The 115343-nt window shown below is 47.8% G+C and carries 110 protein-coding genes and 4 pseudogenes (1 of these 114 running past the window's edge); 22 read left to right on the top strand and 92 right to left on the bottom strand.

Annotated elements, in window-relative coordinates; all coding sequences use genetic code 11:
* Window positions 1-105: 105 nt before the first annotated feature.
* Window positions 106-720, bottom strand: a complete 615-nt coding sequence (locus C557_RS0105690) for a cyclase family protein (RefSeq protein WP_018750876.1) — start codon at window positions 718-720, stop codon at window positions 106-108.
* A gap of 62 nt (window positions 721-782) precedes the next feature.
* On the bottom strand, window positions 783-1526 hold the full coding sequence (locus C557_RS0105685; RefSeq protein ID WP_018750875.1) for an SDR family NAD(P)-dependent oxidoreductase: 744 nt from the start codon (window positions 1524-1526) through the stop codon (window positions 783-785).
* 113 nt (window positions 1527-1639) lie between these two features.
* On the opposite strand from C557_RS0105685, the gene C557_RS0105680 reads away from it, so the two are divergent.
* Complete coding sequence (locus C557_RS0105680; RefSeq protein WP_018750874.1) at window positions 1640-2479, top strand: LysR family transcriptional regulator; 840 nt, start codon at window positions 1640-1642, stop codon at window positions 2477-2479.
* A 194-nt stretch (window positions 2480-2673) separates the two neighbouring features.
* Here C557_RS0105680 and C557_RS0105675 read toward each other — a convergent pair whose 3' ends face one another.
* The 12 genes and pseudogenes from C557_RS0105675 to C557_RS0105620 form a co-directional block, all read right to left on the bottom strand.
* Window positions 2674-3234, bottom strand: coding sequence for a histidine phosphatase family protein (locus C557_RS0105675; RefSeq protein WP_018750873.1), 561 nt, complete (start codon window positions 3232-3234; stop codon window positions 2674-2676).
* 65 nt (window positions 3235-3299) lie between these two features.
* Entirely contained in the window at window positions 3300-3776 is a 477-nt protein-coding gene (locus tag C557_RS0105670; protein WP_018750872.1) for a hypothetical protein, read from the bottom strand.
* Window positions 3777-4201: 425 nt separating this feature from the next.
* Window positions 4202-5020 carry a DUF2785 domain-containing protein gene (locus C557_RS0105665; protein ID WP_018750871.1) on the bottom strand — a complete coding sequence of 273 codons (819 nt, stop codon included), beginning with the start codon at window positions 5018-5020 and terminating at the stop codon, window positions 4202-4204.
* 70 nt (window positions 5021-5090) lie between these two features.
* A complete protein-coding gene (locus C557_RS0105660) occupies window positions 5091-5744 on the bottom strand; it encodes an MBL fold metallo-hydrolase (protein WP_018750870.1) in 654 nt (217 codons plus the stop codon).
* Window positions 5745-5850: 106 nt separating this feature from the next.
* Window positions 5851-6540: a DinB family protein gene (locus tag C557_RS0105655; RefSeq protein ID WP_338048774.1), complete on the bottom strand. Its 690-nt coding sequence runs from the start codon at window positions 6538-6540 to the stop codon at window positions 5851-5853.
* 224 nt (window positions 6541-6764) lie between these two features.
* Window positions 6765-7063: pseudogene (locus C557_RS24390) on the bottom strand (VOC family protein).
* A gap of 627 nt (window positions 7064-7690) precedes the next feature.
* Window positions 7691-8083, bottom strand: a complete 393-nt coding sequence (locus C557_RS23035; RefSeq protein ID WP_018750866.1) for a GNAT family N-acetyltransferase — start codon at window positions 8081-8083, stop codon at window positions 7691-7693.
* 60 nt (window positions 8084-8143) lie between these two features.
* The gene (locus tag C557_RS0105640; protein ID WP_018750865.1) at window positions 8144-8539 is read right to left on the bottom strand and encodes a nuclear transport factor 2 family protein; all 396 of its coding nucleotides are present in this window, start codon (window positions 8537-8539) and stop codon (window positions 8144-8146) included.
* 326 nt (window positions 8540-8865) lie between these two features.
* Window positions 8866-9201: a hypothetical protein gene (locus C557_RS0105635; protein ID WP_018750864.1), complete on the bottom strand. Its 336-nt coding sequence runs from the start codon at window positions 9199-9201 to the stop codon at window positions 8866-8868.
* Window positions 9202-9392: 191 nt separating this feature from the next.
* The gene (locus tag C557_RS0105630) at window positions 9393-10064 is read right to left on the bottom strand and encodes a cysteine hydrolase family protein (protein WP_018750863.1); all 672 of its coding nucleotides are present in this window, start codon (window positions 10062-10064) and stop codon (window positions 9393-9395) included.
* A 475-nt stretch (window positions 10065-10539) separates the two neighbouring features.
* Window positions 10540-11356, bottom strand: a pseudogene (locus tag C557_RS24065) (transposase).
* Window positions 11357-11809: 453 nt separating this feature from the next.
* Window positions 11810-12475, bottom strand: a complete 666-nt coding sequence (locus tag C557_RS0105620) for a hypothetical protein (protein WP_018750860.1) — start codon at window positions 12473-12475, stop codon at window positions 11810-11812.
* A 198-nt stretch (window positions 12476-12673) separates the two neighbouring features.
* On the opposite strand from C557_RS0105620, the pseudogene C557_RS23025 reads away from it, so the two are divergent.
* A pseudogene (locus C557_RS23025) lies at window positions 12674-13840 on the top strand (IS3 family transposase).
* Window positions 13841-13852: 12 nt separating this feature from the next.
* On the opposite strand, the gene C557_RS0105605 reads toward C557_RS23025, so the two are convergent.
* The gene (locus C557_RS0105605) at window positions 13853-14074 is read right to left on the bottom strand and encodes a helix-turn-helix domain-containing protein (RefSeq protein ID WP_018750858.1); all 222 of its coding nucleotides are present in this window, start codon (window positions 14072-14074) and stop codon (window positions 13853-13855) included.
* 153 nt (window positions 14075-14227) lie between these two features.
* Between C557_RS0105605 and C557_RS0105600 the strand changes: the two genes are divergently transcribed.
* Entirely contained in the window at window positions 14228-14515 is a 288-nt protein-coding gene (locus C557_RS0105600) for a DUF6809 family protein (protein WP_018750857.1), read from the top strand.
* A gap of 249 nt (window positions 14516-14764) precedes the next feature.
* Here the strand turns inward: C557_RS0105600 and C557_RS0105595 are convergent, their stop codons facing one another.
* From C557_RS0105595 to smc, 18 genes are all read right to left on the bottom strand, one after another.
* Window positions 14765-15304 carry a hypothetical protein gene (locus C557_RS0105595; RefSeq protein ID WP_018750856.1) on the bottom strand — a complete coding sequence of 180 codons (540 nt, stop codon included), beginning with the start codon at window positions 15302-15304 and terminating at the stop codon, window positions 14765-14767.
* A gap of 44 nt (window positions 15305-15348) precedes the next feature.
* A complete protein-coding gene (locus tag C557_RS0105590; protein WP_018750855.1) occupies window positions 15349-15606 on the bottom strand; it encodes a hypothetical protein in 258 nt (85 codons plus the stop codon).
* A 400-nt stretch (window positions 15607-16006) separates the two neighbouring features.
* On the bottom strand, window positions 16007-17302 hold the full coding sequence (locus C557_RS0105585) for an IS110 family RNA-guided transposase (RefSeq protein ID WP_018750854.1): 1296 nt from the start codon (window positions 17300-17302) through the stop codon (window positions 16007-16009).
* A gap of 380 nt (window positions 17303-17682) precedes the next feature.
* Window positions 17683-18591, bottom strand: a complete 909-nt coding sequence (locus C557_RS0105580; protein ID WP_018750853.1) for a hypothetical protein — start codon at window positions 18589-18591, stop codon at window positions 17683-17685.
* A 12-nt stretch (window positions 18592-18603) separates the two neighbouring features.
* Window positions 18604-19332: a DUF4145 domain-containing protein gene (locus C557_RS24060; protein WP_018750852.1), complete on the bottom strand. Its 729-nt coding sequence runs from the start codon at window positions 19330-19332 to the stop codon at window positions 18604-18606.
* A gap of 316 nt (window positions 19333-19648) precedes the next feature.
* Window positions 19649-19918, bottom strand: a complete 270-nt coding sequence (locus tag C557_RS0105570; protein ID WP_018750851.1) for a hypothetical protein — start codon at window positions 19916-19918, stop codon at window positions 19649-19651.
* Window positions 19919-20159: 241 nt separating this feature from the next.
* Window positions 20160-20618, bottom strand: coding sequence for a DUF2262 domain-containing protein (locus C557_RS0105565; protein WP_018750850.1), 459 nt, complete (start codon window positions 20616-20618; stop codon window positions 20160-20162).
* Between the two features lie 174 nt (window positions 20619-20792).
* Complete coding sequence (locus C557_RS0105560; RefSeq protein WP_240472923.1) at window positions 20793-21743, bottom strand: tyrosine-type recombinase/integrase; 951 nt, start codon at window positions 21741-21743, stop codon at window positions 20793-20795.
* Between the two features lie 478 nt (window positions 21744-22221).
* Window positions 22222-22374: a hypothetical protein gene (locus C557_RS24850; RefSeq protein ID WP_154656144.1), complete on the bottom strand. Its 153-nt coding sequence runs from the start codon at window positions 22372-22374 to the stop codon at window positions 22222-22224.
* Between the two features lie 137 nt (window positions 22375-22511).
* Window positions 22512-23396 carry a tRNA (guanosine(37)-N1)-methyltransferase TrmD gene (gene trmD / locus C557_RS0105550; RefSeq protein ID WP_018750847.1) on the bottom strand — a complete coding sequence of 295 codons (885 nt, stop codon included), beginning with the start codon at window positions 23394-23396 and terminating at the stop codon, window positions 22512-22514.
* A gap of 1 nt (window position 23397) precedes the next feature.
* Complete coding sequence (rimM, locus tag C557_RS0105545; protein WP_018750846.1) at window positions 23398-23916, bottom strand: ribosome maturation factor RimM; 519 nt, start codon at window positions 23914-23916, stop codon at window positions 23398-23400.
* Between the two features lie 114 nt (window positions 23917-24030).
* Complete coding sequence (locus C557_RS0105540) at window positions 24031-24261, bottom strand: KH domain-containing protein (RefSeq protein ID WP_018750845.1); 231 nt, start codon at window positions 24259-24261, stop codon at window positions 24031-24033.
* A 22-nt stretch (window positions 24262-24283) separates the two neighbouring features.
* Complete coding sequence (rpsP, locus tag C557_RS0105535) at window positions 24284-24556, bottom strand: 30S ribosomal protein S16 (RefSeq protein WP_018750844.1); 273 nt, start codon at window positions 24554-24556, stop codon at window positions 24284-24286.
* Window positions 24557-24617: 61 nt separating this feature from the next.
* Window positions 24618-25997, bottom strand: coding sequence for a signal recognition particle protein (gene ffh / locus C557_RS0105530; RefSeq protein ID WP_018750843.1), 1380 nt, complete (start codon window positions 25995-25997; stop codon window positions 24618-24620).
* Between the two features lie 44 nt (window positions 25998-26041).
* Window positions 26042-26395, bottom strand: a complete 354-nt coding sequence (locus tag C557_RS0105525) for a putative DNA-binding protein (protein ID WP_018750842.1) — start codon at window positions 26393-26395, stop codon at window positions 26042-26044.
* 221 nt (window positions 26396-26616) lie between these two features.
* The gene (gene trhA / locus C557_RS0105520) at window positions 26617-27261 is read right to left on the bottom strand and encodes a PAQR family membrane homeostasis protein TrhA (RefSeq protein ID WP_018750841.1); all 645 of its coding nucleotides are present in this window, start codon (window positions 27259-27261) and stop codon (window positions 26617-26619) included.
* A 102-nt stretch (window positions 27262-27363) separates the two neighbouring features.
* Window positions 27364-28359 (bottom strand): signal recognition particle-docking protein FtsY, encoded by a 996-nt coding sequence (gene ftsY, locus C557_RS0105515; RefSeq protein ID WP_018750840.1) that lies wholly within the window; start codon window positions 28357-28359, stop codon window positions 27364-27366.
* A 43-nt stretch (window positions 28360-28402) separates the two neighbouring features.
* Window positions 28403-31975 carry a chromosome segregation protein SMC gene (smc, locus tag C557_RS0105510; RefSeq protein WP_018750839.1) on the bottom strand — a complete coding sequence of 1191 codons (3573 nt, stop codon included), beginning with the start codon at window positions 31973-31975 and terminating at the stop codon, window positions 28403-28405.
* Between the two features lie 291 nt (window positions 31976-32266).
* Between smc and C557_RS0105505 the strand changes: the two genes are divergently transcribed.
* The gene (locus C557_RS0105505) at window positions 32267-32791 is read left to right on the top strand and encodes a hypothetical protein (RefSeq protein ID WP_018750838.1); all 525 of its coding nucleotides are present in this window, start codon (window positions 32267-32269) and stop codon (window positions 32789-32791) included.
* A 727-nt stretch (window positions 32792-33518) separates the two neighbouring features.
* Here the strand turns inward: C557_RS0105505 and rnc are convergent.
* The 10 genes from rnc to C557_RS0105450 form a co-directional block, all read right to left on the bottom strand.
* Window positions 33519-34217, bottom strand: coding sequence for a ribonuclease III (rnc, locus tag C557_RS0105495; RefSeq protein ID WP_018750836.1), 699 nt, complete (start codon window positions 34215-34217; stop codon window positions 33519-33521).
* A 13-nt stretch (window positions 34218-34230) separates the two neighbouring features.
* Window positions 34231-35469, bottom strand: a complete 1239-nt coding sequence (gene fabF / locus C557_RS0105490; RefSeq protein ID WP_026263315.1) for a beta-ketoacyl-ACP synthase II — start codon at window positions 35467-35469, stop codon at window positions 34231-34233.
* Window positions 35470-35597: 128 nt separating this feature from the next.
* A complete protein-coding gene (acpP, locus tag C557_RS0105485) occupies window positions 35598-35831 on the bottom strand; it encodes an acyl carrier protein (RefSeq protein WP_018750834.1) in 234 nt (77 codons plus the stop codon).
* A gap of 69 nt (window positions 35832-35900) precedes the next feature.
* Window positions 35901-36650 (bottom strand): 3-oxoacyl-[acyl-carrier-protein] reductase, encoded by a 750-nt coding sequence (gene fabG, locus C557_RS0105480; RefSeq protein WP_018750833.1) that lies wholly within the window; start codon window positions 36648-36650, stop codon window positions 35901-35903.
* Between the two features lie 111 nt (window positions 36651-36761).
* Entirely contained in the window at window positions 36762-37697 is a 936-nt protein-coding gene (gene fabD / locus C557_RS0105475; RefSeq protein ID WP_018750832.1) for an ACP S-malonyltransferase, read from the bottom strand.
* 48 nt (window positions 37698-37745) lie between these two features.
* A complete protein-coding gene (locus C557_RS0105470; RefSeq protein WP_169338205.1) occupies window positions 37746-38732 on the bottom strand; it encodes a beta-ketoacyl-ACP synthase III in 987 nt (328 codons plus the stop codon).
* Window positions 38733-38744: 12 nt separating this feature from the next.
* Window positions 38745-39731: a phosphate acyltransferase PlsX gene (plsX, locus tag C557_RS0105465; protein ID WP_018750830.1), complete on the bottom strand. Its 987-nt coding sequence runs from the start codon at window positions 39729-39731 to the stop codon at window positions 38745-38747.
* Complete coding sequence (gene fapR, locus C557_RS0105460; protein WP_018750829.1) at window positions 39715-40311, bottom strand: transcription factor FapR; 597 nt, start codon at window positions 40309-40311, stop codon at window positions 39715-39717. Before fapR ends, plsX begins: the two co-directional genes overlap by 17 nt.
* Window positions 40312-40618: 307 nt before the next feature.
* Window positions 40619-40792, bottom strand: a complete 174-nt coding sequence (gene rpmF / locus C557_RS0105455) for a 50S ribosomal protein L32 (protein ID WP_018750828.1) — start codon at window positions 40790-40792, stop codon at window positions 40619-40621.
* 56 nt (window positions 40793-40848) lie between these two features.
* On the bottom strand, window positions 40849-41370 hold the full coding sequence (locus C557_RS0105450) for a YceD family protein (RefSeq protein ID WP_018750827.1): 522 nt from the start codon (window positions 41368-41370) through the stop codon (window positions 40849-40851).
* A 176-nt stretch (window positions 41371-41546) separates the two neighbouring features.
* On the opposite strand from C557_RS0105450, the gene C557_RS0105445 reads away from it, so the two are divergent.
* Window positions 41547-42800 (top strand): nucleotidyltransferase, encoded by a 1254-nt coding sequence (locus tag C557_RS0105445; RefSeq protein ID WP_018750826.1) that lies wholly within the window; start codon window positions 41547-41549, stop codon window positions 42798-42800.
* Here the strand turns inward: C557_RS0105445 and C557_RS0105440 are convergent.
* Window positions 42795-43823, bottom strand: a complete 1029-nt coding sequence (locus tag C557_RS0105440) for a SepM family pheromone-processing serine protease (RefSeq protein WP_018750825.1) — start codon at window positions 43821-43823, stop codon at window positions 42795-42797. The genes C557_RS0105445 and C557_RS0105440 overlap by 6 nt on opposite strands.
* Window positions 43824-43951: 128 nt before the next feature.
* Here C557_RS0105440 and C557_RS0105435 point away from each other — a divergent pair, with 128 nt between their 5' ends.
* Window positions 43952-45205 carry a nucleoside recognition domain-containing protein gene (locus C557_RS0105435; protein ID WP_018750824.1) on the top strand — a complete coding sequence of 418 codons (1254 nt, stop codon included), beginning with the start codon at window positions 43952-43954 and terminating at the stop codon, window positions 45203-45205.
* Between the two features lie 5 nt (window positions 45206-45210).
* Here C557_RS0105435 and coaD read toward each other — a convergent pair whose 3' ends face one another.
* Window positions 45211-45729, bottom strand: a complete 519-nt coding sequence (gene coaD, locus C557_RS0105430) for a pantetheine-phosphate adenylyltransferase (RefSeq protein ID WP_018750823.1) — start codon at window positions 45727-45729, stop codon at window positions 45211-45213.
* Entirely contained in the window at window positions 45726-46325 is a 600-nt protein-coding gene (rsmD, locus tag C557_RS0105425) for a 16S rRNA (guanine(966)-N(2))-methyltransferase RsmD (RefSeq protein ID WP_018750822.1), read from the bottom strand. Before rsmD ends, coaD begins: the two co-directional genes overlap by 4 nt.
* A 488-nt stretch (window positions 46326-46813) precedes the next feature.
* On the opposite strand from rsmD, the pseudogene C557_RS25760 reads away from it, so the two are divergent.
* Window positions 46814-47026: pseudogene (locus C557_RS25760) on the top strand (hypothetical protein); the annotation flags it as partial.
* Between the two features lie 188 nt (window positions 47027-47214).
* A complete protein-coding gene (locus C557_RS25550) occupies window positions 47215-47340 on the top strand; it encodes a hypothetical protein (RefSeq protein ID WP_018750820.1) in 126 nt (41 codons plus the stop codon).
* 316 nt (window positions 47341-47656) lie between these two features.
* On the opposite strand, the gene C557_RS0105405 is transcribed toward C557_RS25550, so the two are convergent.
* Entirely contained in the window at window positions 47657-47953 is a 297-nt protein-coding gene (locus tag C557_RS0105405) for a hypothetical protein (RefSeq protein ID WP_018750818.1), read from the bottom strand.
* Between the two features lie 90 nt (window positions 47954-48043).
* Between C557_RS0105405 and C557_RS0105400 the strand changes: the two genes are divergently transcribed.
* Window positions 48044-48292: a hypothetical protein gene (locus C557_RS0105400; protein WP_018750817.1), complete on the top strand. Its 249-nt coding sequence runs from the start codon at window positions 48044-48046 to the stop codon at window positions 48290-48292.
* 464 nt (window positions 48293-48756) lie between these two features.
* Here C557_RS0105400 and C557_RS24840 read toward each other — a convergent pair whose 3' ends face one another.
* The 6 genes from C557_RS24840 to C557_RS0105370 form a co-directional block, all read right to left on the bottom strand.
* Window positions 48757-49584 carry an alpha-helical endospore appendage domain-containing protein gene (locus tag C557_RS24840; RefSeq protein ID WP_018750816.1) on the bottom strand — a complete coding sequence of 276 codons (828 nt, stop codon included), beginning with the start codon at window positions 49582-49584 and terminating at the stop codon, window positions 48757-48759.
* Window positions 49585-49959: 375 nt separating this feature from the next.
* Complete coding sequence (locus tag C557_RS24675) at window positions 49960-50550, bottom strand: hypothetical protein (protein ID WP_018750815.1); 591 nt, start codon at window positions 50548-50550, stop codon at window positions 49960-49962.
* A gap of 202 nt (window positions 50551-50752) precedes the next feature.
* On the bottom strand, window positions 50753-52111 hold the full coding sequence (locus C557_RS0105385) for a glycoside-pentoside-hexuronide (GPH):cation symporter (protein ID WP_018750814.1): 1359 nt from the start codon (window positions 52109-52111) through the stop codon (window positions 50753-50755).
* A gap of 36 nt (window positions 52112-52147) precedes the next feature.
* Window positions 52148-54187 (bottom strand): beta-glucosidase, encoded by a 2040-nt coding sequence (locus C557_RS0105380; RefSeq protein WP_018750813.1) that lies wholly within the window; start codon window positions 54185-54187, stop codon window positions 52148-52150.
* Between the two features lie 251 nt (window positions 54188-54438).
* Window positions 54439-56904, bottom strand: coding sequence for a GH39 family glycosyl hydrolase (locus tag C557_RS0105375; RefSeq protein WP_018750812.1), 2466 nt, complete (start codon window positions 56902-56904; stop codon window positions 54439-54441).
* 57 nt (window positions 56905-56961) lie between these two features.
* The gene (locus C557_RS0105370) at window positions 56962-57663 is read right to left on the bottom strand and encodes a glycoside hydrolase family 73 protein (RefSeq protein ID WP_018750811.1); all 702 of its coding nucleotides are present in this window, start codon (window positions 57661-57663) and stop codon (window positions 56962-56964) included.
* Between the two features lie 148 nt (window positions 57664-57811).
* Between C557_RS0105370 and C557_RS0105365 the strand changes: the two genes are divergently transcribed.
* Entirely contained in the window at window positions 57812-58489 is a 678-nt protein-coding gene (locus C557_RS0105365; RefSeq protein ID WP_018750810.1) for a tetratricopeptide repeat protein, read from the top strand.
* An 84-nt stretch (window positions 58490-58573) separates the two neighbouring features.
* On the opposite strand, the gene C557_RS0105360 is transcribed toward C557_RS0105365, so the two are convergent.
* From C557_RS0105360 to helD, 4 genes are all read right to left on the bottom strand, one after another.
* A complete protein-coding gene (locus C557_RS0105360; RefSeq protein ID WP_018750809.1) occupies window positions 58574-59008 on the bottom strand; it encodes a GNAT family N-acetyltransferase in 435 nt (144 codons plus the stop codon).
* A complete protein-coding gene (gene rpiA / locus C557_RS0105355) occupies window positions 59001-59681 on the bottom strand; it encodes a ribose-5-phosphate isomerase RpiA (RefSeq protein WP_018750808.1) in 681 nt (226 codons plus the stop codon). The genes C557_RS0105360 and rpiA overlap by 8 nt, the downstream gene beginning before the upstream one ends.
* A gap of 157 nt (window positions 59682-59838) precedes the next feature.
* Window positions 59839-61113 carry a bacillibactin exporter BcbE gene (locus tag C557_RS0105350; RefSeq protein WP_018750807.1) on the bottom strand — a complete coding sequence of 425 codons (1275 nt, stop codon included), beginning with the start codon at window positions 61111-61113 and terminating at the stop codon, window positions 59839-59841.
* 77 nt (window positions 61114-61190) lie between these two features.
* On the bottom strand, window positions 61191-63560 hold the full coding sequence (gene helD / locus C557_RS0105345) for an RNA polymerase recycling motor HelD (protein ID WP_018750806.1): 2370 nt from the start codon (window positions 63558-63560) through the stop codon (window positions 61191-61193).
* Window positions 63561-63717: 157 nt separating this feature from the next.
* On the opposite strand from helD, the gene C557_RS0105340 reads away from it, so the two are divergent.
* Entirely contained in the window at window positions 63718-64236 is a 519-nt protein-coding gene (locus C557_RS0105340; protein WP_018750805.1) for a hypothetical protein, read from the top strand.
* Window positions 64237-64300: 64 nt separating this feature from the next.
* On the opposite strand, the gene C557_RS0105335 is transcribed toward C557_RS0105340, so the two are convergent.
* Both C557_RS0105335 and C557_RS0105330 read right to left on the bottom strand, forming a co-directional pair.
* Window positions 64301-65371, bottom strand: coding sequence for an AI-2E family transporter (locus C557_RS0105335; RefSeq protein ID WP_018750804.1), 1071 nt, complete (start codon window positions 65369-65371; stop codon window positions 64301-64303).
* Between the two features lie 169 nt (window positions 65372-65540).
* Entirely contained in the window at window positions 65541-66623 is a 1083-nt protein-coding gene (locus tag C557_RS0105330) for a lactonase family protein (protein ID WP_018750803.1), read from the bottom strand.
* Between the two features lie 174 nt (window positions 66624-66797).
* Here C557_RS0105330 and C557_RS0105325 point away from each other — a divergent pair, with 174 nt between their 5' ends.
* Window positions 66798-67154, top strand: coding sequence for a LytTR family transcriptional regulator DNA-binding domain-containing protein (locus tag C557_RS0105325; protein WP_018750802.1), 357 nt, complete (start codon window positions 66798-66800; stop codon window positions 67152-67154).
* Window positions 67155-67258: 104 nt separating this feature from the next.
* Here the strand turns inward: C557_RS0105325 and C557_RS0105320 are convergent, their stop codons facing one another.
* Together C557_RS0105320 and C557_RS0105315 are read right to left on the bottom strand one after the other, a co-directional pair.
* Entirely contained in the window at window positions 67259-68251 is a 993-nt protein-coding gene (locus C557_RS0105320; RefSeq protein ID WP_018750801.1) for an aldose 1-epimerase, read from the bottom strand.
* Between the two features lie 91 nt (window positions 68252-68342).
* Window positions 68343-69605, bottom strand: coding sequence for an MFS transporter (locus C557_RS0105315; RefSeq protein WP_018750800.1), 1263 nt, complete (start codon window positions 69603-69605; stop codon window positions 68343-68345).
* Window positions 69606-69704: 99 nt separating this feature from the next.
* Here C557_RS0105315 and C557_RS0105310 point away from each other — a divergent pair, with 99 nt between their 5' ends.
* The 5 genes from C557_RS0105310 to C557_RS0105290 all read left to right on the top strand — a co-directional run bounded on the left by C557_RS0105310 (window position 69705) and on the right by C557_RS0105290 (window position 77022).
* Window positions 69705-70595, top strand: coding sequence for a C40 family peptidase (locus C557_RS0105310; RefSeq protein WP_018750799.1), 891 nt, complete (start codon window positions 69705-69707; stop codon window positions 70593-70595).
* 256 nt (window positions 70596-70851) lie between these two features.
* A complete protein-coding gene (locus tag C557_RS0105305) occupies window positions 70852-71766 on the top strand; it encodes a hypothetical protein (RefSeq protein ID WP_018750798.1) in 915 nt (304 codons plus the stop codon).
* A 281-nt stretch (window positions 71767-72047) separates the two neighbouring features.
* Window positions 72048-73100, top strand: coding sequence for a LacI family DNA-binding transcriptional regulator (locus C557_RS0105300; protein WP_018750797.1), 1053 nt, complete (start codon window positions 72048-72050; stop codon window positions 73098-73100).
* 94 nt (window positions 73101-73194) lie between these two features.
* A complete protein-coding gene (locus C557_RS0105295; protein WP_018750796.1) occupies window positions 73195-75636 on the top strand; it encodes a glycoside hydrolase family 94 protein in 2442 nt (813 codons plus the stop codon).
* Between the two features lie 135 nt (window positions 75637-75771).
* Window positions 75772-77022 carry a methyl-accepting chemotaxis protein gene (locus C557_RS0105290; RefSeq protein ID WP_018750795.1) on the top strand — a complete coding sequence of 417 codons (1251 nt, stop codon included), beginning with the start codon at window positions 75772-75774 and terminating at the stop codon, window positions 77020-77022.
* A gap of 105 nt (window positions 77023-77127) precedes the next feature.
* On the opposite strand, the gene C557_RS0105285 is transcribed toward C557_RS0105290, so the two are convergent.
* The 9 genes from C557_RS0105285 to C557_RS0105240 form a co-directional block, all read right to left on the bottom strand.
* On the bottom strand, window positions 77128-79323 hold the full coding sequence (locus tag C557_RS0105285; protein WP_018750794.1) for an alpha-galactosidase: 2196 nt from the start codon (window positions 79321-79323) through the stop codon (window positions 77128-77130).
* 124 nt (window positions 79324-79447) lie between these two features.
* Entirely contained in the window at window positions 79448-80590 is a 1143-nt protein-coding gene (locus tag C557_RS24055) for a DUF4349 domain-containing protein (RefSeq protein WP_018750793.1), read from the bottom strand.
* Window positions 80591-80725: 135 nt separating this feature from the next.
* On the bottom strand, window positions 80726-83527 hold the full coding sequence (locus C557_RS0105275; RefSeq protein ID WP_018750792.1) for a glycoside hydrolase family 3 C-terminal domain-containing protein: 2802 nt from the start codon (window positions 83525-83527) through the stop codon (window positions 80726-80728).
* A gap of 159 nt (window positions 83528-83686) precedes the next feature.
* Window positions 83687-84190 carry a GNAT family N-acetyltransferase gene (locus tag C557_RS0105265; RefSeq protein WP_018750790.1) on the bottom strand — a complete coding sequence of 168 codons (504 nt, stop codon included), beginning with the start codon at window positions 84188-84190 and terminating at the stop codon, window positions 83687-83689.
* A 203-nt stretch (window positions 84191-84393) separates the two neighbouring features.
* Window positions 84394-86391 carry an alpha/beta hydrolase family protein gene (locus C557_RS0105260; RefSeq protein WP_018750789.1) on the bottom strand — a complete coding sequence of 666 codons (1998 nt, stop codon included), beginning with the start codon at window positions 86389-86391 and terminating at the stop codon, window positions 84394-84396.
* Between the two features lie 84 nt (window positions 86392-86475).
* Entirely contained in the window at window positions 86476-86874 is a 399-nt protein-coding gene (locus C557_RS25595; RefSeq protein ID WP_018750788.1) for a zinc ribbon domain-containing protein, read from the bottom strand.
* 38 nt (window positions 86875-86912) lie between these two features.
* Window positions 86913-87611, bottom strand: a complete 699-nt coding sequence (locus tag C557_RS0105250) for a YjjG family noncanonical pyrimidine nucleotidase (protein WP_026263311.1) — start codon at window positions 87609-87611, stop codon at window positions 86913-86915.
* A gap of 213 nt (window positions 87612-87824) precedes the next feature.
* Window positions 87825-88256 (bottom strand): VanZ family protein, encoded by a 432-nt coding sequence (locus C557_RS23000; RefSeq protein ID WP_018750786.1) that lies wholly within the window; start codon window positions 88254-88256, stop codon window positions 87825-87827.
* Window positions 88257-88267: 11 nt separating this feature from the next.
* Entirely contained in the window at window positions 88268-88837 is a 570-nt protein-coding gene (locus tag C557_RS0105240; protein WP_018750785.1) for a GNAT family N-acetyltransferase, read from the bottom strand.
* A 245-nt stretch (window positions 88838-89082) separates the two neighbouring features.
* Between C557_RS0105240 and C557_RS0105235 the strand changes: the two genes are divergently transcribed.
* Window positions 89083-90327, top strand: coding sequence for an RICIN domain-containing protein (locus C557_RS0105235; RefSeq protein WP_018750784.1), 1245 nt, complete (start codon window positions 89083-89085; stop codon window positions 90325-90327).
* A gap of 85 nt (window positions 90328-90412) precedes the next feature.
* Here the strand turns inward: C557_RS0105235 and C557_RS0105230 are convergent, their stop codons facing one another.
* Genes C557_RS0105230 through C557_RS0105215 form a run of 4 tightly spaced genes read right to left on the bottom strand, consistent with a single transcriptional unit; the run spans window position 90413 to window position 96412 of the window.
* On the bottom strand, window positions 90413-91060 hold the full coding sequence (locus C557_RS0105230) for a pentapeptide repeat-containing protein (RefSeq protein WP_018750783.1): 648 nt from the start codon (window positions 91058-91060) through the stop codon (window positions 90413-90415).
* A 37-nt stretch (window positions 91061-91097) separates the two neighbouring features.
* Window positions 91098-93287 carry a DEAD/DEAH box helicase gene (locus C557_RS0105225; RefSeq protein WP_018750782.1) on the bottom strand — a complete coding sequence of 730 codons (2190 nt, stop codon included), beginning with the start codon at window positions 93285-93287 and terminating at the stop codon, window positions 91098-91100.
* Window positions 93284-94633, bottom strand: a complete 1350-nt coding sequence (locus tag C557_RS0105220) for an ATP-binding protein (RefSeq protein WP_018750781.1) — start codon at window positions 94631-94633, stop codon at window positions 93284-93286. The genes C557_RS0105225 and C557_RS0105220 overlap by 4 nt, the downstream gene beginning before the upstream one ends.
* Before the next feature lie 42 nt (window positions 94634-94675).
* The gene (locus C557_RS0105215) at window positions 94676-96412 is read right to left on the bottom strand and encodes a TerB N-terminal domain-containing protein (RefSeq protein ID WP_018750780.1); all 1737 of its coding nucleotides are present in this window, start codon (window positions 96410-96412) and stop codon (window positions 94676-94678) included.
* A gap of 137 nt (window positions 96413-96549) precedes the next feature.
* Here C557_RS0105215 and C557_RS0105210 point away from each other — a divergent pair, with 137 nt between their 5' ends.
* Entirely contained in the window at window positions 96550-97275 is a 726-nt protein-coding gene (locus C557_RS0105210) for a M50 family metallopeptidase (RefSeq protein WP_018750779.1), read from the top strand.
* A gap of 122 nt (window positions 97276-97397) precedes the next feature.
* Here C557_RS0105210 and C557_RS0105205 read toward each other — a convergent pair whose 3' ends face one another.
* Window positions 97398-98078 (bottom strand): hypothetical protein, encoded by a 681-nt coding sequence (locus C557_RS0105205; protein WP_018750778.1) that lies wholly within the window; start codon window positions 98076-98078, stop codon window positions 97398-97400.
* 182 nt (window positions 98079-98260) lie between these two features.
* Between C557_RS0105205 and murI the strand changes: the two genes are divergently transcribed.
* A complete protein-coding gene (murI, locus tag C557_RS0105200; RefSeq protein ID WP_018750777.1) occupies window positions 98261-99070 on the top strand; it encodes a glutamate racemase in 810 nt (269 codons plus the stop codon).
* A gap of 57 nt (window positions 99071-99127) precedes the next feature.
* Here the strand turns inward: murI and C557_RS0105195 are convergent, their stop codons facing one another.
* From C557_RS0105195 to C557_RS0105150, 10 genes are all read right to left on the bottom strand, one after another.
* A complete protein-coding gene (locus tag C557_RS0105195; RefSeq protein WP_018750776.1) occupies window positions 99128-99877 on the bottom strand; it encodes a class I SAM-dependent methyltransferase in 750 nt (249 codons plus the stop codon).
* Window positions 99877-101310 (bottom strand): nickel ABC transporter substrate-binding protein, encoded by a 1434-nt coding sequence (locus C557_RS0105190; protein WP_018750775.1) that lies wholly within the window; start codon window positions 101308-101310, stop codon window positions 99877-99879. Before C557_RS0105190 ends, C557_RS0105195 begins: the two co-directional genes overlap by 1 nt.
* Before the next feature lie 65 nt (window positions 101311-101375).
* On the bottom strand, window positions 101376-101549 hold the full coding sequence (locus C557_RS24835; RefSeq protein ID WP_018750774.1) for a hypothetical protein: 174 nt from the start codon (window positions 101547-101549) through the stop codon (window positions 101376-101378).
* A gap of 32 nt (window positions 101550-101581) precedes the next feature.
* Window positions 101582-102391, bottom strand: coding sequence for an ATP-binding cassette domain-containing protein (locus C557_RS0105180; protein WP_018750773.1), 810 nt, complete (start codon window positions 102389-102391; stop codon window positions 101582-101584).
* A gap of 72 nt (window positions 102392-102463) precedes the next feature.
* Window positions 102464-103252, bottom strand: coding sequence for an ABC transporter ATP-binding protein (locus C557_RS22995; protein WP_018750772.1), 789 nt, complete (start codon window positions 103250-103252; stop codon window positions 102464-102466).
* Window positions 103249-104094 (bottom strand): nickel transporter permease, encoded by an 846-nt coding sequence (gene nikC / locus C557_RS0105170; RefSeq protein ID WP_018750771.1) that lies wholly within the window; start codon window positions 104092-104094, stop codon window positions 103249-103251. The genes C557_RS22995 and nikC overlap by 4 nt, the downstream gene beginning before the upstream one ends.
* Before the next feature lie 27 nt (window positions 104095-104121).
* Window positions 104122-105039 carry a nickel ABC transporter permease gene (gene nikB, locus C557_RS0105165; RefSeq protein ID WP_276202651.1) on the bottom strand — a complete coding sequence of 306 codons (918 nt, stop codon included), beginning with the start codon at window positions 105037-105039 and terminating at the stop codon, window positions 104122-104124.
* Window positions 105040-105241: 202 nt separating this feature from the next.
* Window positions 105242-105697: an 8-oxo-dGTP diphosphatase gene (locus C557_RS0105160; RefSeq protein ID WP_018750769.1), complete on the bottom strand. Its 456-nt coding sequence runs from the start codon at window positions 105695-105697 to the stop codon at window positions 105242-105244.
* 53 nt (window positions 105698-105750) lie between these two features.
* The gene (locus C557_RS0105155) at window positions 105751-106008 is read right to left on the bottom strand and encodes a hypothetical protein (RefSeq protein WP_205621590.1); all 258 of its coding nucleotides are present in this window, start codon (window positions 106006-106008) and stop codon (window positions 105751-105753) included.
* 89 nt (window positions 106009-106097) lie between these two features.
* Window positions 106098-107027, bottom strand: coding sequence for an NAD(P)/FAD-dependent oxidoreductase (locus C557_RS0105150; protein ID WP_018750767.1), 930 nt, complete (start codon window positions 107025-107027; stop codon window positions 106098-106100).
* Between the two features lie 311 nt (window positions 107028-107338).
* On the opposite strand from C557_RS0105150, the gene C557_RS0105145 reads away from it, so the two are divergent.
* Complete coding sequence (locus C557_RS0105145; RefSeq protein WP_018750766.1) at window positions 107339-108709, top strand: PepSY-associated TM helix domain-containing protein; 1371 nt, start codon at window positions 107339-107341, stop codon at window positions 108707-108709.
* Between the two features lie 81 nt (window positions 108710-108790).
* On the opposite strand, the gene C557_RS0105140 is transcribed toward C557_RS0105145, so the two are convergent.
* Entirely contained in the window at window positions 108791-109462 is a 672-nt protein-coding gene (locus C557_RS0105140) for an NAD(P)H-dependent oxidoreductase (RefSeq protein WP_018750765.1), read from the bottom strand.
* A 141-nt stretch (window positions 109463-109603) separates the two neighbouring features.
* Here C557_RS0105140 and C557_RS0105135 point away from each other — a divergent pair, with 141 nt between their 5' ends.
* On the top strand, window positions 109604-109972 hold the full coding sequence (locus tag C557_RS0105135; RefSeq protein WP_018750764.1) for a winged helix-turn-helix transcriptional regulator: 369 nt from the start codon (window positions 109604-109606) through the stop codon (window positions 109970-109972).
* A 66-nt stretch (window positions 109973-110038) separates the two neighbouring features.
* Here C557_RS0105135 and C557_RS0105130 read toward each other — a convergent pair whose 3' ends face one another.
* The 6 genes from C557_RS0105130 to C557_RS24050 form a co-directional block, all read right to left on the bottom strand.
* Window positions 110039-110827: an ABC transporter ATP-binding protein gene (locus C557_RS0105130; protein WP_018750763.1), complete on the bottom strand. Its 789-nt coding sequence runs from the start codon at window positions 110825-110827 to the stop codon at window positions 110039-110041.
* Window positions 110828-110831: 4 nt separating this feature from the next.
* Window positions 110832-111644, bottom strand: coding sequence for an ABC transporter ATP-binding protein (locus C557_RS0105125; RefSeq protein ID WP_026263309.1), 813 nt, complete (start codon window positions 111642-111644; stop codon window positions 110832-110834).
* Window positions 111616-112527, bottom strand: coding sequence for a nickel/cobalt ABC transporter permease (gene opp1C, locus C557_RS0105120; RefSeq protein ID WP_018750761.1), 912 nt, complete (start codon window positions 112525-112527; stop codon window positions 111616-111618). The genes C557_RS0105125 and opp1C overlap by 29 nt, the downstream gene beginning before the upstream one ends.
* Window positions 112524-113459 (bottom strand): nickel/cobalt ABC transporter permease, encoded by a 936-nt coding sequence (gene opp1B / locus C557_RS0105115; RefSeq protein WP_018750760.1) that lies wholly within the window; start codon window positions 113457-113459, stop codon window positions 112524-112526. Before opp1B ends, opp1C begins: the two co-directional genes overlap by 4 nt.
* 15 nt (window positions 113460-113474) lie before the next feature.
* Window positions 113475-115061 carry a nickel ABC transporter substrate-binding protein gene (nikA, locus tag C557_RS0105110; RefSeq protein ID WP_018750759.1) on the bottom strand — a complete coding sequence of 529 codons (1587 nt, stop codon included), beginning with the start codon at window positions 115059-115061 and terminating at the stop codon, window positions 113475-113477.
* A gap of 145 nt (window positions 115062-115206) precedes the next feature.
* Window positions 115207-115343, bottom strand: the 3' portion of a protein-coding gene (locus tag C557_RS24050) for a hypothetical protein (protein ID WP_018750758.1). 46 nt of this gene lie beyond the right edge of the window; only the last 137 of its 183 coding nucleotides appear in the window; its start codon lies beyond the right edge, outside the window — the gene reads right to left on this strand; the stop codon is at window positions 115207-115209.

The raw sequence follows: 115343 nt of genomic DNA, 5'->3' as shown, positions 1-115343 counted from the left end.
TTGAATATTATAATATTGAACAAGTGAATACGTCAAGGATTAGGATTAGAAGGATTAGGATTAGAAGAAGTCACCCTTTTCATAAAATTCACGTTTTAAGCAAGACTACTTAGTCAAAGCAATTACTCGGGCAATTGAAGAGTCTGCTTGAATATTAAGGGGTAATGCTATTACTTCAAATTCATCGGCTTCCAAAAGCTTTTCTAGATTTGTTAAATTTTCTGCGATTAAAATTTTAGCTTTGAACAAACACTTATGTACTTCAAAAGGATATTGGTCTGGCGAGGGCATATCGAATCCAAGCATTTTTATTTGTTTCCTCACTAGCAATTCAGCAAATTCCAACGTTATCACTGGATGATCTGAGAAATATTTGGGTTGCCCAAAGAAACTACTGAAACCGGTGTACAAAAGGACAATTTGATTTTTCTTAATAATTGTTTCGTATATCTCCTTATAGATTATTTCCTTCTCATCCGTTACATCAATTATGATCCCTTCTCCGATAAACGTTTCTAATGGAACCTCATTTATATATTCCTCAACATCTAATAAGTGCATCGGCCCATCGATATGTGTGCCAGCATGCATATTAATAGTCAACTGATGATTATTAAAATGATCTGTTTCTAAAACCTTGGATTGAATCAATTGAGTTTCTGAATCCCCTGGATAAATTGGCATTCTATCTTTAATCAAATGAGTAAGGTCAATAATCATAATGATCCTCCTTAAGAGTAGTTGTATCCGATATACTTTAAATTTTATGAATTATGCTGTATCTACACAATGACCATGCCATTATTCGGGCTAACAATTTGACCAGTCATAGAATCTTGTGTGAGTATAGCACAGATTAAATCAGCAATATCTTCGGGGGTGGATATTCGTTGCAACGGAAGATGTCCGCTTAATCTTTTCATTTTTTCTTCTTCCCCTGCCCACCAGCGGGTAGATACTGCGGCGGGAGCCACGCAATTAACACGTATTTCTGGAGCAAGCGCATGTGCCAACGATTTCGTCAATCCATGAACAGCCGCCTTTGATACGGCATATGGAAGAGAAGAACCAGAACCGGTAATTCCGGCAATACTTCCCATATTCAAAATAGAACCTACTTTGTTTTCTTTCATGATAGGAGCAACTGCACGTGCACAATAAAACATCCCTTTTAAATTTACGTCAAGTAAATTGCTCCATATATCATCTGTTACTGCTTCTAAGTCTGACAATTCAATTTGTTTTGTTATACTTGCATTGTTAATTAGAAAGTGAATATTTCCAAAATGGGACAACACCTTTTGCACCATTTCACGAACCTCATTGTCTTGGGATACGTTTGCTTGAAGAAGCAGAACTTCAGCATCAATACTTTTAAGCTCATTTGCTGTATCAATCGCTTCTTGCTCTGAATGGTTAAAATTCAATACAATTTTAGCACCTTTTTCAGCAAGCTTCTTGCAGGTGGCTTTCCCGATACCAGTGCCGCCACCCGTTACTATGATAACTTTGTCTTGAATATCCACAAATTCAAACTTCCTTTCTATATGTTTATAGCTTTATTATAGCTTTTGAACAAATTATGTATAATAGTTAGTAATGATACAACCTATCTGGATGAATGATGAGAGGAATCAAAATGGAGAGCTTAGAGTTACGCATTTTTAGAGAAGTAGCTTATGAAAAATCTATTTCAAGAGCCGCAGAAAAAATAGGATATGTTCAATCGAATGTAACAGCCCATATTCATAATCTAGAAGAAGAATTAGGAACAGAATTGTTTATTCGTCATAGTAAAGGGGTTTCTCTGACTGACGATGGAAAACAGTTATTATCCTACGCAGATCAAGTTATCAGCTTATTGGATAATGCTAAAAATAGCTTTGCGAAAAATTTGCCGACGCTACGAATTGGGGCAACACAAACACTCGCCGCACACAGATTACCCCTATGGCTCTCTGGATTAAAAAAGCAATATCTGCAAGTAAACTTATCTGTTTCCACAGATACACAAATCAATCTAATACAGTCCGTGGCAGACGATAATTTAGATTGTGCTTTTGTAAATACAGAATTTAATCACCCAAAGTTGAAATCTGTATTTTCGTTTCAGGAGGAACTTGTTTTTATTACTTCACAAAATATGAAAGTAAGTGACATTCCGTATCAACCTATTGTAATTACAAATATTTGCGGTTGTCCATATCGTAATTTGCTTGAAACTTGGGTAATAAAACACACTACCCGTCAACCAGATATCATTCAATACGATACGGTTGAGGGAATTATTAAAGCTGTATCGTTAGGATTGGGTATTTCTCTCTTACCCCAAAGCGTATTAGCAGAAGCAAGCGGCATTCAAACATATCCAGCAAAGGATATTGGCAGACTGAATGTCCAGCTTGTAACATCTAAAAATGTGAATAATCCCACCGTGAACTCCTTTATAGATATTATTCAAAACCACTCTGATTTTTAAATAGTCTGTAAGCTGTCTATCGCGTAACATAGGGTTTTTACTTTCTCTTGTTGTTATTATTGATGTATGTTAAAAAATAAAAGGATAAACGACCCAAATAAAAACATAATTGTTAACCGAGGGCCAAATGGCCCTATGCAATGAATACAGTGTTATTGGATGTCACAGTCTTTTTTCAATAAACCTGCACAAAACTATTCATCCCACATTCTTGTTACTTCTACTAGTTTTAAGTCCTCAAATTGCATTTTATAGATATCCGGTTTCTTTAATTGATTTAGGAAATCCAAACCATAATCTGAATCAAAATAGTTCATCATCAAAGTCATTACAAGGCCGTGTGTTCCAATAGCTACTTTCTTCCCTTTGTGTTCTTTAAGTATAGTTTTCAATACTGCAATGGACCTTTTCTGGCAATCTATGTTAGATTCCCCACCTGGCAAGGTATATTCAGGGTTGTAGAAGTTATTTCTAATATTATCCATTAAATCAATATTATTATCTGGAGAAAAATGGCGTTCTCTCAGATCTTCAATTGTTTTTATCTCCAAGTTTAGTTGCTGAGCCAATCCCTCAATACTTAATATCGCTCTTGAATATGGACTTGAAATTATTATGTCTATTCCTTCACCAATAAGTAACTTCGATATCCTTTCTGCATCTACCTTCCCCTTTGCGGTAAGACCTCTTGTTCTGTCATTTCCTTCATCATATGGTGATTCAGCATGCCTAACCATATAAATAATTGTTTTCATACAGACCTCCTCGTGTCGCTTTTATGGACAGTTTACTGTGATTTCATAACGTTCTATTCACGGTACTAATATCCTTCAATGATACTTCTTGCAATATCATTTGCTTCTTCTATATTTTTGGCAGGCCCTGACACATACCCCTCAACAAGGTTATATTTCTCATTTATATCGTCCAATTGAAGCCATACTCGGTCAAAATCAGTTGATGTTATAATTGAGCCAATCGTATTTATTACATGAAACTCATTATTTTTCTTGGTCAGTATCTCAAAATACCTATTGTCTTCTCTCTTAAGTTTTATTTCATATGTTAAATCCTTATCTACGATCATCTTACCTATCAAGATGTCATTGCCAAAGAGTTTTTTGTGATGTTCTCCAATTATTGAAATAGCCGTTTGCCTTTCTAACTTAGAATCTATCGAGTAAATGGTGCTATTAAGGTTTACTTCAATGTGCTTGGGGCGATAAAAATCATAGATTAGATATATAGTCGCAACAATGATAATGCAGCTTAATGCTACTTTTCCTTTTTTCTTCACTGAGTCCCTCCACGTAATATGTTAGGTTGATTTCCGATAACGTCTTTGTACTCACGAAACGTCCCAGCCATAGATCGCCCTTATCTTAGGCTGAGGCGTTTGTTGTCTATGTGTTCTTCCATGATTATACATCTGATCAACCAAGGGGCGATAGCCTTGATGTGCGAATACCGTGTTATACTAGGCCATCGTTTCACAAATACTTGGACATGCCGCTACGAAAATAAAAAAGCCTGCTGCTTTTAAAGCAACAGACATTCGGTCTTCACGAAATAAATTCTCTTAATTTGTTATCTTAAAAAACGTATCATTTTCTCTCAGATATTTTAGTTTTTGAGAATAATCTTGCTCCGCTTGCGTTCTTGTCAATACATTGCTTTTAACTAGCAAGTCATAAAAAGATTCCTGGGGAGACTATATCTATCTTACAGGTGTTTCATCACCCTGATAATTGTAGTTGTAACATCCTTATATAAATTTGCATCATGGATGATTAGTTTAAAGTAGATGCTTCTTAATAAATTTTTTGCGTTAGTTCGTAATATTTCATCTTCAGGATAGCTGCCGATATATTCAACAACACTGAGTTGTTCAATCCAGTCGGACATAAATCCCTTCCTTAGAATATCACGTCTTATAATCCGAACTATTACTTCTGCAATTCTGTCATCCTCACTGTTAATAAAAGCATATGAATAATTACAGAACTTCTTTTTAATCAAGTCCAAAACCTCAATACAATGATCCACGGAACAATAAGAAGAGGCAACTAGGGATTCTAATGCATCGGCCGTATGTGCAACTGCATGCGCCCATCCCTTACCTTCTATGTATCCTCTTAGATCCTGCTCAAGGGTAAAATAGCCATAAACCCTGGAGTATATGTACTCAAAATCTTGCTTTGATAAAAAAAGAACGGACTCATTATATTCTAATGCTAAGGGCACCAGTAGAATGGAAAAAGTTCGTGTGAAGACTTTATCGTTATGACCTTCGTCCAAACCATAAAACAAATGTTCATCGTCTAGAGCCGTATAAAGTATTCGTTTGACTAACCCAGCACTCATTTTCTTATTAACAATCCAATGATTAAATGTATTATAAATAAGGTTATCCCTCAGTTCGCTATCTATTGCCCCAATATGGTTCATCATTTCTATGATTAATTCCTCAATGCTAATTTCATTTGGAATTATGTAATTATTATCTCTTATTTGTTGAAGGGTCTCTTTAATGTTATTCATCTTTGTTCTCCTTATTTGCAATTACTCAAATTTTCGATAATGTTCTTGTATTTGTAACTGACTTCTCCAATCACTCTACTAATAATTCTAATTGTTTTTCTATTCTTTCAATTACATCCTTTTTTAATACAGTATTATGGCCTGATATCCATGTTTCCATATCTAATTTTTTATATAGATTTATAGTTTTTCTAAAGTGTTTTTTGTCACAGAACAGAACCGGAATAATCTCCTCCATCTTATCTCCAATATTATCTCCAACATTAATTACTTTTTCTTCTTCATCCAGGACACTTATAGAGTCAATTGTATGTCCTGGTGTATAAATTAATCTTATTTTATCTTCTGGAAAAAATAGCTCATTTTCAAATACCAAATTAGGGAGGCATTTTTTTACCTCTCCCATACTGGATTTTGAATGTTTATTAACCATCATGTCCCATTCTTTATCAATAATATCTCTACAAAGTTGATGAGAAATGATTAAGCAATCTTTAAATCTATTGTTTCCAAAAACATGATCCCAATGATAGTGAGTATTAATAATAATTAAGGGTTTAGCGACTTGCTTTATGTAATCGACAACAGGCTGCACAAAATCAGAACCTAAACCAGTATCAATTAAATAAGTATTCTTAGCCCCCAAGATTAAATGGATATTCAAATCAAAAAATTGATTACTGCAAAATAAAACGTGTTTATTACTAATCTGTTTAATGTTCATAGTTTTTCATCCTTTTAGTTATTTTAGTTAACGTTCATGTGTTCATGAAACGCCCCAGCCTTAGACAACTCTTATCTTAAGCTGGGCCGTTTGTTGTCTGAGCTTCTTAACCCTTATTTTTTTGAATTCTTTGTTTGATTCGGATCGATTTATTCAAATGCAGAAATATATGCCTTGTCGCAGGCATTAGTATTAATCCAGCTATCGTCTTGTTTCCCCAATATTCAAGCAACCAAGAGGCTTCCTTCTTTACCGCATTTTGCTCCTTAAGAATATTAATTCTTCTTGCATCTACTTTGTTCCTAAATTCACCTGGCAACAAATGAGATACAATTTCTCGAGTTTTTCGTCCTACTTGGATGCGATATTCCAATAACGCATGTACATCAATATTCTCACTTAGATCAGCAATTTCAATTTCTGTCATTTCGTTTCCCGAATGCTGATAATCTACTTTAAGTTTCTCAGCCCAATGATCGGTGTGTAATACTTGATTACCTTCAGCTACGAGAATATTCATCGTCATATCTTCAATACGGGTAACATGCCACATATGCCATACAATAGAGTTCCGTGTATCAGGTACTGTGACAGGATACTTACGGCAGGATTCCTCCAATAAATCCTTTAATAAATCATCTTCAAGAGTAGCAACGGGTGAATTGCTCATTTCTGATGAATGTAACAGACTATGTTGACTCAAGAAAAGTTCTATTGAATTCTGATGTTCACTTGATTTTAGAATAATATTGGTTAGTTTCTTATGATTTTCATTCCAATGCTTTCTTTGGTTCACGTCCAAAATCATCCGTCCTTTATTAAAATTTATTTATTGGACTTTTCTGTTTTACTGCTTTACGCTGATTTCCTATAACGTTCCTGTATTCACGACGTCATACGAAGTCAATTTATCATTAAATTCACCTACGGCCTCTGAATTTTTTGATAAAGCAGAAGGGTCTGTTGAAGTAAATGCATATAAGTTTACGGCTCCAAAAAATAAGTGGTTGAACGTACTTACTAATAGAATTTCATATGTGTTTTAGTCTTTCTATAGTATTCCAATCGATCTTCGAGTTGTCCTGTATGCAATTCAAATTCTGCAATAGAGAAAGCGATATGAGTATATGATTCTTTAATTTCATTTCTAGGTATATTCTCTTCTTCGTTTAGGGCTATCCATAAGCCATTCAAATCAAAATAAGCAAGCTTTCGACCTACCACTAGCAATTTGGCCTCGAAGACTTGCCATAAAATATAATCGATTGGTTAAGATTGGAAACTGAAAAACATAGATGATTTATCCGATCAAGTTTCATAGTATCTCCTTCTATGGATTTAAAATAATATCTTCAGTAGTTTCGTATAATGTTCGTGTATTTACGAACCCTCACTGGCTTAACGAGCGTTAGCCCCGGGTCCGACGGACTTAGCCAGTGCAGGGTGGTCTGCGGGATGATAAATGAGAAACACAATTAGCGGTGGCGACAATTTGATCTTTGACATGGAACCACCTATTTCCATACATTCAATCAAAAAATCCCACTACTTCATCGAAGTAACAGATCAAAAACTATATGTTTTTAATCCTCAGGTACCATCAATGCAAAACTTCTAAACAGGACAATGTGCAAGGTAAATCGCATCTATCTAAATTAATTCCTATCAATTAGCCTCATAATCCCTTCTTTGAACTGTCCGAATAACACTAACAAAATCCCAATAACTTCAAAAATATATGCATATTCATTCAAGTCATTCTCCGTATCAATGAGAAAGAACACACCGAGAATTATCAAAGCAATACCAGTCAACATAATTCTGATTGGGGATCCCATGGCTACACTCCTAAAATGATTTAGAACAAATACGAAGATTTACTACCTACATTAATATAATGATTTTGACCCTCCGCTGCATTGGAGGCTAGGCGTCAACCACTAATTTTAAGATAGAGCCTTACTTTCTATTACTTTTCTTGATCTAACATTGGTTTCATCACATGTAATTAACAATTCATCTAGCCCAATATTTCTTGCTACATTCATTAGCTCAGATAAGAAAGCCTTTCCGTATCCTTTTCCTCTTTCAGTTGGTCTCACTATGTACCCAATATGACCTCCATATTCTTTCAATCTTTCATTTAATTGATGTTTCAGCTTTCCATAAGCCACCGGCCTATCATCAACAAACATCCAATATATCGTTTGAAATACATACCCTTCTGGTAAATTGGTAGTAAATCCATTCTCACCAAGACCAATTTCTCTTATCATTTCATAGATCTCAATGTCATCATTTTCAGACAATGCTCTTAATTCAATCTTAATAGTGTCCACCTTATTTCCTTTGATTGGATGTGCTTCTTTATTGCGTATTACGTTCCCATATATCTTGCTTCAACTTTCCATACATCTATAAGGATAGAATTTCTCATATTTCATTTCGTATTCATTTATTTCTATAATTAATGAATCTTTGAAATTCACTATGCTAGAGCCACACCATTCATATTCTATCCCCGCATAAATACACTTGAATTCCCACTCCACAAATGCAGAAATCAGTTCATTGTCATACCCAATAAAGTTGATTTTCCAATAGATGACCCTGTTACTACCTTGATTCCATTCTTTAAACCACCGATGCAATTCGTCTCTCCCCTCTATTACTCCACCATTGCATTCTCTGACAATTGCATTTTCATGAACCAATTTTTCAAATTTTTTGAAGTTCTTCTCAACCCATGCTTCAAAGTAGAGGTTAATCTTTTCAACAGCTTCATCTCGATTCAAAAAATTCTCCTCCTTAAATTACTAGTTTATCTATATACCTGATTGCGTATTACGTTCCCATATTCACGAAACGCCCCAGCCTTAGATAGCTCTTATCTTAGGCTGGGGCGTTTGTTGTCTGAGCTTCTTCTATGATTATACATCTGGTAACCAAAGGGCGATAGCCTTGCAGCGTAAATACTGTGTTAGGTGATATGCAAGCCTTCTCTGAATTTACTTCTAGTCTTATAGATTTGTCTATTAATCGATCATGTAAATCTTTAGAGATTACTGGCTCAATCACAATTATTGAAATTGGTTTTCGCAATTTGTTCAGTAAATTGATTCTAAAAGAAGAAATACCGCATTTCTTGTTCCTGATTTTCTTTACTCATTTCCTTAAACCAGTCTTCTTTCATAGTTTCTTCGGTAAACACTGAAGGACGCCATAAGCTCAGCCCGATATTTGCAAAAATATATTGAGTTTCTCCGTCTGTTTCATGTTGAGAACTACGATTTAAGCTTTGAATAAATTTCACTTTTCCGCTATCGTCATATTCGACGTTAAAAGCATTCTCAAAAATATTGAAGTAGTTCGTCCCTTCTTCATACTCCTTCTTGTAGTATTGAATGACTTCATCTACCTCAGTTTTAGTCATTCCTAATTTTATTGCCAGGTTCAATTACAAGTTTATCTTTTTCATTATTATTAGAGTTAATAGGTGTCCATGCTCCCATAGTATGTTCCCTCTTTTTATTAGTCATGGATTTCAGGTAATTTCCTATAACGTTCTTGTATTCACGACGCCCCACCGAATCACTTCAAACTTCTGCCGGATCGAGGGCCGAATGGCCCGATGCGTGAATAACGTTGTTATATGCTGTTGGGGCCTTCTTCGTATGCGCTTGCAAATTGTCTAATAAGTTCCTCTGTTTTTGTTACTTTAACTCCTATATTAATCATTTCATGAATACCCTTATCATAAACACCTGATATAGCATCCTCGACCATGACCACCTTAAAGTCCCTTTCACTTGCTTGATATATACTCGTTCTTGGACAATTCGGAAAATTGCACCCGAGAAAGATTAGCGTATCTATATTCTTCTCTTTTAAAAATACTTCTAAATCGGTTTGATAAAATGCCCCCCATCTTGGCTTATACATTACCCATTCATTATTTGCGATTAATTGAATTCTTCCTTGGAGCAGCCCTTCGTCGTCTATCTGAACTGAATTTTGTGGGCTAATCATTTCAACTAAATCTGCTCCCATAGATCCTGGTGTTACAATTGGCACACCTTTCTCAATTAATTCTCGACGGCAAATGTCAACATTCGAGCCATCTTTCTTATATAATCGAATTACATGCATAATAGGAATATTTCTACTCCTACATACATCCAATACTCGCTTCATGTGTGGCAGTACATTAACTGTGCCTGCAATTTCTGCAACAGCTCCTGGTAAACAAAAATCGTTCTGAGTATCGATAGTAATGATCGCGCATTTTTTAAAGTTCGGGTCTGTGTAATTACTCATCATCTAATCAACCTTTCTGTATCAAATTTGCCCCAATTGCATATAACGTTCCCCTATTCACGACCCGACATATGGTCCGCAGCGTGAATATATTGTTATGTGGAGTCAGTGGCTTCTTTGAGTTGCATAATAAACTTCAACTATATTTTTTGATGTTCTTCCAACCATTGTTCGAGTGTCTCTTTTATTAAAAAACGATCTTTAGAAGAAATACTTTTAATTTCATTCCAGTTCCCATCAACAACTTGCAGACAATAATGTCCATTGAAATCTGAATCGGGATACCATCCTAGATCGAAAAGCACAGTATCTTCTCTTTCAGGAATGTGCCACTTTCCCTTTTTTACAAAAAATAATTTATCGATTTTGATATTCTTCTTTATTAAAATATTTATTTTCTCATTACGCTTTTCTTCAACTATAAGGTAGCGTCAAGAAGTTTGTGTAAAAGAGTAGAGAGTAACTTCTCGGGTATTCGTTATGGGGTGTGGATGTTCTTTGGGGCGGGGGAACCCCTCTCATTCAGTTTCTTCTTTACCTCTACATCACCGAAACCGCGAATGACTCGTTCAGCAAAACGTTCATTGTAGTCTATCACGTCGAGGTAGACAATTTTCTCTGCTGCGTCCATATTGGTGAGGCTGTTCATGGGTTTTAGGCGCTTTCGGATTTCCTTATTCATTCGCTCAATCGGATTGGAGGTGTAGATCACCTCCTTGATCAGCGCCGGGTACATATAGAACGTCAGTAACGTGGATAGCTGTTCCTCCCAGGACTGCATTTCTTTCGGGTACAGCTCCAACAGTCCCACGCTTGAGTTTGACGTACAGGCCATCCAGGTAGATGACAGAATAGCGTTTTTGCAGCGGACGCTTTTGCCACTGGTGAATGTCTCCCAGCACCGTTGCGGTATTGTTACTGACGGTGGTAGGGGAGTAATGGCTGCCGAACATACTTTCTATGAATCGGGCGACATCTCGGGTACCCATGCCTGATTTGTACATCTGAATGACCGCCTCTTCCAGCCATCCGTCGCGTCGTTGGTAGGGCTCAAATAACTGTGTTTGAAAAGCTCCTTGACGGTCTCTAGGAACGGCTAGATCTTCTATATTTCCATATTTCGTGTGCAAATTACGGGTGTAGTAGCCATTACGGCTGTTGTGATTCCCAGCCTCTTCACTGGTCATGAATTGCTGGATTTCTGCCTTCAAAATAGATTCCAGGTTATCTTTGACAAATTGGGTGACAAGATTTTCAAATAGATTATTCATTAGATTTTCGGGTACAATAGTCATCAAGTAGGGTCCCTTCTTGGTGGTGTCGTAATCCCGAGAATACCCTACTTTTTTGTTGCCTGACTAGGCTCCAAATCTTGGTACACAGCTTATTTTACGCCATCTCATCTCTAGTAAAGCAAACAACTTTACAGTGTTGTTGCAGCTTAACTTTAAATAAATCAGCTATTGGCGGAAAATCTGCATCTCGATTATTTGAATCAATCCTGTAATTGAACTCCCAATCTTTTGATTCTTTCGGATCATTCGTATTATTCAAAGGGCTAAACCGCAATTCGGCGTTTGCAAGAATGTGGGGTATAGATTTTAATCACTCCTTCTTAGTCTTTTCACCCAACCTTTTTCACAAAATTGAACCTACTTAGGAAATTTTAGACGCTTTTAATACTTCTCAAGGGTTGCCGCAAAGAGGTGTGAATGTGATATTAAAGTAGATTTCTCATTTCCAATCAATTATTCAAATGATTCTAAATGCTTGTTAAGAAAATTAATGCAACCTCTTATAATTATGTCCCTCATTTGACTATAAGTAACGTTTACATCGTATATTCTTTCTTCAAATACATCGTCTTTAAATTCCTTCAAAACAATTGAATTCATTATAGTTGTGCTAGAATCCTCGCTTTTAAAGTGGAAATTGGAATAGGATCCCTCATGAACAAAATCATTTCGGACAAAATAAAAGATATTCGCAATAATATTCATATGTAAATGCTTTGTATAATTCCATCGGTAATCAACAATTGAACGAGTGATATGATCCAAAATAAATAACTGATCTTCTCTTAAAATAGATTCATTAAAGAACTTTCTTATAGTAGTGATCTTATCCTTTTTTGGGTTTAATGGCTTAGATATGTTGTAAATAGCTTCTACGCATACCATCCAAAAGAATATCTGAATGCCATATCTCCCGCCTCTGATTTTCATTTGATCATCTGCAAGTGTTATTAGCCTTGCTATATTGTTAACTATTCTTCTTGGTCTAACATCAACCTCAGTGATTTTATAGCACCTTTTTATCAGACATAGAGCCTGTTCTTCATCACCCAAAAAGCACGAATAAAATTCCACATAATCATCATTAATATCAAATTCACATTCTTGAATGATTTCCAAGCCCCCCTCAAGAACAATTTCTTATAATATTTCTTTAGGTACTATAGATTTTTATGCTAAATTACTTTCCGAAATACGTGCAACGGCCCCGGCTCCTTTAAGAGCCGGAGCATGAATATAGATCGTCTACACTTAGTTGGACAGAAAAAATAAGGGCTTGTAGAATAAACCTATCAAGCTAAGGAGCGGATCTCTACAATGTCCAAACAACAACGAAGAACGTTTACAAGCGAGTTCAAAAAGCAAATGGTGCAGCTCTATGAGAACGGAAAACCCAGAGCAGCGATTGTGGAGGAATATGACCTCACGGCTTCTGCTTTAGACCGCTGGATCAAGCAATCCAAGAAAACAGGCTCCTTCAAGGAAAAGGACAACCGCTCTCCCGAAGAAAATGAACTCCTCGCTTTACGAAAAGAAAACCAACGTCTCCAAATGGAGGTTGACATCCTAAAGCAAGCCGCGCTGATCATGGGACGAAAGTAGCTATCATCCAGAATAACCGTGATAAATACTCGGTATCAGCAATGTGCGGCGTCCTGCAAATCGCAAAAAGCACGTTCTACTATGAGACGAAGGAAGAAAAGAATGAAGATGAGCTGAGCGCAGCCATTGTGGAAATCTTCCATAAGAACCGCAAAGCCTACGGCACCCGAAAGATCAAAGCCAAGCTACACGAACGCGGACTCGTCGTGTCCAGACGCCGCATTGGCCGGATTATGAAAGAGCAAGGTCTGATTTCCACATATACTGTAGCCCAGTATAAGCCCCACAAAACGGCTTGTAATGAAGCGACAACAACAAATGTGCTGGATCGTGAATTTGAGGAGACCGAAGTCAAACGTTTTGTCGTCAGCGATCTTACGTATGTCAAAGTCCAAAACAAGTGGCATTACATTTGTGTGCTCATCGACCTGTTCAATCGAGAGCTCATCGGTCATAGTGCAGGTCCACATAAGGACGCTGCTCTGATTTCCCGCGCCTTTGCTACGGTACAGGGGGATTTGCGTCACATTCAGTGGTTTCATACTGACCGAGGCAGCGAGTTTAACAATGAAAAGATGGATGAGCTTCTGGAAACCTTTGAAATCGGTCGTTCTCTTAGCATGAAAGGCTGTGCTTATGACAACGCCGTAGCGGAAGCCACCTTCAAGGTGATGAAAACCGAGTTCGTGAACCAGGGAATATCAGAGCCTTCGTCATTTGGAGATCGAGCTATATGATTACGTCAACTGGTTTAATAAGCATCGTATTCACGGAACACTGGGATACATGACACCTGTTCAGTATGCCAAGAGGCCCTTAAAAAAGCTGTCTGATTTACTGTTGACAATCCAATATTTATTATTCAGGAAATTTAATTCTTGAATTCAAAAATTATTAGCTATCTCCAGGTTCATATTCAATTAAATCAGATAATTTGCAGTTGAATGTATCACATAACTTAAATAAGGTTTCAAGCTTTGTTGTTTCTATATTTGTCTCTCTATAAAGTTTATTAATTGAATTCCTACTCAATCCCGATTTCGCCATCAATTCTGTTATATCATCTATACGATGTTCTGCCATGAGTTCTCGTATATTGCACTTGATTACATTCATCTTTTCCCCTCCATAATTCTATCTTATCTTCTCTATTACTAACCATCAATGAAAAGAGGACATTTAACTCTATAAAGTCAAATATTCACCTTGTAATTAACTTTGTGAGGTTATATAATAACTCTATAGAGTTAACCAAAGGAGGAATCGCATATGTACAATTCGTTAGAATCATTAACAGAACCGCTCGTAAGAATACGTTTAGAACTACTCTATGCCGAGCTTATGGAGGGTCATAAGGAGTACTCTCAGCTTTCTTCGGAGACAAATCAACATTTTAAATCACTTCGTGATGCTTTGCCTGATCAGCTTCAGCATACGGTTTTTCTTTACGAAGACGCACAACTCTCTCTCCAAACCATCTTAGAAAGAAGTATCTACATACAAGGTTTCAAAGATGCTCTACAACTATTTAGTGAATTGCAAAATTCTAGTATTTAGAGGGTTATATGACCCTCTTTTTCTATTGTTTTTAATTCTGTCGTATAACGTTCCTGTATTCACGACCTGGCACATGCCAGGTGCCCGGCGAATGCCGGGCCAAGGACGGATGTCCGCAGCGTGAATATTATGTTATCGGATGTTCATTTCTTCTATGAATTAGCATCATGATTTTAATAATATAGTAAACTTCATAATGCTTTTAAATGATAATATGTTAGATTCATTATCTAAATATACTACGATTACTTATTCTAATGCTTCTACGTCCACTGTTATCTCTACAGACATTCCTCCATGAAGATAGGTATTACTTACTGTCGCGATATCTTTCAATGAACCAATCTCAATAGGCCTTTCTAAAATCTTTTTCACATTTTCATTATCTGTATTTATAATTATTCTAGCTTCACTTTGATTCTGGAATCTTGTATGTTTTATAGTCAATTCATTAGGCATTCTTTGCCCAAAATCCCACCACCCGTATTCACCATATTTATCAAAATCAAAATAAGATATGCGTGATACGATTATTTCTTCTCGTTGTAGGCCCAATCGCATTAAAGAAGAAATAATTCTTTTTTCAAACTCTTTATAGTCATGTATAAAAATAACTGAAGGTTTGTCCTTTTCATCCAATTTTTCTACTTCTTCAGGATCAAGGTTGTCCATAAAGTCTTTGAAATAGGAGTCTGGTATCATTGTTGTTAATCTATGTTTTCCTTCTTCTTCAGGAGAATCAAACATACTTTGCTTTAAAATATAAAAGCAAAAGCATGGCAATTCCATATCACGAGAACTCTTTAAGTAAACACGTGGTCCAACCGGAACTCTTAATAAGTCAGTATATTTTCGTATTTTTGATTCAATTCAATTCCTCGTTCAACATCAAGTACATGAAAAGTCGCCATTGTACCCTCTAACTTATCTCCCCGTCCTTCTCCTTTTTCAAAAGCGTACTTCACCCATGAACTTGGCGTACTAAATTTGATTTGTCCATTATTGAGGAAATTTTCAGCATATTTCTGGGTTGTACAGCGGAATACCATCATGAAGTTTTCAGGTTCTGCCCATACAGCTTTTTCTTTCATTTTTTTCCTCCCACTATAAATTAATATTTTCTCTTGTTTACTCACTCGTTCTTAGATTTTCAACCATAGACATTTCGAGAGATGGAGAAGTCATGCAAGAGTGACATTATTTTCTGGCAGAGCCGGTGGCGGGAATAGAGATTGGAGGAAGTTGTCTCCAACACATAGATCGTTCCTGTGATCGCACTTGGATATCCACACCTGACTCTTGACGGCTTACCCTCCCATGTCACGCGGGGTCGCTGCCCTTACATTCCTTCGTTCGGCCTCTCAAGAGGTGGACGCCGCTTTTTGCTCCTTTACAGGGTCGTTGCCCTTATGGAATAGATTCCTACGGCTGCTCCGTGCTTCCTTTGTCTTGGTTCTTTCCTTCCGGTGAGAAACGTGAATCCGGTTGTTCTTAGGCTACCATCTGTAACTGGGTCCGACGTACCGGCCCTAATACGTCGTTTGCATCGTAAGGAATTTGCTTGGTGCCTAGCGTATGCAGGACACGTATGAGTTTCCCGCACAAGGCCACGAGGGATTGCTTTTTCTTCAGTGGATTCTGACTTCGCCTCGTGAAGTACTGGTGCAATGCCTTGAATTCCGCGTTTTTTGCTACCATGGGCATGACCGCCCGGAATAGCAGAGCCCTTAAACGTGCGCGTCCACGTTTAGTAATGCTGGACTTGCCTTTTTTCTTCCCAGAACTATTCTCTTTGAGGTTCAGTCCGGCCAGCCGAATAATCTGCTGTCCATGCTCATAACCGTTTAGATTCCCTACTTCTGAAAGGAATCCCCCCAAGGTGACTACAGACACGCCAGGCACCGTAAGCATCTCTTTCGTGCCCGGAATTTGCATTAGGAGCCGTTCGACCTCGCTCAGAATTTCTTCAAGCTGCCTGGCGAACATTTCATACTGCTCCAGAAGCGTTTTAATCTCGATTTTTGCTGCAGGAAGCCCTTCAGTTAGACCCATAGACCGACTAGCCATTTCCATGAGATGCTGGGCTCGTTTAATGCCTACAGCTCGTTTCACATCTTTCTTCCACCGCTGAACGATGGCTTCTGAGCCTAGCTCTACAATTTCACCAGGCGTCGGAAACTCACCCAGCGTAATTAGCGAGGCTTTGCCTTCCCAATCCTTAAATACCTGCCGATACTCTGGGAAAAAGCGATCCAGCCAGTTCTGTACCCGCCTTTGCACCTGTCCGAAATTGACCATGATCTTCTCTCGAAGATTCATGAGAATTCGCAGATCTGCGTAAATACTCGTCGGTAGTTTCGGCTCGCTGTACTTCCCATTTCGTACTAAATCGGCAATGACTTTTGCATCTTTATAGTCGTTTTTCGTCGGTGAGTTATCTTCCAGTTCCTTGCTCTTGTGCACATGATGTGGATTGACAATGACTAAAGGAATGCCCTGTTGTCCCAAATACTCTGCCAGGTTGAACCAGTAGTGTCCGGTGGGCTCAATACCGAAGAGGACGTCACTCTTGGTATGTTCCTGCTGAAGCTCCTTCATCCACTGAACCAGTTGCTCGAATCCGGTACGAGTATTGGTGAACACACAATCCTTTCCGAGTTCAATCCCTCGAAAATCTATGGCGCGGGCCACATGGGTTTCTTTGGCGATGTCTGCGCCTACGACAAGGGTCTTGTCGGAAATTCGTGTAATCCGTTGATTCTGTTTCTTCGATTGCTTATACTTCATATAGAGTGCCTCCTGTGCTGGAATTGTTCTTTGGACGGAACGTTTCCCAGTATACAGTTGGCGCTTTTTTCATTCAAACCTCAAATTAATTCATTACAGGAATGGCTCCTTTCTTTTATATACTTGTATCAATTTATTAGTTTTTGAAGTTTCACATAACGTTGTCGTATCTACGACGCGACCCGACCTTAGATAGCTCTTATCTTAGGCCGGGTCGTGTGTTGTCTGAATACTCTTCTATGACTTAGCTTCTGACAACCAAGGGGCGAAAGCCCCGCTGCGTAGATGCATTGTTAAGTGATGTTACTGCCATCTTTGAATACACTGAATAAAATAACTTTTTATAGTATTATCACACTTAATTTGTGGGAGTAGAGTTATCAGATATTATGTTGAGCAACTATTCTTTCAGCCTCTTTTATTCCGCTTGACAATAGTTTGTGAAACGCCCTTTTCTTTTCTATTTTTTTGTCAAACATAGTGCCCCCTTTATCAAATGAATACTGAACCTGTCTTTCAGTTGCAGGAAGCCTAAACTTATTTTTAAAGACTGCTACTATATCTTCATATGAGAAGTATTCAATCCCCTTCTCTCTTGAGTATATCAACATTACAACCAATAGCTGATCGATAAACTTTTCTAAAGAGGAAACATCACCATACTTCTCCAAGTTAAGTTCGTCCAAAGATATATTTAGTAAACTAGATTCCGAAGCAACCTTCCGGCTCTTTGGTGATTTCTTTACAGGTGTTGTGGTTTCTGAAGGAGTATAATCTTGACACCATTCAATTCCAGAGGTTAATACATAGAATGATTTAAGGCCATCCTTCTTTTCTTTTGTTTCACCAAGATATCCTTTAGTTATATTTTTGTTGATAGCATCGCTTATATTTTTGGGTTTTGAAATTCTTGCATCAGTATATTTAGCCTCGATATCTTTAACTGTGAAAGGACTGATGCCTTCTATTTGATCTAAAAAATAGGCAACACCCAAAACTCTTTCCACTTCTTTGCTAAATGATTTAATTTTTAAAAAGGCAGCTATTGAATCGTAGGAAATAATATTATTGTTGGACGAGGTATTAGTCAAAGCAGGAGTATCAGATGCTCCCGTAATATCTTGTACCATTTCTAATATCTGAGGACTAGGGGAAACGATAGGAGAAACAGCACTTATAGCAGTTGGCAATAAGCTAAAAAATTGCTCTCTTTCTCTTTCAATTAGTTCACTATCTCCCTCTGCTTCAAATTCAATAAGTCCTAATTTAATACGAATTTTATTTGTCAAGCTTATCTCCTCCTAGTGTATTAATCCTGAAATATAAAATAATTCTTCAAGACAGACACGATAAGTTTGTTTTATGTCATCAATATCACTTTTTCGTGTATTAAAGTGTATTTTATGTGCAGCAAAATTCCCTAAATCTCTAATTGAATCGTATTCTTTACGTGACCTTGATATATTTAAAGTTTTATTCTGATTAGCGTTTGTTACAATTCTTTCAAGCATTACATAATCACCGTGTCCATCCTTAATTTGATCTTGAATTCCTTTACTTTCATACGCAAGAATTAAAGAAATTTCAAAAAGCCTCCGCATAAGTACTGCGCAAGCATCATAACAATTATTCTTATAGCTACTATTAATTTGTTTAACGAGTTTATCTATAAATCCTCTTTTCCCCAAAAACAAGGCTTCGTCAAGTATTTCACTCGAAGATATAACTTCTTCGATGTTATTAAATATAGGTCCAATTTCATCTTGTAGTTTTTGCTTAATTGTAGGTGTTATCATGTACTCAGTTCCTTTTCCAATCTTTTTAAAATCTTTTGATTTAGAAAGGTAACTTTTGATTCGTGATACATTTGAGATAGGATGACCTATTTCTTTTAGTATTTTTATAATATTGTCAAGGGAGAATGAAGTAGCATTTTCAGTAAAATTAAGAAAAAAGGCAAGTAAACGTACTTTCTCCAATTCTGTTTTTTCTGCTAGATTTACAGTTATTATGTATTGATTAAGATTCATAACACTCTCCCTAACTACTAATATTGGGTACAATGTAGTTTATTAACTCTCACAGGCCATTATACTATATAATATTTAGCATATATAGATGCAATATTATTGAGGTAACTTATTGTAATGTTACTTGCAGCAATTTCACTTAACGTTCTTGTATTCGCGAAACACCCCAACCTTAGATAGCTCTTATCTTAGGCTGGGGCGTTTGTTGTCTGAGCTTCTTCCATGATTATACATCCGACAACCAAGGGACGATAGCCCCGTAGCGTGAATACTGTGTTATGTGAAGGACTGGTCTTCTCTGCGTGCACACTCAATATTATTTACATACTTTCTCTAATATTTTTTTACTTATCTCTAAACATCTTTCTTCCGTCTCTTGAAATTGATTCCCTAAGTATTCTGTTAAGATCTTATATATGTATTTTCCAAACTCCTTTTCATTTAGACTTTCATTCGATTGTATATATAGGGTTAACTTTTTAATTTCTGAATCATACTCGTCTTGTGGACAATGTATAGCAAGGAGTTCTGCCGAATCCCACTGATCTATGATTGTCTTTATCGAAGTAAATGTTTTTGGTTTCATCTCTTTTTTCCTTCTGTTTTATATATTATTGATCTTTTCCAGTCTTTCACATAACGTTCAGGCATTCACGAACCCTCACCGGCTTAAGCGCGTAGCGCGGGTCGTCAGACTTAGCCGGTGCAGGGTTGTCCGCTGATTCTACTTCCCTGAAAATACTTCTCGCGGACCAAGGGGCGAATGCCCCGACGCGTGAATGCGGTGTTATGTGATGGACCAGCCCTCTTCGAACTACATGTCACGTCTATAATTCTGATTTAATAAGCTCATAATCATAGCTAAAGTAAGCATGGATTCTGTGTCCCCCAAACATTCCCCCATCCAAATATTCACAATAAATTTCATTGGATCGAATCTCTAATTCTATCAAACTAATCAATTTAACAAAATCTTCAATTGTTATGTCAAAGTCTCCCGCATCTACAGCATCCCAGTCTAGCTCAACATCATTCTCATCATATTCTGGCCAAAAATCATTTTTAAAATCTATCATCTCTTCAGCTATTTTTATTTTTGCCGCCTTCTCGAATCTCTCAAATTCGATAAACAACAATTCAGCTTTCCTTATTAATTTGTCAATGTCAGTACTTTCATCTTTAACTTCCAGTGTCCAATGCACTTTCCCCTCAATATTTATGTATGATTTTAGTTCAGTGCTATACTTAAAATGTCCAATTCCGTTCACCCTAATTATCTTTTCCATCCAGGTTTCCTTTCAAATGAGAACTTCCCAAGCTTAGCTTTATCATTTCCTTGCTGATCTTTCACATAACGTCTTTTATCTGAACTTCGTATATATGCCACATATCGGTAATTATCCGATCTGCTTCAAGTATAATCCATTTAGAGGAATTGACGAAGTATATTTTATCCAGTGCTAGTCTCTATCCTTCAGTTCCAGCCGATCAAGCGGGCTCTGAATACGCTGTATGTTTTTTGTGCTGACATGTGTATATCGTTGAGTGGTACGAGCACTCTGATGACCTAGCAGTTCCTGAATATAGCGGAGGTCGGTTCCGCCCTCAAGCAAATGAGTTGCAAATGAATGACGCAACGAGTGAACACTTACCTTTTTAACTATTCCTGCCCGTCTTCTTGCATTTTCAAAAACCTTTTGGACAGTACGCTCCGTCACATGGCGCTCGGAACGTTGACCTGGAAATAACCATTCTTCAGGTTGAAACTGAATCATATAAGCTTGCACCACGCTCATAGCCGTTGGAGATAAGAGAGTCATTCGATCCTTCATCCCCTTACCTTGCCGGACACGCAAGGTCTGTCGTTCCGTATCCAAATCCGCGAGACGTAGCCGAACCACCTCGCTGACTCTTAGCCCCGAAGAATAAGTCAGGTATAAAACAGCTTGATGCTTGAGATTCGTTAGGCACGTTAGTAGCCGGATGACCTCATTTTCTGATAAAACATTGGGCAGGATATGCTGCTTCTTAGGGCGAATATACTGAATTTCATCCATTGGCTTGTTTAATACGTATTTAGCATAGAAGCGAATTGCACTAATCGTCTGATTTACACTGGAATGAGAGATGTGCTTGGCTAATAGAGCCAAACAATATTTTTGAACAGCATCACTGCTGATCTCGGACGCATCAGGCGGGAGTGAGTCGATAAATCGCTTTATCTGACTGCAATAGGCTTTGACCGTCTTACTGCTATAGCCACGCTTTTTCAACTCTTCAATCAGAGCATTACGATAACCCCTCTTTTGATTCCTTAAGTTTTTTTCAAATGCATTAAACCATTCACACTCCTTTACCAGCCCAGGTTCCAGCCAAATCAGATTTCTCGGAAACATTTCCAGCAATTGCAAAATGGCTGACTCCTTATACGGAATAATCCACAGCTTCCGATTCGGATCCCACCGTCTACCCTGAATTTTCCGAATGAACACAACATGCTCTGGGTGGTAAGGCAGCTTAATGCCTAGTGAATCCGCATTCAACTTTCTAAGTTCTATCATGATCTTGACCTCGCTTCCTGCATAATAGAATTATTTTTCTGCCTGGCTTCCTGCAATATAATCATGACCACCCATCCAACGGGTTCTCTCTTGGGATATAACCCTGCTGCTAAACTACGCCTAAAGACACTAGCCTAAACAAAAAAGCGATCCCCTTTCCCTTATGGAAAAGAAAATCGCTTCCGATGCTTTCGGATCTGCTAAATACCCAACTAGCTCTTTTTATTGCTCACTTCATAAAAATCCATACCTATCCATCTAGCTTCAAATAGTCTATATTGTATTTTTCTGGTCTGCTCAGTCTGCTTGATGCTTGATCTATTTCAGGCTAGTGCCCTTGGCTATAGAAGCTAATAATGTCATCTACGGTCAGCAGTTGTTGGTCGGACTCCCGGGCTTCCTTTTGCAGGCCCGCCGCCGTGTCGCTTCCGTGCAGCCCTTCGTCGTCCGGCGTCATCTGCTTCTCGTCTGGTTCGTACATGTGTTCCAAATCCATATTTCGTATCCTCCTTGCTGCCTTGAGATCATACATTGTTTTATTACCCAACTTTGCATGATATGCAACAACAAGCAGAATGATGACACTTATTTTCCCCGTCTCCGCGCTATACGATACGATTAATCTAATTCCTGCTGAAGCTCCTCCAGCCACTTCTGCTCCTTCGCAGAGAGCTCCACTTCTTTAAGCAGATCGGGGCGGCGCTGCCAGGTGCGGCGGAGTGCTTCCTTCCGTCGCCAGTCGGCAACATTGGCATGATGCCCGCTGAGCAGGATGTCAGGCACCTGCCAGCCGCGAAAATCAACGGGCCGGGTATAATGCGGATATTCCAGCAGCCCGGTGCTGAATGAATCCGTGACGGCGCTCATTTCATTGCCCAGCACTCCCGGCAGCAGCCGGGCCACGCTATCAATAACCACCATGGCCGGTAGTTCCCCACCCGTCAGTACATAATCGCCAATCGAGATTTCGTCAGTCACCAAATGCTCGCGAATTCGTTCATCATATCCCTCATAATGTCCACAGATGAACACCAGATGCTCTTCTTGCGCCAACTCCTCGGCTTTTCGCTGCGTAAAGGTCTCTCCCTGGGGACACATCAAAATAATGCGGGGCCGCTTTATTGACGCGGACGAGGAACCTGCTTCGGACAGGTTCTTCCGTCCTTCCAAGACTTTCTCAGACCAACCTTCCCCGGTCTCGGCCCCTGCTTCAATTCCAGCTTTGTCTTTAGAGGTCTTGGGATTTTCCTCTGCTGGTGTACTTTGGTTCCCCTCACCCAACACAGCCTCCACAGCGCGGAAGATCGGCTCAGGCTTAAGCACCATCCCCCCGCCGCCGCCATAAGGCGTATCATCCACTGTGCCGTGCTTGTTCCCCGCGTATTCGCGAAAATTAACAGCATTCAAAGAGACAATCCCCTTCTCCTGCGCTTTGCCAAGAATGCTGCTGCCAAATACACCAGCAAACATCTCGGGGAATAAAGTCAATACATCCACCCGCATGCTACAGCAGTCCTTCCATCAGATGAACCCGGACCAACTTGTCCTTAATGTTCACATCCAGAACCACATCATCAATGACCGGCAACAGCAATTGCTTGCCTGACGGCAGCTTCACCACCCAGACATCATTGGCTCCCGGCCGCAAGATCTCTATAATTTCACCCAAATCCTCATTTTCGTCGCTAACAACCCGGCAGCCAATAATTTCATGGAAATAATATTCATTCTCCGGCAGCTCTACGGTCTCGGATTTAGGCACCTTCAGTTCACACCCCTTGAACTTCTCCACTTCGTTAATATTGGAAAATTCAGCAAATTGTACGATATACATTTGCTTATACGGCCGCGCTGAACGCACCACTACAGTAGACTGCTCCCCTGTATCCGGGTGAACCATAATCAGACGCCGTTTCGGCGCGAACCGCACCTCCGGGAAATCCGTTTGCAGCAGCACCTTCAACTCGCCACGAATTCCATGTGTATTTACAATTTTTCCTACAGACAATAAAGAATCAGACATAATACCCTCCCTAATCATGTAACCGTCATTTCATGTTTCAGCATGTACGAAAAAGGGCTAGGACAAACATCCTAACCCGCTTTCGTATATCTTTTTGAGTGATCAAAAAGTCCCTTAAGATAGAATATCGACGGTGACCCGCTTATCCATCTTGACGGCTGCCGATGCCACAACCGTGCGGAGCGCCTTGGCGATTCTTCCCTGCTTGCCAATGACCTTCCCTACATCATCAGGATGCACAGACAATTCATAGACAACCAGATGCTCCTTCTCCACAACCTCCACACGGACATCGTCCGGATGATCAACAAGAGCCTTCGCAATAACGCCGACTAATTGTTCCATTTACGACCCTCCGAATCAGCAATTATTTCTGCTGTCTAAGCTCATGGAATTTCTTCATCACGCCTGCTTTACTGAGCAAGTTGCGAACGGTATCAGATGCTTGCGCACCATCTTGGAGCCACTTCAATGCTTTGTCTTCATCGATGTTGACTACTGCTGGCTCAGCAACCGGATTATAGTAACCAATCTCCTCGATAAAACGGCCGTCACGCGGGGAACGGGAATCCGACACCACGATGCGGTAGAAAGGAGCTTTATGAGCACCAATACGTTTCAAACGAATACGAACTGCCACGAAATTCACCTCCTTTAAAGAATTCACTTTCATGTATAGTTACATTTCCCTTCACAGGCCTTTACCGGAAAGGAAATCTCAACCCCTTGCCACCAGCTTTGCCAAGCTGCTTCATCATTTTGTTCCCCTTGCCCTTTGGCCCCATCATACTGGAGAACTGCTTCATCATCCGCCGCATTTCGTCAAACTGCTTGATCAGTCGGTTGACGTCCGCCAATACCGTTCCACTGCCTGCAGCAATGCGTTTGCGACGGCTATGATTAATCATATCAGGATTTTGCTTCTCTTCCTTGGTCATGGAATGCACAATGGCCTCTACCCGGCCCATCTGCTTTTCATCAACTTTAACATCCTTCATCTGCTTCATGTTGCCCATGCCCGGGATCATATCCATGATCTGATCAAGCGGGCCAAGCTTCTTGACCTGCTCCATCTGTTCCAGGAAATCGTCGAACGTAAATTCCGCATTCCGCATCTTCCGTTCCATTTCCTTGGCTTTATCCGCATCAATACCGGCCTGAGCCTTCTCAATCAGTGACAGCATGTCACCCATGCCAAGAATCCGCGAAGCCATACGTTCCGGATGGAACGGCTCCAGGGCATCCATCTTCTCGCCCAAAGCCACGAACTTGATCGGACAGCCGGTCACCGCCTTAACCGACAAGGCCGCACCACCACGCGTATCGCCATCCAGCTTGGTCAAAACAACGCCGCTAAGACTAAGCTGTTGATTGAAGCTTTCCGCCACGTTTACCGCATCTTGCCCTGTCATGGCATCAACTACGAGCAATACCTCGTCCGGCTGAGTAATCTCATGGATTTGCCGCAGCTCCTCCATCAATTCCTCATCAATATGCAGACGGCCAGCGGTATCAATCAGCAAGTAATCATTTCCATTGTCCTTGGCATGCTGCAACGCCTGACGCGCGATCTCTACCGGACTGTTGCCCTCTGGCAAGGCGAAGACCGGAACCTTGATCTGCTCACCCAGTACCTGCAACTGCTTGATGGCAGCCGGACGGTAAATATCTCCCGCCACCAAAAGCGGACGATGGTTATCCTTAAGCAATAGCTTGGCCAGCTTGGCAGAGGTCGTCGTCTTCCCCGCACCCTGCAAGCCCGCCATCATAATTACCGTCGGTGGACGATTGCTGCGAGCCAGCTTGGCTTGGCTTCCTCCCATCAATTCCGTCAACTCTTTGTTGACGATATCGATGATCACCATGCCCGGTGTGAAGCTATCCATCACTTCCTTGCCAATCGCCTTCTCCTTGACCTTGGCGATGAACTCCTTCACGACTTTAAAGTTGACGTCCGCCTCCAGCAAAGCTAGGCGCACTTCACGCATCGCTTCATTTACATCGTCTTCCGATACCTTTCCTTTGCCCCGCAGCTTGCTGAACACGTTTTGCAATCGGCTTGTCAAACCTTCAAATGCCATATATCGTCACCTCCATTCGTCACAATTCCGCTTATAGCTCCATCTTACAATTGCTCCGCCTCGCGAAGCAAATTTCCCGCCTGTTCTTTATGGACAGAAGACATCGTGCTGTCTTCAATGACTTGCTGCAACCGGGCTAACATACCGCTCCGAAGCTCATGCTTCTTCAACAGCCCCAGCTTCTCCTCATACGTCTCAAGCATGCCCTCGGCACGTTTGATATGCTCGTAGACCGCCTGGCGGCTAATCTCAAATTCCGCCGCAATTTCCCCCAGCGAAAAATCATCCAGAAAATAATATTTCAAGAACGTTTGCTGCTTCTCAGTCAGCAACGCTTCATAGAAGTCGAACAAAAGGTTGATCCGATTCGTTTTCTCAAGCCTATTCTCCTGACTCATATGGGCACTCCCTCCGTCAAGGAAAAACACTTTACAGCGCATCAACTCCACCTATAATACAGAAACCCGAAAAAGATGTCAAGTATTTTCCCTTAACATCTTGGCATGGATATTTTTCACGGTTGAAGGGTACCTCAAATAAACAAAAAAACCGCTCTCCAAAGGCAAACTGCTCGCTAAATCACGAACAATTCCAGCCCTAGATAAGCGGTTCTTCTCGCTTAGTGCGGCAGCAAATACAGCAAAATCGCAAAGAAGTGGGTAATGCTTCCGGCGAGGACGAACAAATGCCAAATGGCATGATGGTAAGGGAAACCACGCCACACATAAAAAATCGTTCCCAGACTATACGCAATGCCACCCGCTACCAGCAAGGCTATGCCCTGAAAAGGTATAGCAGCGGTGAGCGGTCCCCAGGCAATGACAATTAACCAGCCCATAATCAGGTAGAACACCGTCGACAGCACCAGGAATCGCTTGACAAAGAAAGCTTTGAATATGACACCGCCCAGCGCAATCCCCCATACAATCCCGAACAAGCTCCAACCCAAGGAACCCCGAATTGCGACTAACAGAAATGGGGTATACGTACCGGCAATGTAAATGTAGATAGAGGAATGGTCAAAAATCTCAAACAGATCCTTGAGCCGTCCTTCCTTAAAGCTATGCACCAGCGTGGAGCACATGTAGAGCAGCAACATGCTAGCCCCGTAAATGGTAAAGCTGACAATGTGCCATGCTGTTCCCTTGAGGCTGGAGAATACGATCAGCAGCACCAGCCCCGCCACACTGAGCAATGCTCCGATACCATGAGTAATGGCGTTGGCAACTTCTTCCCTGCGGTTAAATGAATGCGTATTGGCCATTTCGCTCTACCTCCTTTCTTCCTGTTCCTGCCATGTCGTTCATTAGGCTCATACCTATAGTATACGTTAGCTGTATATTTTTAGTAACCGGTCAATACCCATTCAGGCTTTTTCCGACTCTTCCTCTTCCGCAATAAGTCCGGCGAACAAGCCATGGACAAATTGCTCTGAATCAAACGGCTGCAAATCCTCAACCTTCTCGCCAAGGCCCACGAACTTGACAGGCAGACTCAACTCCTGACGGATTGCGATAACAATACCGCCTTTTGCCGTTCCGTCCAGCTTGGTCAACACAAGTCCGGTCACACCGCTTTTCTCGCCAAATAGCTTGGCCTGACTCAAGGCGTTTTGCCCTGTCGTCGCATCCAACACCATCAATACCTCATGGGGAGCACCGGGAATTTCCCGCTGAATAACACGATAAATTTTGTTCAGCTCTTCCATCAGATTCGATTTGTTCTGCAAGCGGCCTGCCGTATCGCAGAGTAAAATATCCGCCCCACGCTGCTTGGCGGCCTGAACCGCGTCGAACATCACGGCCGCCGGATCGGACCCGGATTGCTGACGAATAACATCCACACCTACCCGGTCACCCCAGACCTCCAACTGCTCGATGGCGCCCGCCCGAAACGTATCGCCGGCTGCCAGGATCACCTTCTTGCCTTGCTGCTTATAGTAATGAGCCAGCTTCCCGATGGTTGTTGTCTTGCCGACGCCATTGACGCCTACAAATAAAATCACGCTGATGCCATCAGAGCTAAGATGCATTTTGTTATCTTCATCCCCGCGCAGCAAATCCACCAGCTTCTCGGACAGGAGCGGCTGCAATTCCGCAGGTTCCTCAATACGGCGCTGCTTGACCTCTTGGCGCAGCTCATCAACCAGCTTCAGCACGGTATTGACACCTACGTCCGCACCAATCAAGATTTCCTCCAGCTCTTCAAAAAATTCATCATCGATTTTCTTGCGCCGAGTTACCAAATCCGTGACTTTCTCTACAAAGCCCTTCCGGCTCTTCTCCAGTCCGTCCCGGAACTGCTTGGTTACCGTTTCCGTCTTGGAAGCGATGCTCTCCTTCAATCTCTTAAAAAAACTCATGCAGGGTTAGCCCTCCTTATGTGATCCCGCCAATAAATATCAGCTAAGCAATTTCAACCGTTTCTTCATCCTCCAGCTTGACGGAGACAAGCTTGGATACGCCGCCTTCCTCCATCGTCACCCCATACAGCACGTCCGCTTCCTCCATCGTACCCTTGCGGTGGGTTACCACGATGAACTGAGTCTGCTCGGAGAACTCGCGCAAATATTGGGCAAACCGCGAGACATTGGCTTCATCCAGCGCCGCCTCGACTTCATCAAGCACACAGAACGGCACCGGCTTTACTTGTAAAATGGCAAATAATAACGCCATTGCCGTCAGCGCCCGTTCCCCACCGGATAGCAATTGCAAATTTTGCAGCTTCTTGCCAGGAGGCTGCGCTACTACATCGATACCGGTATCCAGCAAATTGTCGGGATCGACCAGAATCAGATCGGCCCGGCCACCGCCAAACAGCTTGGAGAATACGATGACAAATTCCCGGCGAATCGCATCAAACGTAGTTTTGAACCGCTTGGACATCTCCTCATCCATCTCGCGGATCACCTGGTAGAGCGTGGCCTTGGCCTCGACAAGGTCATCCTTCTGCTCGCTGAGGAACTGATAGCGCTCGGAGACACGGTTATACTCCTCAATGGCTCCAAGGTTCACTTCTCCAAGGATCGTAATCTGCCGTTTGAGCTCCCGGACTTCTCCTTGAGTCTGTGCCACATCCTCAGGCACAGCATAACGCTGCTTGGCCAATTCATAGCTCAGCTCGTAATCCTCAGACAGCTTGCGCAAAATGTTATCCAGCTCCACATCGAGGCGATTGGCCTGAATTTCCGTTTGCCGCAACTGATCCTCTACGGCTTTCAGCGCAACTCGCTGTTCCTTCGTCTCGCTTTCTCCGTCCTCCAGCTTCTTGACGAGGGCAGCACGAGAAGCCCGTTCCAATTCAAGCTGCTCCCCGGTACGTTCCTTCTTCAGCTTATAATCGTTTAATTCTTCACGCTGCTGTACACCTTGCTGTATATTTTGCTCCAAATCCGCTTCGATAGACTGCAAAATTGTACGGTTCTGAGCCAGTTCCCGTTCCTGCACCTTGAATTCGGATTCGGAACGACGCAATTGCTCGCGCAGCGAATGACATTCCTGATCCAGCTTGCCCTCACGCACCTTAAGTCCGGTCAAGGCATCCTGCAGCTCTTCCTTGGCCGATTCACTCGCTTTGCGGGCGAACTCGGCAGCCCGGATGGACTGCTGAACGGATAGCTCCTCTTTCTCCAAGTCTACCAGCCGTTCCTCCGCTGCCTTCTTGGTTGCTTCAAGGTCCTCCAGCTCCTTCAGGTAATGCCCCTTTTCTTGCCCGTACAGCTCAAATTGCTCCGACACATGCCGCCATTCATGCTCCACCTGCTTCAAATCTCCGGCACATGCCTGCTCTTCTACTCGCTTGGCGTCTCCTGCTTCACGCAGCCGGACCAGTTCGTTCTCCGATTTGCCAAGCTGGCTGCGTACATCCGTCAAGCCCTTGCGCAGCTTGTCCAGCATTTGTTCGCTTTCGCGGATGTCAGCGGCAAGCTGGTCAAGCTGACGCTTGCGTCCCAGCAAATTATTGTTCTTACGATGCTGGCTCCCCCCGGTCATCGAGCCGCCGGCGTTGACGACATCGCCCTCCAGGGTCACAATGCGAAAACGGTATTGCAGTCTGGCTGCCATCTTGTTGGCATGCTCCAGGTCACTTGCAAATACGACATTGCCCAGCAAGCTGCCTACGATACTCTCATATCTGGGTTCATAACCCACCAGTTCAGCACCGATGCCAACAAAGCCTGACGCTTCCTCCAAAATCCGCTTGTCTGCTGCAGAGATTTGGCGAGGACGGATGACATCTAAAGGCAGAAAGGTTGCCCGCCCCAGTTGCCGCTGCTTCAGAAAAGCGATGGCCTGACGCGAGACAGCCTCGTTCTCCATGACAATGTGCTGCATAGCGGCGCCTAGTGCCGTTTCCACCGCTGTCTCCAGCTTCTCCGGAACCCGGATCAACTCCGCAACAGCCCCATGCACACCGGACAATGCCGACTTTTTGGACGCCTTGAGCACTTCCTTTACCCCGAGTATGAACCCGTCGTAGTCGTCCTCCATCTCCTTCATCGTATCGCGGCGAGACACTAGCGCCTCACGCTTTTGCTCCCATTTGCGGATGCCGCTCTGGCTCTCCTCAACCAGCTTCTGGAGTTGCTGATTATGCTCGCTTTCACGAATGTAGCGGCCGCGAAGCTCGGCAATTTCCTCCCCCAGCTGGGCCAGCGCCGCTTCCAGCTCGGTCTTGCGGCCCTTCAGACGATCAAGCTCTTCCGTCCACTTCACGCCCTCTTCCTCAGCACGCTCCATCCGGCGTTTCACGCCTTCTTTCTGCTGCTCGGCATAATGGATTTCATTGCGAGATTGCGCCATCTGGTTCATAACATCCAGCAGCTGGCCCTTCAAGCCTTCCTCCTGAGCTTGACTGATTCCGCCGGTTACTCCGATAAGCTTCGCTTCTTCCGCAGCCAGCTCGGTGCGCAGCTTGTCCAGTTGTTCCTCAGCCGCTGCGAACTGGGCTGTGAGCTGCTCCAGTTCCAGCGAGCGCTGGGCATAACGCTCTTCGCTCACCCCCAAAGATTGGCTAAGCTGCTCGCGGTTTTGCGCCAGATTTCTAGCCCGCTCCTTTAAAACCTCACCATATCCCTCGCTCTTCTCATAGCTCTCGCTGTACTCCAGAAGCTGACTTTGCAGGGCTTCAATCTGGTCCTCCACCTGACGCAAGGCCAGTCGGTCACTTTCCAGTTTGGCATCATGAGCGGACACGACCGTCGACAATGCAAGCTGCTCTTCTTGAAGCTTGGTCAGCTTGGCATTGGCCTCACTCCACGTCTCGTGAATTTGCTCAATTTGATGAACATAGAGGGAGATTTCTTTATTTTTCAACTGTTCACGCAGTTCCTTATATCTCTGGGCCTTCTCGGACTGCTCCTTCAGCGGTCCAATCTGGTCTTCCAATTCCACGACAAGATCGTTGATCCGCAGCAGATTCTGTTCGGTATCATCCAGCTTGCGGCGCGCATCGCGCTTGCGGCTCTTGTACTTTACAATCCCGGAAGCCTCTTCAAAGATACCACGGCGGTCCTCCGAGCGCGTACTCAGAATTTCCTCAATTCGCCCCTGCCCGATGATAGAGTAGGCTTCCTTCCCGATGCCGGTATCCATGAACAGCTCGGTAATGTCCTTCAAACGGCAAGACTGCTTATTGATAAAATACTCGCTGTCCCCGCTGCGGTGAACCCGGCGGGTTACCGTGACCTCGCTGAAATCAAGCGGCAACGCCTGATCCGTATTATCCAGCGTCAAGGACACCTCACTGAAATTGACCGCTTTACGCGCATCACTCCCTGCGAATATGATGTCCTCCATTTTGCCGCCGCGCAGAGACTTGGCGCTTTGTTCTCCAAGCACCCAGCGGATGCCGTCGGAGATATTGCTTTTCCCGCTGCCGTTCGGGCCAACCACGGCGGTAATGCCGCGTACGAATTCCATCTCCGTCTTGTCGGCAAAGGATTTAAAGCCCGCTAGCTCTATCCGTTTCAGAAACATACGTCCACTATCACCTCTAACCTTTATTGTATCACACCGGAAGCGTTGGTGGACAGGCATCCGTCTTACAAGGAAGTATGATATTACGCTTGCTAGAAATTCATCAGTGTTTAACAGAACAACTAGACATAATGTTCATTTTTACTTTCGTTTGCAACACGATGTTACGTATATCAATATATTAATCTTGCAGATGAATTCTCTTAAATCAGGAAAACTGCGGGATACAGTTATCTTGGATTTATATCCTAGGGAAAGCTCACCTGCAATAATCAATAGGTGGGATTAAGCATGGAGAACAATAAGCTAATTAAACTGCAAGTTGAAGAATCAAGAATCAAAAGCGCAACTACCTTGTTACAAGACAAAAAGGATTCGCTCGAACTAAGTGATCCTCGACTTTACAAATTTAAAGATACTAAGTATTTAATCTTATCTGCTAAAAGTAAACCTGAGCTTTTTGTCCTGTCTTATAGCGAAAATGATGAACTGGTGGAAGTTACAACGAAAAGTACACTTCTGACTCAATCGGGGAATGTAATAGAAAATTACTTTACAGACGAAGAAAAAGAACTAGAGCTAGATGAGAGTATGCAAAACAACTTCACTCCTGCTGCAAATACAGCTTCATCTTGTCCTCCTGGCCAAGAATGGAGGGAATATAACTGTAAATATGTACCTGAGTTAAATGAATTTTGTCTTATTGCATGCGCTGCAGCTAAAATAAAACCTAGCTTGTGTATTAATATGTGCACCAATAGTATTAAAACGTGTGAAACAGATTGCTTTCCTGTTGACGGCGGCATACCCACATAATACTAATTAATATTTTTAGCTTCTGCTATCCTTTGCTTCAGTTGACTCTTTTTTTCTTCTAAAGGCAAAATCCTTCGAATTGTAATAAATGACAAAAAACAAATCAGAGTATATTTAGCATTTATAAAGTCCAAATCGTCATCATAAACAAACTTATTCATTTTCTTTCACCTCTTAAGAACAGATCTTAGGCAATGCCCTTTCTAAGAAGGCTGCGGTTCAGGTTCCTCTTGTAATGAATGAGCTTCAAAATAGTAATAAGATATCTAATCCATTTTAATTTCATTAAGTAACATTATATTCTATTTCAAAATCACCTTAAAGGGGAGCATTTTATGTCAAGTTTATGTAGACATAAATTATTAAAAAGCATTCAGATGGTTCACAATGCCGTAATTTCTTATGCCAACTGTGTGTGCGAAGATTTTCCTAAAAAGGAAAAAGAAATTTTTTTAAGTTTGGATTGGAACTGGCTGTGCAGTTACAAGAATTACGGAAACTTTATATTTCGCTATATCAATTTGACCCATTAAGTGGGATTTCAACAGTAGATGCTCCATGTTGCACCTCAAAAACGAATCCCCCAGAACAAAATAAAACCGACAAGGATTAAATATCTCCAGTGGTTTAAACGTACTAAAATCTTCATCAATTTGATATATAAAGAAGAAAGACATCCCAACCGGGAGGCCTTTCTTCTTTTATATACTCACAAATCATACCATGTTCAAAATTCTGAGCCCTTAAGCAACTCCAGCGCCACGGCAGCCGCTTGCTGTTCGGCTTCTTTCTTGGATCTGCCGTGACCTCGGCCCAGCGCGCGGCCTTCCATGCAAACCTCGGAGACGAATTCCCGTTCATGGGCAGGGCCCCGCTCTTCCACGATACGGTACTCCAAAGTTCCCATGCCGTGATGCTGCGTCAGTTCCTGAAGCTCCGTCTTAAAGTCGCTGGTTTGCAGCTTGCCTTCCAGAGACAATTGAGGAAAAACATAACGATGAAGGAACGCAGTAGCCGCTTCCAGGCCTTGATCCAGGTATAATGCACCGATAAAGGATTCGAACACGTCCGCAAGCAGTGCGGGGCGCGTTCTTCCCCCCGTTAATTCCTCGCCCTTGCCAAGCAATACATACCGGCCGAATTCCAGGCTTTCGGCGAATTTAACAAGTGACGGCTCGCAAACGATCGCGGCCCGCAGCTTGGTCAATTCACCCTCAGGACGGTCGGGAAATAACCGATATAAGTGCTCCGAAACGGTCAATTCGAGGACAGCGTCCCCTAGAAACTCCAGGCGTTCGTTGTCCTCGTATTGATTAAAACGGTGCTCGTTCACATATGATGCATGGGTGAAGGCCTGTTTTAGAAGCTGCCGATTTTGGAATACCAGTTCAAGTTTTTGCTGTAACTGCTTCAGATCTCCATTCACCGGACCTAACCCCTTATGCTTCGTATTTCTTTAGAATAATTGTGGCATTATGTCCGCCAAATCCAAAGGAATTGGACATCGCCACTTGTACATCTGCCCGTCTGGATTCGTTTGGAACATAGTCCAAATCGCATTCTGGATCAGGATGCTCCAAATTGATGGTAGGTGCGATAATGCCATGCTTGAGTGTAAGCCCACAAATAATGCCCTCTACTCCGCCAGCAGCACCCAATAAATGACCCGTCATCGACTTGGTCGAGCTGATGGCTACCTTGTAAGCATGATCGCCCAGCGCCCTCTTGATCGCGGTCGTCTCCGAACGGTCCCCTACGGGCGTCGAAGTACCATGTGCGTTGATGTAATCAATTTGGTCTGGCTGAATGCCCGCATCTTGGATGGCCATAGTCATGCAACGCTCCGGTCCGTTTGGATCGGGTTCAGTCATATGATGCGCGTCCGCGCTTAGCCCATAGCCGATAACCTCTCCATAAATTTGAGCTCCGCGTTTTTGCGCATGCTCCAGCGATTCCAGAATCAGCACTCCAGCGCCCTCGCCCATGACAAAGCCATCCCGTTCCGTATCAAACGGACGGCTGGCCTTCTCCGGCTCGTCATTGCGCGTCGACATAGCTCGCATCGAGCAGAAGCCAGCCATGCCCGTGGGACGGATCGTTGCTTCCGCGCCGCCGCAAATCATCACATCAGCATCACCACGCTGAATCAGCCGGTAAGACTCTCCAATGGAATGAGTTCCGGTCGCGCACGCAGTCACCGTAGTCGTGTTTGGACCCTTTGCTCCATACAGAATGGACACGTGCCCGGAGGCCATGTTCGCAATCATCATAGGAATAAAGAATGGGCTAATCCGCTTGGGTCCCTTCCCTAACAAGACACTATGCTGATCTTCAAACGTTCCAAGACCGCCGATACCTGAACCGATCATTACCCCAACCCGCTCCGGATTGGTCTGTTCAGCTATATTCAGAGCACTGTCTTCAATAGCACTCTTTGTCGCTGCCGCAGCAAATTGCACAAATCGGTCCATTTTTCGGGCTTCCTTGCGATCGATGTAATCCTCAGGATTAAAATCCTTCACCGAGGCCGCTATTTTCGTAGGATAATCACTAACATCAAACGCATCAACCAGCGATACGCCGGATTTTCCTTCAAGCAAATGGTTCCAAAATGTATTCAAATCTTGACCGAGAGACGTAACGACTCCCATACCTGTAACTACTACTCTATGCTTCAAACACACTCACCTCGTATGGACTTATGTGTACTATACAAATTCATGGATCCAATAATGAAATCCGCAGATCCTCAAGATGAGGAGAAGTCCCGCCTGCTATGAAGGAGGTACGGGACTTTGGAATGACATTAGGTATGAGATTGTATGTAATTTACAACTTCACCTACGGTCGTAATCTTCTCTGCATCTTCGTCTGAAATTTCCAGATCGAATTCATCTTCGAGCTCCATGACCAATTCAACCACGTCAAGCGAATCCGCACCCAAGTCGTCTTTGAAAGACGCTTCCAGTGTCACTTCGGCTTCATCTGCGCCAAGGCGATCCACAACAATGCGTTTTACGCGATCCAATACATCGGACATCCGGTTCACCTCCTCTTTGGTATTATAAGAGATTTGAAGTTAAAATGCCATAGAAGCCAAATACACGATTTACATAACCATTCCGCCGTCTACATGCAGCGTTTGCCCTGTCATATAGGACGCGCTGTCTCCGGCGAGGAATAACACGGCATTCGCGATTTCTTCCGGCTGTCCCAGACGGGCCAGCGGGATGTCGGCAAGCAGCTTCTGACGGTATTCCTCCGGAAGCTCGTCCGTCATATCCGTCTCGATAAATCCCGGAGCGATGCAGTTCACGGTAATGCCGCGTGAAGCCAGCTCCCGCGCCGAGGACTTCGTCAGGCCGATGACTCCGGCTTTGGCCGCTACGTAATTGGCTTGACCCGCATTACCCAGCACACCAACCACCGAAGAGATGTTGATAATCCGGCCCGAGCGTTGCTTCATCATCGGACGGGTGACGGCCTTAATGCCATTGAACACGCCCTTCAGGTTCGTCTCAATAACCTGATCGAACTCTTCTTCCTTCATCCGCATAATTAAATTATCTCTTGTAATTCCTGCGTTATTCACCAGAATGTCGATACGGCCCCAGGCTTCCAGCATGGACTTAACCATACCCTCGAACTGCTCGTTGCTTCCAACATGCGCTTTCGCAGCGTAAGCTCTTACGCCAAACACCTCGATTTCGGCAACAACGCGGGCTGCGGCCTCCTCGTTCCCGGCATAGTTGACGACTACATCTGCCCCGGCTTCCGCCAATGCCAATGCAATGCTACGACCGATTCCACGAGAGCCGCCCGTGACCAAAGCCGTCTTCCCTTGAAGCGGTTTGCTCATTAATCCATCTCCTTTCGCCTCGTTAATCCGAAGTCTACAAATCCGGCACGCCATTCATGAAGCCTCAGGCTCCTTTGCGGCGATGCCCGCCTTGGAAATGGCTGCCGCTTTTTATCGCAGTGCTGCCGCTGTTTCTTCCAGGCTATCCAAATTATTCACATTAAATAACCGTACCGATTTGTCGGTCTTCTTGATCAATCCTGTTAACACACTGCCAGGACCGATCTCGACAAACGTATCCACTCCTTGGGCAATCAGCCACTTCACAGTATCCTCCCATAATACAGGTGAATACACCTGCTGCACCAGCAGCTCTGCAATCTGGGCCCCCTCCTGTACAGGACGAGCCGTGACGTTAGCAACCACCGGAATGGAGGCATCGTGAAAAGCAGCGGCTGCAAGCCGCTCTTGAAGCCGCTCCGCGGCTGACTTCATAAGCGAGGAATGGAACGGTCCGCTGACCTCAAGCGGAATAGCTCGTTTAGCCCCGATTTCTTTCACACGGGAGACTACCTGCTGGATGCCTTCCTTGCTGCCCGAAACCACGATTTGCCCCGGGCAGTTCACATTCGCCAGCTCAACCAATGCCCCGCCTGCGGTAATGTCGGCACATAAAGCACTCAGCGCTTCACGTTCACCGCCAAGCACCGCAGCCATGGCTCCCTGTCCTCCCGGCACGGCTTGCTCCATATATTCACCACGTGCCCGAACAATGGACACCGCATCCTCGAAGGATAAGACACCCGCTACAGTCAATGCGCTATATTCGCCCAAGCTGTGCCCTGCCACATAGTCGGGGGCCAGTCCTTTGGCAGCAAAGGCTTCGGCCAAAGCAACGCTTGTGGTCAACAACGCAGGCTGCGTGTTGGCGGTTTGCTTCAGTTCAGCTTCCGGACCATCAAATATCAGCTGGCTGAGTGGAAAGCCAAGTTGCGTATCCGCCAGTTCAAAGCGCTCGCGCGCCTTGGGCCGAGCCTCATATAAGTCTTTACCCATACCAACGCTTTGAGACCCTTGTCCGGGAAAAACAAAGGCTATTTTGCTCATCTTCCCCACTCTCCCATATATAATTATCTCCCCATTTGCTTGCCTTGCTTACCACACGAGGACGGAAGCTCCCCATGTCAAGCCGCCGCCGAAGCCAACGAGCAGTATGGTGTCGCCCTCTTTCATACGACCTTCCTCTGCGGCTTCCACCAAAGCTAGCGGAATCGAAGCAGCCGAAGTATTTGCGTATTTATCTACATTGATGACGCATTTCTCTTCCGGCAGATTCAGACGCTGCATCGCTGATTGAATGATACGAATGTTAGCCTGATGAGGCACAAACAGATCGATGTCTTCTTTGCTCTTTCCAGCCTTGCGAAGCACTTCTTCGGTAGCTGTTCCCATCACTCGTACCGCAAACTTGAACACCTCGCGGCCATTCATATAAATGTAATGCTTGCCTTCCGCCACGGTAGCCTCCGAGGCTGGCAGCCGTGAACCGCCCGCTTCCATCTTGAGCAATTCACCGCCTGCACCCTCTGCGCCAAGATCAAAAGACAGGAAGCCCCGGCCCTCCGGCACTTCACCAATCACGACAGCGCCAGCGCCGTCGCCAAACAAGACGCAGGTGTTGCGGTCCGTATAATCGGTAATTCGTGATAACGTATCCGCGCCAATCACCAGCGCATTACGGTACATTCCCGTTTGAATAAAACCATTGGCCGCAGCCATGCTGTAGACAAAACCCGAGCAGGCAGCAGATAAGTCAAATGCCGCGGCCTTTTTCGCGCCCAGCTTATCCTGAAGGATACATGCTGTCGATGGAAACGCCGAGTCCGGCGTAATGGTTGCCACAATAATCAGATCAAGTTCACTTGCTTCAAGGCCTGCCGATTTCAAGGCGCGAATAGCCGCTTCATAAGCCAAATCCGATGTAGCCTGATCAGGAGCAGCAATATGCCGTTCCTTAATTCCCGTCCGGGAGACAATCCACTCGTCGTTCGTTTCTACTATTTTCTCTAAATCCGCATTCGTCAATACTTTCTCTGGAACATATTTACCGGTTCCGATAATGCCTACCGAACGTAATTTCATTGCCTCAGTCACTCACTTCCTGCTAATTTCCTTTGCTATATTCTCCGTCAATTGACTTTGCAGCGCCAGTCTGGCCTGGCGAACCGCATTCCTGATCGCCCCTCCGTCCGAGGAGCCATGTCCTTTTACAACCAACCCATTAAGGCCCAGAAGCGGGGCACCCCCATGCTCCTTATAGTCCATCATCTTTTTGATTCCACGGAGCGACGGCATCAGCACGGCTGCAGCCAATTTATTTTTCAGGGATTTAGAGAACTCCTGCTTCAAGATGGAGAACATCGTTCCCGCCGTTCCCTCCAGCGACTTCAGCATAATGTTCCCGGCGAAGCCATCGCAGACAATGACATCACAAGCCCCGCTCAAAATGTCCCGTGACTCCACATTGCCTACAAAATGGATCGGCAAGTCCTCCAACAGCGGGTACGCTGCCTTGGTCAACTCATTGCCCTTCATAGCCTCCGTGCCCACATTAAGCAGACCTACCCGCGGCGCAGCTATCCCGTGCACCTTCTGCCGATAAATGCTACCCATGAGGGCATACTGAGCCAAATGTTCTGGCTTGGCGTCCATGTTGGCACCCAAGTCGAGGGCCAGCACGCCGCGCTGATCCACAGTCGGAATCATTGGAGCCAATGCAGGGCGCTCGATACCTTCCAGACGGCCCACAACCAGCAGACCGGTTGTCATTAGTGCACCGGTGTTGCCAGCAGAGATCATCGCCTCCGCTTGTCCTTCCCGGACCAAGCGGCCTGCCACAACCATGGAAGCATCCTTCTTGCGCCGCACTGCCTTGACTGGCTCGTCATCAGCAGCGATCATCTCGGAGGCATGATGAACTCGCAAATTGTTAGGAGCTTCTCCCAACAAAGGCTTCAATACCTGCTGATCGCCAACGAGAATAATCTCCGTGTCAGTCCATTCCTTAGCTGCGGCCAACGCGCCTTCTGCCGTACTGTTCGGCGCGTGGTCGCCCCCCATTGCATCAATCGCGATTCTCATGCCGACTTCCCCCTTCTTGCCCTTCCTCTCCGGCAGACCGGTAGATTACAAAGTTCCCCTGAAACACCATCTCTTCGCCCACGTAAGTAAACACCTCGACCTTGGCTTTGCCCTTCTGACCCGAAGATGGTCTGACATAGGCTTTGGCGATGCATTTCTCCCCCAAGTGGACGGAGCGCACGAACCGGATATCTGCCGAAAACGTCAGGGCGACCTCGTCATTAATCACGGCTACCGCCAGCGAGTTGGCTTGGGCGAACACATGGTGGCCCCGGGCTATGCCTGTGCGAGAGAATACATGTTCCTCGCGAATTTCAAAGATGGAGATTCCGCTCTTGTCCAATTGGAGATCAACAATCTCCCCGATGACCTCGTGCAACGGCAAGGACCGGACCTGATCGTACGAGCGTTCAGCCATCAGCTTCATCCGCTCGCGCAGCTCAGGAATCCCCAATTCCATCCGATCAAGGCGAATGGTTTGTATGCTTACCTTGAGCTGCCGCGTTAATTCCTGATCCGTAATGAACGGATTGGCTTCTATCATCTGGACGAGCTGCTGCTGTCTCGCCCGCTTCGGCAATCGTTCGATGGGTATCCCTCCCCCTCCCGCTAGATGTATAAAATCAACGTAATATGGACTTGATGTCTTGCGTCTATGTAATTGGAGTCCACGTAGCCTGTTTGGCTAGTTCGACCGCCTCTATCTATTTTAACAGCTATTTCACGCAGAATCACTTTAGAACCTGGTACTAAAAAATAGTATAAATCATCCGGGAGCAAAAGAAAAGCAAAATCACCAGCCCGTGTGCAGATCCCGCGTGGAAGCTCGCAAAAAAAATAGCATCTCACCGAAGTGAGATACTACTTTGCAATACGAGATATCAAGCTTATTGGTTGATAATTTCTCTCGATTTGTATGTTCCGCATACTTTGCATACGTGGTGAGCAAGCTTCAATTCTCCGCATTGTTCACATTTTACCATGCCCGGCACAGCCAATTTGAAATGCGTGCGGCGTTTGTCGCGACGCGTCTTGGACGTTCTCCGTTGAGGTACTGCCATGGTTCCCACCTCCTTATCAAGTCAACCTAAACCTGTAATATTCACTGTTTACTTGCTTACTTTTTGAAAAAATCACCGAGTGCTGCCAGCCGCGGATCAATCACGTCCCTGTTGCAGCCGCATTCCTGTTCGTTCAGATCAGCCCCGCAGTTAGGACAAAGTCCCTTGCAGGATTCCTGGCATACAGCGGCAAACGGCAGATTCAGCAGCAACGTCTCTTCCACATACGGAACCAGGTCGACTGTCTCACCCAGAACGTAATGTAAGTCCTCGTCTTCCTCCTGTGCCTGCGTGTCCACCTCGGGATGTTCACCTTGCTTGAAGCTCTCTGCAAACTCCGCTTGAATGTCCCGTTTCAAAGGCTTGAGACAACGAGAACAGGTCATATCCAGCTCCGCCCTAAGCGTGCCCTGGACCTCGACAACGCCTCCGCCGGGAGCTTCTCCCCGCAGATCAGCCTGTAATGGACTGATTGCGATAATGTCCTTGCGACCTTCAACGACACGGCTTACATCCAAAGCCTGATGAATCTCCACCGGAGCTTCAGATGCGATTGCCTGACGTAAATTAATAAACATCAGCATCACCCCAAACAAACAAAAATTATTATACCGATTTTAAGTAAGTTTTGTCAACAACAAAGCGTGTAATTCCTTAACCGGCCGGGCCCTGCTAATTCGGCTTTGCTTTATTTTCATGATATATTATAGAGGTTGTTCATCACATGGAACGGAAGCGAAGGAGTCGAATCTCATTGAACGTTGTTGGTCTGGTCGTCGAATACAATCCGCTGCATAACGGGCATGTCCATCATCTTGCCGAAGCCAGACGGTTAACAGGTGCAGATGCCACCGTGGCCATCATGAGCGGTAATTTCCTGCAGCGGGGCGAGCCTGCGCTGGTAGATAAGTGGGCACGCACAGAAATGGCCCTGCGTCTGGGCGTAGACGTAGTCTTTGAGCTGCCGGTTGCGTATGCCGTGCAGCCCGCGGAGTGGTTCGCCTACGGCGCAGTTTCACTGCTGGCGGCTACAGGCATCGCGACGCATCTGTGCTTCGGCAGCGAGGCCGGCAGCCTTGAGGCGCTGCTCCCGCTGGCCGAACGGCTGGCCGCCGAGAGCGCTGCGCTGAAGGCGGCGGTCGCCGAGGAGCTCGCCACCGGGGCGAGCTATCCCGCGGCCTACGCCGCGGCAGCAGCCCGTACGCTTGCCGGCAAAGGCACGGCAAGCGGCGAAGCCGCCACAGCGCGGGCGCTGCTGGAGCAGCCCAACAACAGCTTGGGGCTGCACTACCTCATCGCGCTGCGGCGGCTTCGGAGCGGCATCGCGCCGGTGACCATCCGGCGGCGGGCCGCAGGCTACAGCGATATCGCGCCACAGGACGCGCGTATCGCCAGCGCTACCGCCGTACGGCGGCTGCTGGCGGATGGCGGCCTTGACTCCGCCGTCCCCTATCTACCGCCCGCTGCGGCAGACGTTCTCGCCCGGGAATTTGCCGCCGGGCGTGGGCCGGTCACCTGGGAGAGCTTCGCCGCGCCGCTCTTTCACCAGTTGCTGCTGTCTACTCCCGAGCAGCTTGGCGCCGTGCATGAGGTGACCGAAGGGCTGGAGCATCGCCTCAAAAAAGCACTGCTCCAGCTTACAGAACCCACCGTTGCCGGATTACTGCAACAGCTCAAGACCAAACGCTATACCCATACCAAGCTCCAACGCATGCTGCTGCACATTTTACTGCAGCACCCACGCGAGCAATTGGTTCCGGAACAACTGGCCCAAGGGCCTGGTTATTTGCGGGTGCTCGGCTTTACCGAGAAAGGACGGCTGCTGCTGAAGCAAATCAAACGCTCCGGCACGCTTCCGCTGCTCACCAGAGCTGCCGGGCTGGCCCATCCTCAGCTTGATCTGGATATCCGCGCCGCAGCCGTCTACGCCAATGCCATGCCACGGCGTCAGGCGGATGAACTGCTGCGCGAATACCGACAGCCGCCCATTCAGACCCTTGGCCTATGAAGCTTTCTCCGGCAACGACGCCAAATAATCCAAAGCGTCGTCCAGATGCTTCACCGGTATCAGCTTCATCGCTGAGCCAATTTCATCAGCCTTGGCCTTCGCTGTTTTATAGTTTGCCTCGGGGACGAAAAATATTTCTGCCTTCTCCCGCTCCGAGGCCACAATTTTAAATTGAACGCCCCCGATTTCGCCTACTGTACCATCTTCAGCAATCGTGCCGGTTCCCGCGATTCGGTAGCCCTTGGTCAAATCGCCTTCCGTGAGTTGATTGTAAATTTCCAGGGTAAACATCAAGCCTGCCGACGGACCTCCGATACGCGTATCCACGAAAGCAACCTCCTTGGCAGGGTCTTTCGGCTGCACCTTGCGCAATTCTCCAACCGTCACACCTAACCCCGCTCTCTGACTTCCATCCGTGGTTTTAATCGCGACCAGTTCTACTTGCTGCTTGACCTGCTTTCCCTCTCTCTCCAATACCACAGACACCTGATCTCCCGCTTTCCTGGCTTGCAGCAAGCTGCCCAGCTGGTCAAGGCGAGTGACCTCGTGCCCATCAACCTGGCGAATAATATCCCCCGATTGAAAGTCCCCCTTGGGCTTGTTCTCTTTGGACAAGCCAATAACGAACACGTATTGTGACACGATATTATAGTCCACGTTCGCTTTATTGTAAGCAGCCAGGATGGCACTTGATTGCGAGCTGTTCATAAAATAACGCTGTTGGGTCTCATACTCCCGTTCATTGCGGTCAGGCTCCTTACGAACCACCTCGGCATGCCGATGAAGCTTTGCTGTAGCCAGCATCCACAGGTTGGCATAGCTAACCGACACCGTCGTCAGCATAAACGTCCCTTCCTCCTGCGGATCCCCTGACTTGACGCTCACCATCGGCTTGATAGATTCTGCTGTACCGGGCTGATTAATCATGTATGGAGTAGACATGTAGACGACAACGTAAATCACCATCGACATGATCAAAATATATATTCCCGCTTTAATAGCTCCGGATCTTGTTTGACGCATGCTGTCGCCCCCTTCTGACTGCGGCTGGCTGAAACCGTTAGTCTTTCCTGCGTCATCCGCGCATAGCATGTACTACACGCTGCTTAACACCAGCTTTGGAACTTATGATTTAAGAAGGTGAAATGTGAATGTTAAATCTACGGTACTTTACAAAAAGCCCGCTCTCCACAATGGTAACTGGGCTCTTGGCTATACTAGTCGTCATCTGCGTGGTGTATTCTCCGGGTGAAGCCTTTCAGGCCTCCGGAGTTGGATTAACCATCTGGTGGCGAATCGTTTTCCCTGCGTTACTGCCGTTTGTTGTACTCTCCCAAATCCTGCTGGCGCGCGGCTTCGCCCATGGACTGGGAACCTTGCTTGATCCCTTTACCCGGCGGCTGCTAGGCTTGCCCGGCTATACGGGCTGGGTGCTTGCCCTCGGAATGACTGCCGGCTTCCCGGCAGCCGCCGATGCTGCGGCGGCCCTGTACAAGCAAGGGCGAGTGTCCTCACAGGAAGCAGAACGCATCGCGGCGGTCAGTCACTTTTGCAGTCCGATGCTGCTCGTCATCGTTATTGGAGCAGGCTTTGTCGGCCGCCCCGAATTCGGTCTGCTGCTGCTGGCGGTACATTGGGCTGCCGGACTGCTTGCCGGCATTACGCTGCATCAGCTGTGGCCTGAACGCCCGGAATTGGCGACATCTGGATCAGAAGCAAAACGCTTGGAGAGCAGCAAACCTTCTCCAAGTCAGCAGCGCAGCTCACTCTTCCGTCTTGCCCTGCGGCGCATGGAACAGGCCCGCCAAGAAGATGGACGCACCTTCGGCAAGCTGCTGGGAGACTCGGTCGCTTCTGGAGTACAGACTCTGATGGTCATTGGAGGCTATATGCTGATATTTGCGGTAATTCTCCATGTCCTTCTTCTGGCTTTGCCAAGCCAGCCTGTTTTCATTTCACTTCTGAAAAGCACCCTGGAAGTTCATCTGGGTACCTTCGCTCTCTCCGAGCTGTCTCCTGCACCTATAGCTCCTGCTTTATCTGCCGCCTTGCTTGGCGTAGTGCTCGGCTGGAGTGGATTATGCGCCTATCTGCAGGTCCGAGCCATTTTAAGTCCAGCCGGCATTAACGAACGCACCTTTTTGTTTAGCCGTTTGCTGCACGGAATTTATGCCTATGTACTTACTCTACTGCTATGGAAGCCATTTATCCACTGGATGCCCGGAATTGTGCCCGCATTTAGCGGCAACCGTTCTTTAACCCTGGATAGGAATGCCCTGGCCTCCTGGCGGCCTGACTGGCAACTGGCGTTCGGGGTGATGAAATGGCAGCTTTTCATGCTTGTCCTGCTCATTCTCGGCTTTGCCGTAATCGCCAACCTATGGCGGCGGCCTAACCAACGTTAGTACAATTAGTTTGTATCGTCATCCGGCTGGCTTGCAAATTTCTCCTGCAACGCGAGCTCAACCTCTGCGGGTACTAAATCGCTCACATCTCCGTGGAAGCTGGCAATTTCCTTAACTACACTGGAGCTTAGATAGGAATATTTCGGATTTGTCATCATGAAGATCGTCTCTACATTGCTATTCAATTTATGATTAAGCGATGCCAATTGAAGTTCGTATTCAAAATCCGTCACAGAGCGAATGCCTCGCACGATGACATCTCCCTGCTTGTATTCCATATAGTTGACCAGCAAATCACGGAAGCTATCTACCTCAACATTCGGTAAATTGGCAGTCGCCTGGCTTAGCAGCTCTTTACGTTCCTCTACAGTAAACAAGGGCTTTTTGCTCAAATTATTCAGCACAGCTACCACCAAGATATCGAATTGCCGCGAAGCTCGCTGAATGATGTCCATATGTCCCTTTGTCACCGGATCAAAGCTCCCAGGATATACCGCGACTCGCAGCTTTGTTTGTTCGCTCATGTTGCTTGTCCTCCTTGCTCGTCATCTTGAACTGGGTGGTCTTCCGAGGCGTATGCATAGATGGATACTGTCGTCTCACCGTACTCCGCCTTGCGCGTCTGTACAAAGGGCCCAAAGCTAGCCGGGTACACATAATCAGACTCATACTCCAGCACCACCGTTGCCTGCGGAGACAACAGCTTCAGCTCGTCCATCAGCATCATTAAGGCATCCCCATGCTTCAGGCGATAAGGAGGATCCAGAAAGACAAGATCAAATAAAACCCCACGTTTGGCAAGAGCCTTTAGCGCCCGTTCGGCATCGTTCTTATACACCTCCGCCTGCCCACCCAGACCGGTCACTTGCAAGTTATGACGAACCGTCTCCAAGCTTTTGGCATCTTTATCAATAAACACTGCTTTGTCCATGCCTCGGCTCAGCGCTTCAATACCCAGTCCACCCGTTCCGGCAAACAAGTCCAGCGCTGCTCCTCCATCAAAGTAAGGGCCAATCATACTAAAAATCGCTTCTTTGACCTTGTCGGTCGTGGGCCTTGTCCCCATACCTGGGACCGCCTTCAGCGTTCTGCCTCGGGCACTGCCCGAAATCACTCTCATTGCTCTACTCACACACCTTTATTTACCTCAAATTCCTGTCGATATCGTACCACAATCCGCCACGGAATGAAAAACGAAAAACATCATACCCGAATTTTTGGGGACATGAGGTATAAAATGCAAACACCGGGACAAACTTGGAGTATCGACATCACCAAATGTCGTAGACAACCGCGGAGAAGACTTACGTTTCCCCATAAGCTCTTCGTCCGGTTTCTCCTCTCCCATGATGGGCGTCCCGTAAGGGATGCCCGGACAAAAGCCCATGTATCAAGGTTTCATACATGGGCTTTTGTCCTTTTTTTATCTTCTGATGACCAAATCCACTAATCTTTCGCAACAGGCTACTCATCATTCTTCACTTTTCCATAAAAAAACCGCTCATGAGAGCGACTAGCAATTACTCATATTTCATCTACATTGAAGGTAGAACCTTTGAAAGATATTCATCCCAATACGCCTCATCCCCCACTAAGCTGTGAAGCCAATTGAACATCATCAATATTTCTAATTTTTGCATTACCGATTCAACGCTGGTCGTCGGGGCGGACATCGCAAAGAAGATTCACGTAGCACGTGCGATGGATTTTCATGGTATTGAACTGGGCAAGGATTGCGTGTTCCACAACGACCAGGGAGGGCTGACGAAACTAGCGACATGGATGAAGGAGCTGGGGCAAGCCAACAGTAAGACAGACATCCACTGTGCGATCAAAACCATCTATCCACAGTTTTGGATGCAAATCGATCCTAGGCTCTGTTCCCGCCTACGTTCTAACAGAAAATCAGTCTATGGGCTACATTCTCCATCAGTACTCCTCAAGTTGTCAATGTTGAAAATTAAGCGAGAAAACAGGTGAACAATAAACTTTATAGTGGGAGATTCACAATGGCCAAGCTTAATTTAGAAAATCGAAAGAAGTGGACTGCAGAACAACAGTACATTGTAGATGTGATAGAGGCTTACTCCCCAGTAACTTTAGAACAAACGATTATTCATATGTATGGCAGTTGAAGGGAGTGTGACAATCGTAGCGAAGCGGATTAATGAAGAAGGTCACAGGATTGGAGAGCAAAAGTATATCAGCAATGATATTACAGAGGTTCTAATGCAGAAGCCTTCTGATGAGCTTCAGGAAATCGCAAAAAAGCAATTTTTGAGAAATAAGAAGGATGCCAGTTATCTTACCTAGCCCTATCTTTTATTACTATGATCGCTTTTAAGCTGAATTTCATGTAAAAGTAATCAATTTAATTACTTACATTTAGAACCCAAATAACAAGATCATAAGAGTAAAAAGAAAATCCGATGCTACCGGCACCGGATCGATTTACTTAATTCTTTTCAGTTCAGCTTCTTGCTGAATAGAGCGTGTGGAGAGCAGTTCAATAATTCTGTGCTGGTTATCCAGGACTTCTTCCATCCTAACTACTCGCTCATTCGTATCTAAAACGGCTTTTTTAATTAAATGCTGGTCTTCTTCAATACGACTGAAACGCTGATCCATTGATTTAAGATGCTGATTTACTTCCTGGAACTGTTCGTCATTCCGATCCAAGCGTTCATTAACTGTCTTTAATTCTTCACGTACAACTGATTGCAATAAATGCTTTAAGTCGTTATCCATAATAACGCTCCTTCAGACTTTATATGGATATTGTATCAAAAGCGTTTCTTAATTTCTACTCAGTTTCCAATAGCAAAGGAGGTATTATTCATGGCCAGCATGCAAAAGCGTGGAGAAATCTTTTGGTTCTTTGTAATTAATGTCGGGTACCGCCCTGATGGTACGAGAGATCGGCGAACCCATATTACGGACTATATGGACAAACTCGCTGAAACGGTTGGAGAATCATCACAGGTGTACAATTTCCGAATTCTCAGAAGTATATTCTCCAAGGCTCTGGCCTGGAAGGTATTAAACACTGGGCGATCGTTGGCGAGCATTCCATCAAAAAAATCCTAAACTTAATCCGCAAAAACATACAAAAATGGCCTATCATCCACATTACCAAAACCCTTATAAATCAAGGGTTTTCTGATTACTCAGCACTCTCCAAACATCCAATTTTGACATCTCCCTGATGGGCGTCCCGTAAGGGATGCCCGCTTTTTTTATTGTTACAGCATCACAAACCCCTATGAATTAGAGGAATTAACACTGATACAGCGAAATGATAAACAGTATAGCACAAGCTGTTTCTATAAGTTGGGTACCCATTTATAACCAAATTTTCAATATTGAGTAAATATAATCCTCAATATATCGGTGGCTAAGAAAAACAAACTCCATGTGAATTTTTTTGTTCACAGCCAATAGAAGACCCACCGTGTCTTTCATGCCATTAGCGGCTTGAAAGTCAACTATTGGTGGGCAATCTTGCACTCTCGTTATACACTTTTACAAACATCGGTGCATTCGGTCGAACATCACACTTCCAAATACACGATGGTTAAATTTGCGGTTGACGGAAGATCGGCCAGAAAAATTGCACTCCCAGTACTATTGTTAATGGTAATGGTGGCTGGTACTGTAGTGATCGGTATAAAATCAGAACCGAACAATTGCGTCGTAACGAACGGCGAAGAAACAGTAGAGTGAGGGACTCCATTAACATTCATAGTCAAAGCCGCAAAGGGGGATATGCTGGCGCCCTCTAAAGCTGCCCACCAACTGACATAATAGTTTCCTGCCTCTGTGAGGGTAATCTCCCCTGTCACACTGTTAAATACAACTGCACTGCCCTGGGAGCTGATTAAGGTATTAAACGGAATCGCATCGCCATCCTGCAGTGTTTCTACGGTTGATGCAATGAATTGAACTTGTGTGCCAGATAAGACCGATGGAGCACCCGCAGGGCCGGTAGGACCAGTGGCACCTGTTGCGCCGGTTGCACCCGTTGCACCTGGGGCTCCTCCTGTTGGTCCTGTAGGTCCTGTCGGACCCGTTGGCCCAATGGAGATTGGCGTGGACAAGACGCTATCTAATTTGTTTTGCAATACCCACTCATTATTAGTTACTGCCCGAAGCGTATCACGAACACTTTCATTTATTGTAAGCAAGTCGGAAATTGTCGGCGCCAGCCCAGTAACTCCAGGCAACGTGCCCAACACATACTGCAGCTTCTCACCCTCTGCATTAATGATATGACTGAGCCCCATCTCTTCCAATGCAATAGAAGACAAGAGTAGCGTATTAGCATCATCTCTGGCTATAGAAATAGTTGGGGTAATATTGGGAATGTTAGATTGTGACATCTGCAAGCTCCTTTCTTCAGACATAAGTATATTGTCCTATTATATATATATGTCAGATAGCAAGAGGATTCCTGTGTTATTACACCAGATCACAGGATAGCGCTGCGGATTGCAAGATTAATAAAACTAAAACGAATTTTGTGCTAAACCCTTTATATTTCTGTTTATCGGAGACAGCAGATAATGCTCGGGATCATCCCCCTATATATTGCCCAATTATTCCAAAGGCAACGGAAAAATCGCCACAGGTTTTGAACATCAAGTGGATCTTTTATACCCATGGATGCCTGCCTGTATAAAGCCATAAAAAAGGAGCCTGTATATTCGGCTCCGTATTATTCTATACAGTATTTAATTTACGAAAAGACAGGATGCTTACTTAATTCTCTTCAGTTCAGCTTCTTGCTGGATGGAGCGTGTAGAAAGCAGTTCAATAATTCTATGCTGATTCTCTAGGACAGATTCCATTCGCATTACACGTTCATTGGTATCTAGAACAGCGCGTTTGATTAGGTGTTGATCTTCCTTAATATCTTTGATGTCTTCTTTTACCTCTTGTATGTCCTGCTTCATTACCTGCTGTTCTGACTTAATCTCTTGCATGTCCTGCTTCATTACTTGCTGCTCTGCCTTAATCTCTTGCATGTCCTGCTTCATTACTTGCTGCTCTGCCTTAATCTCTTGCATGTCCTGCTTCATTACTTGCTGTTCTGACTTAATCTCTTGCATGTCCTGCTTCATTACCTGCTGCTCTGACTTAATCTCTTGCATGTCCTGCTTCATTACCTGCTGCTCTGACTTAATCTCTTGCATGTCCTGCTTCATTACCTGCTGCTCTGACTTAATCTCTTGCATGTCCTGCTTCATTACTTGCTGTTCTGCTCTAAGCTCATGTAATTGCTCGTTGACGGGTTTAAGTTCCTCACGAATAACGGAATGCAACAGTTCCTTTAACTCATTATTCATAATACCGCTCCCTAATTCACTTATATGAGGCCATTTTAGCACACATCTTTATATCATTCTACTTGATTCTCTTTAGTTTTCAGAGGGATTGTCAATGCTCTATTGCCTGCCAAAAAAGGGACCCGCGCAATCAGCAAAATTGTACCTGCTGACTGCGCGGCCCCCGTTAGTTTGTTTGTAATTCAGCATGAATTGCCTCTGCCTAACCAGCTCTTCTCAATTCCAGTTCAGCCAAAATCTCATGATGCGGTTTCTCCCACTTGTACATGAATACGAGAATAAGTATGGAAAGAACGCATAACAAGATCGGAAGCCAAATGAAGCTGATTTCAATCATACGAAGTGCAGAGGCGCTTTGAGTCTGGTTAGCAACATACCCCCCGGCGGCGAGTAGCCAAGCCGGAATGGCACCCCCCAGGCCGGAGCCTAGCTTGATGGCGATACCCGAAGCCGTAGAAGCCAGCAATCCTTGAGCGCGTACCCCGGATTTCCACTCCCCATAATCTACAGTATCTGCAATGAGAGCGAACAGCAAACCGACAGGCAAGCCTAGGCCAATGGCCCCAATCACCGTTCCCGCCAGTACGATCGCGGTACTTTGCCCACTTAGGTAGATGATAACCTGACCAACAATACAAACAGCCATGCCCAAAATCATCAGAGTTTTCTTACTATACCTTTTGGATAAAATAGGGACAAAGACAATGCCTATCAAGGTTAGCGAGCCTAGCGTATTTACCGTAGTGACAATATCGGGTTTATTCAGATTATACGTAATATAATAGATACCCGAGGACAACTTAATCACATACAGGATAAAGAAGACAACACCCACCAACACTCCCGCGATCCAAGGGGTATTGCCCTTGATCGCCTTGATGCTCTCTCTAACAGGTAGAGATTTCCCACCCAATTTATCCTGAACACGTTCCCTGGTATTCCGGAAGGTAATCAGAAACATAATCAGCCCAACGATACCAAACAAAATCATCGTATGGAAGAAGCCCTTCTGCTGATCGCCTTGACCGAAGAAGGCCACCAGCGGCAGCAGTGTCAGGTTCACCAGCAAGCCGCCAAATTGTCCGCCAAACATCCGGAAGCTGTTAGCCACCGTTCGCTCTTGAATATCACTTGACAAACTCGGCAGCAAAGTCGTTAGCGGATTGTTCACTGCCGTATACAATATATTAGAGGCAATATAGAAGATGTAAGCATACGCCAGCTTTCCCGAAGCGCTTAGCTCGGGTCCCATAAACAGCAGCGTCGTTACGATGGCAAAGGGAAAGCAGGACCATAATATCCATGGTCGCGATTTGCCCCACTTTGTATGTGTCTTATCAATCAGAATGCCAAAAATGGGGCTATCGATCATGTCCACAAGGCGTGCTACCAGCAGAAGCGTACCTACAGCCGCAGCGCCAATGCCGTATACATCGGTAAAATAGTAGGTCAGATATGTCGTAACCACTGCATAAATCAGATTTGAGGCCGTATCTCCCAGACCGTAGCTCACTTTTTCCAGCAAGGATAATTTTTGACTTGATTCTTCTCTTCTTGTCATAATGCATCCTCCTGATGGGAACAATTTGTCTAAATCTTATAAACGGATGCTGCCCTGCATCAAATCCTTCTGGTCACTGCTGTTGCCTACGAACACCTCATATTCCATATGCTCCAGCTCCCATCCGCCAGCAGCAGGGTTGTACCATTTAATTTTTTCGATTGGGCAGGTGATTTCTACGGTTTCTAGTTGGCCAGGAGCCAGCGTAATCCGTTTAAAGCCGCGCAGGACTTTTACCGGGCGATCCACTCTGGAGTTGCTAAAGCCAATATAAAGCTGCACCGTCTCGTCTCCTGTAACCTCACCCGTGTTTTTAACCTGACAAGTGGCGATAATCTGATCCTTTTCCACTTTGAACTGAGCATCCGATATGGCAAACCGGGTGTACGACAAGCCAAAGCCGTACGGCAGCGAAGGTTTGATTCCTTCCTTCTCCAGCTTGGTATATCCGTGATAATAGTCGTATTTGATCTGACTTGCATCCCAATCCACTTGTGGCAGATGCCCTTCGCTTGTTGGTACAACAAATGGCAGCTTGCCGCCCGGGTTAACTTCACCGAACAAGGTTTTGGCAATAGCGGTGCCACCCTCCATCCCGGGATAATAGGCCATCAGAATGGCGGACACCGAATGCTTCCAGTCTTCGATCATGATCATATTCCCGCCGATCAGCACAACAACCGATTGCCGATTGACCGGTCCGACGGCGTTAATCAGGTCAATATCCTTGGCATGCAGGCCCAGACTCTGACGGTCTCCGCCCGCGTTCAGGTCGGCATCCTCATTTGTTACGGATTCACCTTCATCATCATGGTCGTACCCGGCTACGAACACAACAGCATCCACCGAGCTTGCCAACTGCTTGGCGCGTTCTACATCCTCACCGTTATCGAAGACAACCTCCGCATCCGGAAGCAAGCGTTGGATGCCCTCCAGCGGTGTAACAATATAAGGGGGAAATACCCGACTGGAGCCATGATCGCCGATATTGCCCTTCTCTCCAAGCGCTCCAATCACAGCGATTCGCTTCATTCCTGTCTTTGAGAATGGCAACACATTGCCTTCGTTCTGCATTAAGGTCATAGACTTCTCTGCCGCCTCCAGGGCCAAAGCAATATGCTCCTGATTCGCGATCAGGTCCTTGTTGTACGTATCGTTATCCGCCTCAGCGAAGGCCAGCAGGGTCCGTACAATGCGCAGCGCCGCCTGATTGATTTTCTCTTCGCTGACTTGACCGTTCTTAACCGCATCCACCAGCTTATCTCCGAAAAATTTGGTATGACACATCTCCACATCCATTCCACCGTTGGCTGCTTCCACCGTGTCCTTGATCCCCCAGGCAAAGTCGCTGACTACAAAGCCATCAAAATCCCATTCTTCTTTGAGTACCTGATTTAGCAAGTAGTCGCTATGACCGCAATGAACCCCATGATACAGGTTGTATGCACTCATCACACTGGCTGCTCCAGCATCCAGACAGTCCTTGAAATGTGGAAGAAATACCTCGCGTTCCGTTCGCTTATCCGCCAGCACACTGACCTTGAAGCGCGCCCATTCCATACTGTTAAAGGCAAAATGCTTTACGCAAGCGATTACATTTTCTTGCTGAACGCCTTTAACCAGGGCAGCCCCCATCGCACCAAGATGAAATGATTCCTCACCATATACCTCCTGGCTTCTGCCCCAACCCGGATTATACGGCAGGTTGACGCATACCCCGCCAAAGAAGTTGCCGCCCTGGGCGCGAACCTCTTGACCAATAGCTCGCCCTATGCGCTCCTCCAGTTCCGGGTCGAAGGCTGCTCCCCTAGCCATCGAGACCGGAAAGCAAGTGCTGTTGCCCGATACCACTCCGCGAGGTCCGTCAACAAACTTCAATTCCGGTACGGCAAGCCGCTCATTGCCGCCCGCAGGATACGGTCTCCAGTTATAATGTCTAACCTTGAAATCCTCCAGCATTTCCTCCATGGATACCCTTCCGCTCATCAGATACACTTTCTCTTCCAGGGTCATCTGGTCTACAATTTCCTGTGCCTTGGTTGTGTACGACAAGCGAGTTTGCTTATTGACCTTCATCTATTTCGTCCTCCTACACCATAGTTTCAGGATATTCATAAAACCGGTTACATTTTGGGCTTGGATGGCTTTATCAATATCGTTAAGCTAAGTTTAGTCCACATTCCCCCCCGTTTCCTTCCTCTTTCTTGGGCACTCCACCAGTAAAGTAAGCGCATTCTTATTTTATGAATGCGCTTCAATATAAAAAAGCCAAGAACTCTCCCCCATGTATACCGGGAAAATCTTGGCTCCACTATAAAACTTTCTCGCTAATTGTATAGCTTGTTCAGGATCAGGCACTCTACCCCATGCACCGGCACAAGCAGATCATGCTCAAAGTTCCCTTTCACCGTAACCTGTCTTAATTGCAGCGAGGGTCTGGAGATGCTCTTGAGATGTTCCGTTTCTTCATGATTCAAATCCACATATTCTCCCATCCGAATCCACTCATCGTAAGCCGATCCGTGCTGCCGGTTCAGACTGTATTGCTTGCATTTATAGGTACCATATATATCTTGCAGATGAATATGGAACAAGAGGTCCTCCGATTCCTCGAAGATATCATACGGTGGCAGCCCCGTTTCCTCCCCTTTGACAAACAACTGGTTCAAATAGGTATGGTTATAGACAATAATCTGAATATTCTCGCCTTGTCTCGTCATCATATAATTTTTGCCCTTGGCAAATACAGTGCCTCCCAGCTTGGACAAGAACACAAAGGCATAGTAGGCCGATTTCTTAATGCCTTCCGTAGTCATCAGCCCAGTTCCTCCGTAAAAGGGGGTATTCTTAATGTCCCATTCATAGAGGATGTCAGAAGCAGACAGAAAGCCGATGGCCTTGGCATGAGCTGCCGATTCATCCAGCATATTATCTATAATAAACGTCGCCATAAAAGCCGTGTCATGCAGAATATGGGTCACATCCCAGCTCAAATTCCACCTGGTTACAATAAACTCAATCTTATTGGGACAACGCGATTCAAGCATATCCCACATCCGTTTTAATACCCGCTTGGTGTGATGCTTCGTCTCGTATTGGAACGGAATAGACTGGATATCCACCGGCCCCGTGACGGGTTGCTGCTGCCAGTGGTCAAAATGAATGCGATTATGATAAACATTGCAGCTATAGAAATCAACGGGGACACTCTGATTCAGGCAGAACTCCAGCAGCTTTTCCGAGGGCTGTTCCTTTGTATGAAAATTTTCTGCCGCTGGTCCTACCTTAAGAGAAGGCGATATCCCCTTAATTAGCAAGGCTGTTTGCTTATACAGCTCGAAATATTGCTCCAGTGTGCCACTCCAATGAATATCTTGCACAGGGAACTCGGTCCATATCTGAAAGTACCAGGTCGATACGGCTTCCAGACCGTAACGGTTAATGCAATTGGTGATAAAGGACTGAACGAGAGCCAGCCATTCATGCATCTCCTTCGGCGGGGAGGTATTGCCTTGATAGTTGAAGAAGCTTGTCCCTTTACTAGCCAGTAATGGGGGCATGTAGCTCAGGCAAATAAACGGCTTTAACTCAATATCCCGCAAATAATCCAGGATATTATTAATAAACTTCCAGTTGAATTTAAAGCCGTCCCTGTCCTTTTGCAGCACATCCATCTCTTGATTGAAGATTCCTTCAAAGCGCATATACTCAATGGGAATATCCTCTTGTATTTCTTGGATTTGATCTCGAATATTCTGATTCAACAAGGTATTTGCGGAACCGATGTTCATCATTTTGTTCCACACCTGCTCCAGTTCGTATCCGTCAGCTCGAACACTCTCGATTAGATGGATCTTCCGTGTATGATCCTCCAGCATGTCCAGTTCAATTGGCATGGAGGCGTAACGACGGATGCGCTCTTCAGGCAAAGCAGCTATCAAGGAGAACGCAGACTGCGGCATTTCTTGATAGCTTCTTCGCAGCTGCAGGGGTGTACAGGCATATTTTGATTTAATGGCCTTGTAGTAGCTCTTCTCATCACTGAACCCTGAGGCTAACGCTATATTCAGAATGGACGCCTCCTGATGCAGCAGCAAATACAGAGAATATCGTATACGAACCTCATCCAAATATGTCTTAAAAGTGATACCTGCATGCCTTCTGAAAATATCAGAGAGATAGGATGAATTGTAATGCTCTTGTTCGGCAATTTGATTCAGAGTCATCTTACTCTTGAAGTTCAGCTCTACAAGACTGAGAATATGCTGAACGATGGGATGATCCCGCCGAGCTTCCCGATTAGTAGATTCCTCTGGCGGGCGGGGCTTGCCGAAGCGAAGCAGCAAATAGCGGGACAGCCGAAGGACATCGCCAAGCGGCTCGTCAGTTTCAGCTGTATTGTCTATAAGCAGCCATCTGCTCATAAAAGTACGGACAATATCGTAGGCATTTTGATGATCAGGACTATTTTTAAATGATTTTAGATCATAAATCAGGTCATAAAAGTTGGGGTGATGCTCATACAGGAACAGGCTATCGATATGCAATTGGATAAACCGGACATCCTGCGATTGCGAGATAAGGCGATGGGATTCCAGGTGGTTGATTAACAACAAATCATTTGGCTGGAGATCATAGTCTTGCGAGCCTAGCGTTACTTTCAATCTCCCTGACATCAGCCAGAGAAGCTCCAGGCCGGCATGTTGATGAAATGCCTCGGAACAGAAATCATTGGTCGTAAAATAATAGGGACATCCCGGTTGATAGGGAATATGAGCAACTGTGTGCTTCAAATCACCACCTCCACAGTTATTCATTATAACCAACCGGGTAACTTTAAAATAGTACACTTAGCGGTTGAACAACCCGCGTCGGTGCATAATTGTGATCAAACGATAGAAATCGACGCTGCCTTGCTCGGGATTGTTAAGCAGCGGTTCGTTTCGGCTATAGCTTACTGCCGCAGCCACAGCCTCCTTGGCCCATTCGGGAATACCGGGCTGCGTGAATTTCTCCAACTCGGCAATCCGCTTGGCCTGCGAAGTAACCGTCTGACGGAGCGCTTCAAATTGCTTTTTCTCCTCCGGGGTCATCGGATCATCTCCTTTCGGCGGGTCATAACGGGTAAGCTGATAATCACTCATTAAACGTATCAGCTTGCCTGCGTATAGCGGGTCTGTAGCGTATCCAGCGGCAGCCACGGCACGAGCCGCTTCAGGGCCGGATTTGTTAACTACTGCGGCATAACGCTTGGCCGACAATAGCGTGGTATGATCAGCCAAAGATTCTGTCCAATTGCGGTATTTGCGAAAGGCGGCATTCACCCGAACCGGCTGTCCATTCCGGTATTCGGTGGTGGGCAAGACGACGCTCCCCAAAGGTCCGCTCCCTTTCATACCAAATAAATTTTTGGCTTCCACTGCCAGCTTGCTGGTCCCCCAATTGGATTCCAGTATAGCCTGGGCCAGGATTAAGGACGCCGGAATCCCGCTTCGGGCCGCATTAGCTGTGGCCGCCGGAACAAGAGCCGCGACGAACTCATTTCTGTTCATAAGCGTCACCTCTTGTACAGCTTATGTACCTCAGTGGACAAAGGAATGGACCAATTTCCTGGCCGCTTGCCCCAATAGCGCATTCTCCCCACCACTCGCCTCCCTGTGGTATAATTAGTAAATCATGATGATCTGTTGGAGGAGTTTTATGAGCAAGTTCATGCTGTTTATTTTACTTTCCTGGCTTTTCGGAAATCCCTTGATTGCCATCCTGGTGCTGCTGCTAATCATCTATTTTATTGATCGGCGTTATGTGGGCCTTCTACCCAGTATCAGCAAGCCGTTCAAGCGCAGCCGCCGGATTTCTCAGCTTCGCCAGCTGTTGGCCGCAAGCCCTTTTGATGTTTCTTCCAAGCGTGAGCTTGCCCGCTTGCTAATCGAACGCAAGAAATTTGAAGAAGCTCATGCACTGCTTCTGGAAGCTCGTGATGCTTCCGAGAGCTCCGCAGAATTCTGGGACGACCTTGGAACGGCAGCGCTGGGACTTGGCCGCATCGAAGAAGGGGAGCAGCATATTTTGCAGGCCCTTACCCTGAATGAGCGGGTCAAATACGGTCAGCCTTATCTTCGTCTCGCTTCTGCTTTGCGTGAGAAGGACCCTCAGAAGGCGCTGCATTACGCTGCCAAATTTGGTGAAATTCAATCCTCCTCCAGCGAAGCATATTATTTGCTTGGGAGCCTGTATCAGTCTCTTGGAAGCAAGGAGGAAGCTCGCAAGGCTTACACCGAATCCATTGCCATCTATCGTTCGTTGCCGAAATACAAGAAACGCCAGGAACGTAAATGGTCATGGCTCAGTACAATGAAACGTAATACGTTAGGGTAATGAATCTAGCCAACACAAAAAACGCCGTGTTCTCTTAGCCATTCAGGGCTAAGAGAACACAGCGTTTTTTTGTGAATTCAAAATCTATTCATCTTCCGGCTCGTCTACCTGGTAGACGCAGCGGAACCGTTCCAAGGTGCTGTTCGACTCGCGGAAGCCGGTAATCTCAAAGCCAATATTCCGGAAGAAGTCAGTGCCTTCCTCATCGGTAACAGCAACTACGCTTGTTGGCTCTTCCTGCGTTAATGACAGCAGCACCAGGGCACGACCGTACCCTTTATAGCGATTGGCAGGATGAACTGCGAGGTGAAGAATTTCCAGTTCCCTTTTATCTTTCGTAACACGGTAGCCAACCAGGCCCGCGATTTGCCCTTCTGCTTCATAGCCATAGAGCTTGCAATCTTCCTCGGAACGGTACATCTCGATGACGTTCTCCACGGAGCGATCGTCGACAACAGCGTATTCTAACAGCTCTTGAATGGAAGGCTCGTCCAGGTTTGATTTGATTGATTTAAACATGATTGCTCTCCTTGATATCCGTCCTTCCATCTTCATATCCAACGACCACAGTATGGGCGATGCCCACAAATAATCCGTGCTCGACGACCCCGGTCGTTGCCTTTAATTCCTCACTAAGCCGACCCGGATCACTGATTTGGCCAAAGGACGCATCCGCAATATAATTACCATTATCGGTGACGTACAGCCCTCCATCACGTCGCCGCATCTCGAAGGGAACCCCGTAACGGGCCTTTAACCCCTTTAATGTCCATTCATAACAGAAAGGAACCAGCTCGACAGGCAGCTTGAATGCTCCTAAATGCGGCACCACCTTACTGCTGTCGGCAATGACGATAAAGCGGCCACTGGCCTTGGCCACCAGCTTCTCGCGCAGCAAGGCACCTCCGCCGCCTTTAATCAAGGCCATTTGCGGATCGACCTCATCGGCGCCGTCAATCGCAAGGTCCAGTCGGTCCACCTCTGCCGCCTGAATGATAGGAATATGATATTTAAGGGCTAATTCCTCTGAAGCATTAGAAGTGGCAATAGCCCGGATCTGCAATCCCTCTGCCACCCGTTGTCCAATTCTCTCAATTGCATAATAAGCTGTTGAACCCGTTCCGAGTCCAACGGTCATACCATCCTTGACCCATTCCGCTGCACGGTAACCCGCCGCTTGCTTGGCATTCATTGTCTACCCCTCCAACGCTGATAAAAATTGTAATACACGCACTTATAATTCACGTCCATCATACCAAAAAAGCCCGGACAATAGAACAGCGGGAGCCTCAGATCTCTGAGGCCACCCGCTGTCATTATGGATGTATACATGACATGCATGCATCGTTCTACCCCTGCCGCAACGGAGAAGTTACCTTCGCATGTGGCTTCCGCTTCTTGGAGTCCTTTGAATCCCCCGGATGACCCTCTCCCTGCTCCGGCTTAACCATAAGCAGCAGCAAAATGACGGCCACCAGCGATACACCGGCTACCACAAAAAACATGGTCATATGCCCCGCCTTCATCAGCAAGGACATAATTGGCGGACCGGCCGATACTCCGATAAATCGCATGCTGCTGTAAATGGAAGTGATTGTTCCCCTCATTTCCTGATCAATGCCTTCGGTAATGAGCGCATCGGAGCTCGGCAACACGATACCGATTCCAGCCCCACACACAATCAGACAAGCGATCACAAAATAAATATTGCTGAAGAAACCGATTCCAAATAACGCCCCTGTAGAAAGCACCAGGCCAGCTACCCCGGACCACTTCATCAAACCCTTGTTTTTGCCAATTTTCTTCCCGGTGATATAAGAAGCCAAGCATAGTGCAGCGAGGGGAATCGCCAGCACCAGACCTTTAATCACGCCAACCAGTCCATGCTTGGTCTCCAGCTGCTCTGACAAGTAAAATAACACGCCAAAGAGCAGGAACATCGATATGCAGCCTATAGCGAAGATCGCGTATAACCAACGTCCCTTTTGCCGAAATACCCTTTTGATCGCCTCCATAAACTCGCCAAAAGGCTTGGCTTGCTTTCGCTCCTTCGGCTCCTTGACCAAAGTCAGTACCAGCACCAGAGAAAACAGACAAAGTATGGGGATGGCCAATAATGGAACGTACCAAATCCAAGCGCCAAGCAATGCTCCCAGAATCGGGCTAAGCACCTTGCCAAACGTATTAGACGTCTCGATAATCCCCAGGTTATGGCTCACATCTTCCTCATTATCGAACAGATCCCCTACCATGGGAATGACGATGGGAAATGCTCCTGCTGCTCCAATCCCTTGAATAAAACGCCCCCCCAGTATAACCCAATACAGCGTCGTACCATCTGTGAACCAGTCCGCAGAGCCAGACACGGCGCCACCAACACCGGCAATGATCAAGCTGGGTACAATAATCGCTTTACGGCCAAATTTATCCGACAAATATCCAGCTATCGGGATTAACAGAATTGCCACAACCGCATAAACGGTAATCAACATACTGACTTGAAATGAAGAAATGTGAAGCTCTCTGGCGATTTGTGGCAGGATCGGAATAAGCATGGAATTGCCCAGCGTCATAATTAGCGGAATCGACGCGAGAGCAATGATATCGCCCTTTTTGCTGACCATGAAGCCTTCAGGCCACCCTTCTATAGTACGTTAGGAACAGACCTGGTTAGTGTAGTACATTCTGATGAAATATATTCTTAAGAACGGAGCGTATAGGTGCTTGCAGACACCTCGCGGATGAACCGGCTTGGCTCTCCCAGCGAATAAATGCGCAGCAGATGCATAGCCCGGGTACATGCCGTGTAGAACAGCTTGCGCTCCGCTTCACGCGTATATTTCTGCTCAGATCCGTCATAGATGAGCACTGCGTCGAACTCTACACCCTTTGCTAAATAGGCAGGTATAATATGCACGCCTTTCTCAAAAGACAAGGTTGTTTTTTTAATCAGCTTCACCGTTATTTCGCTTTGCAGCCGCTCGTGAACTTTCTCGCTCTCCTCTGCCGTCTTGCAAATAACCGCAATGGATTCAAATCCGTCCGAACGAAGCTGTCCTATCCTCTTAATCATGGAGGCATGAAGTTCCTCCACTCCAGCTACAAGATGAACCTCCGGCTTCTCACCCTCCCGGTTAAACGGAATAATGGCTTGCCCTCCGGGAATCATCTCCCTTGTAAACTCAACGATCTGCCGGGTGGAGCGGTAGCTTTGCTCCAGAGTAATCAGATCGCTGTCTTCCGTACCATAGAGATCACTAAGTACAGAGGATTGCTGAAGCACCGAAGCATGAGCGTAGATCGCCTGGTTTAAATCGCCCAACGCTGTCATTTTGGCCCGCGGGAATAAACGCTTCAGGAAGAACAACTGAAACGGCGAATAGTCCTGGGCTTCATCTATAATGACGTGCCGGATATCGGTGTTGGAGCGAAAGCCGAGCAACAGCTCCTTTAAGTAAAGATATGGCGTAATATCCTCGTAAAACAACTCGCCTAGTCCGATCTTCTCCAGCGTCTGCCCCCCAATCTCCTCCCAACGCTCCGGGAGAGGGCCTGAACTTACCAGACGGAACATGTCATGTTCGGTGAATAGCTGTGTATACAAGCGGGTCACATCTACAAATCGCAGTGACTTCACCCATTTACGCAATGGCTTCAGGCGGTCGCTGACCACCATTTTGGCCAGAATTGTCTTCTCATCTTCATAATCGCTGAATGAAGGGCTTCTCCCTTGATGCTTGCGACGCATCCGGCGGTATGCCTGTTGATACTCCTCGGTGTCCAGCAATTGAATCTGCTCTTCCACCCAGGGCTGGTCCAGCTCCGATTTGCCGAAGGCAGCCAGCTTCTTGAGCAGCCATTCCTTCAATAACTCACAACGGTTAGCCAGGCGAATTGCCGGATCAAAGGCGTAAAATTCGCGAGCAATTTCCTCTGTACCAACGATTTGTTTGCCTTGGAAACGAAGTGGCTTAAAGCACATCCCCTGCTGCTCCAGCAGCTTTTTATAGCTAGTTATCGTCTCCAAGAAAGATACGGAGGATTTATAACGAATACCGGCAACCCGGGACAAATAGGTCTCGTCCTCAGGAGCGGATAATACATATTCGATTTGTACAAATGGGTCTTCAAGCTGAAATTCGCGCCCCAGCCGATGCTCCAGATACTCCTGGAATGTCGTCTGCCGCATATTTTCCTCGCCTAATTCCGGAAGGACTGTGGATACATAACTGTTAAACATCGGGTTAGGCGAGAACAGGATCATTTGATCCGCCCTCAGTACCTCGCGATGCTTATATAGCAAATAAGCAACCCGTTGCAGTGCTGCCGAGGTTTTCCCGCTGCCAGCCGCCCCTTGCACGATAAGCATCCGGCTGTGGTCATTACGAATAATCTTGTTCTGCTCACGCTGAATGGTAGCCACTATGCTTTTCATTTGCGCATCCGAGCTACGTCCAAGCACCTGCTGCAACATCTCGTCTCCGATCGTCACCCCGGTATCGAACATCAGCTTGATTTTCCGTCCCTGAATGACGAATTGGCGCTTAAGCGACATCGTCCCGGAGATGGTCCCGGAAGGCGTTTCGTAGGATGCGGGGCCAGGGACGCTGTCATAATACAGATTAGAGATTGGGGCACGCCAGTCGTAGACCAGAAACTGTTCATCCCCTTCTTCAAGCAGGGAGGCGATGCCCAGATAAATCACTTCCGCCGGCGCTCCCTCTTCTGCAAAATCAATGCGGGCAAAATAAGGCGATTGTTTCAATCGTTTCATCTTCCCCAAAGCGATGGAAGCGTGCTGGTGACTCTTCTCCCGCTCCGAGAGCACTTGGGACTGCTGCCTCAGGCTGGTGGAGGTTTCTCCAACATCATCGGCCTCGCTGAAATTTACAGTTACCTCGTCCCAGAAGTCCTTCCGCATAGACACGACATCCCCGCGAACACTGCCCACTTCCCGCTCCAGCCTTTTGATACGGGCATCGATTTGATCTGCAACCTCCTCGACGCGGCGTTGTTCCTCCTGCCAGGCTTGATCTGTATTGTCCAACTGAATCGCTCCCTTGAATGACATCTCTAATACTCTACCCATTACACAAATTAAGATAACGCAATTCATGATTCAAATTTTATGAAATATTAAGCATTCTTTCAGATATCCTGCCCTCTTTTGGTCAAGACTGAGGAAGGCAAGGACCAAATTATTTTAAACGAAGAGGTGGAAAAAGTCTATGTTCAAACGAGAAACAGCGGCCCTCCACGGCAAGCTTGCCCTGTCTTTGCTATTGACCGTAAGCCTTGGGCTTGCTGCAGGTGCCGACCAGGCCCAAGCAGACACAGCCTTTCAAGAATGCGCTGGGGCGGCTCCGAAGGAAAGTCACAAACCGGAGCGTCCTCCCCATATCCACGGTGGACATATCTTTAAAGATACCGCCGAATGGCTTAACATGGAGCCTAAAGCGCTGATTGAGCCATTAAGACAGGGCAAAACGCTGATGCAGATTGTGAAAGAGAAGAAGGGCTGGAGCGAAGAAGAATATTTGCAGCGGCTAATGGAAGCCGCTAACCGCAATATCGACGGAGCCGTTGCCGAAGGCAAGCTGGATCAGGTCAAAGCGGCTCAAATCAAGTCCACTTTGCCTGAAAAGCTTAAGAGAATCATTCATCGCAATTGGCAGGATCGCTTTAACGCCCCTAGAGCAGAGCAGCCGCAAAACAACAAAATCAATTGGGGACATATGTCCCATTAGGCCAGAGCCTTGAAGCAAAAAACGGCGAAGCAAGGAATTCTTGCTTCGCCGTTACGTTATTTTGTTACTCCCCTTCGGACGGGGCTGTCTTCTTGGGAGAGATAAGAGGCTTGCCTCCCATCACCGGAACCTCGACGATGTCCAGCAGGAAGATGAAGATAGGCACACCCACAATCAGCCCCCAGACCCCAAGGAAATGCTCCGAAACGAGTAAAATCAGGAACGTATAGAAAATAGGCAGATGCGTTTTGTTAGACATAAACTTGGGATTCAGGAAATACGTTTCCACAGCATGAACGACGGCAATCATGATCAGAACGTACACAATTTTAATTAAGCCGCCAATCTTGAAGGCAATCGCACATAAAGGAATTAACGAAATGACAACCCCCATGACCGGAATCAGCCCGAGCAGGAAAATCATTATCGCCAGGGCCACCAGATTGGGGAACCCGAAAATCCACAAAAAGAGGGTCGATAATGTGGCATTCACCAAGGCGATCAGGAACTGCACTTCCATGACCTTACCAAAGGATTGAACGAATTTGCGTCCGAAATACTCAAGTTCCTTAAAGAGTCCACCTACCCGGCTCTCTCTAAACTTCGCCGTAAAGTTAGTTACCTTTTCCTTCTCCAGCATGAAGAACAAGCTAAGTACAATCGCAATAAAGAGATTCAAGCTCCACTCACCGATATCGGTCAAGGTATTAAGAGCAAAGGTAAACCCGTTCTGAATATAGGCGGACAAGTCGATATCCTGCATATATTCTACCAAATAATTCATTACCGGATTGTCGGGAAGCACCGGAGGGTTGGAGTAAAAGGAAATGACCTGATTGAACAGGTCCGTAATCTCTGTCAACAAGATAGGCATGTATTTATAAATGGTGAGCCCCAGAAGCGTAATAATAATCGCATAGATGCACAAGATGGAGATCGTCCTGTTAATTCGCACAACCTTATCTACTTTGCGGCTGATAAAGTTGTGGAACCGATTGATGAGATACGTCAAAATGAATGTAATCAGCAGCATGTTCAACATGCTTCGAGCAAAGTACAAGACCAGCACGACAAACAGCAGAGCCAAAACCCTGCGAAAACCCGCCATTTGAAAAAGCTCCCTAAAAAACGTCATGATTCCCAACCTGCTCCTTCGTCTTTCTCATCTAAATGCCTCTTTCGTTAATCTTAAGCGAGCCCATGTCACATTGCAATAAAAATAGGTAAAAGGTGGATTCATGGAACCATAACAACAAGGACTCCGTAGAGCAAACCATTGCTCTAACGGAGTCTTTCTTATGGTTTTACAGTAGTACAGGCTTGACACAAACTGGCTTGGATACCTGGGCTGTTTGGCCAGTAAATTGCAGTGCACCGCTCTCTGGTTCCACGCTGAAGACAGCCAATACATTGTCATCCCGGTTCGCAGCAATCAGGTATTGTCCGTCCGGTGTAAGGGCAAAATGCCGCGGATGACCACCTTGACTGGAGACATGCTTCTTCAGCTCCAGCTTGCCGCTTGCTGAATCAATGGCAAACTGCACAATACTGTCATGTCCCCGATTGGAGCCGTATAGATAGCGGCCGTCCTGCGAGATCGCAATCTCCGCCGTAGTGTTCTCGCCTTGATAATCCGCAGGCAAAGTCGGAACTGTATCGATTAAAGTCAGCTTCCCTTGCTCGCCATTATAGCTAAACACACTGATTGAGGAATTCACCTCATTGATGGAGTATAGCCAGGCTCCATTCGGATGGAAAGCCAGATGACGTGGTCCGGCCCCCGGAGGGGTAGCCGCCTCGCTATGAAATACCAGTTGGCGTTCCTCTGATTTCAGGGCATATACTACAATCTTGTCCAGCCCCAAATCGGCAACCAGTGCATAGCGATTATCCGGACTGAACGTAACCGAATGCGGATGAGGGCGATCCTGACGCTCCGGATCTGCTCCTTGCCCCGTGTGCTGTTGTTCATCCGTCAAGTTTCCTATCGTGCCATCCGCCTCGATGGCAACCAAGCCTACGTTCCCGCCATGATAGCCGGATACCGCAGCAAACCTCATACTCCCATCAAGCTGAATATGAGAAGATGATGGGCGAATGGTCACCGAACGATTCAATTCCCGCAGCTTCCCGGCATCTCCATTCCAGGTAAGTGCAGCAATCTCCCCTGTGCGTTCTCCCTCAATTGATACTTCACCGATCGCATATACCTTGCCCTGCTCAGGAGCTACTGCCAGAAAAGTCGGGTTCTTCAAGCCACTGGCCTGATCAAGAAGCTTCAGACTGCCATCGGCGGGGTTCATCTCATATACATAAACGCCTGGGTCTGTCGTCTCCGCATATGACCCTACAAATAATAATAATCTTTGATTTGATGATGCTGACATGATTTCTTCTCCTCCATCTTAACGAATTCAAAACCTTTCTTTATTTTTTCGTATATCGCCCAAAAAGTCCAGTTTAAATAAAATTTTAGATTTCCAGTAGTTACCTACCCAAATCTTCTTGTATATGATATACTGTAAGCGCTTCCGAAAACATCTTCTGAAGGGGGTTTTGGAATGATGAACGTCGGACTGAAAGAAAGGGATGTCTATGCGGACCTCAATCCACATGAGACATATTTCTTCAAGATTGGAGCTCACGGACTGGTTTGCTTCCATGGACGGTATTACAGCATTAAACAAAGACTATCCGCCGAACAGACCTCGAAGCTGATCTCGGACCCTGCCTTTTATCGCATCAGTGCCAACTGCTACGTAAATCTTTCCCAAGTGTCAGAGATTCGTGATAATGCGGTGCTGTTCCGGGATGAACGTCATGGCATTAAGACCATTCATGTACCCAGACGAAGTCTGGAGCAGATGAAGCGGCTCATGCCTTCGCAAGCAGCCAAGGTCACTACAGGTATTAACTGACAGTGGCTCCGAACAAAGTAAAAAGCAGCCCGATGCATGCCATTCCAGATGGCTGCCGGCTGCTTTTTTCATTTGCACCTGCTCCCAAGCAGGATACCCTGCAATTATTTGACGTAGAGGCGGGAGCGCTCTTCCCAAATCTCGCCGGGCTGCAAGCTGAACAGACCAATTTCCTCGGCTGGCAGTGTGCTTTTTGGAGCATTGACCAAATTGAGCTGTGGCTCAGGACAGAAGAAGCCTTCCTTGGCTCCATTGTTCCAAATCATCCACTGTTTATAGGAGGTGCCTACGTCGTATACCAGGGTTACGCCGGCCTTGGTATCCGTCAATTCCATACGATTTCTGCCATTTTGCGGCGCCGCTGTATAATGATTGTCCATAGAATCGAAGAACGGATAAACGCCTTCGCCTTGCATCTGGTATTCTTCTGCGGTCAATGGCTGGAAGGCACCCGTAGGCAGCATTCGATCGCTTAGCTCCCAGCGTTGCCCAAGCGTCAGCTTGACGCGATAGTCCTTCGCATTACCACCGGGAACAAACGGCGCGTTCACCGCGGTATGAAAGGCAATCAGACAAGGCATCTCGTTTTCCCCTTCGTTGCGCACGAACAGCTGCTGGGCAAGCCCATCATCGCTAAGCGTATATTTCAGCTTTACTGTAAAGGAGAACGGCAAATATTTATACACCTTATGCTGTGGGTTGACCGTTACTTTCACGGTTACATAGCTTTCGTATGGAGTCTGTCCAAAATCCTCCACTTCCCATGGCGTAGTATGCAAAAATCCATGCAAGTGATTTTGCGTGGAAGCTTCATTTACCGGAAACTGATATACCTCGCCCCTCCATGGGAACAAACCATCTTCATAACGGTTAGGCGGGAACAAGACAGGAATGCCGTGAATGCCGGGATTGCTCTTGAAGGCATCCATCTCCTGTTCCTCTGGCTCACGCAAAAAACGGTAACCGCTTTCGACATCGCGAAAAGCAATCAAATTACCGCCGATTTCCGGTAGCATGATGGCCTCATAACGGCCGGCTTTAAGCCAGATTGCCTTTTCCCCTTGATAAGCTCCTTCGTATGCTTTTCTTTCTGTCATGGAACTAACCTCTCCCTTCATGCTTAGCTGCTCAACTTGTAATATACCTTAAAGCATTGCCAGAAGTCACCCCTGTCCATCACATATCCTCCTACGAATTACGCAATATTCGGCGGCCTAACGTGATTGTCAGCAGCAGCATACTGATGCCAACGATCAACTGCATTCCGAAGACCTGAGTCCATACCGGCCAAGGCTTAATCCAGACTAACACCTGTCCTCCGAGCAACGGACCAAAGAAGGCAGCAACGCCGGTTACCGCTGCGTACATCGCCATATACATCGGCCGCTCGGACTTTGGTGTATCCCCGATGATAAAGTTGAAGGCCAACTGGTTAAAGCCACCCACCCCCACGCCAAATATGGCATGAGCAACAAACAATACCGGCAGCTGCGGAAGGAAGGACAACCCTCCCCAGCAGAGAATCGAGAGTCCAATCAAAGGCAGCGTCCAGAACAGCAAACGACGATTACTAAAGCGAGCGTTCAAATTACCCCAGATATAAAAGCTTGCCATCATAAACACGGTTTGCGTGACATTGAGCAGTGAAATCGTCTGATAATTAATATGAAGCAATTCGAGCATAACATAGGAATACAGCGGCACGACCATATTTTGCAGAAACAGAAATCCGGCCAGAAACAAGGTCGCCTTCATAAACAGGCTGTCATTTAGCGGTTTGCGCAGCATAGGGAGGAACTTGCTCTCGGCAGAACGCTCGAATTTCACATCGGGATAAAACATAAAGATGACGATATTGGCTATGGCAGCTATCCAGATAATGATATACAGGTACAGGAAACCCCGGGACTGGGGAAAATGATCCAGCATCATGCCGCCTGCAAACATCACCACAGTGTTGAGCGCGTTCAACAGCGTATTGCGAATACCGAAATACCTGCCTCTTACCCGTGCAGGCACGATATCTCCAATCAGAGAGTTCCATAACATCGCCCCTACCGTATTGAACATGAACGAAACAATATACAAGCCGATAAATGCGGCCACCCAATACCGCTCCGGAAATAGAAACGGAACAAGTCCTGTGGAGGACCAAAGGATCCGGTTAAAGGCAATCGCCAGCACCAGTGCCCACTTACGACTTGCCAATCGTTGAATCAGAAAGGCCACAGCAATCTGAGCGATATTGACAAAGGTCGTAATGGCCAGCACAAACCCGATTTGAGCAGAACTCGCTCCCAGATATAGCAGATAGCCCGTCAGAAATTGACCGCCCAGCAGGGTTTGGAAAATGGTGGAGGGCGCACCCTCCCAGGTTGCAATCATCAGATTCCGGCGTTGCCGGGAGGTCTTGCGTCCCATTAACGTCTTGATTTTCACGCTGCTCCGCATGATGTCGAAACTCCTTTTGTTATTGACCGAATAGTAATACCAACTTTTCTGCATACTTCAAATGAATGAACAATTCCGATGAATGGAGTGCACTGACGTATGCGCAATGCTGCAAAAGCAACTCTACTATGCCTCAGTTTAGCTATTCTGGTTCCCCTAATGGGGGCCTGCGGACAGCAGGACCATCCTCGCGCCAGCTCTGTTTCCCGGGGCGGCGGCCTGCTGGCGGCAGATACGAAAAACGCCAAGGTCATCGGCGAGACAACCTGGATTCCTGTCAAGCAGGTGGCACAGGCGCTGGATTTGCGAATTATGGAAACAGCTAATGCTGCAAGACTTGGCTTCACGGACATCATGTTTGAGGTTTACGAGGGCCACAAGCATGCCGTATCCTTTGGCTCTCCACTCTCGCTGCCGGAAGCACCAATCCGCGAGAATGGCCGTCTTTATATGACTACAGAGGCCGTAGCGGCTCTCCTTCACACCAACGCCAGCATTAATCCGACCAGCGGTGCCTTGGAACTGGGAACGATTCGCCTGCAAGATCAGGCAGGTCCCTCATATAACGATAGTAATCGTTTTGCCGCGTTTGGTGTTGCCGAAAATCGTGAAGCGATGGTATCGTATGCCAAGCAATACCTGGGTGTTCCTTATGAATTTGGGGCTGCATCCTATGAGCAATCCAAAACCTTTGACTGCTCTTCGTTCACCCGTCATGTATTCCAGCGCTTTGGGCAAAATCTCCCGCGACTGGCTCGGGATCAAGCTAAGGAAGGCAGTGAAGTCAGCCGCAGCAATCTGCAAGTGGGTGACCTGATCTTCTTCACCGTTCCGGGCCGCTTTGAAACGGATAACATCCCCGCACATGTCGGCATCTACATTGGAGACGGTAAATTTATCCACACATGGGGTGATCCCGGGGTACAGATCAGTTCGATGGACTCAGGGTATTGGAACGATGTGATCATTTCTATGAAACGCATTCGCTAGTCCACATGAACAGTTTGCTGAACCTCAATAAAGGAGTCGGAAGCCTGGAGCCTTCCGGCTTTTTCTTTCGTTTCTTGATGAAGTAATTCAAAAAGTCATCGCAAGCATAAGCCTCGGTCCTGCAAATTCGACTTTTTGAACTCGCACTTAAAGGGAATTTCCCTTCGCTTCAAATACAAAGTATAATGAATGTAAGCGCCATTTTCTATATAATATTTGTACATATAAAATGGAATGAATTCTAGGGGAGAACGAGATGAACAAGGACGAATTGAAACAGGCCTACAAGCTGCTGGGTCTACCTGAAAATGCTTCTCGCGAGGAGGTTGAGCGGGTAGCTGATGTTCTACTACGCCAATCCCGCTCTCGCAACATAAGTGCACAGGACAAAGCGCAAAACGAACGCAAGCTTGAAGCGTACAAATTAATTGTACAGGCTGAGAAGCAAGGGAAAATTGCCGAGATGAGCCGCGAGCGCTTTCGCAAGTGGGGCAAGCTGGCCGGACCTGCCGAGAAAATGGATGATTTCTTCAGGTTGTACAAGCATTATGTCATCATTGGGCTGGTGGTGATCGCTGCTCTGATCTATGGAACCACAGCCTATCTGGATCATCGCGAGGAACAGAAACGCCTCGCCGCCCTCCCTCCCATCGATCTGTCCATCCTGATGATTGGCAACTATATGGCCGATGAGGCTGCGGGGGGAACACCTGCACTGGAACAAGCCATGACCGCCCAGATTCCCGAATTTCAGAGATTGGAGCTTGAACTGGTGTATCTTCCGCTTCAAGGTGAGGCCGGAAGTGCTGATATTGCCTATCAGCAAAAAGCTATGGCTGTTGTGGCAACATCAAGTCCGGATATTTATATTACCGACAAGGCTTCCTTTGATTGGCTGGGTGGTGGCGGAGCCTTCTATAACCTCGATGAAGATGCCGCCGGAGAACTTCAGCCCCTATTGACAGAAGACAACATGGTCAAGGCCATATCTGAAGACGATGGCGCCGAGCATTTGTACGGCATCGACATATCCGACAGCACTTTACTCGATGAGTTGCCTCTAAGCGGCTCTGAAGTGATCGTCTCTTTGCGTGCTGATATTCAAAATAAAGATAAAGCCCTCCATATGATCAAGAAATATCTGGAGTCTATCCCCAAGGCGGCCGAATAGCCGCCTTATTTTTTAGATGTAGTTCAAAAAGTCAGCTTTTGATCACGAAACGATTCTGGAAGTAGATTTGGCGTCGAATCTTGAATTCACCCGGGACTTCCGTTGCTCACGTACCCACTACGTATGCTCCGCTACTCAGTCCCTAGCTTCATCCAACCTTCTTGGTGCTGAAAAGCTGCCCTTTTGAACAATTATGATAAAATTTTTATTCATTGATTATTTGTAGGCAATGTCTTACAATAACGATATAAACGCGCGTTTACGAAAGTGGGGACAACCTTATGCGCAGCGAAGATATAGCAAAATTAGCCGGGGTGTCCCGCAGTACCGTATCACGGGTCATCAACAATTATCCGAATGTTCCAGAGGCTACGAAAGCTAAAGTGCTCCAGGTGATCGAGCAGCATCATTACGAGCCTAACAGCTTCGCCAGAGCGCTCGCAGGCAAACGAACGGATACGATTGGTCTCTTCGCCATCAGTATGACCGAGAAGGAAGATACCAGCCGGATTTACCAGAACAGCTACTTCGCCCCGATTGTCGACATGGTCGTTGACACGGCCAATGCCCGCGGGTTCTATGTACTGATTCATACGGTGTATTCGCCTGGCGACTTCCAGAAGGTGAAGCAAGCCTTTCAGCAAAAACGGATTGACGGCGGGATTCTTGTAGGTACGCAGAAGGACATCGAGCTGGTTCGAGAGATGGTCGGACAAGATGCGCCCCTGGTGCTGATTGATTACGACATTTCTGAAATTATGGCCGAGCGTCTGAATAAAAATCATCTGGCCATCATTAATTCTATGGACTATGAGGGCACGGTTCAGGCCATTGAGTATCTCATTGAGCTGGGACACCGTGAAATCGGGATTATGAAGGGCCGCATGAACACACATTCGGGTCGCGAACGCTATCTCGCTTTTGAACACACGCTTGACAAATACGGTTTGCCGCTACGGGATGAATACATTCTGGAAGGGGAATTCCTGAAAGAAAGTGCCCACCGTGAAGCGCATAGACTGGTGGATCAAGATTCCCTGCCCACGGCCCTATTTTGTTCCAACGACGATATGGCCATGATTGCCATGGGAGCGTTTGCAGAGCGTGGAATAAGCGTACCCGATCAGCTATCCGTCATCGGCTTTGACGATGTTGAGTTGGCTTCAAGGATCACCCCAAAGCTAACCACCGTCCGTCTTCCCGTTGACGAAATGGCCAAGGCGGCCGTTTTGAAGGTGATCGAGTTGTGCGAAACAAAGCAGCCTGCCTTCAGTACTATCAGCTTTCCAACCCGCTTGGAGGTGAGAGACTCCTGCAAGCCCCCCGCCAAGTAACAGTATTACGGCACCTCCCTCCCCTTCAAGGTGGATGGAGTGTGTATTTGACTAAAATAAACGCGCGTTCACAATGGAAGGGAGAGTCCAATTCATGAAATTTGGAGCATTTGACGATCAACGTAAAGAGTATGTGATTCATACACCGCAAACCCCGTATCCATGGATCAATTACCTGGGGAATGAACAATTTTTCGGACTGATTTCCAATACTGCCGGTGGCTATACATTTTACCGCGATGCCCGGCTGCGCAGATTGACTCGTTACCGCTATAATAATATTCCGCTGGATACCGGCGGCCGTTACTACTATCTGCGCGATCATGATAACGATGACTTCTGGACCCCGGGCTGGATGCCAGTCAAGCGCGACCTGGATAGCTATGAATGTCGGCACGGCTTGGGATATACCTCGATTACTGGAGAACGTGGCGGCATCTCGGTAACCCAATTAGCCTTTATTCCGCTGGGGCACAACGCCGAAGTTCACCGTTTGACCGTGAAGAATACAAGCTCGGCCGCCAAGAAGGTATCCCTCTTCTCCTTTGCTGAATTTTGCCTGTGGAACGCTCAAGACGATATGACGAACTTCCAGCGCAATCTGAGTACCGGTGAAGTTGAAGTCCTCGACTCGGTTATCTATCATAAGACCGAATATCGGGAGCGCCGGAATCATTACGCCTTCTATTCTGTGAACCGCGACATTGACGGATTTGATACCGACCGTGAAGCATTTGTCGGATTGTACAACGGGCTTCACGAGCCGCAGGTTGTTGTTCAGGGCAAAGCCTCCAATTCGGTAGCCAGCGGCTGGTCGCCGATCGGCTCTCATGAAGTGGTGTTAAAGCTGGCCCCAGGCGAAGAACAAAGCCTCATCTTCATTCTCGGCTACGTAGAAGTACCGGAAGAGGACAAATGGGAATCGCTTGGTGTCATCAACAAGAAGCCAGCGCTTGAAATGATTGAGAAATTCGCCACTGACGCCGATGTAGATCAGGCATTAAGCGATTTAGCTGCCTATTGGGATAACTTGCTGTCCAAGTATCAAATCAACAGTGGCGACGATAAGTTGAACCGGATGGTGAACATTTGGAATCCGTATCAATGTATGGTTACCTTCAACATGTCGCGTTCCGCTTCCTATTTCGAATCCGGTATCGGGCGCGGCATGGGCTTCCGCGACTCCAACCAGGATTTGCTTGGCTTCGTGCATCAAATTCCGGAGCGGGCCAAGGAGCGCATTCTCGATATCGCCGCTACTCAGTTTGAGGACGGCAGCGCCTATCACCAATATCAACCGCTCACCAAAAAAGGCAACAACGAGGTTGGCAGTGGCTTTAACGATGATCCGTTGTGGCTGATACTCGGAACCGCAGCATATATAAAGGAAACCGGCGATGTAAGCATCTTGGAGGAACAGGTGCCATTCGACAGCAATCCGGACAATACGGCTACCCTGTTCGAGCACTTGAAGCGTTCCTTCTATCACGTCGTGCATAACCTTGGGCCACACGGCTTGCCGTTAATCGGACGTGCGGACTGGAATGACTGCCTCAACCTTAACTGCTTCTCCAAAGAGCCGGGCGAATCGTTCCAGACTACAGCTAATATTGAAGGCCGCGTTGCGGAATCTGTCTTTATTGCCGGCCTGTTCGTCTTTGTTGGCCCTGATTTTGCGGAAATTTGCCGGATGCGTGGACTGGATTCCGAAGCTGGCGAAGCCCTCAAGCTAACGGAGGAAATGCGCAAGACTACACTGGAGCATGGCTTTGACGGTGATTGGTTCCTGCGGGCCTACGATCATTACGGCGAGAAGATTGGCAGCAAGGAAAATGAAGAAGGTCAAATCTTTATTGAACCTCAAGGCATTTGTGTTATGGCTGGTATCGGTGTAGAGGAAGGTCTAGCGGCCAAGGCGCTTACCTCTGTCGAGGAACGTCTGGATACCAAATACGGCATCGTCCTGCAACAACCGCCATATTCCAAGTATTACTTGAATCTGGGCGAAATCTCCACTTATCCGCCAGGCTACAAGGAGAATGCCGGTATTTTCTGCCATAATAACCCGTGGATCATGATTGCGGAGACGGTGCTTGGACATGGCAACCGGGCCTTCGACGTCTACGCAAAGATTGCCCCTGCTTATCTGGAGGAGATCAGCGAGATTCACCGTATGGAGCCTTATGTCTACTCGCAAATGATTGCCGGTAAAGATGCCGTGCGTCATGGCGAAGCCAAAAACTCCTGGCTCACCGGAACAGCTGCCTGGAACTATGTAGCTATTACGCAAGCCATCCTCGGCGTGCAAGCAGATTTTGCCGGTCTGAAGGTTGACCCTTGCATCCCGGCGGCTTGGGACGGCTATGAGATCACTCGCGTATTCCGTGGAGATACCTACGTCATCAAGGTAAGCAACCCTAATCATGTTGAAAAAGGCGTAGCCAGCATCACGGTTGATGGTCAATCTATTGAAGGCAATATCATCAAGCCGGCAGGCGATGGCGCCATTCATCAGGTTGAAGTTGTGCTTGGCTAAAATCTCATAAACTCTCTTTCAGTCCCCCTTGCATCCGATTGATTCAAGGGGGTTTTTAGTTCTATACCATTTGGCATGCCAGGTGCTATAATCAATGGTATAATTAACCTATTTTCCAAGGAGGTCTTGATCCCAATGTCATGGTTTAATCGGCTCCCCCTCGCGCGCAAGATCACAGCCGCATGCTACATGGTCGCAGCGCTGTTCGCTATCCCTGCTTTGCTGGTCTTTATCGTGTTAGGACATATCTTTGTTGGTCTTTTATTAGTGGTTGTTTTGGCAGCGCTTACTTACCCTCTGTCAAACTACGTCAAGAAGGTGCTCACGGATTCCTTCTCCGACATCTCCAATGCCTCCGCCAAGATTGCCAAGGGTGATTTCACCGGACGCATCATGGAAACCGGCGGCATGGATGAGCTTAACCGCTCCTTCAACAGCATGGTGGACAAGCTGCGGAAGATTCTGCAAGAGACTTCGGATATTACCCGCAAGGTCATGGATTCCAGCCGCAGCATCTCGGATCGGAACCAACAGTTGATCGAAGTCATGACCCAGGTCACCCATTCCTCCAATGAGCTTGCACTTGGTGCTAACGCCATTTCGGAGGATGTCGGCGGCATGAAGGATGCCACCCGCGAGATTGAGCTTAAGGTCACCAATTATACGGAGTCTACCCGGGAAATGAACAAGCGTTCCTCGGAAACTCTGGAGCTTGTAGAACGCGGACGCGAGTCGGTTTCACGTCAGGCCGACGGTATGCGCAAGAACATCGAAGCTACGGAGAAGGTAGCTGAATCTATCGATGCTCTGGCCAGAAATGCCCAAGGCATTACACGGATTACTGCGACGATTTCAGAGATCGCCGAGCAGACTAACCTCTTATCTCTGAACGCATCCATTGAAGCAGCCCGAGCCGGGGAGCATGGCGCCGGCTTTGCGGTTGTCGCTCACGAGGTCCGCAAGCTTGCTGAGGAATCCACAGCTTCCACGAAGGAGGTCTTTGGACTCGTTCGCAGTATTGAGCAGGATGTGCAGCAAGCCGAGCATAACATCAAGATCAATGAAGAGGTAGTCCAGCAACAAAGCGGGATGATTCAAGAAGCAGAGCAAATTTTCCAGGATATCGTCCATAGCTTTCAATATATTACCGAAGAGATGGCGGCCTTCTCTAAGGAAAGCGAAGCCATGCTGGAAAGTGCTCAAGGCATCTCTGCCGCCATTCAGAACATTTCAGCCATTACCGAGCAATCTGCAGCGGCCACCCAGGAGGTCTCTGCATCCATGAATGAGCAAATCACCTCCATCCAAGCTATGGCCGATGAGACGGAAGCGATGAAGAACGCTGTATTCCAACTGCAGAAAACGATACATATTTTCAAATTCTAAAAGCGTGATGAAAAAGGAACCTTGGATCCCACGATTCCCGTGGTCTCAAGGTTCCTTTTATCTTATATGATGTGTGTAGTGGTATACCGCTCAGCTTGGATTGGCTTAGAAGCTAACCGCTCTCAAGCGCACTATCCGGCTGCTGAAATCACCCCGCGCCGAGGCCATGGATAAACCGGCCTGCATCAAGCGATCTCCACCGTATATCTCTCCACTGCCTAGCACCTCATAGTCTCTGCCAGGATCAAGCCCGTCCAGCTTTACACGCAGCAGCGGGCCGTTTGGCTCAGCCAACACGCGGAAATAAAACAAGAGGGCTTCACTTTGGTCAGGGCTGACGAACATCCAGGACGTCTCATTGCCCGTAAACGGGCTTTGCAAGCGATATAATTCCCCTTGCTGCACCAAGTGTCGTATTTCCTTATATAGCGCAATTTGCTCCTTGACGATCCCCTTCTCTTCTTCCGTAAAGCGGGTCAAATCCAGCTCATATCCAAAATTTCCGGACATGGCCACAGCGCCGCGGAATGAAAGTGGAGTGATCCGCTCAACTTGATGGTTCGGTACGGCAGAGACATGGGCTCCCATCGTCGACACCGGATACACAATACTTGTGCCATATTGAATTTTCAAACGCTCCACCCCATCGGTATCGTCGCTTGTCCAGGTTTGCGGCATATAGTACAGCATGCCGGGATCAAAGCGTCCGCCCCCGCCGGAGCAGCTTTCAAATAAAATATGCGGGAACTGGCTGGTCAGGCGCTCCAGCAGCTCATACAGACCCAGTATATAACGATGGGCAACCTCGCCTTGCCGTTCAACTGAACTGGCCGCTGAGCCGACCTCTGTCATATTGCGATTCATATCCCATTTGACATAAGAGATTGGCACTGTGGAGAAGATGCTGCTAAGCCGCTCATATAAATATTCGCGCACATCGCTGCGTGACATATCCAGCACAAGCTGGTCTCTGGCCTCTGTCCGCCGTCGTCCTGGTACATGCAAGCACCAGTCCGGGTGAGCCCGGTACAAGTCACTATCCGGTGACACCATTTCCGGCTCGAACCAAAGACCAAATTGCAAGCCGGTCTTTTTCACTCGGCCAGCCAGATCCGCCAGCCCCTCCGGTAGCTTGCGGCGGTCTTCAAACCAGTCGCCCAAGGAGCTGTTATCGCTGTCGCGTCGTCCAAACCAGCCATCATCCAGCACAAACAGCTCGAGCCCCAGCTTGCCGCCCTCCTGGGCAATGGCTTCAATTTTGTCCGCGTTAAAATCGAAATAAGTCGCTTCCCAGTTGTTCACGAGTATGGGTCGTTCCTGATCACGGTGTTGTCCGCGACATAGACGAGTACGATACAACCGGTGATAGGTTCGTGACATACCTCCGAGGCCACGGGAGGAATAAACCATGACCGCTTCCGGCGTCTGGAAGCTTTGCCCCGCTTCCAGTCTCCAGTTAAACTCAAACGGATTGATGCCGATGGATAAACGGGTTGAGCCAAACTGCTCTACCTCAGCACTTGCGATAAAGTTGCCGCTATATACCAGGCTAAATCCATACACCTCACCTTGTGCTTCCGTCGCATCCGGACGCATCAAGGCAATAAACGGGTTTAATTGATGCGAGCTTGAGCCGCGGCTGCTGCTGATCCCCGTTATACCCGGAGCCAGCCGCCTCCGCTGCACATGGCGCTCGCGAGCCCAGGCCCCGGAAAGATACAAAGCATCATAGTCATCATCGGGGAAATCCACGGAAGCACTCAATGCCCGCTCCAATTGCATGACTGTATCGCTGCTATTGGTAATTCGGGCCGATCTCGTAATCACGTCCAGATCAGCAAATACAGAATAGCTCAAAACCACCGTCAGGCCGGAATAATGATCAAATAGCTCCAGTTCTAGGGTTTCCGCTTCTTCCTCACGCTCCGTATATACCGAAGGCAGGCCTTCCAAAGCCGGCTTACCCGCAACAATACGGTGTGAGCGGTACAGCAGTTCAGTCACGCGTGTTCCATTTCCCAGTCTTACCTGATAGGCAGGGCCACGGAAATCACTGGTTCCGTATTGTGGATACTCCTGAGGTAACGTATCCAGCGAGATCGATTTGTCTTCCGGCACCGGATTAGGGCTAAAGGAAGACCGTTCCTGAAAGGTTAGCATTCCGTCCAGGTAGCTTCCATGGCGCAGCCTGGCGCCAAAATACACATGGGCAGCATAGCCCTGAACCAATTGAATTAAATAGCTGGTATGTCGGGATTGCAGATGAAAAAGACCTTTGGCTTCATCAAAGAAAATAGGCATTTCATGATCCTCCTGGAATTTCTCCAATCTAACTTTGATCGTTCTGGAATTCTCTTTCATTCTACTATTTAAACCAGGAGGAGTAACGATAATAAAGTGATCTGATACATGGACTTTTATGTCTTTATTCCGGCTTGCCTTCCGATTCGTCCTTCAGATCGGCCTTCGACTCGTTTAATGGCAGTTCTTCCTGCTCAGTGCCCAAGTCCGCAGCCTTCTCCGGCTTCCCGAGGTCTGAGTAAGGAGTCAGCGATCGTCTGTTACTCGTAAATCGGGTAGCCCGGCGCTGCGCTCGCTGCTCGCGCGTCTTGCGGCGGTATAGACATACCGGCACCAGAATAATGGAGGCAATCACCAGCAGCGGCAAAACCCCGGCAAGGAATACGATCAGCCATTGCCCAAGCGATGACAACATCTCAATGCTGCCATTCAGCGCGTTCTTCATCCGCTCCGGCAAGCCCGGCTTCTCCCCCATCATCGCCAGCTTGGCAGCATCCGGCTGAAAAACCCGGATTTCTATCGTGGAATAAGCTACATTGCTATCGATATAACGCATTTTTCCTTTGATCTGCTCTATATCTGTCTGAATCCGCTCCAGTTCATTGACGTATTCCACAAGCTGCTTCGACTGTGTGGCCGCCTCCATGAACTTCAAATACCGGGCTTCCGTCGCTTCCTTGACCTTAAGCCGGGACTCCAAATCTACGTATTGCTCCGACACATCTTGCCCCTGAATATTGCGTTGCATAGACTTCGGCTCAAGCTGCTCCAGACGGTCGAGGAAGGTCGAGAAGCCATCAGCCGGAACCTTCAATACAAAGTTTCCGCCCAATTCATATCGCGACTGATCCTCATCCCACTCCACCAAATACCCGCCGCTCACCGCAATAAGATTGCGAATTTCCGTTTGCGTTTTGGCATAATCCGCGACTTCCATGACTACACTAGCCCGGTAGATCAGCTTTTTAGGCAAACCCGCATCGAGAGTGGCATTTTGGCTTTGTATACCTGCCACTCCCTGCCCCACTGCTGCAGCCTCGGCGCCACCTCCTGTTGCATGGCCTGAATCGTTGGCCTGACCGGTGGATGCCAGGGATTCCTCATTCAGATTTGAACCCTCATTAGCCATATCCGCTGCTGGCATACCACGATTTTCCGCTGATGATTCCGCCTTAAAGTCATTACTTGCCCCACCACAGCCCCCTAGCAACAACACGAACAAAACAATGACTGTACAACCGCTAACCTTCCTGATCCAGCCTTTCATAGGATGACCCCCTATTTTCCTTTGTTTGGACGCCCTCTCTGTTGTATGTACTCTTGAATTATGTATTCATTTATGGACGTCTCTTACTTACCTGACGAAGGTCATGGATGGAAAGTTGCTCCAGTCAACATCAATTTATAAATTTTTGAACTCCAGCCAGCCGATCTCCAGCCCCGGCTTGATCTCATCCAACGTCAGCTCGTAGCTGCCCGCTTCCAGTTCAAAACGCAGCAGCTTCTCAGCAATCCACTTCCCATCGGTCCCGTTCGTTTGAACCGTAGTCAGCAGTTCCCCATTCAACAGCAAATTGCAAGCGGACTGTGACAGATTTGAAGCGGCATAACGCATCCGGACCACTAGCCCATAAACTCCTGCCTCTGCTACCTGTAGAAATGTCGCTTTTTCGGCTTGTGGAACGACACGGACACTTTCGGACTTAGATAGTTCATTTGACGCCAGTTCCGAAGCAACGCCAGCCTTATCCAAGGGATGGAAGAGACGGATATCCCTCAACAGCTTAGGCTCTCGGGCAAATACCGGAGCATCCATAAGAAAGCGACAAATATTGATGGCACAGCGTTGCAATTCCCCCAGGGTTAACGTGCCGGCAGCCAGGGACTCCAACGTATTGTCTCCCCGGGCATTAATTTCCGCACCATTATTGTTAATAACCATGTACAGATCGTTTTGGGCGCGTACCATAAATGAAGTGTAGGTGGCATCCGCCGGCCCCCCCTTCTCGCAATCGTTCATGACCGCCCACCAATCCGTCATCACGATACCTTCGTAGCCCCATTCATTCCGGAGGATCGTCGTATTCAGATCGTAATTGGATGCGGCCCAATGCCCATTAACAGGATTATAGGAAGTCATAATCGACCTAGCACCGCCCTCTTTCACTGCAAGTTCAAAGGCCTTCAAGTAGATCTCGCGTAAAGCGCGTTCGGACACCACCGTATCGACCTTGGAGCGAGCATGCTCCTGGTTGTTACCGGCAAAATGCTTCACAGTAGCATGGGAACCACCTTTGCGGATACCGCGTGTTACTGCGACGGCAAAGCATCCCGTTAGCAACGGGTCCTCAGAGAAATATTCAAAGTTTCGACCGTTTAATGGATGGCGATGGATGTTAATCCCAGGTCCCAGCAAGGTGTCGATTTCATTCCGCAGCAGTTCCTGCCCTTCCATGACGTAAAGGGATTCCACCAAGGGAACATCCCAACTGGAAGCCAGCAATGTTCCGATAGGGAGCTGGGTTGCCTTATGACCGCTATCCATCCGGATGCCGGAAGGGCCGTCTGCCGCACAGCCGATCGGAATACCGTAATCGCTCAGACTATCGCCAACTCCGCCAAAGGCAGCGGCCGTTCCCGGGGTTACCTTCGGGCTGCTCATCCCCTCACCCCGCACCAGAATAGCCAGTTCTTCCGCCGTCAACTGGGCAACAAATGCCTCCAGACTAGCCTTTCCAGCCTGTACGTCCTTGAGCCGAATGCCCAGGTCACCAGTAACCGGGGTTGTCTTCGGCAATTGGCTCTGAATGCGTTCCTCCAGCGATACGGTTCGCTGTGGCACTTCCTCGTAAGCTAGCTCATAAGTACCATCAGCCTTGCGATTGCCCGGTTTCAAACGGGTAAAGCCCTCCGTAGGGGCCGCCGCTTCCGTCAACTGCTCGACAACTAGCAATTGAGCTATGCTGAATGCCGCTTCTCCCGCCAAGCAGACTTGCTCCGTCTGGCGAACACTATTGCCCACATGAAGCTGGTAATCTCCTGCTTCCAGTACATAACAAGCTTTGTGGCTCGTCGCCCCACTATCATCATAGGAGGCCATTCGTTTGACTGGCAGGCGAAGCTCAACCACCTCCGTCTGACTAGGCTGCAGCAGCCCCGTCTTGGCAAATGCCCCAAGCGCGCGGGACGGCTTGCCCAGCTTCCCTTGCGGCGCCTCATAATAGAGCTGAATGACCTCCTTGCCCGCATACTTCTCCCCGGTGTTGGTCACCGCCACTTCAAGCTCCACGCAGGCATCTGCCCCTTCGCCCGTACAGCGAGCCTGCCGAACCTTCCAGGCAAAGGTCGTATAGGACAACCCGTAACCAAAAGAAAACTGCACCTTCTCCGGACAAAATGTCTCAAAATAGCGGTAGCCTACATAAATATCCTCCTGATAGAGATTTTTGGCCTCATCCCCGAAATTCGCTGTAGAAGGGTAGTCCTCAATATGGAATGCGATCGTATCCGTCAGCTTGCCGCTTGGGGTCACATCTCCGGATAACAAATCGGCTACGGCATGTCCGCCGATCATTCCCCCTTGCCACACATACAATACGGCCTGAATATGTCCCTGGTGAGCCTCATCCTCAACCCAGCTCATATCGATCACGTTGGAGACGTTCATGACCACAGCAACTCGTTCAAAGTGCCGGGTGACCGTGCGCAAATTGTCCAATTCCTGAGCGGTAAGCCGGTAACTCCCCTCTGTATCCGCATTGTCCTGATCCTCTCCGGCGGTGCGTCCAATGACGATGACGGCTTTGCCAGAAACGCTTCTCGCCTCGGCAACGATCTCATCGGTGAGCGGCATCTCTGCCTGACACCAAGGCTCGGCGGCCCAGCCCCCGCCACCGTTATCGAATGGGTGCTTACTGATCCATTGCTCGTATCGTTGAGCCAAGGTTTCATTAACTGTGATGCCATTATTGGCCCGCAGCCCTTCCAGCATATTTACCACATATTCCACATTCACGGCTCCGCCGGAGCCGGTTCCACTTCGGTAGTAATCAATTTGGCATCTTCCGAAAACGGATACAACTTCATCATTTCTAATGGGGAGCATCTCGTTTTCGTTCTTTAACAGCACGCCCCCTTCTGCTGCCGCAATCCTGCTGTATTCGGCAAAGCCCTCCAACGGTTGTCCAAGTCTAGATTGATTCATTTCTTCTTCTCTCCCATCTGTAGATGCTCGCTGCGAAATTTCACGAACGCGCGTTCACAAATGAACGCGGAAAACCCTGAGGGTTCTCCATATCCATGAAATCCATCCTCCGCCGGCACTCCATATTTGCAATCATTGTCGCCCAATCTAGCATTTCCGTCAAATTCGTTTTACATATTTAGACATGATTGTACGATAATCGAATAACCATTCTTCCTTCTCTTCCGTGTACACAAATCCATTATATTGATAAAATACCGTACCAATATCATTTTCACGCTCGCACCAGGCATAAATTTCCACCAGCGTTGTATCCAGCCGAAGCAATTCATTCAGCAACCGCTTACCAATCCCTTTGCGCTGATATTCCTTGAGCACATATAGCCTTGCCAGTTCGCTGGCCCCATTCTCGGGCTCGGACAGTTGGCCGAAGCCGACAACCTCTCCCTCCCATAGCTCTACCAGAAATTTACGCACCATTCTAGCCTCATCCTGTATGATGCTTTGCTCCAAGCTGCTCTTGGCATAAGCTTGAGTCAGATAAGCGGCGATAAAATGCTCCGGATAAATCGTTTCATATGTGCTATTCCACGTCTCCACGGCAACCTCGCGAATTCCATCGATATCGCTCATCCTTGCCGGACGGATCAGCAAAGAATCCATAGCTTCAATCCTTTCTTTCTGTCAACATCGTTACAAATCTATGATACACTGCCATCAACAGGTAAATCTACCCTAATTCTAAAATCAATGACGCCCTAATCATGGGACAAATCCATATCTCAAAAGGGAAAAAAGCTAGATACATAAGACCCCTGCCGTCTCCGGCAGGGGTCCCCTTTATTCAAATATGTAATTAACATGAACTATTGCAAATAACGTCTAAACCAATCCGAAATTTCCTTCAGCCGACGAATTCGATGATGCGGCTTGCCGGAACGGGACAGCTCATGATTCTCACCCTTGAACATGCACAAGCGCGATTCTACGCCATGCATTTTAAGCGCCGTAAACATTTGCAGCGCCTCCACCTGCCAACAGCGTAAATCCTCGTCTGAATGCAGAAATAAGGTTGGCGTTCGTACCCGATCGGCATATTTGAGCGGTGATTGCTCCCACATACGCTCCACTCCATCCCAAGGGCTTGAGGCGGTCTGCTCTGTGGCAAAATAGTACCCGATATCCGTCGTGCAGCATATCGATATCCAGTTGGAGACTGAACGCTGAGAAACGGCGGCGGCAAAGCGGTCTGTATGCCCGATAATCCAGTTCGTCATAAAGCCTCCGTAGCTGCCCCCGGTCACGCCTACTCTACGCGGATCAATCGCTGGATAAGCCTCCAGCACCCGGTCGGTGAATTCCATGATATCCTCGTAATCGATTGTTCCATAACGGCCACGAATATCGGCAAAATCATCGCCCCGTCCGTCCCCGCCCCGAGGATTGCAGAACAGTACAACATAACCTTCATTGGCCCAAAGCTGCATTTCATGAACATACAATGTGCCATAAACAGACTTGGGTCCGCCATGAATGTTCAGTATGGCCGGATAGCGGCGCTCCGGGTCGTAATCCTTAGGCAGAAGCACCCAGCCATCAAGCTCTACTGCATCGCGATTCACCCAGGTCAGCGGCTGCGGCACCGCAACGTACTTATTCTCCAGTACCGATTCGTTGAACCTGCTAAGTGGAGTCTCCTCGCCCGAATGCAATTCCAGTCTGTAAAGCTCTTGAAGTCCCTGCTCTCGCATTCCGACAAACACCAGAGTGCCATCACCATTCATGGCAAAGCAGTCTATGGCCCCCTCTCGGCGGCTCACAAACTTCACACTGCCATCGTACGCTATGCGGCACAGCCTGGAGCAATACCGGTCTGTGACGATACAGTACACTCCTTGCTCCGTAACCGCCACACCTCGGCCTGCCCCTAGACGACAATCCGTGCCTACGCTATTGCCTACAGAAAGATCAGGGTCAGCAAAGCGAATGATCTCCCCATCCGATTTCAGTCGGAAAAAGGATGGATTCTCGTTAATCGCATATTTGCGGCATTCCGAGGCGACAAACACGATATCCGCTCCCAGAAAGTCAGCCGTGCGGAACTGGTAGGTCCCAACAGGAATCCGCTCCTCCAGCCGTCCCTGTTCGATATCATAGGTCCACAGCGAGTCGGTGAGCTTCATTTTATTGGAGAATTCCTGCCCGGTGAACAAAATGCGCTTCTTATCCTCACTAACCTTCAACGAGACGGTATCGAACCATTCCCCCGTAAGTGGCGTCAGGTGCTCATCCGCAGCATCAAACAAATAAACACGATGGCGCTTCTTGTTGGAGATCCCCTCTCCATTATGCCAGAACGGGATTTCATCCAGCACCGTGTAATCCTGTTCTTCTTGATACGTTCGCCGCGCCTTCTCCTTATCCTCCTCACTAAAGGCAGCCACATTGGGACTGTTATGATCATATAGCGCTTTGACTGCCCACAACGTTCCCCGTAGCGGATAGATTTCGCTGACCTTAAGTGGAATGGAGAATGCCTTCAAGGCTTCCCCGCCATCAAAGCTAAGCGTGTAGAAGTGGGTCCGTGGCTCCAACGGATGAGGGGTTTTGTCTTCGTGCTCCCGGTTGGCCTGGATAAACAAGGTGTCATCGTCCAGCCAACGAAAGGTTCCCAAATCCCCCATCCCCGTGTACTGCTTCACTGTATCGCCCGAGACTTCGCTAATCCATAGGTCAGATAAGTAACCCTTTTTCTCTTTATTACTCGTCTTTACGCAATAGGCGGCATACTTGCCGTTTGGAGAAAGCTCCACGCCCGATAAAAATTGATACCTGGTGAAATCATCCGCTTGCAGCAGAAACATCCTGACAACTCCTTTTTTTCCGATTTCCCCCATTTTACTACGACTGGTTATAGAACAACAGAAGTCATCGTGAAATGAAGGTCTCTATCGGCCAAATAGAATGTCCAGAATAGTGGAAAATTTGCCCGTTGTATGTCCTTTCAATACATCGGGGTTGTACATCTCAACATACCCACAATGAAGGCAGGATACGAGCAGGTAATGATGATGCTGGATATCAAGCAGCTTGCTAAGCCCCGCCCCTGCCATAGATACTTCCTCTACAGAGCTGTCCCGGCTGCCGCACTTGACACACTTGAACCGATGTTGCAGCACGACCGGCAAATCAAAATGCTCCTTCACCCGGGTAGACTCGGACAAACCAGGCTCCACCTCGGGCCCTGGCTTGCCCTCCAGATGCTCCGGCAATACCTCATGCTTGCAATCCGGACACACGCCGTCAATCAGGATGACCTGTTCTCCGCACCATGGACAATGAATCACGCACACCGCCTCCTACATCAATCATTTACGGCCTTCCGTTAGCATGATGCGACCAAGGCCGTTATTTCAGCCAAACTGCGGATTTGATAGGTGGGTTGCAGCCCAAGTGTATTGGGCTTGCCTTGGGGATTGAACCAGCAGGTGTCGATACCATAATTGATGCCGCCCTGCATGTCTGAGGTCAAGGAATCTCCAATAATCATGACCTGGCTCTTATCGGCGATACCCAGCTTGCTGAAAGCGTAGTCGAAGATACCCGGATGCGGCTTCTGATACTCGGTGTCCTCAGATACGATAATCTGCTCAAACATTCCGTTCAGTGCCGATTTGGCAATACGGCTCGTCTGCACCTTTTTGATCCCATTGGTGATAATGGACAAGCGATACCCGGACCGGGTTAACGTTGAGCAAATATCATAAGCGCCGTCGATCAGATCATGTCCCTCTCCCAGCCGATCCAGATAGTATTCACTGATTAGCTCCACCTCGGAACGTGTCTTCCATCCAAGCTGTGTGAACAAACGAGCAAAACGTTCTGTTCTTAGGGATGCCAATGTCACTGTACCCTGTTCAAACTCCCGCCAAAGCTGCTGGTTAATGATTTGATAAGCTTCCATCACCTCTACCGTACCGGGCAGCCCCTCGTATTCCAGCGTGCCTAACAGAGCGCTGCTCTCCGCCTTCGGATAATCAAACAACGTATCGTCGGCGTCAAATAAAAGATGTGTATATGTCAAATGAATGCCCCCTGTTCCCATCCTATGCCTCATAAAACCAAATCCGGCTCTCTTTTTGCTTCAACTCCCTCAATCTTAGGCAAAATACGATATGAAGTAAATGCTTAATTCAGAGATATGGATTTAAGGCAACACCAAAAAGGCCTGCCAAAGCGCTTTATGCGATAGGCGGGCCTAATCTCCTCGCGACTATGCTGGCTGTGGAATAGATGCTCACTCCTTTTGTTTTTGTTGTCCACGAAGCCATGGAAGCTGGTTGAACAGCGCATACCCCAGCAAAAAGCCGGCTGTGTTCAGCATAAAATCGTCCACGTCAAAGCTGCCTCTTCTCAGGACAAGCTGTAGCAATTCCAGGACAAGCACCCCAAGCAGGAACAGGGGGAGCGCTAGCCGCAGTCTCCCGTTACACAGAACGAGCAAGCCGATGCCAAAAGGAACGAATACACCGACATTCCCCACGATATTAATCAGCCAGCTGCTTGACAGGAAATCCCGACGCCCAAAGAACTGGAATATCGTATGAAAAGGCAGCACATTGTACATATAAGACGCCTGCGTCGTCCTGCCAAAGCCAAACAACATCCAATAGGCCAGCAATAAAGCATAGCCTGTCAGGAGGACTGCCGTTATCTTTTTACTTGGCAATCTGCAAGTCTTCAAGGCTTGACCGGCAGAGTATCGCTTAAATGGTAAGCGGTCAGATCCTTAGGAAGCATCTCCATGAAAATCTCGTCAAAATAGTGCCCGTTAACATAGTAGCTTTGCGTCCGGCGGCCGATGATCCGAAAGCCTGCCTTCTCATAGCTCCGAAGAGCGGGCTTGTTGAACTCAAAAAATCGCAGCATAATATTTTGGAGATTCAATAGCTGGAAACCATACTCGCAAACCAACTGTAAAGCCTCGGTTCCAAAGCCTTGTCCCCTCGCTGCTTCCTCGCCTATGAATATACCGACCTCAGCGGTGCGATGAACGGGATGGATGGAAAATAACGAACAATTCCCCAGTAGCTCATTGGTCTGTAGGGAGACAATCGCGAAATGATGTCCCTCCTTGGCCATATCATTTAATATCTCCTGCTCTCGCCGCAGCCCGAATACCTCTCTGGACATCCCTAGCTTAACCGTCGTAGAAAGATTATTAAGCCACTCCGTATACCTCTCCACATCTTCCGGATTGACTGGAGAAAGATAGACCTGCTCTCCCACCAGCTTCTTAAAATATTTCATTCATAATACCCCCTTGTAATTTTTGATTCATTATACACCTTTATCAGCACTCATAATCTATGTAAAAATGTTCGAAATAGAGAAGAATATAATTGTAAATGATATCACAAAATGGTAATCTATATTCGATAGCGCTATCATTTTTTCTTTCATTTGTCAATATTTTCAAATTTGATATTCATGCGGCAGGCAAGCAGGAAAAGAGAAGGATGCAAGGCCCACTCTATTAAAGGAGCGAATGCATAATGCTGAAATGTAGTAAACCTCTCTACCTATTTCTGCTCTTCACACTTCTGATCGCCTTTATACCACCCGCTGGTACGGCGAATGCGGCCAACTGGAACTTGGTCTGGTCTGATGAATTTAACGGCTCTTCGTTAAATAGCTCCAATTGGACCGCCGAAATCGGCACAGGATCATCGGGTTGGGGGAATAATGAGCTTCAGTATTATACCAACCGCTCACAAAACCTCCGGGTTACCGGCGGCAATCTTGTCATTACCGCACAGAAGGAAAACTATGGAGGCATGAATTACACTTCCGCGCGCATCAAAACTCAAGGATTAAAGAGCTTCAAATACGGCAAAATTGAAGCCCGTATTAAAATTCCTACCGGACAAGGCATCTGGCCTGCCTTCTGGATGCTGGGTGACAATATCAGCTCGGTGGGGTGGCCTTACTGTGGCGAGATTGATATCATGGAGCACATCAATCATGACCCCTACGTCCACGGAACAGTACACTGGGACGCAGGAGGCCATGCCGACTTCGGCCGGACCTCGGGCAATCTCGACTTTTCACAATTCCATGTATACAGCATAGAATGGGACGCCAACTATATTCGCTGGTTCGTTGATGGCGTTCAATACAATGAAATTCTCATTGCAAATGGTGTTGGAAATACCGAAGAATTCCAGAAATCATTTTTTATCCTGCTGAATTTGGCCGTTGGTGGCAACTGGCCGGGCAGCCCGAATAGCTCTACTGCATTCCCGGCGCAAATGCTGGTCGATTATGTGAGAGTATATCAGGATCAAGCCTCACCAGGCCAAGGTATTGAGAGCGGAGCGGTCTATACGTTGACCTCCAAGGTCAGCGGCAAAGTGCTTGATGTCGTAAGCAGTTCCACCGCCGATGGCGCCAAATTGCACCAATGGACCTCTAATAACGCCAACAATCAGCGCTTCCGTGTGGATCATATGGGCGATGGCTACTACAAGCTGACCGCCATGCACAGCGGGCTGGTCGTTGATGTGCCATATGGCACCACGGAGCGTGGCGTTCAGCTCCAGCAAGTTATCGACCATGGCACCGATGCACAGCGATGGAAAATTGTTGATGCAGGCGGAGGTTACTACAAGCTGGTCTCCAAAGCCAGTGGACTCGTTATGGATGTGTCGAGTTCTTCAACTGCCAACGGTGCGGTCGTGCAGCAATGGACGGACAACGGCACGGATGCCCAAAGATGGCGGCTCACCAAGGTGAACTAAGCTGATGCACAAATAGGGGCGGAAGGGTTCCGTCCCTATTTGTCATGGGTAAGAAAGGTATGATGTCGTACTTAGAACTGAACTGTTAATCCTTGATGTTCAACCCCAGCAGCTTGGAGAAGCCAATCGCTTGCTCGGGAGATACCGTACAGCCAGCCAATGCCCGCACCGGGATATCTATTCGCTCATAAGTGCAGGTGCTGATATCAATGCCTTTCAGCGACGTTTCATTGAAATCGGCCTCATTTAGTTGGCATTCTTCAAACTTTATGTCCTTCAGCTTGCTGCCATAGAAATTGGCATGCTGTAGCGAGCACGCCGCAAAGCGCACTTGCTTGAGCGCTGCCTCGGCCAAATCGCTCAGGTTCATCACGCAATTCTCGAACGTAACCGAACCCAGATTAGCCTTGGACAGATTAAGCCCCGTTAATTTGCAATCCTTGAAATGAACGCGATGAATGATACCGCGATGCAGCACCGTATTGGATAAATCGCAGTTCTCCAGCACCACATCCGTCAAATCCATATGCTCAAACCGGGTATGGGCAAAGGAACAGCTACGCAGCAGCACCTTGGATAAGATGCATTTATCCATAACCTCGCGTTCAATATGTACACCGCTCAGCAGCCGGTTCACCAGTTCATGATCTTCATCTTCCAGCAAATCTTCTCTCCGGGCTTCAGCTAAATCCACAGGAAGCTGCGGCAGGACAATTTTTGATTTTATTGCCATGGTTATCTTCTCCTTTGATGGATTACATCTGTATTTTTTATAGCTTGCTCAGCGCCTCGGACAAACCGGTTACGTCCAGTCCATCCGTTGCAAAAGCTCGCCGGACCAATTCGGGGGGCACAAACTCATCATATTTGCCAAGATACGGAGCTTCATCCGGGTCAAGCAGCGCTTCCGGGCTGGGAGCTGCCGCAAGCTCGGAACGAATGCTGTTCAGCAATTCATCGGCCCCCGCCTTGCCGGCAATCACCATATAATAAGGCTCCATAGGCACTACTTGCCTTAAGCCCACCTGCTCCTTCAGGTTATGCTTGAGCAAACGCTCCAGGGTGCGGAATGGCTTGCTGCCCGCCCATGGCAATACGAACAGCGAGTCGCCTCCAGCCGGAATTACGGGACTGCGCAGCAGACCGCTTTCCCGGGCCAAACGACGCGCCCTCTCCAAGCGATTCGCCGCCCCGGGAGCGAGATAAGGATAAAGTGTATGTTCCTCCAGTACCTGACGCATCTTCTGCATGACCCGGGTATGCACATCTCCCCCGGCTCCGACCCACAGCGTATCCACCTTGCCGCGTGAGGCCTTGACGTATACGGCCTTATGCCTGCTGTCCACCTCCTCGACCTTCCACAGCTTCCCCGCCAGCGAGAAGCAATAGCCGGGCGGCGGCACCGTGGTAATGGTGCCAATCTCCTCGGAGCCATTATATACGACATGCTCCTCGTCATCCTTGAACACAGCGTAGAAGCGGAAGTTGTTAACCACCTTCTCCCCACCCAGCCCAATCATCAGTGTGCCTTCCTCCGTCTGCTCTATATGATTGGTCTTCAGCAGATATTGGAGAAGTCCCTTGTATTCCTCCGGCTCAATGCCGCGAAAAGCAGGCAACGTCAGCACCGCTCGCGCCAGCTCGGCTGGTTCGGCCTCGCCGATGCTCTTAAGCATGCTCATCGTCTGATGATACAGCACCCCTACAGGCTTATGGCGCAAAGCGATCGGCTCAACCCAGCGCTCTCGAATATACAATTCAATGACGGCGATGGCCCGCAGCAGCATCCAGGGCATTCGCGCGGGAAGCTGAGCTTCTTCGTCCTCCTCCTCAGCGCACAGGAACATCATCTCCGATGCCTGATCTTCACGCCGACCGGAACGGCCCAAGCGCTGTACGAAGCTGGAGCAGCTATAAGGTGCTCCAAGCTGGATGACCCGCTCCAATTCGCCAAGGTCGATGCCTAGCTCCAGCGTTACGGTTGCCGCGGTCACTGCCGGACCAGAACCTGAGCGCAAAGCGGCTTCGGCCTCTTCCCGCAGCATCGCGGAGATACTCCCGTGATGGATATGAAATACATCGCGCTCCTCCCGCTTGGCCGCAATCCGGCGCATCTCCAGCGTAGTCAGCTCCGCATCGCTGCGACTGTTGGTAAAGATCAGCGCCTTTTTCAAGTGAGTGTGGTCATATATGTAGTTATAAAAATTCTGCTTCGCCAGTTCCAGATGCTCCGCTTCCTGCTCATTTCTGGCATCGGGAAAGGAAAAGTGCTCCACAGACAGCTTGAGCCTCCTCCCCCCTGCAGGAGCTACCACTTCTACCGGCTGCGGAGTCCCTGCTCCCAGCCAGCGAGCTGCAGTATCATAATCACTCAGCGTTGCAGACAAGCCGATTCGGCGTGGTGTGCAGGAAGCCATCCGCTCCAGGCGGTTCAGTTGACTGATGACCTGAATGCCCCGGTCCGCCCCCATGAAGGCGTGCACCTCGTCGATCATAATGTATCGCAAATCCTGAAATAAAGCAGGGATGGCGTTGGGGCGATTCATCAGAAGCCCCTCCAGAGACTCCGGAGTAATCTGCAACACCCCGCAAGGACGCTGCATCAGCTTGGTCTTCTCGGCTTGAGCCACATCGCCATGCCAATGCCAGACCGGAACCTCCCCCTCCCGCAGCAACTCGTTGATTCGCTCAAATTGATCGTTAATCAGCGCCTTGAGCGGGCCGATATAAAGGATGCCTACCGAGCTTGAGGGCCGATCATGCAGCTCTGTCAGCGCTGGAAAGAAAGCCGCCTCCGTCTTGCCCGAGGCAGTACCTGAAGCGATGAGCAAGTGATGAGGTGTATCAAACAGCACACGGGCAGACTCCAGTTGAGCCTCTCGCAGCGTATCCCACTGCTTGCGGTAGATGTACTCCTGGATAAACGGCGCCAGCCGGGAAAACAAATCAGACCCGCTCATAGCTCAAACTCCGCCAGAAAATCATCCAGTTCATCGTTGGAATCCTTATTCTTATCCTTGCGGCCGCTTAATGCTGCATACTCTTGCTCCCGCTCGCCCAGCAACTGTTCAAATGTCAGCTCGGGATGCTGATGCAGCACATGCAGCACATCCATAAAATCCCGCACTACTTCACGGGTTGTCAGCAATTCTTCAGCACCTAGCCGGTTGACCACCGCCTGCATGAATACGATAAGCTGCTCATCTGCAAGCTGCGGCTCATAACCCATATGCATGGCATGAATGTCACGCAGCTTCTGCAAGAGCAGCATGATCTCTTCATGGGAAAGCATATCCAGCTTCAAAATCGGCGAGGCGTACGAACGCAGAGCCCCACTACTGCTATAGCGCCCATCCATCAAACGCGACCGCAAGGCATCGTAGCTAAATAATCCCCTCCGCTGATCTTCCACAAATTGCGGGGTTCCTCCGAGATAAATGCCAAGGTATTGGGCTTTGCCCTGCATCGTATCGTTAAACATGGTCAGCAGCTTCTCATAGTTGCTTTGGCGGGAGACACTATTTGTAATTTTATACAAATTCACGCCCTCATCAATGAAGAGCAGCAAGCCCTTGTATCCGATACGCACCGCAAACTCGCCCCAAAGCTTCATATAATCGTACCAGTTATCGTCATCGATAATCACGCCGACACCCAGCTCCCGGCGCGCCTCCGTCTTCGTAGGCAGCTCCCCGCGCAGCCAGCGCAGTGCCGCTGCCTTGAGATCATCGTCACCCAGCTTGTAGCCGGACCAATAGGCGGCGAGCACCTTGGCAAAATCAAAGCCGTGCACCAGATTTTGCAATTCGTTCACCACCGCATAAATCCGCAGCTCTACCGCAGCGTGAAGCTGGGAGTCGCCCGGTGCTAGTCCGGAGGCTTGCATCTCTTCTTGCTGCAATTTGGCAATCCACCGCTGCAGCATGATCTCCAGCGCTCCTCCATCCGGTCTGGTCCGGGTGGACAAGTGCATCATTAGTTCGCGGTAGGTGGCCAGACCTTGTCCTTTCGTTCCGACCAGCCTGCGTTCGGGGGATAAGTCGGCATCTGCCACCACGAACTCACGGTCCATCGCATAATTTCTTATCATTTGGAGCAGGAAGCTCTTACCGCTTCCATAACGTCCCGTAATGAGGCGGAACGCAGCCCCGCCTTCAGCAATATTGTCCATATCCTCCAGAATGGACGAGACCTCCAATTTGCGGCCAACCGCAATATGCTCCAGTCCTATGCGGGGAACGACGCCCGCTGTCAAGGAGTGAACCAGCGCTGTTGTCAGCCGCTTGGGTATCTGCATGGATTTCATTCCGCTAATCACCTCTTTGTTAGAAATACAGCTTGATCTCGGCTATTGCCCTGCTTGCAGCACCCGCTCCAGCTCGGTACGATATTCTGCCAGAAGCTCTTCTCCATCGATAAGCAAATCGCCTAGCCATTCCATAGCCAAGTGATTGATATCATCTATCAGCAATTCCGGCATGGAGCCTGCTTGCTCGGCAATAGCCTGTAGTCCAGCCGAGCCTTGTCCGTCCAGCAAGCTGATGAGCACCTGCCGTTGACATGCTGATAAGCGTCCGAGCAGTTCCTGCCATGCATCAGAAATGGCCGATGATACCGCCACCGCAGGCTTGTTCTCGGAAGATCGTCCTTGTTTATCCGCCCCCGATTCCCAGGCTTGTTCAGCTTGCGCCCTCGTCCCTTCCCGGCGAGGCAGTAGCTGCGCTCCTGTTAATAACGGCAACTCGGCCGTACTCTCCTCCGCTTGCCAGCCATGTTCAAAGTCCAGCTCCGCCTGAACCGGACGTACTGAAGGGACAGCACTACGGCTGTCTTTCTTGGAAATATCCTTCTGCCCCTGCTCCGGCAATTGCTCCTCCTCAGACAACAGCATATCCCGCACCTCATCGGATTCCTGCTTCAGCTTACGCAGCTTGGCGGCGTTGATCTTCACCTTCGGCAGTCGCGCCCTCGCTTCTTCCTGCTGACGTTGAGTAAACTCTGTCTGGAGGTAGCGGCTGATGAGCTTATCAATATCCGGCTCCACAGTGACACCCTTCAGCCGTCCCTTGTATCCGTCAAGCTCTCGCAGTTTGTTCTCAGTAAACCTCACTAGATGTGTCAAGTAAGCGCGAAGGGGAGGATGTTCGCTATAGGGAAGAACCGTTACTTCCCGGGTCCGCCCATACAAGCTGTGATCATAAACTGCACTGCGAAAGAGGTAGCGGGAGACCTTCCTCTCACGTGGTACAAAAAGATCAAGCAAACGACTTCCCTTTGTTTTGGTTAAAAATCCGTCCACGAGCGTGACAATCCTGGGCGCGTAATGCCGTAAGCTCTTCCGACCCTGCTCTATGTAATAACGGCTCTTCTCCGCCTCGTAATCAATCATCAGCCGAAGCAGCTCCCAGCTTAGCTCCAGCGTATGAGCCGAAAATTTCCGTTGCCATTCCAATTCCTTCAGTTCCATGGACAAGCTGCGCGGCAGCTTGGTTAACGGCGGGTTAACCGGGGCCTGATCCAGATGAAATATCAATGCAAAATCATAAAGCCACTCCCGCGAATAGTTGTCCAGCTTGGGGTAACGCTCCCGGTAAGCCTGCCAGACCCGCTCGATTTGTGTGTATCCCTCTGACGGATCCGCCCAGCCTATTCCGTGAATCAGCTCATACAGGTACACAAATAAATAAGACAGGTCTGTATCAGGATAACGACCGGCTCGCACCTCTCCCCGCCAAAACAAATACCATTTCAATTGGCTTGGCTGCATTTCATCATAGGTTGGCCAGTAGGTATGAAAGGGAACAAATTCCGCCGTATCTTCAGTCACATGCTCCAGTTCCTTTCCCTTGTGGACAAAGAGCTGTTCCCGGGAAATATAACGAAAATCCTGCTCAAAGCTCTTTTCCCGGCTCCAGGGGTCCGGAGCGACAATCCGGCTTATTCCTTCTTCCCTGATCCCTTGCCGGTCCGCAGGCCCGATCTGTATCTCCAGCTCGGCAAAGGCAGGTTGTCCCCTCCGCTCTGCGCGTCGCCCGTCCCGGGCAGACAGGTCGGAGTAGAATCGTTCGTCCTTATGATCATTCATGGTATAAAGACCTCCATCACGATACTATTATATCACCGAACAGACGCGAACCGAAAGTTTGTTCGCCTTTTGAATACTATTTTGCCCTCCTTTATAATGAAAAGCAACTGGTATTCACGTGAGGGAGGAAGCATTTTATGAACCGCTGGCTGAAAGCCATTCTTTTTCTGCTCGGGGCAGCCATCCTGACCAGGCTGATTCCGTTCTCCGATTGGTTCCGTATGCTGGATACGTTGATTCACGAGCTGGGCCATGCCGCAGTGACCTTGCTGATGTCCGGTCAGGTCCTTCGCATCGAGCTCAATCCCGATCATAGCGGGGTCACCTATTCCGTGCTGACGACAGGCTGGAGCCAACTGGCTGTCTCTCTGGCCGGATACATCTCGGCCTCCCTGTTTGCGGTAGCTCTTTTCTATGGCTATGCCCGCAAGCAGCAAGCCGCAGGATTGATCACGATCAGTGTAATCGCGTTAATCAGTGCCCTGCTGTTTGTTCGTGGGGGATACGGGCTGGGGTGGCTGATTTTATTTGTTGTAATTAATGTCGTGTTTGTATTGCTCGGAGGGAAGATCAGCAATTTCTACTATTTGCTGCTTTCGTTCCTCTGCCTGGAGGAATCAGTAATGGGGCCCATTACTGTATTGCTGCATTCGCTCACATCACCCGAAAATGCCGGAGACGCCACGAATCTGGCTCATTTGACAGGAGTACCCGCCTTGTTCTGGGCCTTGGCATTCCTGGGAATTTCCTTGCTGTGCGCCAGGCTGGCGCTGCAATTCTATTGGTCGGACCGGGAGCGAAGCAAACAATTCCGTAAAATGAAAAAATACGCACAGCCGGGGCCTTACGACAATCCCCGCTAAAAACATGGTGAACATTGGGGGGCCTGCGATCTATGGGCACTTACCCTCGCTGCTTCAGCCCCATACCGACTCTTCGGCTGCGGGTTCACCAAGCTTCTAGCGGTCCTTCTCTTTCCTCTCGCCTACTCTTCATCGGCACTGACAAGGCAGCGGAGTACATAAGCCTCCTGATGATCCTGGATCATCTTTTCGACATCTACATTACTTTCCACAGAACTCCTATCCTTGTTTCTTGCGAGCACTCCAAGTGTTCCCGTGTCATCGGGATTCAAGGATAGCTGCGCCACCGGCTGAGTCAGCGTACTATCATAGTCCAAGCCTTGAATAACTGATTTCCCGGTGCTAACCCCTCCTTGCTGCCTGACGGCCAGAGTCCAATTCTCCGGATTGCCCTCCCATGAGGGATATGTAGTCCAATAAATTTTAGGGAGCAGTTCATCCGAATCTTCCAAATCAAATGTAAGACTTGTGCTTATTCCCATCACAGATTCCTGCTTTTCTCCATTCACATAGCGATCCACCCATAGCTTGATATGGCTCATATTCTCTTCACCAGGGTCAAGCGTGAAGATCATTTGGGCATCGGCTCCCGCAGCTCTGACAATGGAATACTCCTCATCACTGCTGTCCAGGAGTTTAATGGAGATAGGGCCTCCTTGGTCTTCGGGCAAATTCTCTGAATAAGTAACGGTTGATTGCCGGCAGCCTGCCAGCAGTACGAATACGCAGATGCAACACACCGCAAACAGGACCCGGATTGTTCTTGCTTCGGCTGCTCTCATAGCAACTGCTGTAGACCTCATATTCCCGCTCCTTTTCGTCCTAGTGACTGTTTCTCTGCTTCCAGTATATAATAAATAAGTTTATTGATCCGCAAATTTACGGTAAGATGATAAGCGGCGCAAGGGGCTGCTTGATGAAGATATTTTAACCTTCGATGCAGCTTCACCCGCGAAAAACCAAAATAATAAAGGTGATACAACCCATGAACATTGCATTTTTTGATTCAGGCATCGGTGGGCTAACCGTTTTGCAGGAAGCCATGCGCAGATTGCCGGGTGAGAATTTTTTATATTTTGCCGATACGCTGCATGTTCCTTACGGTACCAAGACGCTGGAAGAGGTCAAACGTTATGTGCAGGAATCGGTACAACTAGTTATGAAGGAACCTGTTCAGGCACTGGTAGTGGCCTGTAATACCGGAACAAGTGCGGCCATTGAAGAACTGCGAAGCACCTATGACCATATCCCGGTCATTGGTATGGAGCCTGCGGTCAAGCCTGCAGTACGTCGAAGTCACGAAGCTGGCCGGCGCGTGCTGGTATTCGCTACAGAACTCACGCTTAGCCTCTCCAAATATCATGACTTGGTAGATCGGGTGGACGATCATAAGGTGGTAGATTCAATGCCCCTCCCGGAGCTAGTTCAGTATTGTGAGCAGCTTCAGTTCGCCCCCCAGCAGATCGAGGCTTACTTCCGGGGAAAGCTGGGGGGAATCAATCTGGATGTATACGGAACTATCGTACTGGGATGCACCCATTTTCCTTACTATAAAAATATACTCCGGCACCTGCTGCCACCTCATATTGAATTAATCGACGGCACCGGGGGCACGGTAGATCGGCTATGCACCATGCTGGGTTTACCGAAAGTACAGCCGGAAGAGGGGGCATCGGTCAAGACGCAGGCGTCGAGTCCTGTCCCGCCCATTACTTTTATGTGCTCGGATCGCAACCCGGCTTATCTGGATAAAATGGCCCGGGCCCTCGCGTATCTTCAGTCCCTGCAAGCATGAACATCAAGCCAAATAACCTTCAGCCTCAATAAGGTTGAAGGTTATTTATATGTGTTTTTATTTCTTCGCAATGATCATAAAGCGGTTCACATTCTGATGGCCATACTTCAAATGATGAAGCGGCAGGGCAAGCGCAGGAATGAAGTTCCGGCGCACGTCAAGTGCTGTAAAACCCACATGCTTCAAAACCTCCTCATCCGCCTCCGGGCGCAAGACACGGACAAAAGGCAAGCCGCTCAGCAAGCTGCGATCCTCCTGACTACGCTTTCGGACCCGTTGCTCCGTCACTAAGATCAGAACCCAGGAGAGGGCATACCACAAGCGGCGCAATAAGCTGCGGCTCTCCTTGTACATGTAGTTGCCGTCAAAAACAATCAGAACGCCTCCCGGCTTCAAAATCCGATACCACTCAGCATAGGCCTTCTGTGGCTCGGGTAATGTCCATACGACGTCCCGGCAAACGACAGCATCAAAGCTGTTGTCCGCCTCCGCTTGCAAATCCGCAGCATCGCCTACATAAGCGGGAACCTCATAGCCAAAGTGACGGAAATTGCCCGTTGCCCGTTCGATCATCCCGGAAGAGGCATCCACCGCTGTTGGCTTATGCCCCATTTGCGACAGCAGGATGGAGAAAAATCCGGGTCCGGTGCCGACATCCAGCACTTTCTGACCAGGACGCCCCCCCATGCCCTCCACCAGCAGGGATTTCCATAGATTAACCATTCTTTGACTACGAAATTGAGTTTGTACGACTTTATCATAACTGCCCGAGCTGGAGTTCCAATACTTGGATATTTCCTTCAGCATTATTGTTCACCCACATTCAGTTGATTCCAGAAAATCGGTGTAAACGTAGTGTATCCGGCCTTGTAGCCCGTCAATCGTTGACTTCTGACCATGATATCCTCAGGAAAGTAAATAGCCGCAAACATAGCTTGTTCATACATTTGGGCGAATACATCATCATAGGTAGCTTGGCGCTCCTCCAAATCGGTAGTGCCTACAGCCTGATCTATCAGCGCCTCCAGCTTGGCATCCGACCATACAACGGCTGCTGGTGCATCGCTTGTGGCATGGAATAAGGACAACAGGAAGGAATGTGGATTATAAGCATCATCATAAGTCCGGTACAAAATCAGATCATATTCCCTTGTTTTCCATAAAGCATCATAGTAACCGTTAGGCTCCAGCACTTGCAGGTTAACCTGGATGCCAATCTCCTGTAATTCCGATTGAATCAATTCGGCAATAGGCTTCCACTCCGGGAACTCTGCCTGCTGCAGGACCAGATTCAACTGCAAGGGTTCCCCTGCCTTCATGGCAACGCCCTCTCCGTTAACCTCGGCATACCCGGCGTCCGCCAGCAATTGCTTGGCTTCCTCCGGTGCAAATCCGTACCAGGTCTGATTGGATTCGGTGACATACGGCACGGTCATAGGGAACAAGCCCTTAGCCTCACTACCGATACCGTTCATCAGGTCATTAACAATACTTGCTTTGTTAATAGCCAAATTGATCGCCTTGCGTACTTTCAGCTCCTGCAATGCGGGCGTGTCGTAGTTAAAGATCATGAAGTGAGAGCTCGTACCCGGCGTCCGCTCCAGGCTTAGCGATGCATCCCCTTCAATCACCGGAATGCTCTCCACTGGAATTTTGCCCAATTGGCCTCCGGCAAGATCAATATCACCACTTTGCAGAGCCATAACGCGGGACTGCGGATCAGGAATAACCTTCAGCACGATTTTCGTTAGCTTTGGCTGCTCGCCCCAATAATTAGGGTTGGCTACAAGCACCGCTTCCTGATCTCTTTTGTAGCTTTCCGCCATCCAGGCCCCCGTTCCAATCGGCTTGACAAATTGACCGTTCACATCTCCGGCCGGCTCCACCGCGGATGGACTAATAATCCGTACAGGGCGGGCAAAGGACAATTCCGTCAAGAAGGGATAATAGGATTTGCTAAAGCGCATCGTTATCGTATGTTCATCCACAACCTCCAAAGACTCCAGTGCGGTGGCCACATTTAAAGTGTTTGCCGGGTCCTTGATCCAGCGTTCAAAGGAAAATTTGACGGCTTCAGCATTAAACGGTGTGCCATCAGAGAATTTGACGCCTTGACGCAAATGGAAGGTGTATACCTTGCCATCCTCAGAGATATCCCAAGACTCGGCTAGCGCAGGCCTGACCTCTCCCTTCTCCCCATATTCTACCAATCCGTCATAGACCATGGCATGTACAGTCATGGAGCCTTTGTAAGCCCCAGCATCCAGTTGATCCAGGCCCGGGTCAGCAGAAACAGCTACCTTAACTATCCGCTCTTGCCCTTCTCCGTTAGTAGAGACACTTGCTGTTTATCAGCACTGGTATTCCCCCCTTGGGAGGACGGGACACTTTTGCTGCAGCCTGTCACGACCAATAGTACGGCCAGTAAAACCAATGGCAGGCTTTGAATTAGACGGTGCTTGATAATAAGTTTATTCATAGATAGTAACTCTCCTTCTGTTGTCTGCTTCATTATGGGTTTAAACTTCTCTGTCTTGGATCCTGAATAGGCACCGATGCCACCAAGGTACGTGTATAGGGATGCTGAACCTGCCGCAGCAAATCCGTTCCCGATTGCTCTTCTATAATTTCGCCTTGGTACATCACTGCCACGCGGTCGCATAAGCGATGTACAATAGATAGATCATGAGTGATAAAAATATAGGCTAGCCCTAACTCTCGCTTCAGTTCCTGAAGCAAATCAATCATCTGCTTGCGCAGGGTCATGTCCAGACTGGAGAAGGGTTCGTCACATATGACCAGCTCGGGCTGCAAGACTATAGCCCTGGCGATGCCCACTCGCTGCAATTGCCCTCCGCTAAGCTCATGGGGCAGCCTGCCGAGATAACCCGAACCTAAGCCAACCCGTTCCAGAGTCTCAATCACTCTGGATTGGCGCGCCTTGGGGTTGTTCCAGCCGTAGTTGCGCAGCGGCTCATCAACGACCTGCTCAATCGTGAACAATGGATTAAATGAAGCCAGACTATTCTGAAAGATCATCTGCATTTTGCTTCGAATCTCTTGCATCTTCCGCTGATTCCAATCGGTAAACTCTACGTTTCGATACCATACTTGACCGGAAGTTGGCTTCTCCAGTCCCATCAACAGCCTGGCCAAGGTACTCTTGCCACAGCCGCTCTCTCCCACCAGCCCCAGATTCTCCCCGGGTGACAGAGATAAATTGATCCGATTCACTGCCTGTACAGGAAGAACCTTGGCCGCCAGCCAGCCTCGTTCCGTGTGATACACTTTGCTTAATTTATTGACTCTTAACAGTTCCATACCTTTCGCTTTCTCCCTTAATCCCCTCTTGTCAATCATGTGTAGCCTGTGCAGAAAGGTTCAGTATCCCGGCTAGCGGCATTCCAGTAAATATTTTGTATAAGCATGCCTGGGAGCTGCGAATATTTCGTACACATCACCTTGTTCCACAATCCTTCCTTCACGCATGACGTACACATAGTCGGCCAATTCAGCGACAACGCCAAGGTCATGGGTAATCAGTAACATGCTCATTCCTTGCTGACGCCTGACCCGATCCAGTTCCTTGAGGATTTGTGCCTGAATAGTCACATCAAGGGCAGTTGTTGGCTCATCCGCAATTAGCAAATTTGCGCCGGCGAGCAAGGCCATCGCAATCATAACCCGTTGACACATCCCTCCACTGATCTGGAAAGGATATTGATGGAACAATGCTTGCGGCCGAGCGAGGCCTACCTGCTGCATCTGGCTTAAAGCCAACCGTTTGGCTTCCTGAGCTGATACCCGCCGATGCTGCCTCACGCTCTCCATCAACTGCTTTCCTATATTAATGACAGGGTTCAGCGCATTGACCGGGTCCTGGAAAATGATAGCAATTTCTCGGCCGCGTATTTGCTGAAGCTGGCGCTCCGAATAGGTGCTAAGATTGCGGTCTCCAAGCCAAATATCGCCGTCTTCAATCTGCCCAGGAGGATCAATCAGGCCCATAGCTGCCATTGCTGTTACACTTTTGCCGCTCCCGCTCTCGCCGACCAGTGCAACAATCTGCCCGGGCTTGACCTCCAGACTCACATCCTCCACCGCCATCTGTGACCTTTTCCCGGTGCGAAAGCTAACCCGTAAATGCTCGATTCGCAAAGCCGACGGTTTTGCATCCATCATGGAGATACCCCCTCTTTCCGAGGCTCAGGCAACCCCTGATCCGCCGGTTTAAGCCCCTCGCCCAGCAGGTTAAATCCCAAAACTGCGAGCATAATCGTCAGTCCGGGGAACAGCATCAGGCGTGGCGCCGTTTGAATATAAGGACGGCTGTCATTCAGCATAACCCCCCACTCCGGTGTAGGTGGCTGAGCGCCAAGGCCCAGGAAGGATAAGCCCGCAAGGGAGAGCAAGATCGTTCCGATCTCCAGCGAAGTCAGAACCAGGATGGGACGGGACGTATTAAGCAAAATATGTCGCACAACGATCTTAAAATGGGACGTCCCTGCAGCTCTCGCTGCCATAATGAAATCACTTTCCTTGATCTGCAGCACCATCCCGCGAATGACACGGGCGTATCCTGTCCACCATACCGCCACAAAAGCAATCAACAGATTCTTTATACTCGGTCCCAGCACCGCCGTGATAGCCAATGACAAAATGAGGCTGGGGAAGGCCAGCAAAATATCAATAATACGCATGATCAGATGATCGATTTTACCCCCGGCATAGCCGGCTAACAGGCCGATGGGTACGCTGATGGAGAATACCCCGGCAAGCGCGGCCAGCGAATAAAAGAGCGAGGTTCTGGTGCCATAGATCAAGCGGGAGAGCACGCATCGTCCTAAATGGTCCGTTCCCAGAGGATACTCCAGGGAAGGCAGGCTTAATTTATGCTCCATATGGATCTGGAGCGGGTCAGAGGGGGCAATCCAGGGTGCCAATAGGCCCACAAGCAGAAATAGCAGGACAATAGCTGCCCCGACCCGGGCCGCTCCCGTTCGTAGTAATCGTGTCTGAAACATCAAAACATACTGCTCCTTTACAAGCGCTCAGCGCAGCCTGATTCTGGGGTCCAGCAGCATATGCAGCAGATCCACCGCCAAATTGACCAGAACAACGACAAGCGCCATCAGTAATACGTAACCTTGAATGACCAGATAATCTTTCGCAAAAATAGCATCAACTGCATATTTACCGATGCCTGGCCAGGAGAAAATAGTCTCCACGACGACCGAGCCACCTAGCAAAGCGGACACATGAATGCCAAGCAAGGTCATGCTGGGCAACCAGGCGTTGCGGAATGCATGCTTGGCCAAAATAGCCCAACCGGCCAGACCCTTGGCGCGGGCCGCCTTGATATATAGCTTCCCGAGGATATCCAGCAGACTGGTGCGAATCAGCCGAATATAGATGCCGGACAAGCCAAACCCCAAGGCAATGGAAGGCAAAACGAGACTTGAAGGCTCACCCATCCCTGTCACGGGTAATAGCTTAAGCTTGACGCCTCCATAGTAAATGAGCAACAAACTAAGCCAATAACCAGGCATAGATACACTAAGCAATGTGCACACTCGCCCCAGTCGATCTAGCAAGCTCCCCGGATAGAGAGCGGAGCCGATGCCCAGTGGCAGGGCAACCAGTAATGCCACTAGCAGTGCACCCGCTGTCAGCGCCGCCGTAGCCGGGAATCTACTCATCAGTTCCATGAATACAGGCCGTCCGCTGCTATAGGAAACACCGAGATCAAGTTGAAGTACACGCAGCAGCCAATTCACATATTGCATGTATACGGGACCCTCCAGACCCAATGCTTGTCTGGTTGCCTCGATAGCTTCATATGTAGGCTTGATGCCATCTGCTCGGAGCATGATTTCCGCCGGATCACCCGGAGTCAAATGCATGAGGCCAAAGGCAATGCAAGAGATCCCCAGCAGCACCGGAACAAGCTGCAGCAGCCGCTGAAGCAGATAACGCGTAATTGTTCTCCCCCTCCTCTTTATTAGTAATATTTACGATTATAGCATGATCTTTTAAAATTAATAGTATTATTCAAAAAAATTACGATTTAAGAAAGCGATATTCCTTCTGCTTTACTATGCACAAGGTATAAAAACAGAAAACGCCGCCCCTATAAACCAGGACAGCGTTGCTTATTCCAGCTATTCATTCTTACTGCCATTTCACTTCACGGCGACCATCACGGCCAACAATGCCAAAGCCTTCGGAAAATTTTTTGTCCAGGAACATGGGCAAGCGATCCTTCAGGCCCCTGGACAAAGGCAAATCGCTTAACTCGTCCCGGTTCACCCAATACAGCTTGCCTTCCTCAGTCTCTTCTAACAGGTCACCGGTAAAGACATGCGTTCTATAGCTGAATACGAAATATTTGTCATGAGTTTCTTCGTTATACCAATAAATAATACCGCACAGCTCCAGCTCCGATACCGTGAGTCCGGTCTCTTCTTTAATCTCCCGAATGGTAGAATCCACAATGCTCTCGCCATCCTCCAGATGACCTCCGGGAAAAGCCAGACCCTCCCACGACTTTACCCGCTCCTGAACCAAAACCTTATGCGTGTGGCGATCATAAATCATGCACATATTCGTCAATTCGATATTTGCCATGCGGACATCTCCTTAGTTGTTTCTCATCGGCTTGTATACCCTATAGCATACCACTACAGCCCGGTCAGCTGCCAAATAAAAGCCATCAAGCCTCTGCCTAAGTTCATTATACCAAGCAGGATGACGGACGAGCCGAGACAGGTCAACAATTGCTTGCCTGCCAAGGATGCAGCTGCGGACCAGCCCATTTCATTTTTAATAGTCCATAACGTAACCAGACAGGCGGTTAAGGTCGATGCCAGATACACCAGAAGGAATACCTGCCCAGCACTCATCGAGCTTAGCAGCTCTCCTTCCCCTTGGTTCAGCACCAGCAATCCGTCCTTGCGCACGATTGAGAAAATAATGCCCCCGGCGGCATCCCTGTTATTTGTATTCTAGTATGATGAAGCGAACCCCATTAGTTGGTTGTTCCCTTGCTCTGCCAAACCTCCAGATTCAGTTGGGAGTTCATAGCCGCTGCTGTCAGACTGCCCATCGAAGCCGCTGCAATCGCCTGATGCATTCTGGAGGCCGCATCACCCGCACTGTAGACGCCAGGCACATTGGTAGCTCCGAGCATGTCCACGGCGACCACTCCTGTATCTGACATTTCGCAGCCTAATTGCTCCGGCAAATCTGATCCAGGCACTAAATCCGGCTTGAAAAAGATCCCTCTGCATGGAATTGCGGTTCCGTCTTCAAGCAGCACCTGCTGAACGATTCCGTCCCTGGATTCAATAGTCCGGATCGGAGAGGTGTGTAGCGGAATCTGATGCCGGTTAATTTCCTCCCGCTCCTCATCCGTCAAGCCATCAGGACCATGAGTACAGAAGGTCAGACGGTTCGACCAGCCCGAGATCAATGGAGCGAAATGCATCAGTTCGGAGCCAGAGTTAATGATCACCAGTGGTTCATCCCGAAGCTCCCATCCATCGCAATAAGGGCAGACGAAGGCGCTCTTGCCATATACCTCCGCCAAACCGGGAATATCCAGCGGCCGATCCTTCATCCCTGCAGCCAACAACAGCTTCTTGGCTTCAAAGGTCTGTCCCTCGCTTGTGGACACCTGAAAGCAGCCATCGGTCCCGGTAACGGTAGTGACCACATGTTTGATCAAGGAAACCGACGAATATGACTTCAAATCCTCCAGGGCCAGACGCCGAAGCTCACTTGGGCGTATACCGTCTCTGGTAAGGAATCCATGAGCCTCCTGTGTAACGGCATTACGCGGTTTCCCTTCATCAATGACCAAAACACGCTTGCGAGCCCTTCCCAATACAAGTGCAGCACTCAAGCCCGCAGGACCGCCGCCGATAATGATAACATCCAAAAGCTCTTTATTTACCATCGCAACACAACCTCCATGGACCCAAAATATCCATAATTAAAGTAGAAATTAGCCACTCTACGGTTAATCATTACCTGATTCGCAATTATAGATTCATAATGTCGATAATATAGCATCTTGCGGCGAATTGCAACCAATCAGATTTATGTGGTGGCGTCTGGCTTACCCTATGCACAGATTATTTTTCGTTAAAATTTAAAAATATCATAATTAAATTAGCCCGTTAGAGTCATGTCCTCCGTATCCAAATAGATTAACATAGTTTCATTCAATCCACGCAGGCGTGGAAATATACTGACGAGGAGAGCCCTATGGGTCATCAAAACACCTTTAACCCGCTGCGCCGGCTTCATTTCTATGCGGCCTGGCTGATTACTCCGCTGCTCATTACGTTGAGCCTTTCCGGTATTGGCTTCCTGTTCTACACCGATATCGAGAAAAATATGTACGAGCATGAATTTTTCGGAGATAGCGGCATCGCCTCCAAGCAAAGTATGGATGAGGCGATTCAGCAAATCAGTCATCAATACCCGGACTATACTATTGGCAAAATCAGTATCATGGAGGACCCGTACAACCATCGTGTGACAATCAGTAATCCAGCAGGAGACACACAGTATATTTTCCTCGACCATCATAATCAAATCGTGGCTAGCCAAGATGCCAAAAATACCTATTCCAATCTCATGCGGAACTTCCATAGTTCACTGCTGACGGAGCAGACCTGGGTCCGCTATCTGGTCGAGCTGACGGCCTGCTGGACGGTCTTTCTTATCGTCTCGGGTATCTACATGACCTTTAAGAAGAAGCTGCTTACTGCTAAATCCGCTCAAGCGGGCAAGCCATTGCGATTTCAAAAGCTTCACGCCTTGCTAGGATTAGTTATTGCCCTGCCATTAATCATAATTATATTGACTGGAATTCCCTGGTCCGTCTTCATGGGCAGTCATATTAGCAAGCTGGGACAAGAATATCCGGCCTTGGGCAGAACGGAGCTGCGATATAATCCGCCTCAATCCGATGTCAATGAAATTCCATGGGCTACCCGAAGCATGGATCAGCCGGCCTCAAGCCAAGGTGGACATGCAGATCATCACTCAACGGGCGAGGCCGCTATCCATTTGGCCCACCAGCAAAGCTTGGGAGCCCTAATCAAGCAAGCTCAAGCCGAGCAGATCAGTCGCCCCTTCTCTATTGTCTACCCGGCAGGTGAGTTTGGTGTATTTACCGTGTCCAAAGGCAGCAATACAGGCGTTACGGGTCTGGATGTAAGTCCCTATGAAGAGACGACCGCTTACTTTGATCAATACTCCGGTGAACTGATCGCCAAAATTGATTTTGCGGATTATGGGATAATCGGCAAGTGGTTCACATGGGGAATTCCTCTGCATGAAGGGCATTTATTCGGAGTTGCCAATAAAATCTTGAATCTGCTGGTATGCCTTGCCTTCCTGGCGACTATTGCCATGGGATTCATTTCGTGGATGAGAAGGGTAAAACCCGGAGACCTCAATCTCCCGCAGCGCATCAATAAGCCCTGGTCTGTTGGTGCATTGCTCACCGTATTGATTATGGGAGTGCTTATGCCCTTGTTCGGCTTGTCCGTCCTCATCATCTTACTAATTGAGTTTACGATTTACTGTACCACGAGAAATAAAGCACGAGCCGGGATAACAAGGTGAGTATTCCCGGTTATATTACAAACAGCCAGTCGCCTGAAGGGGCGACTGGCTGTTTGTGTTTATAACATGCTGTTGGATGGCTTAGTTCACCCATTGAACGATGTCGTCCAGCTTTTGACGGGTTTTCGGGCGCGGCTCCTCCGCGCGATAGCCAAACCCGGCCATGACAGACACGCCAAAATGCGCTGTGTCCAGAATTCCTTCCTGTTTCAGGACATCCTCAACTCCTTGGCGATGAAAGCCTTCAATAGGACATGAATCAATACCCAATAAGGCGGCCGCTGTCAGCATGTTGCCCAGTGCGATATAAGTCTGCTTGCTGGCCCAGTCGAACATGGCCCGATCGCTTTCCAGCAGTTCAAATTGCTCCATCTGAAAATTTTCAAAAGCCTTTCTCATCCCTTCCGCCGCTTCCGAAGGAAGATGATGAATCTCTGTCATCATTTTGGTAATATAATCGGAATTGTAGATCATATCCGCTTTTGTTCTGGCGAGCAGAATCACCAGGTGACTCGCCCCTTCCAGGCTCCTGTGCGCGCCCCATGCGACCGGAGACAGCTTGTCTCTTAATTTTGCATGCTTCTCCACAACCACAAATTTCCAAGGTTCAAACCCGAACGAGCTTGGCGACAATCTGCCCGCCTCTAATATCGTGGCAAAATCCTCAGGCGAGACCTCCCGGTTAGTATCAAACTTCTTGCAGGCATAACGATAGTTAAATGCCTCTATTATAGTTTCATTAGCTATACGCATATCCATACCTTCCTTTCCTGATTTCTTACTCTAAGGGTAGCATATATCTGCATCTGATTTGAAGTACGAACATTGAAGATATATAATATAAAAAAATGTACTTAAGTATACTTTTGATACTATTGGTAAAGGAGAAGCTTTATGGACCAGCAACCCATGAATCCTGACTGTACAGAACTTCCATGCCCGGTAGAAACCACGCTGAATCTGATCAGCGGTAAATGGAAAGGAATTATTCTCTACCGCCTGCTCGGCGGCAAGAAGCGATTTAATGAATTAAAACGCATGATGAGCCATATCACGCACCGCACCCTGACTTTACAACTGCGCGAATTAGAAAGAGACGGCATCATCATACGAACGGTCTTTGCAGAAGTTCCTCCACGCGTCGAGTATGAGCTCTCGCCGCTGGGTCTCTCCATGCAGCCCATTATTCAGGCTATGTATGATTGGGGGAGCCGCTATCAGCATAGCTCCCCGCTAAGCGAACCTGCTCCATCCGATCAGTAAAGAGCAAAATCTGAGGTTGTATTGTTTACACCGGATACTTGAACGGGCTGAGGCCTGGGCACTATGTCAGTACCCTTCTCGGGCGAACTTCGATTCGAAGGGCAGAACCGAGCTCACCAATTCATTGACATACTCGCTCTTGGCACAGGTGAAGTGATTGCAGTCCAGCTCCTCCAGGATCACCCCGTCCCGCAGGAAGGCCAGCCGATTGCAGAGATAGGCAACAGCCTGGAGGTCATGGGCAATAAACAAATAGGTTAATTGATAATCCGCTTGAAGCTCCTTAAGCAGCGTCAAAATCTGTGACTGTACGGACACATCCAGCGAACTGATGGCCTCATCCAAAATGAGATAACGAGGACGGGTGGTCAGGGCACGCGCAATACAGATTCGTTGCAGTTGTCCGCCGCTTAGCTCATGCGGATACTTCTCCAGATAGTCCAAGGGCAGTTGCACCCGTTCCATCAGCTCGGCAATCACAGCCTCGACTTGAGCCTGCTGCGGCTTGCCGCCATGCAGCATGCGAAGCGGCTCCTCCAGAATTTGCCGCAGGGTCCAATTCGGATTCACCGAGGTGCGATAATCCTGAAACACCACGCTGAATTTCCCTTTGTTCTGCTTGATCCATTGCTGGTGCGGCTGGCCATCGATCCGGATACTCCCGCCATCATAGGCCTCCAGACCAAGCAGAATCCGGGACAGGGTGCTCTTGCCGCTGCCGCTCTCCCCGACAATGCCCAGACAATCTCCATCATTCAGGTGAAAGCTCACATCGGTCAGAACCTCCTGATGGCTGCGACTCCAAAGTCCTCGCCCGGTGATATAACTCTTTTGCAAATGCTCGACTTGAATCATAGCTTCACACTCCCCCCGCCTGCAGTGTCTTCACATAGCTGTCCGATAATTGCAGTCGCGTGTTGACCAGATATTGCGTATAAGGATGCTGCGGGTGATGAAACACGTTCGCCACCGTGCCGTTCTCCACAATTTCTCCGTCCTTCATCACGATCACCTCATCGGCCAACCGCTGAACCACCCCCAGATCGTGAGAGATGAGGATCAGCGTTGTGCCTGTGAGCTCCTTCAAAGATTGGAACTGCTTGACAACCTCCAGCTGATTAATGGAATCCAGCGCCGTCGTCGGCTCATCGGCAATAATCAAGCTCGGCTTCAGGACCAGAGCGATGGCAATCATGCAGCGCTGAAGCATCCCGCCAGACAGCTCGTGAGGATAGCTCTTGTATACGGCAGCAGGGTCCGAGAAGTTCATCGCCTTCAGGCTGTCCAGACTTAACCGCTTGGCCTCTCGCTTGTTGGCCTTCAGCACCTGGACAAAGGTTTGACACATCTGGCTGCCCATTTTCTCAATCGGATTAAAGGCCGTCATCGCATCCTGGAGAATCATGCTGATCTTCCGGCCGCGAATGGCCCGGCGCTGCTTCTCATGATCCTGCAAAATATTACGCCCCTCGAACCAAACCTCGCCGTCCGATTGAATCCAGCGCGGATTCACGCCCAGTATCTCCCGCACCGTCATCGACTTCCCGCTGCCGCTCTCGCCCACAATGCCCAGGCAGGTATGCGCCTGCACCGCGAAGGAGGCGTCACGAACAATCATTCTTCCCGTCTTCTCATCCCTGATGTTAAGCTTGTTTACCTGTAATAGAGGCATGATCCCTCTTCCTTCCTCTCCACATCCAAAGCAGCCTGCGCTGCGGCTTGTGAGTGGTCATATATGAATTGGCATTCATCGCCTGCTGCATGCTGTCCCCCAGGAAATTCAGCGCCACCACGACCAGCAAAATCGTCAGCCCGGCGGGAATCATCTGCCACGGATGGGTGAACAGCACATTCTTGGCTTCATTCAGCATCATGCCCCACTCCGGTGTGGGCGGCTGTACACCCAGTCCCAGGAACGACAAGGAGGAAATGCTGAGAATGACCCAGCCCATCTCCAGCGTGGAGTGAGTCGTCACCTCCCCGGCAATGCCGGGTACAATATGCTTTCGCATAATGTACAGCGTGGACGCCTGATGAACCTGCGCGAACTTGACATAGTTCCTGGAGCGGTATTGCTGCACACTGCTGTAGATCATCCGGGTGTACCAGGCCCATTTGGACAAAATATTTGCAATGACGATATTCAGAATCCCCGGCCCCAACACGCCAACGATCGCCAGAATCATCACCTCGGAGGGGAAGGACAGCATCACATCGCACACCCGCAGAATCGCCTCGCGGACCTTGCCTTTGGAATAACCGGCCAGCATCCCGAAGACGACTCCTGAAATCATCGTCACAACCATAGCCAGAAAGGCATAGAAAAACGTGGTACGAATGCCAAACAAAATTCGGGAGAGCAAGCATCGTCCCAAATGATCTGTCCCCAGCGGATACTCAGCGCTTGGCATCGCCAGCTTCACGTCCACCCGTACCAGGGTGGGATCATGCGGTGCAAGAAGCGGCGCCAACAGACCCGCCAGCGACACCAGGCCCAGAAATACCAGACACAGCATGCCTAGCTTATCCTGCTTGAGACGTTTGAAATAATTCATTTGGCCTCCCTCCGCAACCTCGGATCAATCATCACAATACAGATATCAACTAGTAAATTACAAACAATAAACAGCACCGCCATCAACAAAATATAAGCTTGTATCACCGGATAATCCGAATTGAAAATCGCCTTTACACACAGCCGCCCGATCCCTGGCCACGCAAAAATATTTTCCACAATCACCGTCCCCGCAATCAGCCGCGGGATTGACATTCCGAAGGCGGTCAGCGAGGACTGGATCGAGTTCGTGAATATTTTCCAGACAACCGTGCTTTGCTTCAGTCCGCGCAGCTTGGCGTAAAGAATATAATTCTCGCTGGCATTCTGAATCATGTTGTTGCGAATCAGCCTGACATACGTCGATAGAAAGGTCAGCGATAAGGTCAAGGCTGGCAGGATGATCGAGGTCGGTCCATTCATGCCGCTGGTTGGCAGCCAGCCCAGATAGACCGAGAAGTACCACATCAACAGCAAGCCGATCCAGAAGCTTGGCATCGTGGCCAGCACAAAGATAAATCCCCGCAGAAAGCGATCCTGCCACCGATGCTCGAAAATACTGCAGATCACACCGATGGAAATGCTGAAAACAACGATCAGAATCAGCGTAACCCCGGCCAATTGCAGCGTTGGAGGGATAGCCAGCTTCAGCTCCTCCAGCACAGGCTTGTTGTTCACATAGCTGTTGCCAAAGTCTCCTTGCAGACTGTCAAGCAGCCAGTTCTTGTAGCGAACGAGGAACGGCTGATCCAGCCCCAGCTCCTCCCTCATCTCCTGCACGACTTCCTCCGTTGGCGTAATCTGGTTGACGCGCAGGGCAATCTCCGCCGGATCACTGGTTCGCAAATTAATCAGCACAAAGGCCATAAAGGTAACCAGAAGCAGCAGCGGGAACGTGCCCAATATCCGTTTGGTCAAATACTGTTTCATCATAAAATCACGCTTCGCTTACTCAAAAAACATGAGTTCAAATGGAATTTCATATTGCGATACGTTAAAGGCTACGCCATGAAGCGCCTCGGAATGGATCGCCTTCACCACGGAGTAGGTTAATGGCAAATACACGGCTTCCTCGTGCACATAACGGAAGATTTGCTCATATTTTGCTCCCCGCGCCGCTTCATCCTGCTCTACCAGGACGTCACTAATCGTCTGATCCAGCCATTCCTTCTTCTCCAGACCCGCCTGGGCCTGGTAATCGCCATGCGAGGGCACACGCCAGGTGGATACATAGGTCTGCGGATCATAAGGCAGCCCCCAGGACAAGGAATATTGCAGATCGAACTCCCCGGACTTCTGCCGGTCAAAATAAGCCTGCTTCTCCTCGCCCAGCAATTCCAGCTCGACACCGATCGCTTTCAGATCATTTTGCATCGATTCGCCAATCGTCTTCTCCTGAGCATTGTCCGAATTGTAGGAGAGCATCAGACTCAGCTTCTTGCCGTCACGGTAGCGGTAGCCATCCTCCGCCTTTGCCCATCCTGCCTGATCCAGCAAAGACTCTGCCTTCGCCACATCGTAGGCACGGATCGGAAGGTCAATGTCGGCATAAGGGGTAGAATTCGACATCAGCACATCGGCAATTTGCTCGGTACCGTTGAGAATCCCCGTGGCAATGGTTTCCTTGTTAATCGCATATTGCAGCGCTTCGCGTACCAGCCGGTCCCGGGTAAATTCCCGCTTGCTGTTCAACAGAATCGCCCGGGAGCCGGACGGCGGGCTGATCTTCGTAACGTATTTGCCTTGCTCCTGTAAGGAGGTGAAGGCATTGGCATCCAGCATATCTCCGTCCGCGCCAAAGATCAGGTCAATCTCGCCGTTTTGCAGCGCCAGCAGAATCGTCTGATGATCCGGCATCACCTTCCAGCGAACTTGCTGGATCTTGGGCAGATCCCCCCAGTATTGCTCATTCACTGTAAACAAGGCATACTGATTATCCTTATGCTCGGTGAGCACATAAGGTCCGGTTCCCGCATAGCTGCTAACCCCATTCGCGGTTGTACCGTCGATGAAGCTGTTTGGCGAGATCATGCGAAACGGCCGGGTCAGACCCAGCTCCTCCAGTGTCGGGTAATACGGATTCTTCAAATGGAGGATAAAGGTATGCTCATCCACGGCTTCCGTACTGTCAATGACCTGAACCAGATTCAGCCAGGCGTTCTTCTCATAGTTGGCCACGACGGCATCGATATTTTGCTTGACCGCCTCGGCAGTAAACGGTTCTCCATCACTAAATACAACATTCTCTCTCAATTTAAAGGTATAGGTCATTCCGTCGTCCGAAATCGTCCAGCTCTCGGCCAGCTTGGGCTGAACGCCTTCCGGCGTGTTGACCACCAGCGATTCAAATACCATATTCTGCGCGGCCAATTCCCCGCCCGTCAAATGAGGGTTGATGTCCCGGATATCCTTGGTGCTGGCAAATACCAGCTCGTTCTTCTCCCCCAAGCTCCCCGTCGTCTGCTTGGCTTGCTGTCCGCAGCCTGTCACCAGAATAAGTAATGCGATAAGTCCTGCTAACCATTTCGTCTTCATTGTATCCTCCTGATAATAGTTATTGATTGGACAGGTGATGAACGGCAGGAGCCTGCGGCCGATATGGGCTTACACTCGCTGCTTCAGCTCCATACCGTCTTCTCGGCTACTCGTTCACCTTTTTTTTAATAATTCACTAAATTACTCACGTCGGATAAATCAGGCGCTCCACCTTTCTTGTATACACCGAAGTACACACGGTACGCATGAGATGGAACGTGACAAAAGCCAGCCATAACCCATGGTTGTTCCAGTGCATGGCCGCCAGCCACTGCACCGGAA

Source organism: Paenibacillus sanguinis 2301083 = DSM 16941, from assembly GCF_000374825.1.
GTDB lineage: Bacteria > Bacillota > Bacilli > Paenibacillales > Paenibacillaceae > Fontibacillus > Fontibacillus sanguinis.
This window is presented reverse-complemented; position numbering and strand designations above follow the sequence as displayed.

Bases quoted from the DNA above. Each gene is read 5' to 3' on its own strand.
- C557_RS0105690 (WP_018750876.1), bottom strand. From the start codon at position 720: ATGATTATTGACCTTACTCATTTGATTAAAGATAGAATGCCAATTTAT.
- C557_RS0105680 (WP_018750874.1), top strand. From the start codon at position 1,640: ATGGAGAGCTTAGAGTTACGCATTTTTAGAGAAGTAGCTTATGAAAAA.
- C557_RS0105675 (WP_018750873.1), bottom strand. From the start codon at position 3,234: ATGAAAACAATTATTTATATGGTTAGGCATGCTGAATCACCATATGAT.
- C557_RS0105665 (WP_018750871.1), bottom strand. From the start codon at position 5,020: ATGAATAACATTAAAGAGACCCTTCAACAAATAAGAGATAATAATTAC.
- C557_RS0105660 (WP_018750870.1), bottom strand. From the start codon at position 5,744: ATGAACATTAAACAGATTAGTAATAAACACGTTTTATTTTGCAGTAAT.
- C557_RS0105630 (WP_018750863.1), bottom strand. From the start codon at position 10,064: ATGATGAGTAATTACACAGACCCGAACTTTAAAAAATGCGCGATCATT.
- C557_RS0105605 (WP_018750858.1), bottom strand. From the start codon at position 14,074: ATGAATGTAATCAAGTGCAATATACGAGAACTCATGGCAGAACATCGT.
- C557_RS0105600 (WP_018750857.1), top strand. From the start codon at position 14,228: ATGTACAATTCGTTAGAATCATTAACAGAACCGCTCGTAAGAATACGT.
- C557_RS0105595 (WP_018750856.1), bottom strand. From the start codon at position 15,304: ATGGAATTGCCATGCTTTTGCTTTTATATTTTAAAGCAAAGTATGTTT.
- C557_RS0105590 (WP_018750855.1), bottom strand. From the start codon at position 15,606: ATGAAAGAAAAAGCTGTATGGGCAGAACCTGAAAACTTCATGATGGTA.
- C557_RS0105585 (WP_018750854.1), bottom strand. From the start codon at position 17,302: ATGAAGTATAAGCAATCGAAGAAACAGAATCAACGGATTACACGAATT.
- C557_RS24060 (WP_018750852.1), bottom strand. From the start codon at position 19,332: ATGAATCTTAATCAATACATAATAACTGTAAATCTAGCAGAAAAAACA.
- C557_RS0105570 (WP_018750851.1), bottom strand. From the start codon at position 19,918: ATGAAACCAAAAACATTTACTTCGATAAAGACAATCATAGATCAGTGG.
- C557_RS0105565 (WP_018750850.1), bottom strand. From the start codon at position 20,618: ATGGAAAAGATAATTAGGGTGAACGGAATTGGACATTTTAAGTATAGC.
- C557_RS24850 (WP_154656144.1), bottom strand. From the start codon at position 22,374: ATGTACGAACCAGACGAGAAGCAGATGACGCCGGACGACGAAGGGCTG.
- trmD (WP_018750847.1), bottom strand. From the start codon at position 23,396: ATGCGGGTGGATGTATTGACTTTATTCCCCGAGATGTTTGCTGGTGTA.
- rimM (WP_018750846.1), bottom strand. From the start codon at position 23,916: ATGTCTGATTCTTTATTGTCTGTAGGAAAAATTGTAAATACACATGGA.
- C557_RS0105540 (WP_018750845.1), bottom strand. From the start codon at position 24,261: ATGGAACAATTAGTCGGCGTTATTGCGAAGGCTCTTGTTGATCATCCG.
- ffh (WP_018750843.1), bottom strand. From the start codon at position 25,997: ATGGCATTTGAAGGTTTGACAAGCCGATTGCAAAACGTGTTCAGCAAG.
- C557_RS0105525 (WP_018750842.1), bottom strand. From the start codon at position 26,395: ATGAGTCAGGAGAATAGGCTTGAGAAAACGAATCGGATCAACCTTTTG.
- trhA (WP_018750841.1), bottom strand. From the start codon at position 27,261: ATGGCCAATACGCATTCATTTAACCGCAGGGAAGAAGTTGCCAACGCC.
- ftsY (WP_018750840.1), bottom strand. From the start codon at position 28,359: ATGAGTTTTTTTAAGAGATTGAAGGAGAGCATCGCTTCCAAGACGGAA.
- smc (WP_018750839.1), bottom strand. From the start codon at position 31,975: ATGTTTCTGAAACGGATAGAGCTAGCGGGCTTTAAATCCTTTGCCGAC.
- C557_RS0105505 (WP_018750838.1), top strand. From the start codon at position 32,267: ATGGAGAACAATAAGCTAATTAAACTGCAAGTTGAAGAATCAAGAATC.
- acpP (WP_018750834.1), bottom strand. From the start codon at position 35,831: ATGTCCGATGTATTGGATCGCGTAAAACGCATTGTTGTGGATCGCCTT.
- fabG (WP_018750833.1), bottom strand. From the start codon at position 36,650: ATGAGCAAACCGCTTCAAGGGAAGACGGCTTTGGTCACGGGCGGCTCT.
- fabD (WP_018750832.1), bottom strand. From the start codon at position 37,697: ATGAGCAAAATAGCCTTTGTTTTTCCCGGACAAGGGTCTCAAAGCGTT.
- C557_RS0105470 (WP_169338205.1), bottom strand. From the start codon at position 38,732: ATGAAATTACGTTCGGTAGGCATTATCGGAACCGGTAAATATGTTCCA.
- plsX (WP_018750830.1), bottom strand. From the start codon at position 39,731: ATGAGAATCGCGATTGATGCAATGGGGGGCGACCACGCGCCGAACAGT.
- rpmF (WP_018750828.1), bottom strand. From the start codon at position 40,792: ATGGCAGTACCTCAACGGAGAACGTCCAAGACGCGTCGCGACAAACGC.
- C557_RS0105450 (WP_018750827.1), bottom strand. From the start codon at position 41,370: ATGTTTATTAATTTACGTCAGGCAATCGCATCTGAAGCTCCGGTGGAG.
- C557_RS0105440 (WP_018750825.1), bottom strand. From the start codon at position 43,823: ATGCGTCAAACAAGATCCGGAGCTATTAAAGCGGGAATATATATTTTG.
- C557_RS0105435 (WP_018750824.1), top strand. From the start codon at position 43,952: ATGTTAAATCTACGGTACTTTACAAAAAGCCCGCTCTCCACAATGGTA.
- coaD (WP_018750823.1), bottom strand. From the start codon at position 45,729: ATGAGCGAACAAACAAAGCTGCGAGTCGCGGTATATCCTGGGAGCTTT.
- rsmD (WP_018750822.1), bottom strand. From the start codon at position 46,325: ATGAGAGTGATTTCGGGCAGTGCCCGAGGCAGAACGCTGAAGGCGGTC.
- C557_RS25550 (WP_018750820.1), top strand. From the start codon at position 47,215: ATGGCCAAGCTTAATTTAGAAAATCGAAAGAAGTGGACTGCAGAACAA.
- C557_RS0105405 (WP_018750818.1), bottom strand. From the start codon at position 47,953: ATGGATAACGACTTAAAGCATTTATTGCAATCAGTTGTACGTGAAGAA.
- C557_RS0105400 (WP_018750817.1), top strand. From the start codon at position 48,044: ATGGCCAGCATGCAAAAGCGTGGAGAAATCTTTTGGTTCTTTGTAATT.
- C557_RS24840 (WP_018750816.1), bottom strand. From the start codon at position 49,584: ATGTCACAATCTAACATTCCCAATATTACCCCAACTATTTCTATAGCC.
- C557_RS24675 (WP_018750815.1), bottom strand. From the start codon at position 50,550: ATGAATAATGAGTTAAAGGAACTGTTGCATTCCGTTATTCGTGAGGAA.
- C557_RS0105385 (WP_018750814.1), bottom strand. From the start codon at position 52,111: ATGACAAGAAGAGAAGAATCAAGTCAAAAATTATCCTTGCTGGAAAAA.
- C557_RS0105380 (WP_018750813.1), bottom strand. From the start codon at position 54,187: ATGAAGGTCAATAAGCAAACTCGCTTGTCGTACACAACCAAGGCACAG.
- C557_RS0105370 (WP_018750811.1), bottom strand. From the start codon at position 57,663: ATGAACAGAAATGAGTTCGTCGCGGCTCTTGTTCCGGCGGCCACAGCT.
- C557_RS0105365 (WP_018750810.1), top strand. From the start codon at position 57,812: ATGAGCAAGTTCATGCTGTTTATTTTACTTTCCTGGCTTTTCGGAAAT.
- C557_RS0105360 (WP_018750809.1), bottom strand. From the start codon at position 59,008: ATGTTTAAATCAATCAAATCAAACCTGGACGAGCCTTCCATTCAAGAG.
- rpiA (WP_018750808.1), bottom strand. From the start codon at position 59,681: ATGAATGCCAAGCAAGCGGCGGGTTACCGTGCAGCGGAATGGGTCAAG.
- C557_RS0105350 (WP_018750807.1), bottom strand. From the start codon at position 61,113: ATGGTCAGCAAAAAGGGCGATATCATTGCTCTCGCGTCGATTCCGCTA.
- helD (WP_018750806.1), bottom strand. From the start codon at position 63,560: ATGTCATTCAAGGGAGCGATTCAGTTGGACAATACAGATCAAGCCTGG.
- C557_RS0105340 (WP_018750805.1), top strand. From the start codon at position 63,718: ATGTTCAAACGAGAAACAGCGGCCCTCCACGGCAAGCTTGCCCTGTCT.
- C557_RS0105335 (WP_018750804.1), bottom strand. From the start codon at position 65,371: ATGACGTTTTTTAGGGAGCTTTTTCAAATGGCGGGTTTTCGCAGGGTT.
- C557_RS0105330 (WP_018750803.1), bottom strand. From the start codon at position 66,623: ATGTCAGCATCATCAAATCAAAGATTATTATTATTTGTAGGGTCATAT.
- C557_RS0105325 (WP_018750802.1), top strand. From the start codon at position 66,798: ATGATGAACGTCGGACTGAAAGAAAGGGATGTCTATGCGGACCTCAAT.
- C557_RS0105320 (WP_018750801.1), bottom strand. From the start codon at position 68,251: ATGACAGAAAGAAAAGCATACGAAGGAGCTTATCAAGGGGAAAAGGCA.
- C557_RS0105315 (WP_018750800.1), bottom strand. From the start codon at position 69,605: ATGCGGAGCAGCGTGAAAATCAAGACGTTAATGGGACGCAAGACCTCC.
- C557_RS0105310 (WP_018750799.1), top strand. From the start codon at position 69,705: ATGCGCAATGCTGCAAAAGCAACTCTACTATGCCTCAGTTTAGCTATT.
- C557_RS0105305 (WP_018750798.1), top strand. From the start codon at position 70,852: ATGAACAAGGACGAATTGAAACAGGCCTACAAGCTGCTGGGTCTACCT.
- C557_RS0105300 (WP_018750797.1), top strand. From the start codon at position 72,048: ATGCGCAGCGAAGATATAGCAAAATTAGCCGGGGTGTCCCGCAGTACC.
- C557_RS0105295 (WP_018750796.1), top strand. From the start codon at position 73,195: ATGAAATTTGGAGCATTTGACGATCAACGTAAAGAGTATGTGATTCAT.
- C557_RS0105290 (WP_018750795.1), top strand. From the start codon at position 75,772: ATGTCATGGTTTAATCGGCTCCCCCTCGCGCGCAAGATCACAGCCGCA.
- C557_RS0105285 (WP_018750794.1), bottom strand. From the start codon at position 79,323: ATGCCTATTTTCTTTGATGAAGCCAAAGGTCTTTTTCATCTGCAATCC.
- C557_RS24055 (WP_018750793.1), bottom strand. From the start codon at position 80,590: ATGAAAGGCTGGATCAGGAAGGTTAGCGGTTGTACAGTCATTGTTTTG.
- C557_RS0105275 (WP_018750792.1), bottom strand. From the start codon at position 83,527: ATGAATCAATCTAGACTTGGACAACCGTTGGAGGGCTTTGCCGAATAC.
- C557_RS0105265 (WP_018750790.1), bottom strand. From the start codon at position 84,190: ATGGATTCTTTGCTGATCCGTCCGGCAAGGATGAGCGATATCGATGGA.
- C557_RS0105260 (WP_018750789.1), bottom strand. From the start codon at position 86,391: ATGTTTCTGCTGCAAGCGGATGATTTCACCAGGTATCAATTTTTATCG.
- C557_RS0105240 (WP_018750785.1), bottom strand. From the start codon at position 88,837: ATGAAATATTTTAAGAAGCTGGTGGGAGAGCAGGTCTATCTTTCTCCA.
- C557_RS0105235 (WP_018750784.1), top strand. From the start codon at position 89,083: ATGCTGAAATGTAGTAAACCTCTCTACCTATTTCTGCTCTTCACACTT.
- C557_RS0105230 (WP_018750783.1), bottom strand. From the start codon at position 91,060: ATGGCAATAAAATCAAAAATTGTCCTGCCGCAGCTTCCTGTGGATTTA.
- C557_RS0105225 (WP_018750782.1), bottom strand. From the start codon at position 93,287: ATGAGCGGGTCTGATTTGTTTTCCCGGCTGGCGCCGTTTATCCAGGAG.
- C557_RS0105220 (WP_018750781.1), bottom strand. From the start codon at position 94,633: ATGAAATCCATGCAGATACCCAAGCGGCTGACAACAGCGCTGGTTCAC.
- C557_RS0105215 (WP_018750780.1), bottom strand. From the start codon at position 96,412: ATGAATGATCATAAGGACGAACGATTCTACTCCGACCTGTCTGCCCGG.
- C557_RS0105210 (WP_018750779.1), top strand. From the start codon at position 96,550: ATGAACCGCTGGCTGAAAGCCATTCTTTTTCTGCTCGGGGCAGCCATC.
- C557_RS0105205 (WP_018750778.1), bottom strand. From the start codon at position 98,078: ATGAGGTCTACAGCAGTTGCTATGAGAGCAGCCGAAGCAAGAACAATC.
- murI (WP_018750777.1), top strand. From the start codon at position 98,261: ATGAACATTGCATTTTTTGATTCAGGCATCGGTGGGCTAACCGTTTTG.
- C557_RS0105195 (WP_018750776.1), bottom strand. From the start codon at position 99,877: ATGCTGAAGGAAATATCCAAGTATTGGAACTCCAGCTCGGGCAGTTAT.
- C557_RS0105190 (WP_018750775.1), bottom strand. From the start codon at position 101,310: ATGACTGTACATGCCATGGTCTATGACGGATTGGTAGAATATGGGGAG.
- C557_RS24835 (WP_018750774.1), bottom strand. From the start codon at position 101,549: ATGAATAAACTTATTATCAAGCACCGTCTAATTCAAAGCCTGCCATTG.
- C557_RS0105180 (WP_018750773.1), bottom strand. From the start codon at position 102,391: ATGGAACTGTTAAGAGTCAATAAATTAAGCAAAGTGTATCACACGGAA.
- C557_RS22995 (WP_018750772.1), bottom strand. From the start codon at position 103,252: ATGATGGATGCAAAACCGTCGGCTTTGCGAATCGAGCATTTACGGGTT.
- nikC (WP_018750771.1), bottom strand. From the start codon at position 104,094: ATGTTTCAGACACGATTACTACGAACGGGAGCGGCCCGGGTCGGGGCA.
- C557_RS0105160 (WP_018750769.1), bottom strand. From the start codon at position 105,697: ATGGCAAATATCGAATTGACGAATATGTGCATGATTTATGATCGCCAC.
- C557_RS0105150 (WP_018750767.1), bottom strand. From the start codon at position 107,027: ATGGTAAATAAAGAGCTTTTGGATGTTATCATTATCGGCGGCGGTCCT.
- C557_RS0105145 (WP_018750766.1), top strand. From the start codon at position 107,339: ATGGGTCATCAAAACACCTTTAACCCGCTGCGCCGGCTTCATTTCTAT.
- C557_RS0105140 (WP_018750765.1), bottom strand. From the start codon at position 109,462: ATGCGTATAGCTAATGAAACTATAATAGAGGCATTTAACTATCGTTAT.
- C557_RS0105135 (WP_018750764.1), top strand. From the start codon at position 109,604: ATGGACCAGCAACCCATGAATCCTGACTGTACAGAACTTCCATGCCCG.
- C557_RS0105130 (WP_018750763.1), bottom strand. From the start codon at position 110,827: ATGATTCAAGTCGAGCATTTGCAAAAGAGTTATATCACCGGGCGAGGA.
- C557_RS0105125 (WP_026263309.1), bottom strand. From the start codon at position 111,644: ATGCCTCTATTACAGGTAAACAAGCTTAACATCAGGGATGAGAAGACG.
- opp1C (WP_018750761.1), bottom strand. From the start codon at position 112,527: ATGAATTATTTCAAACGTCTCAAGCAGGATAAGCTAGGCATGCTGTGT.
- opp1B (WP_018750760.1), bottom strand. From the start codon at position 113,459: ATGATGAAACAGTATTTGACCAAACGGATATTGGGCACGTTCCCGCTG.
- nikA (WP_018750759.1), bottom strand. From the start codon at position 115,061: ATGAAGACGAAATGGTTAGCAGGACTTATCGCATTACTTATTCTGGTG.